Annotated in this window: 115 protein-coding genes, 1 tRNA gene, 1 other RNA gene and 1 other annotated feature (1 of these 118 running past the window's edge); of the genes, 38 read left to right on the top strand and 79 right to left on the bottom strand. The window is 33.3% G+C overall.

Features of this window, described 5'->3' with window-relative positions; genetic code table 11:
• On the bottom strand, positions 1 to 920 hold the 5' portion of the coding sequence (locus PND65_RS01900; protein WP_204713305.1) for a M81 family metallopeptidase. The gene continues 553 nt to the left of window position 1, outside the view; 920 of the gene's 1,473 nt are visible here — the first part of the coding sequence; the start codon lies at positions 918 to 920; the stop codon falls past the left edge of the window.
• Between the two features lie 148 nt (positions 921 to 1,068).
• On the opposite strand from PND65_RS01900, the gene PND65_RS01895 reads away from it, so the two are divergent.
• Positions 1,069 to 2,832, top strand: a complete 1,764-nt coding sequence (locus PND65_RS01895) for a M3 family oligoendopeptidase (protein WP_271994321.1) — start codon at positions 1,069 to 1,071, stop codon at positions 2,830 to 2,832.
• A gap of 2 nt (positions 2,833 to 2,834) precedes the next feature.
• Positions 2,835 to 3,737 (top strand): dipeptidase, encoded by a 903-nt coding sequence (locus PND65_RS01890; RefSeq protein WP_271994319.1) that lies wholly within the window; start codon positions 2,835 to 2,837, stop codon positions 3,735 to 3,737.
• A gap of 84 nt (positions 3,738 to 3,821) precedes the next feature.
• On the opposite strand, the gene PND65_RS09640 is transcribed toward PND65_RS01890, so the two are convergent.
• Both PND65_RS09640 and PND65_RS01885 read right to left on the bottom strand, forming a co-directional pair.
• Entirely contained in the window at positions 3,822 to 3,986 is a 165-nt protein-coding gene (locus tag PND65_RS09640; protein WP_172694729.1) for a family 1 glycosylhydrolase, read from the bottom strand.
• Between the two features lie 419 nt (positions 3,987 to 4,405).
• Positions 4,406 to 4,885: an MGMT family protein gene (locus tag PND65_RS01885; RefSeq protein WP_195191713.1), complete on the bottom strand. Its 480-nt coding sequence runs from the start codon at positions 4,883 to 4,885 to the stop codon at positions 4,406 to 4,408.
• A gap of 293 nt (positions 4,886 to 5,178) precedes the next feature.
• Between PND65_RS01885 and PND65_RS01880 the strand changes: the two genes are divergently transcribed.
• On the top strand, positions 5,179 to 5,931 hold the full coding sequence (locus tag PND65_RS01880) for a GntR family transcriptional regulator (protein WP_271994316.1): 753 nt from the start codon (positions 5,179 to 5,181) through the stop codon (positions 5,929 to 5,931).
• 43 nt (positions 5,932 to 5,974) lie between these two features.
• Here PND65_RS01880 and PND65_RS01875 read toward each other — a convergent pair whose 3' ends face one another.
• The 15 genes from PND65_RS01875 to PND65_RS01805 form a co-directional block, all read right to left on the bottom strand.
• Positions 5,975 to 6,799: a PTS system mannose/fructose/sorbose family transporter subunit IID gene (locus PND65_RS01875; RefSeq protein WP_087319732.1), complete on the bottom strand. Its 825-nt coding sequence runs from the start codon at positions 6,797 to 6,799 to the stop codon at positions 5,975 to 5,977.
• 4 nt (positions 6,800 to 6,803) lie between these two features.
• Complete coding sequence (locus tag PND65_RS01870) at positions 6,804 to 7,544, bottom strand: PTS mannose/fructose/sorbose/N-acetylgalactosamine transporter subunit IIC (protein ID WP_195191711.1); 741 nt, start codon at positions 7,542 to 7,544, stop codon at positions 6,804 to 6,806.
• Between the two features lie 34 nt (positions 7,545 to 7,578).
• On the bottom strand, positions 7,579 to 8,043 hold the full coding sequence (locus tag PND65_RS01865) for a PTS sugar transporter subunit IIB (RefSeq protein ID WP_271994314.1): 465 nt from the start codon (positions 8,041 to 8,043) through the stop codon (positions 7,579 to 7,581).
• Positions 8,040 to 8,465 (bottom strand): PTS sugar transporter subunit IIA, encoded by a 426-nt coding sequence (locus tag PND65_RS01860; protein ID WP_271990417.1) that lies wholly within the window; start codon positions 8,463 to 8,465, stop codon positions 8,040 to 8,042. The genes PND65_RS01865 and PND65_RS01860 overlap by 4 nt, the downstream gene beginning before the upstream one ends.
• A gap of 15 nt (positions 8,466 to 8,480) precedes the next feature.
• Entirely contained in the window at positions 8,481 to 9,143 is a 663-nt protein-coding gene (locus PND65_RS01855; RefSeq protein ID WP_271990415.1) for an HAD family hydrolase, read from the bottom strand.
• Positions 9,144 to 9,158: 15 nt separating this feature from the next.
• Entirely contained in the window at positions 9,159 to 10,136 is a 978-nt protein-coding gene (locus PND65_RS01850) for an SIS domain-containing protein (RefSeq protein WP_271994311.1), read from the bottom strand.
• Between the two features lie 1,092 nt (positions 10,137 to 11,228).
• Positions 11,229 to 12,068 carry an NAD(P)-dependent oxidoreductase gene (locus tag PND65_RS01845; RefSeq protein WP_015535148.1) on the bottom strand — a complete coding sequence of 280 codons (840 nt, stop codon included), beginning with the start codon at positions 12,066 to 12,068 and terminating at the stop codon, positions 11,229 to 11,231.
• A 15-nt stretch (positions 12,069 to 12,083) separates the two neighbouring features.
• Positions 12,084 to 13,250: an Mbeg1-like protein gene (locus PND65_RS01840; RefSeq protein WP_271990411.1), complete on the bottom strand. Its 1,167-nt coding sequence runs from the start codon at positions 13,248 to 13,250 to the stop codon at positions 12,084 to 12,086.
• A gap of 54 nt (positions 13,251 to 13,304) precedes the next feature.
• Positions 13,305 to 14,273, bottom strand: a complete 969-nt coding sequence (locus PND65_RS01835; RefSeq protein ID WP_271990409.1) for a GNAT family N-acetyltransferase — start codon at positions 14,271 to 14,273, stop codon at positions 13,305 to 13,307.
• Positions 14,273 to 15,274: a tRNA (adenosine(37)-N6)-threonylcarbamoyltransferase complex transferase subunit TsaD gene (gene tsaD, locus PND65_RS01830; protein ID WP_015535143.1), complete on the bottom strand. Its 1,002-nt coding sequence runs from the start codon at positions 15,272 to 15,274 to the stop codon at positions 14,273 to 14,275. Before tsaD ends, PND65_RS01835 begins: the two co-directional genes overlap by 1 nt.
• Before the next feature lie 11 nt (positions 15,275 to 15,285).
• The gene (gene rimI, locus PND65_RS01825; RefSeq protein WP_087158277.1) at positions 15,286 to 15,717 is read right to left on the bottom strand and encodes a ribosomal protein S18-alanine N-acetyltransferase; all 432 of its coding nucleotides are present in this window, start codon (positions 15,715 to 15,717) and stop codon (positions 15,286 to 15,288) included.
• Positions 15,714 to 16,313 carry a tRNA (adenosine(37)-N6)-threonylcarbamoyltransferase complex dimerization subunit type 1 TsaB gene (tsaB, locus tag PND65_RS01820; protein ID WP_015535141.1) on the bottom strand — a complete coding sequence of 200 codons (600 nt, stop codon included), beginning with the start codon at positions 16,311 to 16,313 and terminating at the stop codon, positions 15,714 to 15,716. The genes rimI and tsaB overlap by 4 nt, the downstream gene beginning before the upstream one ends.
• A complete protein-coding gene (gene tsaE, locus PND65_RS01815; protein ID WP_015535140.1) occupies positions 16,306 to 16,758 on the bottom strand; it encodes a tRNA (adenosine(37)-N6)-threonylcarbamoyltransferase complex ATPase subunit type 1 TsaE in 453 nt (150 codons plus the stop codon). The genes tsaB and tsaE overlap by 8 nt, the downstream gene beginning before the upstream one ends.
• Complete coding sequence (locus PND65_RS01810; protein ID WP_271990406.1) at positions 16,755 to 18,092, bottom strand: replication-associated recombination protein A; 1,338 nt, start codon at positions 18,090 to 18,092, stop codon at positions 16,755 to 16,757. The genes tsaE and PND65_RS01810 overlap by 4 nt, the downstream gene beginning before the upstream one ends.
• Positions 18,093 to 18,177: 85 nt before the next feature.
• Positions 18,178 to 19,275 (bottom strand): glycerol dehydrogenase, encoded by a 1,098-nt coding sequence (locus PND65_RS01805; RefSeq protein WP_271990404.1) that lies wholly within the window; start codon positions 19,273 to 19,275, stop codon positions 18,178 to 18,180.
• Between the two features lie 116 nt (positions 19,276 to 19,391).
• Between PND65_RS01805 and PND65_RS01800 the strand changes: the two genes are divergently transcribed.
• The gene (locus PND65_RS01800; RefSeq protein WP_035401659.1) at positions 19,392 to 20,165 is read left to right on the top strand and encodes a DeoR/GlpR family DNA-binding transcription regulator; all 774 of its coding nucleotides are present in this window, start codon (positions 19,392 to 19,394) and stop codon (positions 20,163 to 20,165) included.
• A 53-nt stretch (positions 20,166 to 20,218) separates the two neighbouring features.
• On the opposite strand, the gene PND65_RS01795 is transcribed toward PND65_RS01800, so the two are convergent.
• From PND65_RS01795 to PND65_RS01775, 5 genes are all read right to left on the bottom strand, one after another.
• Positions 20,219 to 20,722, bottom strand: coding sequence for a GNAT family N-acetyltransferase (locus PND65_RS01795; protein WP_271990402.1), 504 nt, complete (start codon positions 20,720 to 20,722; stop codon positions 20,219 to 20,221).
• Positions 20,715 to 21,209, bottom strand: a complete 495-nt coding sequence (locus PND65_RS01790) for a nitroreductase family protein (protein ID WP_271990399.1) — start codon at positions 21,207 to 21,209, stop codon at positions 20,715 to 20,717. Before PND65_RS01790 ends, PND65_RS01795 begins: the two co-directional genes overlap by 8 nt.
• 70 nt (positions 21,210 to 21,279) lie before the next feature.
• Positions 21,280 to 21,588 (bottom strand): thioredoxin, encoded by a 309-nt coding sequence (trxA, locus tag PND65_RS01785; protein ID WP_015535134.1) that lies wholly within the window; start codon positions 21,586 to 21,588, stop codon positions 21,280 to 21,282.
• 56 nt (positions 21,589 to 21,644) lie between these two features.
• Entirely contained in the window at positions 21,645 to 22,496 is an 852-nt protein-coding gene (locus PND65_RS01780) for a Cof-type HAD-IIB family hydrolase (protein WP_022356636.1), read from the bottom strand.
• A 51-nt stretch (positions 22,497 to 22,547) separates the two neighbouring features.
• Positions 22,548 to 23,708, bottom strand: coding sequence for an AI-2E family transporter (locus PND65_RS01775; RefSeq protein WP_015535132.1), 1,161 nt, complete (start codon positions 23,706 to 23,708; stop codon positions 22,548 to 22,550).
• A gap of 112 nt (positions 23,709 to 23,820) precedes the next feature.
• Between PND65_RS01775 and PND65_RS01770 the strand changes: the two genes are divergently transcribed.
• The gene (locus PND65_RS01770; RefSeq protein WP_271990396.1) at positions 23,821 to 24,450 is read left to right on the top strand and encodes a pentapeptide repeat-containing protein; all 630 of its coding nucleotides are present in this window, start codon (positions 23,821 to 23,823) and stop codon (positions 24,448 to 24,450) included.
• A 76-nt stretch (positions 24,451 to 24,526) separates the two neighbouring features.
• Here PND65_RS01770 and PND65_RS01765 read toward each other — a convergent pair.
• From PND65_RS01765 to PND65_RS01710, 12 genes are all read right to left on the bottom strand, one after another.
• Positions 24,527 to 24,612: transfer RNA gene (locus tag PND65_RS01765), tRNA-Leu, on the bottom strand.
• 45 nt (positions 24,613 to 24,657) lie between these two features.
• Positions 24,658 to 26,328 (bottom strand): formate--tetrahydrofolate ligase, encoded by a 1,671-nt coding sequence (locus tag PND65_RS01760; RefSeq protein WP_087319702.1) that lies wholly within the window; start codon positions 26,326 to 26,328, stop codon positions 24,658 to 24,660.
• Positions 26,329 to 26,330: 2 nt separating this feature from the next.
• On the bottom strand, positions 26,331 to 27,566 hold the full coding sequence (purD, locus tag PND65_RS01755; protein WP_271990393.1) for a phosphoribosylamine--glycine ligase: 1,236 nt from the start codon (positions 27,564 to 27,566) through the stop codon (positions 26,331 to 26,333).
• A 93-nt stretch (positions 27,567 to 27,659) separates the two neighbouring features.
• A complete protein-coding gene (gene dusB / locus PND65_RS01750; protein ID WP_015535129.1) occupies positions 27,660 to 28,640 on the bottom strand; it encodes a tRNA dihydrouridine synthase DusB in 981 nt (326 codons plus the stop codon).
• The gene (gene hslO, locus PND65_RS01745) at positions 28,633 to 29,517 is read right to left on the bottom strand and encodes an Hsp33 family molecular chaperone HslO (RefSeq protein ID WP_271990391.1); all 885 of its coding nucleotides are present in this window, start codon (positions 29,515 to 29,517) and stop codon (positions 28,633 to 28,635) included. Before hslO ends, dusB begins: the two co-directional genes overlap by 8 nt.
• A gap of 33 nt (positions 29,518 to 29,550) precedes the next feature.
• Complete coding sequence (gene ftsH, locus PND65_RS01740) at positions 29,551 to 31,518, bottom strand: ATP-dependent zinc metalloprotease FtsH (RefSeq protein ID WP_271990389.1); 1,968 nt, start codon at positions 31,516 to 31,518, stop codon at positions 29,551 to 29,553.
• Between the two features lie 11 nt (positions 31,519 to 31,529).
• Positions 31,530 to 32,072 carry a hypoxanthine phosphoribosyltransferase gene (gene hpt, locus PND65_RS01735; RefSeq protein WP_015535126.1) on the bottom strand — a complete coding sequence of 181 codons (543 nt, stop codon included), beginning with the start codon at positions 32,070 to 32,072 and terminating at the stop codon, positions 31,530 to 31,532.
• Positions 32,073 to 32,088: 16 nt separating this feature from the next.
• Positions 32,089 to 33,276, bottom strand: a complete 1,188-nt coding sequence (tilS, locus tag PND65_RS01730; protein ID WP_271990387.1) for a tRNA lysidine(34) synthetase TilS — start codon at positions 33,274 to 33,276, stop codon at positions 32,089 to 32,091.
• 68 nt (positions 33,277 to 33,344) lie between these two features.
• Positions 33,345 to 33,884, bottom strand: coding sequence for a rubrerythrin (rbr, locus tag PND65_RS01725; RefSeq protein WP_015535124.1), 540 nt, complete (start codon positions 33,882 to 33,884; stop codon positions 33,345 to 33,347).
• Between the two features lie 2 nt (positions 33,885 to 33,886).
• Entirely contained in the window at positions 33,887 to 34,282 is a 396-nt protein-coding gene (locus PND65_RS01720) for a Fur family transcriptional regulator (protein WP_022356630.1), read from the bottom strand.
• 65 nt (positions 34,283 to 34,347) lie between these two features.
• Entirely contained in the window at positions 34,348 to 34,671 is a 324-nt protein-coding gene (locus tag PND65_RS01715; protein WP_015535122.1) for a cyclic-di-AMP receptor, read from the bottom strand.
• Between the two features lie 129 nt (positions 34,672 to 34,800).
• A complete protein-coding gene (locus tag PND65_RS01710; RefSeq protein WP_271990385.1) occupies positions 34,801 to 37,308 on the bottom strand; it encodes a translation factor GTPase family protein in 2,508 nt (835 codons plus the stop codon).
• A gap of 111 nt (positions 37,309 to 37,419) precedes the next feature.
• Here PND65_RS01710 and ispD point away from each other — a divergent pair, with 111 nt between their 5' ends.
• Genes ispD through PND65_RS01695 form a run of 3 tightly spaced genes read left to right on the top strand, consistent with a single transcriptional unit; the run spans position 37,420 to position 40,877 of the window.
• Positions 37,420 to 38,067, top strand: coding sequence for a 2-C-methyl-D-erythritol 4-phosphate cytidylyltransferase (gene ispD, locus PND65_RS01705; protein WP_271990384.1), 648 nt, complete (start codon positions 37,420 to 37,422; stop codon positions 38,065 to 38,067).
• 14 nt (positions 38,068 to 38,081) lie between these two features.
• Entirely contained in the window at positions 38,082 to 38,555 is a 474-nt protein-coding gene (locus tag PND65_RS01700; protein ID WP_022356627.1) for a hypothetical protein, read from the top strand.
• Positions 38,556 to 38,561: 6 nt separating this feature from the next.
• Positions 38,562 to 40,877 (top strand): HAD-IC family P-type ATPase, encoded by a 2,316-nt coding sequence (locus tag PND65_RS01695; protein WP_271990381.1) that lies wholly within the window; start codon positions 38,562 to 38,564, stop codon positions 40,875 to 40,877.
• A gap of 195 nt (positions 40,878 to 41,072) precedes the next feature.
• On the opposite strand, the gene PND65_RS01690 is transcribed toward PND65_RS01695, so the two are convergent.
• Complete coding sequence (locus PND65_RS01690; RefSeq protein ID WP_022356625.1) at positions 41,073 to 41,555, bottom strand: peptidylprolyl isomerase; 483 nt, start codon at positions 41,553 to 41,555, stop codon at positions 41,073 to 41,075.
• A 77-nt stretch (positions 41,556 to 41,632) separates the two neighbouring features.
• Here PND65_RS01690 and PND65_RS01685 point away from each other — a divergent pair, with 77 nt between their 5' ends.
• From PND65_RS01685 to PND65_RS01665, 5 genes are read left to right on the top strand one after another with little or no spacing between them, the layout of a single operon-like run.
• Positions 41,633 to 42,400 (top strand): LD-carboxypeptidase, encoded by a 768-nt coding sequence (locus PND65_RS01685; protein WP_271990379.1) that lies wholly within the window; start codon positions 41,633 to 41,635, stop codon positions 42,398 to 42,400.
• A gap of 2 nt (positions 42,401 to 42,402) precedes the next feature.
• A complete protein-coding gene (gene recG / locus PND65_RS01680) occupies positions 42,403 to 44,391 on the top strand; it encodes an ATP-dependent DNA helicase RecG (protein ID WP_271990378.1) in 1,989 nt (662 codons plus the stop codon).
• Positions 44,392 to 44,414: 23 nt separating this feature from the next.
• A complete protein-coding gene (locus PND65_RS01675) occupies positions 44,415 to 45,239 on the top strand; it encodes a hypothetical protein (RefSeq protein ID WP_271990375.1) in 825 nt (274 codons plus the stop codon).
• A 23-nt stretch (positions 45,240 to 45,262) separates the two neighbouring features.
• Entirely contained in the window at positions 45,263 to 46,186 is a 924-nt protein-coding gene (locus tag PND65_RS01670) for a calcium/sodium antiporter (protein ID WP_271990373.1), read from the top strand.
• Between the two features lie 12 nt (positions 46,187 to 46,198).
• A complete protein-coding gene (locus tag PND65_RS01665; protein ID WP_204712800.1) occupies positions 46,199 to 47,110 on the top strand; it encodes an alpha/beta fold hydrolase in 912 nt (303 codons plus the stop codon).
• Between the two features lie 40 nt (positions 47,111 to 47,150).
• On the opposite strand, the gene PND65_RS09635 is transcribed toward PND65_RS01665, so the two are convergent.
• The 6 genes from PND65_RS09635 to PND65_RS01635 all read right to left on the bottom strand — a co-directional run bounded on the left by PND65_RS09635 (position 47,151) and on the right by PND65_RS01635 (position 51,590).
• On the bottom strand, positions 47,151 to 47,678 hold the full coding sequence (locus PND65_RS09635; RefSeq protein WP_271990370.1) for a DnaJ domain-containing protein: 528 nt from the start codon (positions 47,676 to 47,678) through the stop codon (positions 47,151 to 47,153).
• A 105-nt stretch (positions 47,679 to 47,783) separates the two neighbouring features.
• Positions 47,784 to 48,623: a radical SAM/SPASM domain-containing protein gene (locus PND65_RS01655; protein WP_271990367.1), complete on the bottom strand. Its 840-nt coding sequence runs from the start codon at positions 48,621 to 48,623 to the stop codon at positions 47,784 to 47,786.
• A gap of 76 nt (positions 48,624 to 48,699) precedes the next feature.
• Positions 48,700 to 50,106, bottom strand: a complete 1,407-nt coding sequence (locus PND65_RS01650; protein WP_022356617.1) for an amidophosphoribosyltransferase — start codon at positions 50,104 to 50,106, stop codon at positions 48,700 to 48,702.
• Positions 50,107 to 50,184: 78 nt separating this feature from the next.
• Positions 50,185 to 50,316 carry a hypothetical protein gene (locus tag PND65_RS01645; protein WP_022356616.1) on the bottom strand — a complete coding sequence of 44 codons (132 nt, stop codon included), beginning with the start codon at positions 50,314 to 50,316 and terminating at the stop codon, positions 50,185 to 50,187.
• Positions 50,317 to 50,434: 118 nt separating this feature from the next.
• Positions 50,435 to 51,340 (bottom strand): SPFH domain-containing protein, encoded by a 906-nt coding sequence (locus PND65_RS01640; RefSeq protein ID WP_022356615.1) that lies wholly within the window; start codon positions 51,338 to 51,340, stop codon positions 50,435 to 50,437.
• A 13-nt stretch (positions 51,341 to 51,353) separates the two neighbouring features.
• On the bottom strand, positions 51,354 to 51,590 hold the full coding sequence (locus PND65_RS01635) for a hypothetical protein (protein WP_271990364.1): 237 nt from the start codon (positions 51,588 to 51,590) through the stop codon (positions 51,354 to 51,356).
• A gap of 120 nt (positions 51,591 to 51,710) precedes the next feature.
• On the opposite strand from PND65_RS01635, the gene PND65_RS01630 reads away from it, so the two are divergent.
• Positions 51,711 to 52,442 (top strand): class I SAM-dependent methyltransferase, encoded by a 732-nt coding sequence (locus tag PND65_RS01630; protein WP_271990363.1) that lies wholly within the window; start codon positions 51,711 to 51,713, stop codon positions 52,440 to 52,442.
• Between the two features lie 35 nt (positions 52,443 to 52,477).
• On the opposite strand, the gene PND65_RS01625 is transcribed toward PND65_RS01630, so the two are convergent.
• The 16 genes from PND65_RS01625 to mutS all read right to left on the bottom strand — a co-directional run bounded on the left by PND65_RS01625 (position 52,478) and on the right by mutS (position 71,088).
• Positions 52,478 to 52,825, bottom strand: coding sequence for a DUF1622 domain-containing protein (locus PND65_RS01625; RefSeq protein WP_022356612.1), 348 nt, complete (start codon positions 52,823 to 52,825; stop codon positions 52,478 to 52,480).
• Positions 52,826 to 52,995: 170 nt separating this feature from the next.
• Positions 52,996 to 54,093, bottom strand: a complete 1,098-nt coding sequence (locus PND65_RS01620; RefSeq protein ID WP_271990361.1) for a CDP-glycerol glycerophosphotransferase family protein — start codon at positions 54,091 to 54,093, stop codon at positions 52,996 to 52,998.
• Position 54,094: 1 nt separating this feature from the next.
• The gene (locus PND65_RS01615) at positions 54,095 to 55,294 is read right to left on the bottom strand and encodes a CDP-glycerol glycerophosphotransferase family protein (protein ID WP_087319670.1); all 1,200 of its coding nucleotides are present in this window, start codon (positions 55,292 to 55,294) and stop codon (positions 54,095 to 54,097) included.
• 1 nt (position 55,295) lies between these two features.
• Positions 55,296 to 56,342, bottom strand: a complete 1,047-nt coding sequence (locus PND65_RS01610) for a hypothetical protein (RefSeq protein WP_035401609.1) — start codon at positions 56,340 to 56,342, stop codon at positions 55,296 to 55,298.
• The gene (locus tag PND65_RS01605; protein WP_271990359.1) at positions 56,342 to 59,680 is read right to left on the bottom strand and encodes a CDP-glycerol glycerophosphotransferase family protein; all 3,339 of its coding nucleotides are present in this window, start codon (positions 59,678 to 59,680) and stop codon (positions 56,342 to 56,344) included. The genes PND65_RS01610 and PND65_RS01605 overlap by 1 nt, the downstream gene beginning before the upstream one ends.
• Before the next feature lie 12 nt (positions 59,681 to 59,692).
• The gene (gene tagD, locus PND65_RS01600) at positions 59,693 to 60,082 is read right to left on the bottom strand and encodes a glycerol-3-phosphate cytidylyltransferase (RefSeq protein ID WP_022356607.1); all 390 of its coding nucleotides are present in this window, start codon (positions 60,080 to 60,082) and stop codon (positions 59,693 to 59,695) included.
• Positions 60,083 to 60,193: 111 nt separating this feature from the next.
• On the bottom strand, positions 60,194 to 61,006 hold the full coding sequence (locus tag PND65_RS01595) for an ABC transporter ATP-binding protein (RefSeq protein ID WP_022356606.1): 813 nt from the start codon (positions 61,004 to 61,006) through the stop codon (positions 60,194 to 60,196).
• An 11-nt stretch (positions 61,007 to 61,017) separates the two neighbouring features.
• Positions 61,018 to 61,848 carry an ABC transporter permease gene (locus PND65_RS01590; protein WP_022356605.1) on the bottom strand — a complete coding sequence of 277 codons (831 nt, stop codon included), beginning with the start codon at positions 61,846 to 61,848 and terminating at the stop codon, positions 61,018 to 61,020.
• 192 nt (positions 61,849 to 62,040) lie between these two features.
• Positions 62,041 to 62,382 (bottom strand): DNA-directed RNA polymerase subunit delta, encoded by a 342-nt coding sequence (rpoE, locus tag PND65_RS01585; RefSeq protein ID WP_022356604.1) that lies wholly within the window; start codon positions 62,380 to 62,382, stop codon positions 62,041 to 62,043.
• 20 nt (positions 62,383 to 62,402) lie between these two features.
• The gene (gene argS / locus PND65_RS01580) at positions 62,403 to 64,037 is read right to left on the bottom strand and encodes an arginine--tRNA ligase (protein WP_015535989.1); all 1,635 of its coding nucleotides are present in this window, start codon (positions 64,035 to 64,037) and stop codon (positions 62,403 to 62,405) included.
• Positions 64,024 to 64,410, bottom strand: coding sequence for a DUF1934 family protein (locus tag PND65_RS01575; protein WP_087319663.1), 387 nt, complete (start codon positions 64,408 to 64,410; stop codon positions 64,024 to 64,026). The genes argS and PND65_RS01575 overlap by 14 nt, the downstream gene beginning before the upstream one ends.
• A 97-nt stretch (positions 64,411 to 64,507) precedes the next feature.
• Positions 64,508 to 65,068 carry an ECF transporter S component gene (locus tag PND65_RS01570; RefSeq protein WP_022356603.1) on the bottom strand — a complete coding sequence of 187 codons (561 nt, stop codon included), beginning with the start codon at positions 65,066 to 65,068 and terminating at the stop codon, positions 64,508 to 64,510.
• A 44-nt stretch (positions 65,069 to 65,112) separates the two neighbouring features.
• Entirely contained in the window at positions 65,113 to 65,796 is a 684-nt protein-coding gene (locus PND65_RS01565; protein WP_022356602.1) for a tRNA threonylcarbamoyladenosine dehydratase, read from the bottom strand.
• Entirely contained in the window at positions 65,789 to 66,694 is a 906-nt protein-coding gene (miaA, locus tag PND65_RS01560) for a tRNA (adenosine(37)-N6)-dimethylallyltransferase MiaA (protein ID WP_087158250.1), read from the bottom strand. Before miaA ends, PND65_RS01565 begins: the two co-directional genes overlap by 8 nt.
• On the bottom strand, positions 66,687 to 68,540 hold the full coding sequence (gene mutL / locus PND65_RS01555) for a DNA mismatch repair endonuclease MutL (protein ID WP_271990357.1): 1,854 nt from the start codon (positions 68,538 to 68,540) through the stop codon (positions 66,687 to 66,689). The genes miaA and mutL overlap by 8 nt, the downstream gene beginning before the upstream one ends.
• A 10-nt stretch (positions 68,541 to 68,550) precedes the next feature.
• Positions 68,551 to 71,088, bottom strand: a complete 2,538-nt coding sequence (gene mutS, locus PND65_RS01550) for a DNA mismatch repair protein MutS (RefSeq protein WP_271990354.1) — start codon at positions 71,086 to 71,088, stop codon at positions 68,551 to 68,553.
• Positions 71,089 to 71,180: 92 nt separating this feature from the next.
• Between mutS and PND65_RS01545 the strand changes: the two genes are divergently transcribed.
• The gene (locus PND65_RS01545; RefSeq protein ID WP_022356598.1) at positions 71,181 to 72,455 is read left to right on the top strand and encodes an FtsW/RodA/SpoVE family cell cycle protein; all 1,275 of its coding nucleotides are present in this window, start codon (positions 71,181 to 71,183) and stop codon (positions 72,453 to 72,455) included.
• A gap of 4 nt (positions 72,456 to 72,459) precedes the next feature.
• Here the strand turns inward: PND65_RS01545 and PND65_RS01540 are convergent, their stop codons facing one another.
• Positions 72,460 to 73,233, bottom strand: a complete 774-nt coding sequence (locus PND65_RS01540; protein WP_022356597.1) for an NAD(+)/NADH kinase — start codon at positions 73,231 to 73,233, stop codon at positions 72,460 to 72,462.
• Positions 73,234 to 73,292: 59 nt separating this feature from the next.
• On the opposite strand from PND65_RS01540, the gene PND65_RS01535 reads away from it, so the two are divergent.
• On the top strand, positions 73,293 to 73,859 hold the full coding sequence (locus PND65_RS01535) for a CYTH domain-containing protein (protein WP_271990352.1): 567 nt from the start codon (positions 73,293 to 73,295) through the stop codon (positions 73,857 to 73,859).
• Here PND65_RS01535 and PND65_RS01530 read toward each other — a convergent pair.
• The 5 genes from PND65_RS01530 to ffs all read right to left on the bottom strand — a co-directional run bounded on the left by PND65_RS01530 (position 73,835) and on the right by ffs (position 77,995).
• On the bottom strand, positions 73,835 to 74,383 hold the full coding sequence (locus tag PND65_RS01530; RefSeq protein ID WP_172694796.1) for a hypothetical protein: 549 nt from the start codon (positions 74,381 to 74,383) through the stop codon (positions 73,835 to 73,837). The two genes, PND65_RS01535 and PND65_RS01530, sit on opposite strands and share 25 nt — an antisense overlap.
• Positions 74,384 to 74,935: 552 nt before the next feature.
• On the bottom strand, positions 74,936 to 75,517 hold the full coding sequence (gene recR, locus PND65_RS01525; RefSeq protein WP_035401585.1) for a recombination mediator RecR: 582 nt from the start codon (positions 75,515 to 75,517) through the stop codon (positions 74,936 to 74,938).
• Between the two features lie 17 nt (positions 75,518 to 75,534).
• The gene (dnaX, locus tag PND65_RS01520) at positions 75,535 to 77,310 is read right to left on the bottom strand and encodes a DNA polymerase III subunit gamma/tau (protein WP_271992414.1); all 1,776 of its coding nucleotides are present in this window, start codon (positions 77,308 to 77,310) and stop codon (positions 75,535 to 75,537) included.
• Positions 77,311 to 77,418: 108 nt separating this feature from the next.
• Positions 77,419 to 77,886 (bottom strand): nucleoside deaminase, encoded by a 468-nt coding sequence (locus PND65_RS01515; RefSeq protein WP_271990348.1) that lies wholly within the window; start codon positions 77,884 to 77,886, stop codon positions 77,419 to 77,421.
• Between the two features lie 11 nt (positions 77,887 to 77,897).
• An RNA gene (gene ffs, locus PND65_RS01510) (signal recognition particle sRNA small type) lies at positions 77,898 to 77,995 on the bottom strand.
• A 77-nt stretch (positions 77,996 to 78,072) separates the two neighbouring features.
• Here ffs and PND65_RS01505 point away from each other — a divergent pair.
• Complete coding sequence (locus PND65_RS01505) at positions 78,073 to 78,777, top strand: metallophosphoesterase (RefSeq protein WP_271990346.1); 705 nt, start codon at positions 78,073 to 78,075, stop codon at positions 78,775 to 78,777.
• A gap of 33 nt (positions 78,778 to 78,810) precedes the next feature.
• Here the strand turns inward: PND65_RS01505 and serS are convergent, their stop codons facing one another.
• Positions 78,811 to 80,091 (bottom strand): serine--tRNA ligase, encoded by a 1,281-nt coding sequence (serS, locus tag PND65_RS01500; RefSeq protein WP_022356590.1) that lies wholly within the window; start codon positions 80,089 to 80,091, stop codon positions 78,811 to 78,813.
• A 39-nt stretch (positions 80,092 to 80,130) separates the two neighbouring features.
• Positions 80,131 to 80,334 (bottom strand) — a binding site (T-box leader).
• Positions 80,335 to 80,421: 87 nt separating this feature from the next.
• Here serS and PND65_RS01495 point away from each other — a divergent pair.
• Positions 80,422 to 80,844 (top strand): GNAT family N-acetyltransferase, encoded by a 423-nt coding sequence (locus PND65_RS01495; RefSeq protein ID WP_271990344.1) that lies wholly within the window; start codon positions 80,422 to 80,424, stop codon positions 80,842 to 80,844.
• A gap of 38 nt (positions 80,845 to 80,882) precedes the next feature.
• On the opposite strand, the gene gyrA is transcribed toward PND65_RS01495, so the two are convergent.
• The 6 genes from gyrA to dnaA all read right to left on the bottom strand — a co-directional run bounded on the left by gyrA (position 80,883) and on the right by dnaA (position 89,350).
• Positions 80,883 to 83,348: a DNA gyrase subunit A gene (gene gyrA, locus PND65_RS01490; protein ID WP_087158240.1), complete on the bottom strand. Its 2,466-nt coding sequence runs from the start codon at positions 83,346 to 83,348 to the stop codon at positions 80,883 to 80,885.
• A 14-nt stretch (positions 83,349 to 83,362) separates the two neighbouring features.
• The gene (gyrB, locus tag PND65_RS01485; RefSeq protein ID WP_022356587.1) at positions 83,363 to 85,327 is read right to left on the bottom strand and encodes a DNA topoisomerase (ATP-hydrolyzing) subunit B; all 1,965 of its coding nucleotides are present in this window, start codon (positions 85,325 to 85,327) and stop codon (positions 83,363 to 83,365) included.
• Complete coding sequence (gene recF, locus PND65_RS01480) at positions 85,317 to 86,420, bottom strand: DNA replication/repair protein RecF (RefSeq protein WP_271990342.1); 1,104 nt, start codon at positions 86,418 to 86,420, stop codon at positions 85,317 to 85,319. Before recF ends, gyrB begins: the two co-directional genes overlap by 11 nt.
• Positions 86,417 to 86,620: a S4 domain-containing protein YaaA gene (gene yaaA / locus PND65_RS01475; RefSeq protein WP_022356585.1), complete on the bottom strand. Its 204-nt coding sequence runs from the start codon at positions 86,618 to 86,620 to the stop codon at positions 86,417 to 86,419. The genes recF and yaaA overlap by 4 nt, the downstream gene beginning before the upstream one ends.
• A gap of 85 nt (positions 86,621 to 86,705) precedes the next feature.
• Entirely contained in the window at positions 86,706 to 87,827 is a 1,122-nt protein-coding gene (gene dnaN / locus PND65_RS01470; RefSeq protein WP_271990341.1) for a DNA polymerase III subunit beta, read from the bottom strand.
• A 158-nt stretch (positions 87,828 to 87,985) separates the two neighbouring features.
• Entirely contained in the window at positions 87,986 to 89,350 is a 1,365-nt protein-coding gene (gene dnaA, locus PND65_RS01465) for a chromosomal replication initiator protein DnaA (RefSeq protein WP_022356583.1), read from the bottom strand.
• Positions 89,351 to 89,807: 457 nt separating this feature from the next.
• On the opposite strand from dnaA, the gene PND65_RS01460 reads away from it, so the two are divergent.
• From PND65_RS01460 to PND65_RS01405, 12 genes are all read left to right on the top strand, one after another.
• Positions 89,808 to 91,022 carry a peptidoglycan bridge formation glycyltransferase FemA/FemB family protein gene (locus PND65_RS01460; RefSeq protein ID WP_271990338.1) on the top strand — a complete coding sequence of 405 codons (1,215 nt, stop codon included), beginning with the start codon at positions 89,808 to 89,810 and terminating at the stop codon, positions 91,020 to 91,022.
• Positions 91,023 to 91,088: 66 nt separating this feature from the next.
• Positions 91,089 to 91,541: a lipid II:glycine glycyltransferase FemX gene (locus tag PND65_RS01455; RefSeq protein ID WP_271990335.1), complete on the top strand. Its 453-nt coding sequence runs from the start codon at positions 91,089 to 91,091 to the stop codon at positions 91,539 to 91,541.
• Positions 91,519 to 91,650 (top strand): peptidoglycan bridge formation glycyltransferase FemA/FemB family protein, encoded by a 132-nt coding sequence (locus PND65_RS01450; RefSeq protein ID WP_271990332.1) that lies wholly within the window; start codon positions 91,519 to 91,521, stop codon positions 91,648 to 91,650. The genes PND65_RS01455 and PND65_RS01450 overlap by 23 nt, the downstream gene beginning before the upstream one ends.
• Positions 91,651 to 91,767: 117 nt before the next feature.
• Positions 91,768 to 91,902 (top strand): 50S ribosomal protein L34, encoded by a 135-nt coding sequence (gene rpmH, locus PND65_RS01445; RefSeq protein ID WP_022356580.1) that lies wholly within the window; start codon positions 91,768 to 91,770, stop codon positions 91,900 to 91,902.
• Positions 91,903 to 91,947: 45 nt separating this feature from the next.
• Entirely contained in the window at positions 91,948 to 92,286 is a 339-nt protein-coding gene (rnpA, locus tag PND65_RS01440; RefSeq protein ID WP_271990330.1) for a ribonuclease P protein component, read from the top strand.
• Between the two features lie 10 nt (positions 92,287 to 92,296).
• Positions 92,297 to 93,289: a YidC/Oxa1 family membrane protein insertase gene (locus PND65_RS01435; RefSeq protein ID WP_015536007.1), complete on the top strand. Its 993-nt coding sequence runs from the start codon at positions 92,297 to 92,299 to the stop codon at positions 93,287 to 93,289.
• Between the two features lie 11 nt (positions 93,290 to 93,300).
• Positions 93,301 to 93,927, top strand: a complete 627-nt coding sequence (locus tag PND65_RS01430) for a Jag family protein (RefSeq protein ID WP_271990328.1) — start codon at positions 93,301 to 93,303, stop codon at positions 93,925 to 93,927.
• A gap of 37 nt (positions 93,928 to 93,964) precedes the next feature.
• Positions 93,965 to 94,525 carry an aminoacyl-tRNA hydrolase gene (gene pth / locus PND65_RS01425; RefSeq protein WP_271990326.1) on the top strand — a complete coding sequence of 187 codons (561 nt, stop codon included), beginning with the start codon at positions 93,965 to 93,967 and terminating at the stop codon, positions 94,523 to 94,525.
• Positions 94,526 to 94,531: 6 nt separating this feature from the next.
• A complete protein-coding gene (mfd, locus tag PND65_RS01420; RefSeq protein ID WP_271990324.1) occupies positions 94,532 to 97,936 on the top strand; it encodes a transcription-repair coupling factor in 3,405 nt (1,134 codons plus the stop codon).
• The gene (locus PND65_RS01415) at positions 97,923 to 98,192 is read left to right on the top strand and encodes an RNA-binding S4 domain-containing protein (protein WP_035401556.1); all 270 of its coding nucleotides are present in this window, start codon (positions 97,923 to 97,925) and stop codon (positions 98,190 to 98,192) included. Before mfd ends, PND65_RS01415 begins: the two co-directional genes overlap by 14 nt.
• Complete coding sequence (locus PND65_RS01410; RefSeq protein WP_087158234.1) at positions 98,185 to 98,589, top strand: (deoxy)nucleoside triphosphate pyrophosphohydrolase; 405 nt, start codon at positions 98,185 to 98,187, stop codon at positions 98,587 to 98,589. Before PND65_RS01415 ends, PND65_RS01410 begins: the two co-directional genes overlap by 8 nt.
• Positions 98,565 to 99,749 (top strand): HD domain-containing protein, encoded by a 1,185-nt coding sequence (locus PND65_RS01405; RefSeq protein ID WP_087158233.1) that lies wholly within the window; start codon positions 98,565 to 98,567, stop codon positions 99,747 to 99,749. Before PND65_RS01410 ends, PND65_RS01405 begins: the two co-directional genes overlap by 25 nt.
• 11 nt (positions 99,750 to 99,760) lie before the next feature.
• On the opposite strand, the gene PND65_RS01400 is transcribed toward PND65_RS01405, so the two are convergent.
• Positions 99,761 to 100,963 (bottom strand): MalY/PatB family protein, encoded by a 1,203-nt coding sequence (locus PND65_RS01400; RefSeq protein ID WP_087158232.1) that lies wholly within the window; start codon positions 100,961 to 100,963, stop codon positions 99,761 to 99,763.
• Between the two features lie 86 nt (positions 100,964 to 101,049).
• Here PND65_RS01400 and PND65_RS01395 point away from each other — a divergent pair, with 86 nt between their 5' ends.
• Together PND65_RS01395 and PND65_RS01390 are read left to right on the top strand one after the other, a co-directional pair.
• On the top strand, positions 101,050 to 101,949 hold the full coding sequence (locus PND65_RS01395) for a diacylglycerol/lipid kinase family protein (protein ID WP_035401549.1): 900 nt from the start codon (positions 101,050 to 101,052) through the stop codon (positions 101,947 to 101,949).
• A gap of 44 nt (positions 101,950 to 101,993) precedes the next feature.
• Positions 101,994 to 103,241 carry an HlyC/CorC family transporter gene (locus tag PND65_RS01390; RefSeq protein WP_035401547.1) on the top strand — a complete coding sequence of 416 codons (1,248 nt, stop codon included), beginning with the start codon at positions 101,994 to 101,996 and terminating at the stop codon, positions 103,239 to 103,241.
• Between the two features lie 48 nt (positions 103,242 to 103,289).
• Here the strand turns inward: PND65_RS01390 and PND65_RS01385 are convergent, their stop codons facing one another.
• The 5 genes from PND65_RS01385 to PND65_RS01365 all read right to left on the bottom strand — a co-directional run bounded on the left by PND65_RS01385 (position 103,290) and on the right by PND65_RS01365 (position 108,134).
• Positions 103,290 to 103,991 carry an N-acetylmuramoyl-L-alanine amidase family protein gene (locus tag PND65_RS01385; RefSeq protein ID WP_271990322.1) on the bottom strand — a complete coding sequence of 234 codons (702 nt, stop codon included), beginning with the start codon at positions 103,989 to 103,991 and terminating at the stop codon, positions 103,290 to 103,292.
• Between the two features lie 54 nt (positions 103,992 to 104,045).
• Positions 104,046 to 104,669 carry a YggS family pyridoxal phosphate-dependent enzyme gene (locus PND65_RS01380; protein ID WP_271990320.1) on the bottom strand — a complete coding sequence of 208 codons (624 nt, stop codon included), beginning with the start codon at positions 104,667 to 104,669 and terminating at the stop codon, positions 104,046 to 104,048.
• A 304-nt stretch (positions 104,670 to 104,973) separates the two neighbouring features.
• Entirely contained in the window at positions 104,974 to 106,500 is a 1,527-nt protein-coding gene (locus tag PND65_RS01375) for an ATP-binding cassette domain-containing protein (RefSeq protein ID WP_271990318.1), read from the bottom strand.
• A 139-nt stretch (positions 106,501 to 106,639) separates the two neighbouring features.
• Complete coding sequence (locus tag PND65_RS01370; protein WP_035401540.1) at positions 106,640 to 107,389, bottom strand: DUF975 family protein; 750 nt, start codon at positions 107,387 to 107,389, stop codon at positions 106,640 to 106,642.
• Between the two features lie 79 nt (positions 107,390 to 107,468).
• Positions 107,469 to 108,134: a GTP pyrophosphokinase gene (locus PND65_RS01365; protein WP_087158226.1), complete on the bottom strand. Its 666-nt coding sequence runs from the start codon at positions 108,132 to 108,134 to the stop codon at positions 107,469 to 107,471.
• A gap of 196 nt (positions 108,135 to 108,330) precedes the next feature.
• Here PND65_RS01365 and PND65_RS01360 point away from each other — a divergent pair, with 196 nt between their 5' ends.
• The 6 genes from PND65_RS01360 (at position 108,331) to PND65_RS01335 (ending at position 114,501) form a co-directional block, all read left to right on the top strand.
• The gene (locus PND65_RS01360) at positions 108,331 to 109,725 is read left to right on the top strand and encodes a M24 family metallopeptidase (protein ID WP_271990316.1); all 1,395 of its coding nucleotides are present in this window, start codon (positions 108,331 to 108,333) and stop codon (positions 109,723 to 109,725) included.
• A 112-nt stretch (positions 109,726 to 109,837) separates the two neighbouring features.
• Positions 109,838 to 110,539: a 16S rRNA (guanine(527)-N(7))-methyltransferase RsmG gene (gene rsmG, locus PND65_RS01355; protein ID WP_022356561.1), complete on the top strand. Its 702-nt coding sequence runs from the start codon at positions 109,838 to 109,840 to the stop codon at positions 110,537 to 110,539.
• Position 110,540: 1 nt separating this feature from the next.
• Positions 110,541 to 111,314 carry a ParA family protein gene (locus tag PND65_RS01350; RefSeq protein WP_022356560.1) on the top strand — a complete coding sequence of 258 codons (774 nt, stop codon included), beginning with the start codon at positions 110,541 to 110,543 and terminating at the stop codon, positions 111,312 to 111,314.
• 1 nt (position 111,315) lies between these two features.
• On the top strand, positions 111,316 to 112,194 hold the full coding sequence (locus PND65_RS01345) for a ParB/RepB/Spo0J family partition protein (protein ID WP_022356559.1): 879 nt from the start codon (positions 111,316 to 111,318) through the stop codon (positions 112,192 to 112,194).
• A 183-nt stretch (positions 112,195 to 112,377) separates the two neighbouring features.
• The gene (locus PND65_RS01340) at positions 112,378 to 113,343 is read left to right on the top strand and encodes an Rpn family recombination-promoting nuclease/putative transposase (RefSeq protein WP_271992410.1); all 966 of its coding nucleotides are present in this window, start codon (positions 112,378 to 112,380) and stop codon (positions 113,341 to 113,343) included.
• A 273-nt stretch (positions 113,344 to 113,616) separates the two neighbouring features.
• On the top strand, positions 113,617 to 114,501 hold the full coding sequence (locus PND65_RS01335) for a YitT family protein (protein WP_035403235.1): 885 nt from the start codon (positions 113,617 to 113,619) through the stop codon (positions 114,499 to 114,501).
• Between the two features lie 15 nt (positions 114,502 to 114,516).
• Here the strand turns inward: PND65_RS01335 and PND65_RS01330 are convergent, their stop codons facing one another.
• Together PND65_RS01330 and PND65_RS01325 are read right to left on the bottom strand one after the other, a co-directional pair.
• Complete coding sequence (locus PND65_RS01330) at positions 114,517 to 115,071, bottom strand: SOS response-associated peptidase family protein (RefSeq protein ID WP_271991861.1); 555 nt, start codon at positions 115,069 to 115,071, stop codon at positions 114,517 to 114,519.
• Between the two features lie 3 nt (positions 115,072 to 115,074).
• On the bottom strand, positions 115,075 to 115,314 hold the full coding sequence (locus PND65_RS01325) for a hypothetical protein (protein ID WP_271991859.1): 240 nt from the start codon (positions 115,312 to 115,314) through the stop codon (positions 115,075 to 115,077).
• Between the last annotated feature and the right edge of the window lie 29 nt (positions 115,315 to 115,343).

Raw genomic sequence — 115,343 nt, 5'->3', positions numbered from 1 at the left:
GCACCTGAACCAACATTATCCCCAGAATCGGTTAAAAAACATGTTCCAGCAGGATATTTCACAACAGCCTTGATCGCATCTTCAGGTTCTTTTACATTGCCATGATAATGAAATTCATGACGTCTTTCATACGCAAAAGCACGAATCTTCTTAGCCCATACACGAGCAAACTTTTGATCTTTGGCTGTTTGAGGCACCACAACAACAGAACATCCAAGCTTATCACCATCATGACGAAGATATCCAATATGGAAAGAAGCACTGCGAATGCGTCCAGTCTTTTCAGCTTCATCACATAACGCATTGATTGACAACATTGGCTCATCTAAAGAAACGCTTTTCTCTCCGCCGATAATAATAGGAACCTTGCAGTATTCTGGATGAATATTCTGACGATTCTTTAATAAATCAATAAAACTTTTCGCAACAAAACGATAGGTTTCAGCCATATCCGTATGTGGAGAATGGCGATAACAACGCAAGATATTTACATTATCCACTAACTCTTGTGATAGATTTCCATGTGGGTCCATGACCAAAGCAATTGGCATATATGGACCTACGATCTTACGAATATCTCGAATAAACGCATGTTCGGCGCTGCCGCCTTCAAGTCCAATTACTTTACTGGCTCCATGAAGGAAAAGAAAAATCCCATCAATCGTACCTAAATTTTCTTTTACCGCCTGCATCAAGCGATCATGAATAAACTGATATGCATCATATGTTACCAATCCATGAGGATGTCCTCTAGCACTAATACTGGGAACCAATTCGATGCCCTCATCTTCAAAAATATCTCGGCAATAAATAGAGTCGAGCATTTCTTCTCCAAAACGGAAAAGAAATTTTTCGAACGTCATCAACGAACGAGAATGTTCATTCGATTCAGAACTAAATTGTCCAACTAAAACTCGCATATATATTCCTCTTTCTTTCTAGTTAAAAAGTACCACTGAAGACACCCCATATTCAACGATTTAGATTTTCCTATCTTTAGGAAATAGATTGGTACTTGAGAGAAAATTAATATGTCTATAATAAAATCAAAGAAAGAGGATGCAGATTATGAAAGATTATTTATGGAACTTAGATGCACTTTACACAGGATATGATGATCCTAACTTTATCAAAGATTTCGATTTGATGAAAAATTTATATGAAGAAATACCAACTCTATTACAAAACATGGAATCATTTGATGATAAAGATGTTATCATTGAAGGATTAAAAACACTGGAAATAATAAAAGATTATACATATCGTTTAAAGATGTATGCCCAGCTTCGTCTTGCAGTTGATTCCAATGAGACAGATAATACCAAATGGGCCAATACTACATTAAATCTTGCCAGTTCACTAAAAACATACGAAAATGCTCTTTTAGATAAAATTCTTGAAGCAACTTGTCTAAAAGAAATGATCGAAACTGATGCATTTGTTCATCAGTATAAATTCATACTTTTAGAACAACTAAATAAAAAAGACCATAAACTCGATTCTAAACAAGAAGAAATCTTGTCTATGGTCTATCCTACTAGCCTAAAAGCCTTCTCCGATATGTACTATGCTTTAACAGGAAATGCAACAGCACTATATGATGGAAAAGAACTTCCATTAACACAAGTCAAAAACATGTGCCATGATAATTCTAGTGAAGTAAGAAAAAAAGCTTTCCTTGCCGAACAGGAAGCCTATAAATCTATTGCGACACCACTATCATTTGCTATTTCATCTATTAAACAACAACAGTTAAAAGAAGCTAGACTTCGCGGTTATAAAGACCCCCTGGAAAAAATGCTGATTGAATCACGCATGGATAAAGAAACTTTAGATGCCATGATGTCAAGCATTCAATCCTATCTGCCTAAATTTAGAAATTATTTACGCACTAAGGCAAATCTTCTAGGATATAAAAATGGACTTCCTTGGTATGAAATTTACGCTACACTTGGTGAATGTGATTTTAACTTTTCTATCGAAGAATGCGAAGAACTGATTTTAAAACACTTCAAAGATGTAAGTGGCAATCTTTACAACATGTCCAAACAAGCCTTTGATGAAAAATGGATCGACTATCCAACACGCCCAGGAAAACAACCTGGTGCTTTCTGTGAAAATCTTGGTTGGATCAAACAAAGCCGTTTGATTACAAACTATAACAATACCTTAAGTGATATCATTACGGTTGCTCATGAATTAGGACACGCTTTCCATGGCATGATGATTGAAAATCAACCTGTCTTAAATCGCGATTATTGTATGCCACTAGCTGAAACCGCTAGTACATTTAATGAAAATATTATGTACAATGCTTTACAGAAAGACATGAACGATCATGATAAATTATTAGTTATTGATTCTCAACTATCCGCGCTATGCCAGAATATCCTTGATATTTATGCGCGTTTCCAATTTGAAACGCTGGTATTTGAACATGTAGAAGAAGGTTTCTTGACGGCTGATCAACTATGCGAATTAATGAAAGAAGCACTATTAAGATCTTTTGGTGATGGTCTTGATCCTGAATGGCTTCATCCATACCGCTGGATCACTAAAGTACATTACTATATTCCAGATATCGCCTATTACAATTTTCCTTATACATTCGGTGCTCTTTTCTCACGTGGACTTTATGCTCTTTACACAAAACAAGGAAAAGATTTTATTCCTAAATATGAGAAATTACTTGCCGCGACAACAACAAACACTTGTGAAGATATAGCTAAAATTGCCGATATTGATTTAAGACAAGAAACATTCTGGAAAGAAAGTCTTCAATCAATTGTCGATCAAATGGACGAGTTTTTACAACTAGCTAAAGGAGAATAAACATGCGATTTGCGAATTTACATGATGATATAGGAAATGATATCTATGATCATAAAGATCAAAAAGATCGTCTAGATACTTTCCACTATCCTCGTTTCAAACAAGGAAACATGTGTTTTAGCGCTATCGTCTGCTGTTTTGATGGAGGCCAGGACTGGAACACGATGTGTGATACGATTCGATATGTAGAAAATGCTATTCTTCACAGCAAACACTTTTCTTTTGATGACACTAAAGATATTCAAGTTTTCATGGCCGTTGAAGGCATGTGTGGCATCGACAAAGATCCTGAAGAAAGAATTGACTGGTTATATATGCATCACGTTCGTCTGGCAAGCTTATGTTGGAATGATGATAATGCGCTTGCCTGTGGAGCAAAAAAAGGAAACAAGCCTTTAACTGATTTAGGAAAAAGAGTCATCAAAGAAATGAATCAAGTCAATATGGCGATTGATACAAGTCATTGTTGCGAATGGAATTTTTATGATATTGCCCGTATCAGCACCAAACCAATCATTGCTTCTCATTCCAATGTAAAAGGATTATACAGTCATTACCGCAATTTAAGCGATCCTCAACTTCAAGTCATTCAATCAAAAAATGGTTTGATTGGAGGAATTCCCGTTCGATGGTTTGTAGACAAAAAAGAAAACAATGCCACTCTAGAAGACTTCATTCAAGTTTTGATCTACATCAAAGAAAAAATCGGAACAAATCATATAGCTCTTGGCTTTGATTTTATGGATTATATTCCTGGCATGGAAGATAGTAATGTCATCGGAATGAAAGATATCACCCAAATCCAAAACATTGCCACAGCTCTACAAGAGCATGGTTTTGCTCAACAGGAAATTGAAGATATTTGTTTCAATAATGCATATAACTTTATGAAAAACTACATTTAAAATAAAAGCTGCAACAGATAATTATTTTTTAGATTATAGATAAGATTTTATTAAAAAAGTAGTCTGATTTTTTTACCCATAAACTTACTTCATTTTTATATTCTTCGAAACAAAATGCAGCGTACTTTTCAAAAGCCAAAGCTGTATTAATATTAAGCCATCTCCAGTTTCTTCTAAAGGTAAAGGTATATCCCAATGATAAAGAATGACCATCGGCTCAATATGATTTTCTTTTAAAGTTTTTAACAAAGATATCAATAATCAAAGTAGAGTTTATAATATCAATTTGCAAAATTTGGTTGAAAAATTTTTTTAGAAAGGAACCATTAATTAAGTAATAGCTGTCCTTTGTGTTATATTTACAAATTATATTTTAAACCAATTTTTGCAGAACACTATTTTTTCATACGCCAGATACGGAAGGGAAACCTTTTTTAGCTAGCGATCGTCTAACATGAGCCATGTTAATAAATTGGAGGTTAAGCGTTTTTTATTTTCTATACTGAAAACAAAGGGAGATAGAGGTACATATTGTTGACTCTGACATAATTCAACTTTACGCTTATATTGGATGAAAACAATACTTTCCAGATATTGAAAAACGACCAATCATAAAGACTGACCGCTTTGTATAATACTGGATATGAAATTGTTAAATTAGGATTTTTCTATTTCAAATCAAAGAGGGAGTTTTCATAGTCCTTTACATAGTATCGTATATTTTTACGCCCTTTTTGAATAATGGTGTGTCCCTCTGCTTCTAATTTTTCTTTCTGTGCTTTGATACCATTTGGATATTTAGCATTGAGTTCTCCATTCGCTTTCAATGTTCTCCAATAAGGCGTTTCATCTTCTGAACGCTGATAACTCGCCCATGCCACGATAGAAACAAAAATCCCTGCTGTAATCGGTTCTGTAAAGTCCGCACCGCTCAACTCTGCAAAGTATTCTCGTATCTTTCCAACAGTAATCACTTTTCCATAAGGAACTTTTTTCATTACCTTGTCATAGTCGATTGGTGGAGCAAAATACATTTTACTTCCACCATATTTTTCAATGCTTTTCTGGTCTGTAATGATTTGAAATTTTGGCATATCCTTATTATCATGCAACATAGCATTAAAATCTTTTTTATCTTCGTTTGCCATTTCTACCACCTCCTACTTTAAGGATAGTCTGTTCGTCATTTCTCTGCAATGAGGCTGTTTGAAAAATTTTGACAACTTCCAATTTGTAGAGATATTATACATCTATTTTTACCCTATGTTTTATAAATTCTAAATTCTGAAGAATAATCTATACTTCAATGAATAAAGGACAATACAATACTTTTAAAAAGTTATCTCCCCCCCCTCCGATTTTTTCAGTATAGAATTTTTTATTAGTAAAAGATTATATATTGTAATATAATATTATATATAAGATTATATAGGTGATATGTATGAATATAGAAAGTAATAAACCATTATATTTACAAGTTGAAGCAGATATTCGCAACTCAATTCTGCAAAAAAAATACCGTTCCGGGCAAAAACTTCCAACCGAGAATGAACTCAGCGAACAATATAACGTAAGTAAGATCACGATTCGCAAGGCAATGTCAAATCTGGCAAAAGATGGTCTGGTACAAAAAGTTCAAGGAAAAGGAACTTTTATCAGTTATAAAAAAGACAAGGTTTTATTGAATCGCTCAAGAGGATTTCAAGATTCTTTAAACGATTATGGGCATTCGTCTAAGCACAAGATATTGAACATATCTTTATTAACAGCTAATGATGATATTGCCTCAAAACTTAAAATAGCAAAAGGAACAAGCATGTTCTTTTTAGAAAGATTGATTTGGGAAGATGTTTCCCCAATCGCGATTGATCGCATCTATCTTCCAGAAAAAGATTTTCCTGATTTTATGAAACACATTGCTGAAGATAAATCATTCTATCAAATCCTACAAGAAAATTATGGAATCACTCCTGCAAAATCCGTTTTGGAAATCAACGGTATCATTGCAACCAAAGAATTATCAGAACTTCTTCAATGCAACATGGGAGATCCTTTATTCTATATTGAAAAAATCGGTTATCAAAAAAATGAACAACCGATTCATTATTCAATAACAACTGTACGATGCGATAGGGTCAGTTATCATGTTTCAACAGATAACATCACCGCCATGGATGAAAAAATAATCAAATAAAATACAGACCTTGTTATATTTACAAGGTCTGTTCTTTTATCTATTATAGAATTCCAATTGCGCTCATGACAAGTCCGAAAACAATGATTCCAAGCAACAATACATTTGTATTGATCTTTTTCTGGATCAACCAGTAAATACCTAAAGTGAATACCAAAGGTAACAGTTGAGGGAAAATTTGATCGATCATGTCTTGAAGTACTAATTCTGTACCACCTGTATTAAACTGCAAAGGCGTTGTAATAGGAACCATGCTGGCAACCATCCCGCCAATAACAGCTAAACCTACGATAGATGCAAAGTGCATTACTCGATCCATCAATCCTTCTTGATACAGTTTAGCTAAGTATTTATTCCCAGAACGATACCCAAGAAAAGTTCCGTAATATGCTGCTAATAAAGAAGGTATTGCAAATAACACAACAGCAAGAATTGGTCCCAAGATGCTTCCCTGTTGTGCGAAGGAAAGACCGATACCAAAAGTGATGATACGAAGTGTTCCCTGGAAGAAACTATCTCCAATCCCTGCAAAAGGTCCCATCAAACTGGTCTTGATCATTGAAATGGATTCTGGTTGGAATTCTCCTTCTTTAGAACTGGCGTTCTGCTCTTCCATTGAAGCAGCAAGCCCCATGATAAATGATGTCATCTGAGGCGTACAGTTAAAAAACTCCATATGACGTTTGTAAGCTTCTTTCTTTTTTTCTTCATCATTTTTGTATAGTTTATTCAAGATAGGAGCCATACCGTACATAAATCCCATATGCATCTGACGCTCATAGTTCCAAGAACACATGATTGTTAAAGAATTTAAGAATACACGACGCAAGTCTTTTTTAGTAATTATACTATTTTGATTTTGTTCCATAAGATTACGCCTCCTTCTTAGCATAAATAACTCTATCTAAGATAAATGCCAATATACCTGAATATAGTGTTACGGCAATTAGATCCAATCCAGAATAAGCAACTACTAAGAATCCTAGTAAGAAGTATGGGAACATTTTCTTAGATAACATTGTACTTAACAACATTGCAAATCCTAGCGCAGACAACAAATTACCAGCAACTGTTAAGCCATTTGTAATAACATCTGGAATTGCTTCTACCAATTCAGCAACTACATCAGCACCATAATAGATTGTCAAGAAAATTGGAATAAAGTATACAAGAGCATTAAAGATGAATGACCACCATAAATGAATGTGGATAGCTCTTCTATACTTTCCTTCCTCGATTGCATGATCAGCAACATGCGAAAACTGGGCGATGACCATTCGCATGATAATACTTAAAAATTCACCTGCTACGGCAACCGGGATTGCAATTGTCAGAGCTTCTTCTGTTGATGCTCCTGATAAAATTGCAAAAGCTGTCGCAATAATACTACCAAACTGCATGTTTGGTGGACCAGCAGCTCCAATTGAAACGAATCCCATAGAAATAAGTTCCAAAGATGCACCTAGAGTGATACCTTTTGTCAGATCACCCAACACTAAACCAGCCAAAGTACTTAAGATCAAAGGTCTACCAATATTTTGACGACCGATCAAACGTGAATCTATAACGCCTACAACACCAACCAGACCTAAAAGTATGGCTTTGATCAACATAATATCCCTTCCTTTCTATCATTTTGAATATTTATTATTTACTGAAGTCTGCACTTTCTATTTGAGATGTAGGAACCATCTGAATATATACTTTTTTCCCTTTTGCGATGATTTCCTGAGTTGCTTTTAATTCCTGTGGATTTAAGAAAATTGCTTTTCCATATTGTTTGGAATCTGATTTTTTAGCCACTCCACCATAGTTGATTTCAGTAACTTCCGGTAATTCTTCTATCAGTCTCAATGCTTCTTCAGGTCCTTTTACAAGAATCATAATATTTTTGTTTTGTTTCTCTTCAACCAATTCTTTTAACTGTGAAAAAGGGATAATGCTTAATTCACAATCTACTGGTTTGGCAATATTTAAAGCCACCACACTGATAGGATCATTTGGTACTTTATCATCGGCAACGATGATATAATTTACAGACATTTGTTTTGTCCATGAAAAAATAACTTGACCATGCAATAAACGATGATCGACACGAACTAGTTTAATCATAACATTTCCTCCGTTTTTAAAAGTTTATTATAGAATACCATACTGCTTTTCGCATTCTCAATCATATTTTCCAGATCTAGCTCTTCCCACGAAGTTCCATTCTTTTTCGCGATCATCAATTCTAGAACAAACGGCAGATTGATACCAGCAACCAATTTTCTAGAAGCTGATAAAAATGGGAGTGCCATGTTCGCTGGAGTTCCACCAGGAAGATCTAAAAGGATAATTATCTTTCTATCCTTATATTTTTTCTCAATAATTTCAGCTAGTTTCTCTGAAAAAGTATCAAGAGCCTCTCCTGCTTCAAATGAAACAGTTTCCATATCCTCATTATTGATATCTAAAATCAGTTTCATTGCGCTAAAATATCCTTTAGATAATTCAGCATGTGTAACCATCAAAATATCGAAAGCATCACCCATAATCTTCACCCTTCTCTATTGCTCAATCATTTTTTCAATAATCGGTACTGCAAGCTTTAAACTAGGAAGAACCTGTTTGACCATTTTGATTTGCTCTGGCTCAGGTTCTATTAAATCAGGCACCATGATGCAAGGAATATTGGCACGATAAGCTGCTGTAATCCCAACCTTTGAATCCTCAAATACTAAAGCACGCTGATTGTTTATGCCTGTTTTTCTTAAAACTTCCAAATATATGTCGGGAGAGGGTTTTTTGTTCCTAACCTCATCTCCACAACATATACAACTAAATTCATCATACAGTCCAACACGTTTTAATCTTTCTTCTGTTAATAAACGAGAGGTCGATGTAGCAACAGCAGTCTTGATCTTTTTTTGTTTTAGAAAGGAGAGAATGTCATAAACACCTGGCTTGACCTTTAACTGTGTTTTTAATCTTTCCAACCCCTCTTTTCGTGCTGTCTGTAAAAATTCATCTGGTGTACAATGCCCCTGTAATTCTTTTTGTAGAATTTCTCTTACAGTATCCCCACTATAGCCAACGACCTTCATGAAAAGAGAAGCTCCTACATCCTCTAAAACATAATCTCTAGCTACATCTCTCCATACTTCTTGCCAAATTCTCTCAGTATCTAGCATCAGACCATCAACATCAAAGATAACTAAATCCAGTGACATGTACATTCCCTCTTTTTAGTATTCCATCTGCCACATGTAACGGCGAACATCTAGAGAATGTCCTCTTTCAAAAGCAATTGCTTCAACAAACAATCGAATTACTACACCCGAAAGAATTGCTGCTACATATTGTTTAGCTTCTGGTGCAACATTTTCTAAATGAAGATCTTTCTGATCTAAAACCAATAATTTATCAGTGAATTTAGATGCAAAGTCCTCTACACGTTGATCTAAATGGCGTGTATTTCCAATGCTCTTAACAAGCATAAATGGAACATCGTAATCAGTAATTTCAAATGGGCCATGGAAATATTCACCAGAATGGATGCATCCTGAATTGATCCACTGCATTTCCATGAACCAGCACATAGCTGTTGAATAAACCTCACCATAGTTGATACCACTACCAATTGTATAAATGATAGGATCACGTTTTTGAGCTTTAGCCCATTCCTTAGCCTGAGTAGCATATTGAGCTTTTGTTTCTTCACTAAGTTCTGTTAGTTTTTCAAGTTCTTTTAAGCAAATATCCCATTTAGCATTTGGGGCTAATACATTCAATAAATTGAATAACAAGCCGTATAAGATTCCTTTGTTTTTGTCAGAATCGCTAACATCTTTACCCCAATCATAGTGAACAGGAAATTCTGCTGCTTCCCAAAGTTCAGATCCTTCAAGATTAGATAAAGCAATCGTCATAGCTCCTTTTTCTCTAGCTAGTTTTGTTGCTGCAATTGTTTCTGGTGTATTTCCAGCATGTGAGCAAGAAATCACCAAAGATCTTTCGCATAAATTTTTAGGTGTGTCGTAAACAAACTCATTCGCTGTATAAACGTGGCTAGGTACATTAGATTCACGATCAAATAAATACTGTCCTGCCATCAATACAGCCTGAGACCCACCACAAGCAACGAAATATACTTCGTTAACTTCTCCTCTGGCCTTCAAAGCCTGAATTGCATTTTCGATTTGTGCTGCATGTTCTTTTCTCATAATGTTTTTCCTTTCTTAATGATTATATATCATTATATTTCCTTACATAACCTATTATACTCATAAGAAATCTTATTACAAGCGTTTTCATTATTTTTTCATAAAATTTGTTCGCTTAACCTCCAATTTATTAACACGGCTCATGTTAGACAATCGCTAGCTAAAAAAGGTTTCCCTTCCGTATCTGGCGTATGAAAAAATAGTGTTCCGCAAAAATTGGTTTAAAATATAATTTGTAAATATAACATAAAGGACAGCTATTACTTAATTAATGGTTCCTTTCTAAAAAATTTTTCAACCAAATTTTGCAAATTGATATTATAAACTCTACTTTGATTATTGATATCTTTTACTTAAAAGCAGTCTCATACTTCGAATAGCCCATATATCTTTAGATAGGATATATCTCAATATCGATAACAAAGACAAATATGCTTTCATCACCATGGATTTTTCCTCTAGTAAGATTATCTATATCGTTCATAATTGTTATGTTCAATCATTGAAGACTATTTTTTCGTCCATTTCTATGAAAGAAAGATTAAATGTTAAAGGTGTCATTTCCAATGTCTATAAGATCTATCTTAAAACTTCTGAGGATATCCAGTTACAACATTGGACAGTTTTCATGTCATCAAGTTCATCATTTCTCAAATCACGCCTATATAAAAGTACTCAAGCAATAATAAGAAACATGGTGACATAAATCATTCGATAAAGCGTTATCATCATAATATACTTGCTGTAAACGTTAACACCTTTACCATCGAAAAACGTTCCTGAATTTGGATACTAATTTTAAGAGACTTCGCAATCTGAAAGAAAAATACATCGAGTTCAACAAACAAGATTATGAGAATAAGTTTGATGCATTGTCCAATCTAAATATGTTGATCAACATAGAAAAAGTGTACCTAATAAAAAAAAGAGATGTATTCCTATAGCATATAAATCTACAGTTCTATATCTCTTTTTGTCTTTTCAAATTTTAACGAAATTCTCAGACTCCAAATTACCATTATTATTTCGCTAAAGTCCTAAATAATTTTTGGTTCCCTTAATTTAAAAAATTACTTACTCACTATAGCTTCTTTATTTAAAATATTCGATCAAACACTGCGTTCCTTTTTCACTATATCCTCTATCGACAAGATCTAGATATTCATTGATAACAGTCTTTACACCCGTTAAAGGAACCTTTGATTCACTTGTTGCAATTTTTAGATCTTTAATAAAATGTTTTACATAAAATCCTGGAGCATAATCTCCATCAAACATCTTTTGACCATTTAGATCCAATTGTCTGCTTCCGGCAGCTCCATTTTTTAAACAGGAAATAATCATATTTTCATCAACAGACATATCTGAAAGATATTGATATGCTTCACAGATTCCTTGTAAGTTATTGGCAATCATGATTTGATTGGCAATCTTGACATATTGTCCATTTCCAGCTTTTCCACAATAGTAAATATCTTTTCCAAACGATTCAAAAATTGGTTTCATTTCTTCATAAACTTCTTCTTTTCCACCAACCAATACAGTAAGAGTTCCCTTTTTAGCACCTACATCACCACCAGTAACCGGTGCATCTAAAATATCTACCTGTTTCTGGATTCCTAGAGCATTCAATTCTTCAGCCAATTTAGGAGATGAAGTTGTAAAATCGATACACACTTTCCCTGCATCGACCCATTTAAATATTTCCTCATACACTTCTTTTACATCTGATGGAAATCCAACCATGGTACAGATTACATCACATTCCTGTACTAGATTTTTTATTTCTTTTTCTAAAATGGCGCCTTTATCCAATACCGGTTTGATTTTTTCTGCATGCCTTGCATAAACATGCACTTCATATTGACGATCAATCAAATGCATTATCATTGGACTACCCATGATTCCCGCACCAATCCATCCTATTTTCATATTCTATCTTCTCCTTTATTTCTTTGCCTGTTTTAATAATGATGACGTTTGAGATCGTAAAAATGAAATCACTTCAAATAAGAATTTGATTTCTTCTCCAGATAATTGCCTTAATTCCAGAATTCCCGAAATGCCTTTCCGAATCCCAATGTCATTAAAATCAGACAATTGTTTTACATCAAATTTATCAATCACTGAAAAAATTAAATCTATATACATTTTCTTATCAACATCCTCTTTGCTCATTAAGATCTTGTCTATGTAAGCTAGAGCTTCTTCACTTTGTTTAGTTAATGATTGAACATAATTAAAGTCCTTTGGACCAATGCTCCAACTAAACGCATCATGCTGCGTTAAGCCAAAGTCTGTAGCATCAACGATCTTTGCGGTTTCCTGATGTTCCAGTAAACATCCTATGATTGAATCTTTTGGTTTATAATTCGTGATCTTCTCTAAAATTGATCGATCTTTAATAGAATTCCAAACATCTAGTCTAAATCCTGGAGCATCAAAGGCAAAAACAGAAGTAATATGTTCTTGAATACCCTTACCAAACAAAGCCGCATACATCGCAAGATTACCGCCCTTGGAATGTCCTGCCAAATAAATCTTTGGATATACTTTTTTATGCACAAACCCAAACCAGAAACTTTTTTCTTCAATACCATCAATAATTTCTTCAGCATACTCAGCAGCCATTTTCTGGCATGGTAAATGACTCATATAAGTCATCTGCATATTTTCTTTCCAACCTGTAATACTTCCATCTGTTCCACGATAAGAAATAAATAAAGTTTCATCTGGCAATACAAATGTAACAACAGAAAACTGAATGTTCTTTTCTTCATCAAAATCCTCCCTATATTTCATCAAGGAGATGTCTTTAAAACGATTTGAACGAGAAACTTCTTTAGCCAAGTTAGGAACATTATTTGAAAATACATATTTTCGCTGTATTTCTTCTGGAGTATGCATCTTAAAATATTGCCTACATGCTCGTTGAAGATCAACTTTTTCATCTTTTACGATATTATTCCAATCTACATAAGCTAGATCACTTAATATCAAAGCATCTATCACATTAAAAGGACTCATCTGAAAAGAAATATCCTGACGCAAACGAACATAGTTTAAAATATTTTCCATTTTATCACCTTCGCTTCCTTTGATAATTGTTCTCATTATACCCTTTTATTTTAATAGAATAAACTAAAAAGATCCTCACTTGAGAACCTTCTATACTTTATTTAATGATTGTTTCGCTAGTTCTATATAATGATCAGCATTTTCTTTGATCATCTGAATTTGATCCGAATTTGTTTGTTTTATGACTTTTGCAGGCATGCCTACTACAACACTACCCTCTGGAACAATCATGTTTTCTTTAACAAGAGCTCCAGCTCCAACTATGCTTCCTTTTTTAATCACAGCCCCATTCATGACCAAGGCTGACATGCCAATCAATACATCATCCTCAATTGTAGCTCCATGGACAATTGCCTTATGCCCTATCGTAACTCGTTTGCCAATTTTTACTGGATGATCTTTATCAACATGAATCAAAGCCATATCTTGAACATTGGTGCCTTCATCAATTTCAACAGAAGCAGAATCAGCTCGAATCACCGCTCCATGCCAAACACTAACATCTTTAGCTATTTTGACATCTCCATCAACGATCGCACTACTGGCTTTATAATACGATTCAATATTCATAGACATCAAATCTTTACATAACCAGTTCACACCATGCCATTGATTCCATTTATAACCACAATTTTGTAAACTTCCTGTTTTCACATAACCATGTTTTAAATGAAAATTAATACTTGTAGTATTGGTATCTGTGATACAGGCAATGATCCATTTATATCCTTTTTGAATACAAGCCTCTTCAACTTTCTTTACTAATGCGTCGGCCATGCCATAATGATTACCCTTTTTAAAATAAATAGAGAGTTCTACACAGAATCGATATGCTTCTTTTGTAAATGCCTTATGGACATAGGCATATCCTATTAATTCACCATCGTGTTCAGCCACATAAAAAGGATATTCTTCAGATGTATCCAACATCTTATTTTTAAATACTTCTTTATCCATGGGTGCTAGATCAAAAATAGCAGTGCTATTCTTCACATAATATGCGTATATATCATAAATAGATTCAACATCCAAAGAATCAAATAGACGAATTCGATTCATTACTGAATCTCCCAACCTGCATCTGCCGTAAGATCTGCACCGGCACGTCTTCCAGATTCATAGGCAATTGTTCCTGCCACTGCAATCATGCTGGCATTATCTGTGCAACAATACATTGGCGGAACCGTAAAAGTGATATTTGGATATTGTTCTTTTAACTCTTCAATTCTTTCTCTTAAACGAGAGTTTGCAGACACACCACCACCAACTACAAAATGACGAATATCTGGATGATCATCTAAGCATACTTTAATACGACTAAATATTTCATCTAATGCGCATTCCTGGAAAGAACAAGCTAAATCTGCCATATCAAATGTCTGATTGGTTCTTTCCATACGCTTAACAAACTGCAATACACTGCTCTTTAAACCAGAAAAGCTAAAATCGTATTTACCTTGTGTCTTAGGTTTTGCCAATGTATATACATTTTTTCCTTCTCTTGCTAGTTTATCGATCTTTGGCCCGCCAGGATAACCCAATCCTAATACACGAGCTACTTTATCATAGGCTTCACCAATCGCATCGTCCTGCGTCTGTCCTAAGATTTCAAAGCTTGTTTCATTTTTCATATACACTAACTCTGTATTACCTCCAGAAACGACTAAAGCCAATACAGGATATTTCATATCTACCACCAATTCATTGGCATAAATATGAGCTGCTAGATGATGAACAGGTACCAAAGGTTTATGATAGGCAAACGCTAAAGTCTTTGCAGCCTGCACTCCTACATGAAGGCAGCCGATCAATCCTGGCCCTTTCGTTACTGCTATGGCATCCACCATATCCATAGTCACATTGGCCTGCGCTAAAGCCTGCTCAATACAATAAGAAATATTTTCCACATGAATACGGCTGGCCACTTCTGGGACAACTCCTCCAAATTCTTTATGCACATCAATCTGTGAAGCAACGATCGATGATAATACTTCTTTTTTATCTTTTACTATCGCAACTGCCGTTTCATCGCAACTGCTCTCTATTCCTAATATGATCATAAGACATCCTCCTATAATGCTCTTGTCATAACAATGGCATTTTCATTATCTGAATAATAGCCTTTTGAAACATTTACTGTTACAAAGCCTAATTTTTCATACAATTTTATAGCAGCTGTGTTTGACTCTCTTACTTCAAGACTCATATACTCACATCCACCTGATCTTGCCTTTTCAAATAATTCTTCCATCATTTTTTGTCCATAGTGTTTTTTTCTTTGATCTGGATCTACACCAATCCTGGCAATCTGTGCCATTTCAAATGTTTCCCACATAAATGCATAAGCAACGACTTTGTCATTTTCTTTGAGCATATAACCGTTGCTGAAAGGATTTACTTCCAGTTCATTTTCAACCTGTTCTAAGTTCCATGCATCATTAAAACACTTTTTTTCTAAGTCCACAATTTGTGCAAGATCTTCTTTTCGCATGATTTCGATCATACTTTATATGCATCACTTTCTTTTAGATATTGTGGAACCAAGGCATGTATATTATCAACTTTGCGATACATATCCTCCAATTCAATAAAATTCTTTAGATAATCGGGTTGTTTTGTTTCTTTTCCAATTAAATACCCGTCTCCAAATAAAGTTCCTGGACAACTGTTTAAAAAATCATCTAATTCTTCCACATTTAATATTGTTGTTTGTCCAATGATCTTTCCATTTTCACAATGAGCAACATAAGCTCGTTTACTGCGAGCATCTAAGATCACATTGGCCATCGGCTCTTTTCCAGCGTATAGCTGCATCGTTGAAATACAATACAGCTCTTTATGCATCGTTGTACACAATACTTTGGCAATGGTCATCGCAATACGAATTCCAGTATAAGATCCTGGACCATCTGTGATCACAACACGGTCAATATCGGCATAATCCAGTTTAGCTTCTTCTAAAATTCGATTTAACTCAACAAAAATTGTTTCACTTTGTTTTTTAAACGCTTCAATAGATACGCCTGCCAACAATTCTTTATCTTTATACACACCCAGGATCAAATTCTTATAGGCGCTGTCCATACATAAACTAATCATGATATCCCTCCAATATAGATGATGATAATGGTCCTGTAGAAACCATTGTGATCATTCTTTCTTCATCAATTCCTTCTTCAATTGAAATAGAAATATGATCTTTTGGAAGTTGTTCCTTGATGAAATCTGCCCATTCTACTACGCTGATTCCTTCATCAAAACATTCTTCAAAGCCTAAATCCTGGCTCACACCCTCTAAACGATATGCATCAATATGATGCAAAGGTTTTCCATTTTCCATCGTATACGATTTAAGGATCGTAAACGTTGGAGAATTTATTACATCTTTAACACCTAAAGCCTTCCCAAAACTTTTTGTCCAGGTAGTCTTTCCTGCACCAAGATCTCCATCTAAAGTGATAACGATTTGTTTATCTTTACAAAGATTTGCCATTTTTTGGGCAAATTCCTGCGTATCTTTTAATGAATGTATCGCAATTTTCATTTCTTTCTCCTGCTCTTTCTAAGTTGCGCCTTGATCGCATTGATATAGTCCATACGATTTTTTACTTTTACTTCAGAACCTTGATCGCTTGGTTTATAGTATTGACGATCGACCAATCCATCCGGCATACAAACCATATCTGTCATATGATATTTATAATCATGAGAATACTCATAATCTTTTCCATAATTTAATTCTTTCATTAATTTTGTAGGTGCATTTCGTATTTGTAAAGGAACGGGTTCCTGCAAAGTTTTGATCGCATCTTCTTTTGCGCTTAAGTAGGCAACCTCCAAGGAATTTGATTTAGGTGCCAGTGCGCAATATGTAACAGCATGCGTCAAATGCACATTACATTCTGGCATCCCTAAATAATGACAGGCTTGATAAGCAGCCACGCATATTTCAAGCGCTCTTGAATCAGCCATGCCAATGTCTTCACTGGCAAATCGCACAATTCTTCTGGCAACATATAAAGGATCTTCCCCAGCTTCCAACATTCTTGCCAGCCAGTAAATTGAAGCCTGCACATCCGAATTGCGCATGCTCTTATGAAGAGCCGAAATAATATTGTAATGCTCTTCCCCTTTTTTATCGTATAATAGAGACCTTTTTTGAAGACATTGTTTCAAGATCTCTTTGGATACATGGATCCCATTTACATCGGATGGAGAATTATAGACCACCATTTCCAATGTATTTAAACAAAAGCGAGCATCTCCGCCTGAAAAAGCTGCGATTGCCTCAATATCTTCCTGTGAAATATCGATCCTTAGATTCCCTAGACCTTTTGAACTAGATATAGCACGAACGATTAGATCCTCTAAATCTTTTTGTTCTAAAGCGTTTAACACAAATACACGACATCTAGATAAAAGGGCACTATTGATTTCAAAACTTGGATTTTCTGTTGTTGCACCGATCAAGATGATGCTGCCTTTTTCGACATAAGGCAAAAATGCATCTTGCTGAGCCTTATTAAAGCGATGAATTTCATCGACAAACAAAATTGTCTTTTGTCCCAGAACTTTTCTTTGATCGGCTTGTTTCATGACTTCTTTGATTTCCTTGATTCCACTGGTGACAGCGGAAAAATCAACAAAATAACTTTCTGTCTGATGTGCGATAATTCTTGCCAAAGTTGTTTTACCCACTCCTGGAGGGCCCCAGAAAATCATAGAAGTAACTTGATCATTTTCGATCATCTGCCATAACAACTTACCTTTTTCAACCAGTTGATGTTGACCTACATATTCTTCCAGTGTTTCAGGACGCATACGATCAGCCAAGGGACGAATATCTTCTTTAATTTGAAATAATGAATCTTGTTCCATGATCTATGCCTCCTTTGACTGTACTATTATAGCACACAGACTGATTTTATACTTTTTAGAAGAAAAAAAGTTGCACTATGTGCAACTATTCACCTAGATAATAACGACCATAGGCATCGGCTGCCATAATAGCCGCATATGTGGATTCTGGTGTTACTTCAAAAGGCATATTATGAAGTGTATCCGAAGGATCGCAGGCAGCCTTTGCCACCGCCATGATCTTTTCTTTTGTCACTTCTTCGATTCCCAGCTGCTTTAAGGTAACTGGCAATCCAACTTCAATACAGAATTCTATGATTTCCTCAAGTTCTTCAGCCGGTACATTTTCTAAAACCAACTGTACGATCGTGCCGAAAGCAACTTTTTCTCCATGGTACATAGAATGACATTCTTCCAATACGGTAAATCCATTATGAATAGCATGTGCTCCAGCTAAACCACAGCTTTCAAATCCTATTCCAGATAATAAGGTATTTGCTTCAATGATTTTTTCGACCGCCGGGGTTAAAGCTTTTGCCTCTAGAGCAACCTTAGCTTTTACGCCTTCTTCCATCAAAGTTTCAAAACATAATTTAGCTAATGCATACGCTGCATTGGTTGCAGTTCCACCTGCACAAGTTGTAGCCTGGCTTTGCACGCAGGCACGTGCTTCAAAATAGGTAGCTAAAGCATCTCCAATTCCTGCAACAGTTAATCGAACCGGTGAATCGGCAATGACTTGCGTATCTACTAACACAACATCGGGATTCTTTGGTAAAAAGAAGTATTCTTCAAACACACCTTCATCTGAATAAATAACAGATAATGCTGAGCATGGTGCATCTGTACTGGCAATTGTTGGACAGATAACTACAGGACTTTTTATATAATGAGCTACTGCCTTGGCAGTATCAAAGATCTTTCCACCGCCAATTCCAATGACCATATCACAATTATTATCATCTGCCAATTGAACTAGACGGTTGATTTCATTCTTTGAACACTCTCCATTAAAATAATCAAAGAGTATTTCGCAACTAGTTTCCTTAAAGCTATCTTCTACTATCTTTCCGATTCGTTTATAGCCTCCCTGACTAATCAGGATCAAAGCCTTCTTTCCCATTGCGCCTACATGTTCTCCAAGTTTCTTTAATTCTCCGGGTCCTTGGATGTACTTAGCCGGACTGATTAATTTTTTTGTCATGATATATCTCCTTTTTGTTACTTTCATTTTATCAAAATTCATAAAAAAAGTTCGGGTTATTTTGTAATTTATCATATTGTTAAGTTATACTAGTATTATACATTAGGAGAAAAATCATGATTACAGATGAGAGATATGCCAAGATCGTAGAAATCACTAACTCAAGAGGCTTCATTTCTACTAGAGAACTGGCACAGAAATTAAATGTTACCGAAACAACAATTCGCCGTGATTGTGATGAATTAAGCAAGAAAAATTTGATCATTCGTGTTCACGGAGGAGCCAAAAGCATTCAATACAGAAATATTCTTTCAGATCGTAATGAAAAAACCATGAAGGATCATATGCTGTTTAGTTCTAAAGAAAAAAATGCAGTAGCCAGAAGAGCCGCCTCTATTGTTGAAGATGGAAGCTGCATCTTTTTAGATGGAGGCACAAGCATTGTAGCAATGTTAAAATACCTGGAAGGCAAAAAAATCAAGATCGTCACCCATAGCAAGTTGATAGTTTCAAACTTTCAAGATTACAATGCCGAACTTTTCTGCATAGGAGGAAAACTCATCCCTGAATTTGCCATGTGTACTGGTCCTTTGACCCTAAGCGGACTTGAGCGTTTCAACTTTGATTATGCCTTTATAGGTTGTGCCGGAATCGATCTAAAAAGAAAACTTGTTTATACAGTTGAAATGGATACGATGGCCATTAAACAAAAAGCTATGTCTCTTGCCAAGAAAAGTTACTTATTGGCTGACTCATCTAAATTTAATGTAACTGGATTCTGCAGCTTCATTTCTACAGATGATTTTGAAGCCATATTCAGCGACAACCAGATCAACGCCGATGCCAAGGATATTCCTGATAATTTTATCTTGATCGACACCAACATTTAAAGCCATCTTTTGATGGCTTTTCTTTTATTAAAAAGACCGCCTAAATTAGCAGCCTATAATGTGTATTCGTAGATGTAATCGTCCATAACATATCCATTTCCTATATCCGTTACATCTTCATCGATCTTTTTAAATCCTTTTTTTTCATATACCGCAAGACTATTGGAATTATGTTTATTGCATGTCAAATATACACTTTGATAACATTGTCTTTTGGCAATTTCAAAAATATATTCCAACATATCTGAAGCATAGTGTTTTCCTCTAGCTTCTTTTTTTAAATACAGTTTTGACAAAAACAAACGATCCGGTTCAAATTTTAGACCTATATATCCAATCATTTCACCAGCTTTATGAACTTGATAGTATTTATAATGATCGTGTCGAGTCTGTTCGTCCATTGCCTTAAAGCTCTGAAATTTATCGACCATATAATCTATCTGATCTTTACTCAAAAGAAAAGGAAAATATTCATGCCATATTTCATTGGCACAATCCGCGACTTCCTTTAACATCTCTTGATTTTGACAAACGATGATTTCAAGTTGACTATTCATATCGTATCTTACTCTCCTTAAATTTATCTTTTGGTTCTTGTTTCTGGTCTGGATAACCAAACGCAACCATCCATAATGGTACAATATTTTGAGGTAATTTAAAATACATTTTTAGTGTCTGAACACGATCTTCATTGGGATATCCACCTAACCAACAAGATCCAATATTTAATTCTTTGGCTTCTATTAACATATTTTGAGTAGCCGCTGCACAGTCCTGCTGACAATAGTCTAAACTTGGATTACAATCTGTATCAGCACAGACAACGATACCCAAAGCAGCATCTGCCAATAATTTTGCATAAGGAGAAAACTCACTCAATTCTTTAAGTTTTTCTTTATCTTCTGTCACTATAAAAAACCATGGCTGTGCATTTCGAGCACTTGGTGCACAAAAAGCTGCTCTCAAGATTTTATCGATTTCCGATTTTTTCAGAGATTCCTGTTTAAATTTTCTAATACTGCAACGATCATAAATACTATTCATGAAAACCCCTCCTCAATTTCTCATCAAAAAACAGCTCAGTGCAGTAAAACTACATCGAGCTGTTAATTTTTTATAAATTTCTTTCGATATTAGCCATTAAATTTGCTTCTGGCATGTATCCAGAGAAAGCATCTACCTGACGACCATTTTTAAACATAATCATTGTTGGTACACTCATGACACCAAATTTTGCAGCCAAATCTGGACTTCTGTCTACATCGACCTTAACGATCGTTACCTTGTCTTTCATTTTTTCGGCAACACCTTCTAATACTGGACTTAACATTTTACATGGTCCACACCAAGTGGCAAAGAAATCTACCAATACTGCTTTTTCGTTCATTAATTCATTAAATTCTTGAGTATTTACAATTTTCATAATTAGTTCCTCCATTTGTTAATCTAATCATAGAACATTATTCAGTATACGTCTATTTATTTGCCCAGTACCATTTTATCAATGATCTTACCGATCCCATTATTTAAATTTGTATCTGTAATGATATCAGCTATTTCTTTTACTTCATCCATGGCATTCCCCATAGCTACACCGACTCCGGCTCTTTTTAACATTTGAATATCGTTTTCCGCATCTCCAAATGCCATGACTTCATTCATCGTATATCCATTTTTAGCGGCAATTTTTTCTAAAGCACTTGCCTTAGATACACCCTTTGGCATGATTTCCATCCAAGCTGGACCGACCATCAAAACATCATAATCACTTAAAGCTTCTTTTAGTGCATCTAAATTTTGTTTAAAGAACTTCTCTGAATGAACCATGATAACTTTGTTGATATCCTGCGTCAAACGAACTTCTTCATAAGGAAGATTTATAAAGTTTCGATATTTTCCACCTGACTTCAATCCATAGTCCATTGGTTTTCCCGCAACAACTTCTTTTATTTTCTTTTTCAAACGATTCATTGTAGAAAGATAACTGTAGAAATCATAGCCGCAACAGAAGATACCCTCTACATCAAATTTCTTACAGATTTGTTGGATCTTGATTCCATCTTCTGGCATCAAAACATCATCTAAATCATATTCTTTATTTTTAAAATCATAAATGATCTGTCCGTTTACCAATGCCAAATAGTTGTTACCTTCTTCCAGTCCTAGAGGCTCATACACAAAACGACATCCATTTTTATCACGACCACTGGCAATAACGATCTGTATACCTTTAGCCATTGCCTGTTTGATGGAATCCACTGTTCTTGGATCCATCGTTTTATCATCCATTAATAAAGTTCCATCTAAATCAAACGCCAAACATTTAATCATATTCGTCTCCTCTTATACGGAAACATTATATCATTTACTATGATACACTGACTAATTTTTAACAGAAGTTTTACTTTCTAATTTCTTAGTTTCAAGTTCTTTTTCTTTATTCTGAATATGGATCTTAGCCAGCTTATAGATACTGGCAACTGTAGGAATTCCTAAGAACATTCCAGGTATACCTGCCAAAGAACCGAAAACAACCACTGTCATCATTACGTAAATCCCTGGTAAACCTACACTGCTGCCTACAACTCTAGGATATATTACGTTACTTTCAAACTGTTGAAGAATACATAAATATACAAGGAATCCTAAAGACATCATTGGATCTACAGTAAAAACCATAAACATACCAATTGCTCCACCAATATAGGCTCCAATCATCGGAATGATATTAATCAAGCCAACTAGCACACCAATCATCAATGGATATGGCATGTTTAATAAATACATTCCTGTTGCACATAGAGTTCCTAAGATCGTTGCTTCTATACATTGTCCACCAATAAATGATCCAAATGACTGATTTATAATTTTTAATGCAGAAGTCAACTTATCTTTTCTGTCTTTTCCCAAATATAAATCACCTAATCGATGATAAAGCCTTATAAAACGTTCTTTATCTAGTAAAACGTAAATCGCAAAAATGATTGAAAGAATTGTATTGAAAACCGAGTTAACTACAATATTGACCATATTGAATGTAGATCCTAATACATTTCCTAATCCATTCCCTAAAAAAGATAAAGTTTGATCAATCATTTCTTTCCAATTGATTTCTAATCCATTTATCATTTCTACAATATGTGGATTATTTTCAAAAAGATTCGACAAAAATTTAATAGTATCATTAAAATATTGAGGCAATACATCGATAAGTACCTGGCCAGCTTGTCCTAGAGTTGGTATCACAATAGCCAAGACAAAATAAATAATCAAAGCTACACAACATAGGGAGGCTAATAAACTAATTACTCTTTTTATTTTAAGAACAAACTTATTTTTAGATTTTTCTAAAAGTTTTTCTATTCGATTCATCACCAAATTCAAAACATACGCTATCATACCGCCAAATACAAGTACCTTGACAGCGTTCCAAATAACACCAATTGTTTGTTCTACTTTATCAAGATTTAATATACATACAACAAGAATGGCGATCCCTATGATGTATGTCCATATCTTCTTATCAATATCAAAAAATTTCATAATTTCCTCCAAGTAATATCTTATTTGATTATAGCTTACTTCTATCATTTTGTCTTATTATTTATCGACCATGATCTTTCTTTATGATTTAATAATACCGGAGATGAACAAAATGAAGATTCAATTACCTAAAATATCAAATATTTTGGATCCATATCAAAATGATCCTACTATTTTTTACGACCACTATATTCAAGATATCAAATTTGAACAAACCGTCATACAAAATATTGAAAATCAAAATATAACGATTGATGCCTGTCGATTTGATCATGTTTCATTTCAAAATATTCAATTTGAACAGGCTGAATTGTTGGATATCGTATTTGATCACTGCGAATTTGAAAATACTCACTTTTTAAAATGCAGTCTATATCGTGTTCAATTCATCAACTGTCGCTGTATGGGAATTGAGATCAGCGATTCTTTGTTAGACAACACTCTATTTGATTCGTGTAATAACGCTTATTCAGACTATGGCATGTCCTCTTTTAAAAAAGTTCGCTACGAAAATACAAGCCTTGAAAATTCTGGCTTTATTCAATGCACTTTCAAAGATATTGAATTCAAAAATGTTCAACTCGATGATAGTGACTTCTTTAACACAAACTTAAATAAAATCGATTTTTCAACATGCCAAATCAATAATATCGGTGTCAGTGAAAATATGTTAAAAGGTATCATCATCAACACCCAGCAAGCCATGACATTCTTAAAACTATTAGGAATCGTAGTTAAATGATTTATCTAACACTAAAACTTACACTTAATTAAGACATAAGAAAAAAACTCCTTTATATAAAGGAGTTTTGGGCATTTGGTGCAGGAGAAGGGATTTGAACCCTCACGCGATTGCTCGCACTGCCGCCTGAAGACAGCGTGTCTGCCGTTCCACCACTCCTGCAAAAAAAGGCTTTTTTCAAGCCTTTTAATTATATCATTTTTGAGCTTAAAATAAACCTTTAATTTTACCGTCTTGGTCAATATCCATATCCAATGCAGACGGATGTTTTGGAAGACCAGGCATTGTTAATACCTTACCCGTTAAGGCAACGATAAATCCTGCTCCTAAGCTAGGGCGAAGTTCACGAACGGTAATTCTAAAACCTGTAGGTCTACCCATTAATTTTCCATCATCTGATAAAGACATCTGTGTCTTTGCCATACAGATAGGAAGTTTATCCCAACCTAACTCATTAAATTTCTTGATTTGTTCTTTTGCTTCATCTGTGAAATCTACACCATCTGCTCCATAAACTTTCTTGGCAATTGTTTCAATTTTTTCTTCAATAGAGTCTTCTAATGGATATAATGGCGCAAAATTATTCTCTTGATCACATAGTGAAACAACTTTCTGAGCTAAATCGATAGCTCCTTCACCACCTTTTGCCCATACTTGTGACAAAGACATTGGGTGTCCGTTTTCTTTACACCAATTTTCTAAAGCTTCAATTTCACTTGGTGTATCGGTTGCGAATTCATTGATCGCAACAATATAAGGAAGACCAAATTGTTTGATCGTATCAATATGTTTTGCCAAGTTTTCGCATCCTGCCAACATAGCTTCAACATTTTCTTCTTTTAGATTTTCAAGTTCAATTCCACCATGTTGCTTCAATGCACGAATTGTCGCAACGATTACAACAGCACTTGGATTCAATTTAGCTAAACGGCATTTGATATCAAGGAACTTTTCAGCACCAAGATCTGCACCAAATCCAGCTTCCGTTACTGTGTAATCAGCTAAACGTAGACAAGCCTTCGTTGCGATAACAGAGTTACATCCATGAGCAATATTCGCAAAAGGGCCGCCATGGATCAACACAGGATTATGCTCTAAGGTCTGCACAACATTTGGCAAAATAGCATCTTTCATGACCATTGCCAAAGCACCTTCAATACCTAGATCATGCACATATATAGGTTTATCATCATATGTATAAGCAACTAACATCTGACCAAAACGTTTTTTTAGATCCATTAGATCATCTGCCAAACACAAAGCTGCCATAATTTCACTTGCTACAGTAATGTTGAAACCATCGTTTCTTTCTACACCATTTGCCTTAGGACCCTGTCCAATATTGATGTTACGTAATGTACGATCATTCATATCCAAACAACGCTTGAAAGTAATTTTTTCCGGATCGATATTTAATTCATTTCCTTGATGTAAATGATTATCTAGAATTGCACTTACTAAATTGTTTGCGGTAGTAATCGCATGCATATCACCTGTAAAATGAAGGTTGATATCTTCCATTGGAACAACCTGTGCATAACCGCCGCCCGTAGCTCCACCTTTCAAACCAAAAACTGGACCTAGACTTGGTTCACGTAAGGCCATCATCGTTTTTTTGCCAAGGCGATTTAAGGCATCTCCTAATCCAACTGTTGTTGTACTCTTTCCTTCTCCGGCTTTTGTAGGATTGATTGCGGTTACCAGAATTAACTTACCTGGCTCATTGTTTTCAATCTGACGTAAGAAATCAAAAGATAATTTAGCTTTATACTTTCCGTAGTTTTCCAGCATATCTGGCTGGATCCCTACTTTTTTGGCAACCTCTTCAATAGGCTCCATCACACATTCTTGAGCGATTTCTAAATCTGTTTTAGCCATAATTAATCCATATCCTTTCTACCAATATCTGTTCTAAAGAATAATTTATCACAATGAATTTTCTTGATTTCGTTATATGTATGTTCAAATGCTTCTTCTAGAGTTGGTTCAAGTGTTACGACCATCAAAACACGGCCTCCAGCAGTTACCAAATTTCCGTCAACTTCCTTTGTTCCCATATGGTATACAAAACCATCCACATCATCTACTCCCTCAATAATAGCTCCTGATGTAGATCCTGCAGGATAGCCTTCACTTGCTAGAACAACACCATGACTTACTTTGTCGCTCCATTTTAATTTTACTGGTTTATTATCCATAACATCCAAAATAGCCTGTACAAAATCACTTTCAAGTCGTGGCAGGATAACTTCAGCTTCTGGATCACCAAAACGAGCATTGAATTCTATCGTTTTGATTCCATCCTTTGTCATCATCAAACCACCATACAAGAATCCTGTAAATGGAACATTTTCTTTGACCATAGCTTTAGCCATAGGACAAAGAATTGTATCTAAAGCTTCCTGAATGATTTCTGGAGTGATTTTTTTTACCGGGCTATAAGATCCCATACCACCTGTGTTTGGTCCTTTATCTCCATCAAAAACACATTTGTGATCTTGTGCCACTTCCAATGGAATTACCAACTCATTGTGCACAAGACAAATCAATGAGAACTCAAATCCTTCCAAATACTCTTCAATCACAACTTGATTGTTTTCAATATCAAAGGCAATCTTTAACGCTTCATTAGCCTGGTCAAGATCCATCGCAACAGTAACACCTTTACCAGCTTTTAAACCATCTTCTTTAATTACGATTGGAGCCCCCTTAGATTCAACATATTTCCAAGCTTCTTCATAATTATCAAAAGTTTGATATGCTGCTGTAGGAATATCGTATTTTGCCATGATCTGCTTCGCAAAATCTTTACTTGATTCCACTTGAGTTGCAGCTTTTGTAGGACCAAAAATCTTCAATCCTTCTTTTTCAAATGCATCAACAATTTCTAAAGAAAGCGTAGCTTCTGGACCAACGATCGTTAGATCAATTTCATTTTCTTTAGCCGCTTTGACCAAACCTTCAATATCTGAATCACTTACATTTAAACAAGTCGCGATCTTTGCCATCCCTGGATTACCAGGTGCACAATATAATTGATCACATAATTTAGATGCATGAGCTGCTTTAGCCAAAGCGTGCTCACGACCACCTTTACCAACTACAAGAATTTTCATTTGAATATCTCCTTTTTCTTATCAGAAATATTTTAACACATCTTTGATAATTAGATTTCCTTTAATTCATTAAAATATATAAAAAGGCAGATTTTACTCTGCCATTCGTTTCATATATTCTGTTTTATACTCGTTCAAAACATTTTTAAGATCATCTAATGTATTAATCTTAGAACATTCATTTTTAAAATAATGTGACCCCGGTAATCCTTTTAAATACCAGGAAGCCAATCCCCGCATTTCTTTGATGGCGATGACCTCACCTTTGTTTTTGATCAATCCATTGGCATGTTTCAAACATATTTCAATTCGATCATTAAAATCATATGTATGATGTTCATTATAAAGAGCATCTTTGCATTCCTGAATCAAAAAAGGATTTCCAATAATGCCTCTTCCAATCATTACTGCATCGCAGCCTGTTTCTTTCTGCATGCGAAAGAAATCATCTACACTACGCACATCACCATTCCCAATAACTGGAATAGAAACTGCTTCTTTGACTTGTTTGATATATGACCAATCCGCTTTGCCTTCGTACATCTGACTTCTTGTTCGTCCATGTACCGCAACCGCTTTAACGCCCACACCTTCCATGGCCTTAGCCATTTCAACACAGTTAATATGATCTTTATCAAACCCGATACGCATCTTTACAGTAACTGGCTTATTTACATTTTCTACGATATGACTTACCAGTTCTTTGGCATAATCTATATCTTTCATTAAATAACTTCCAGCTTTGGCTTTAATAACTTTATTGACTGGACAACCCATATTAAAATCAATAATATCGCAGTTTGTCTGGGTATCAAGATACTTTGCGGCATATACGACCGTATCTATATCATGCCCAAATAACTGAAAGCTTACAGGATGTTCATTGGGATCAACATCACACATTGAAAATGTCTTTTTTGAATCATAGTATAAAGCTTTGTCGCTTACCATTTCATTGCAGACAAGACCTGCTCCAAACTCTTTGGCAATTACGCGAAAGGCAATATTGCTGATACCAGCTAAAGGCGCTATTACGATGGGATTATCGATTGTCACATCGCCAATTTTAAACATTTCTTGACTCCAGTATTTTTCTTAGGTCCTCTTCGCTAAAATCATATCGCTCATTACAGAAATTACAAGTAACGTGACAACCATGATCCTTATCGATCATATCTTGAATTTCTTCATCCTTTAATGTAGAGATGGCATTGGCCATTCTTTCCTTAGAACATGGACATGAATAGCGCACATCACTTGTATCCAGGATCTTAGCATCTTCAAACATGTCATTCACAAGATCTTTCAATTCCATATCATCATAATCCAACATCAAAGTAGACATTGGTTTTAAACCTTGCAATAGATGTTCACAAATTAAGATATCTTCTTCGGTTGCATCTGGTAACATCTGTATGATCATGGCACCAGCACTTTGCACATTGCCATCTTTACCAATCAAAACACCAACACTAACAGCGGTTGGAATTTGTTCAGATAAAGTAAAATAATACGCAAAATCTTCTCCAATTTCTCCAGATACAAGTTCTACAGTTCCTGAAAAGTTTTCTTCCATGTTTAGATCTTTTGTCACGGTCAATGTACCATCTTTACCAACAACGGCACCCACATTTAATTTACCTTTATCTAAGAACACATCTTCTACATGCGGATTGGAACAAAAACCGCGAACCGTTCCATCATGATAAGCATCCACAATAATTGATCCAATAGGTCCATGCCCATTGATCGTAATACTCAACATTTCTTCATTTGATTTCAACATGCTTCCCATGATACTTCCTACAGACAGCGTTCTTCCTAAAGCAGCACAGGCACAAGGATGCAAATCAAAACGATTTCTTGCTTCCTGCACCATATCTGTCGTTCTAACAATATATAAACGGACTCTATCCTGGCAAACCAGGGCTCTACATAATTGATCTTTCATTTGTCTCCTCCAAAAGAAAAGACGCCTAGCGTCTTAATCTTTCTTTTTTGTTAATTCATTTAAAGCATCATCCAAATCTTGTTTTTCAACACCAACTGGAGGTTTAGGTGGAACTTCTGTTTCTACAGGTTCTTTCACTTCAACTTCTTTTGGCTCTTGAACTTCAACAGGTTCATTTGGATTTGTAATCTGACCATAGTTCATCAAATTTGTGATTTCTTCATTTGTTAAAGTTTCTCGTTCAACTAATGATTTTGCAATCAAATCCAATAAATCTCTGTTTTCTTCCAAGATCTTGCGGCAGTTTTCATGACATTCATCAATGATCTTACGAACTTCTTTATCGATTTCAGCTGCAACACCATTTGAATAATTACCACCTTGTGTATAATCACGTCCAAGGAATACATTTCCCTGAGGATCTGCATACTGAATTGGACCTAAACTTGACATACCATAAACACGAACCATGTTTTTAGCAATCTTTGTCAATTGTTCAATATCATTGACCGCACCGGCACTGATTTCTCCAAATACCAGTTCCTCAGAAGTACGTCCTCCCAATAAACCAGTGATTTTCGCAAGGAATTCACTCTTACGATGGAAGTATTTTTCTTCTCTAGGAGTCATCAAGTTATAACCACCAGCTTCTCCACGAGGAATGATCGTTACTTTCTGTACCATGTCTGCATCTTCCAGTTTTAAACCAATTACTGCATGACCAGCTTCATGATACGCAACCAGTAATTTATCTTTTTCTGTGTATTTCTTAGATTTTTTAGCTGGCCCCATCATAACTCTATCGATGGCCTCATCTAAGTCATTCATAGTAATCTGCGTTTCTTTATTACGAACTGCCAAAATAGCACCTTCGTTTAATACGTTTGCTAAATCAGCCCCTGAGAATCCAGGTGTACGTCTTGCCAGATTTTCTAAAGATACATCGCTTGCAAGCTTTTTGTTGCGTGCATGAACCTGAAGAATTTCTTCACGTCCCTTAATATCCGGTAAGTTAACCGTTACGCGACGATCAAAACGTCCACTACGCAATAATGCAGGGTCTAGAACATCTGGTCTATTAGTTGCGGCAATAATAACGATACCATTGTTATCCGTCATACCATCCATTTCAACCAGCAACTGGTTCAATGTCTGCTCACGTTCATCGTTTCCGCCACCCATTCCAGCTCCACGCTGTCTACCAACTGCATCAATTTCATCAATAAAAACAATACAAGGAGCGCTCTTTTGTGCGTTTTTGAACATATCACGAACTCGGCTGGCACCTGTTCCGACAAACATTTCTACGAAATCACTACCTGAAATTGAGAAGAATGGAACATTAGCTTCTCCGGCCACAGCTTTCGCCAACAATGTTTTACCTGTTCCTGGTGGGCCTACCATCAACACACCTTTAGGAATATGGGCACCCATATCCGTAAATTTCTTTGGTGAACGCAGATAGTCAATGATTTCTTTAACTTCTTCTTTTTCTTCTTCACAACCGGCAACATCTTTAAATCGAACTTTAACATTTGATTCAACACGTGCTTTTGATTTGGCAAACTCAAACGCTTTATTGCTGCCAGAACCACCCATCTTAGAGAACATCAGATAGAAGAATACGCCAATGATCAAGAATGGAATCAAATTCACAAGCAAATTGATCCATACACTATTTTGATTTGGATCGGCGATTGTTAAACGTCCGCCATCTTCTGTCAACGTTGTTTCTAACCACTCAAGGTTCGCCTCTGTATTTGGTACAATGACCCTAAATCCAGAAATAGCATCTTTGCCTTCTTTTTTATAACTTCCTTCGATCTGAATAATAGTGGTTGAGATCGTTAAGGTACTATCTTCAAATTCCGCATGTTCCGCTACGTCTTTGAATCTTGAATAGTTCATTTGTTCAGTTGTTCCTTGAGAACTATAGAAAATCAAAGACATCACAATTGTGATGATGAAGATGGTTGGTAAATAATTTAACCATTTCTTCATTAATATTCCTCCTACTCGTAGATTTCTGGTTTTAATATCCCAATAAAAGGTAAATTGCGATATTTCTGGTTATAATCCAAACCATAACCAACAACAAATTCATTTGGTACAGTATAACCAACATAATCGGCTTTAATATCAACAACTCTTCGCTCTGGTTTATCCAGCAAAGAAACGATTTTGACATCAGTTGCCCCTTTATTCATGAACATCTGTTTAACTTCACGTAAAGTACGTCCTGTATCCACGATATCCTCTACAACTAGAATATGTCTTCCTTTACAAGAAATATCCATATCTTTTTCAATACGAACATCTCCAATTGATTCCGTTCCATCATATGAACTAACAGACATAAAATCAATCTCACAATCAAATGTAAAACGTTTGATTAATTCAGCCATAAAAGGAACGCTTCCTTTTAACAATCCTACAACAATAGGAACTGCATGTAGTTTTTCATAATCCGATTCAATTTGTTCTGCTAATTCTACACATCTTTTTTCAATTTGTTCTTCATTCAATAATACTTTAAGTATATCGTCACTAATCATTTGATTTCTCCTTAAATCACGTCAAATATTGTACCATAAACAAATTAGGTTTGATACTAAAATGTTCGACATCACAACCAATCCCCGGCACAAATATCACTTTTTTTTCCGAATTTTCCATCACAAGCCATTCTTTACGATAAATTTTAGGAATCTTTCTATCAATTAGAAACCTTGAAACCTTTTTGGTTCCATATCTAAGTTTGATTTGATCTCCTGGTTTTACGCTTCGAATCACAAGAGGAAAGTCCTTTTCAGATACATAGATCGATTCAATCACTTTCCCTGTTTTTAATAGGCTAAAGCTATCATTTGTGATGTATTCAAGATAAGAAACAGTATAGCTCTTATTCTCTTTTATTTTTTTAAAATACAGCATTCCTTCATAAGATTCAAGATAATATCCATCGATTTCTAATAAGCAATTGGATTGAAGCTGTTCAATTAGAGATTTCATATGTTTTTTAGAATAATGATTCCCAATCTCTAAATGCAGATAATACTCTAATATAAACCAGGCATCTTCCTGTTTTAACAATGTATCTATCGAACGATTCCAGCCTTTTAAAAAGGAAGCAGCTTTTTCTCTTTTGTCTTTTAACTTAATATTTTCTTTTTGTATTTCTTCATTTAATCGCAATTTTTCCAATAAACTCATCTTTTCAATCTGAGAATGACGAATCTTGTTTCGCGTATAATCATTTCCTAAATTAGACTCATCAATTCCATATTCTATATTATTTTGATCACAATACTCTATTAACTGTGCTTTTGTTTCCTCCAGCAAAGGTCGTATGATCTTCATACCTTTCATGATATTTTCTGACTTGAGCCCATAATGGTCACAAAGCATATTTCTACTTTTTTGAAAAAGATACGTTTCTAAATGATCGTCGAGATGATGGGCAACATATATTTGATCTGTATCATTCTTTGTGGCAAGTTCAAAGAAAAAGTCGTAACGCACCTTTCTTGCCCAACTTTGAAAATTAGACTTGTTATCAAAAGTGGGTTCCTGTACTTCCACCTCAATTGATCTTTTTTGGCAATAATCCCTTACAATTTTTTCATCTCGATTTGCAGTATCTCGTTTATGATAATTGACATGGGCCACAATGATCGTATGCCCTTGTTTATATAATTTGTCTAGAAGCGCCATGCTGTCAGGACCGCCTGAACAAGCCACGATTATCTTTTTTTGCATATGTCTATTCTAACACAAGGTCAAAAAAAAAGACCATAATATGCACGATATCATGGTCAAAAAACATCTTAGTAGTTTTTAGCTTCTTTTCTGAATACAGCCTGAGGATATCCACAAACCGGGCAAGCTTTAGGAGCATTTACACCAGTGTATTTGAATCCACAGATTCCGCAGATCCAAGTATCTGATTCTTCACCAGAGAATACTTTTTCGTTTTCTACATTGCTCAAAAGTTTCAAATAACGTTCTTCATGTTCTTTTTCGATCTGAGCAACTTTTTCCATCTGGAATGCGATAGCTGTAAATCCTTCTTCACGAGCTACTTCTGCAAATTCTTTGTACATGCTGGTCCATTCATAGTTTTCACCTTCAGCAGCCGCTTTTAAGTTTTCAGCAGTTGTTCCAATTTTTCCACCATTTAAATGCTGGAACCATAAACGAGCATGTTCCTGTTCGTTACGAGCAGTTTCTTCAAAGATTTCTGCAATCTGGTTCATACCTTCCTGACGAGCTTTGTTAGCAAAGTAAGTGTACTTATTTCTTGCCTGACTTTCACCTGCAAAAGCTGTCTGCAAATTCTGTTCTGTTCTAGATCCTTTTAATTCCATTTTTATTTACCTCTTCTTTCTTGATGGCAATCATGACAAATACCGTATAAAGTCAACGCATGAGATTCAATTGAAATATCAAGCTGTTTGGCAAATTTAGCTTCGATAGAACGATCATAAGGCAAATCTATATCATACATTCTGTGACACTTAGTACAAACAAAATGATCATGAGGTTTACATGTTTTATCATAGACCTGCTTTTTTGAATCAGTCATGACAGAGGCAATTTTATATTCATCAACTAAGATCGATAAATTGCGATAAACTGTAGCTAATGAAATATTCTTTCCCTCTTTTAGAAGACCTTCATAGATCTCGTCGGCACTTAAATGCGCATCCTGGCGCTGAATGTAATCATAGATCCACTCTCGTTGCACTGAGTTTCTGGTACCCATCTAGCCACCTTCCTAACTAAGAACTATTATTAGTTTAATCCTATAAATAAAGTTTTTCAAGTATTTTACAACTTAACAAATTGTTCTACATTCAATACGAAAATAGTGGCTCCACCAACTTGAACTTCTACTGGGAAACTTGCATAACGACCAATATCATAGCTTGCGGTACTAGGAACGATTTCTGTACGTTTACTTGAATACTCACCTATGATGTTGATCGCATCCTGTACTTTTTCATCCTCACAACCGACAATCAAAGTAGTATTTCCTGCTCTTAAAAAACCACCTGTTGTCGCCAGTTTCGTGACCTGAAATCCATTCTTGTTTAATGCATTGCTAGCGGCTGGACTATCATCATTTGAAAGAATTGCCAATATGAGTTTCATGACATAAGCCCTCCTTATCTTTATTTGTATTATACCACTCAAGCCATGCTCTGGAAAAGTTAAGTTTCCTTAAAAGAGCTTTTTTGATTACTATACTGAAATCAACGAACAAATGCATTTCTTTGAGATTTATTTATCTAGATATTTTTCTTTCAGCACTTGCATCGCTTTTTTATTCACATTGTTTACCTGTAACTCCAATTCCCTGGAAGATATTCGTTTTGCGCCTTGAGCGAAGATAGCATTTTGAATCAAACCATCACTTGAAGCCACACTCAAAACATATTTTTCTCTTAAATCATGTACGGCTTTTTCAATATAAGCATCAGCTGTCTGCGATGTTTTTGTGTATACGATATCTACATTGGCTCTATGTTCTGTATGTGTTGCCTTGTCTTTGATCCTATAGGCATCAAAGACAAGGATCAAACGAATTCCACGATATCCCTGATAGTTAACTAAAAGATCAATAAGTCTTTCTCGAGCCATCCCGATATTCTCTTTGGCAAGTTGTTTTAATTCCTCCCAGGCAAAGATCATATTGTAACCATCTACGATCAAACAAGATTCTTTATTAGATTGAATCGTTGTTTTTTTCATATCCAGATCTTTCTTTGGCTTTCGCATTTGCTTCTTTTCTTTTTTATTTCTTCCTCCAGCTATCTCAAAGACTCTTTTGATTTCTTCTTCATTCACTTTATATCTCGTACTTTGATATGTTGAAAATCCGGATTCTTTTGGCTGAATATGCATCATTTCATCCGCTTCATCCCAAGGTACATAGTATCCTGCTCCATGTGCACAGAAAACCGAGCCACTAGGATTCGCTAGATCTTTTTGATCATCATAGCCAATTTTTGCCACGATAGTTTCTTGATCCTGACATGGATAATACCCGTCCAGTTCACAAGAAAATCTTCCCATGCCTTTTGTATAAGCTGCTACATCCAACTGATAGTTTCTTAAATTTACTACAGGCCCAATTCCTTTGATCGTCATCGTCTGATCAAGATTATCTTTGATTTCTACCTGAGCTTTTCTTGTTTCTAAATCATATAAAGCCCTTGATAACACTTCACCTAGCACGATCAGTTCAAAGCGATAATATGGCTCCAACAAAATATTTTCTGCTTTTTTTAATGCCTGCCTTACTGCTCTTTTAGAGGCTTGGTAAAAATCCTGTCCTTCTGTATGTTTTAAATGTCCTTTGCCTGCCGTTAATATGATTTTTACTCCCGTTAACATAGATCCAGTCAAGACGCCTTTATGATGAATCTTATGTAAAGAACTTAAGATTTGTTTTTGCCAGGCAGCACTTAATTCATCCTGTGAAACTTCACTTGCGATTTCGATGCGCTCTTTATCTTTAAGCGGTTCTAAGCGAACATGAACTTCTGCATAATGTCGTAGCGGTTCAAAATGTCCAGCACCATTGACCGATTCTTTGATCGTTTCTTTGTAGACAATACTTCCATTAGAAAATCCTACACTTACTCCTGTTCTATCTTTGATCAGTTTCTGTAAAACTTCAATTTGTACAGCGCCCATTACGCTCAAAGATATTTTCTTTCTATCCTCATCATAATAGATTTCAAGACTTGGATCCTGGCTGGAAAGTATATTTAAATAACGCATCATCTGTAATGCATCGACTCCCTCTGGAAGCAATAGTTCATAATTCATATATGCATTCAAAAGTGGTTTTGACATATCCTTTTCAAATCCCAGACCTTGACCCGCTTCAAATCCATTTAACCCTTTTAAAGCACAGACCATACCGGCTTCTGCCGTATCGACCATGGTAAATTGTCTACCACTGTATATACGTATTTGATCTATCTTTTCTTCTTCGCTTAATTTTTGTTTAGCGCTAAGCGTGCCTCCTGTGATTTTTACATGAACTAATCGATTATTTTTTTCATCACTGCTGATCTTAAAAATTCGTGCTCCAAATTCATCTGGATATACTTTAGGCAGACTTAATTCACAAAGCGCATCCATCAATTCAATGATTCCTTCATTCTTTAAAGCCGAGCCAAAAAAACAAGGAAAACACTCTCTTTTGTAAATAGATGACTGAATGGATTCTAGTGATATTCTTCCTTCTTCCAAGTATTCGTTCAACATATTTTCATTCACCAAAGCTAGTTTTTCATCTTTTTGTGAATCTAAATAATCAATACAGTTTGGATGAATCTTTGTTATCAAATCTTCCATAAGTTCTTCTCTAGTTTGATAACTAATATCCATTTTATTGATAAATATCAAAGTTGGAACTTTATAATGTTCTAAACACTTCCAAATTGTTTGTGTATGGCTTTGTACACCATCCTGTCCGTTGATCAATACAATTGCCAAATCCAGAACACTTAAAACTCGTTCCATTTCACTTGAAAAATCTACATGTCCCGGTGTATCCAAAATATATATTTCGCTATCATTCCATTTATAATTAGCCTCTTTGGAGTAAATCGTTATGCCTCGATCTCGTTCCTGTTGATCATAATCCAAGAACGTATCCTGATGATCGACCCTACCCATTTTTCTTATATTTCCTGCATTATATAACATGCTTTCGACACAGGTCGTCTTCCCTGCATCTACATGGGCTAATATACCAACACATATTCTCTTCATCGAAAGTCCCCTTTTTATTTCGAATATAGTATAACAGAAGTTGTTCCCTCATTCTAAAAAAGCTCAGTTGGTTGGTGCATGTATCATAAAATCTGTTATAATATATGCACTATGAATTACAGTGTTTGCATACTCGCCGCCGGTAAAGGCAGCCGAACTCAATTAGACTTTAATAAAGTTTTTTTTAAATTCAGTGATGGCACCAGTGTCTTAGATCGAAGCGTTAATTTATTTAACGAAGATCCAGACTGTAAAGAAATCATTCTTGTCGTGGCCAAACATGAACAAGAATATGTCGAAAAACTTTATCAAGATCTAGATAAAGTAAAGATCACGATAGGAGGAAAAACTCGTCAGGAAAGTGTTTCTCATGGGTTAAGATTGGTTTGCAACGAACATGTATTTATTCATGATGGTGCCAGACCCTATCTAAACATGGAAGAAGTCAACAAACTAAAACAAACACTTTCAGACTACGATGCCTGTTTATTAATGGTTCCAAGTGTAGATACTGTAAAAATTGTAGAAAATGGATTTGTCAAAGAAAGCCTGGATCGTTCTTTGTTATATAACGCCCAGACTCCACAGTGTTTTAAGACATCCTTGTTAAAAGAATGCCATCAAAAAGCTTTGGAGGATCAAAGAGAAGCCACTGATGATGCACAACTTGTCGAATGGTATTCAAACACTTTGATCAAAGTTGTTACAGGAAACGCATCTAATATCAAGATTACCAATCCTGGTGATTTACCGAAATAGAAAGAGGAATTTGTATGGAATACACAGCACTTATTTTTGATGACTGTCAAGATGAAACAGATTCATATGAGAATCTCGTTGATACGATCAACGTCTATAAAAACGATCCAATGTGCAAGCAAATCGTTGTCAGCTGTACAGCAGAATGGCTTTTAAGATTAGCTCATTCTCCAATTTCAAAAGTTCTTTTAGTACAGATGGCAAATACACCTTACGTTGCCTTATTAAATGGATTAAAAGCTGTATCTATGGAAAACGTCCTGGTTAATGGACTTTCTAATGTTCCAACAAATGAAGATATCCAAAAAATCTTGAGCAGTCTTTCTCAATACCCTGCAATCTATATGAACAAAGATTTACAGGCATTTGATACCCGCTTACTTATGTTTTCTTTACAGGTGGCTATCGAACAAAATCTTGCGATCGACACATATGCACAAGCTGTAGAAGCTTTAGGAGAGACGCCCCTGCAACACATTAAAGGATGATGTCTAATGAAAGTGGAAGTTAAAAGCTATACAGATAAAGAAACAGGTCTAACTTCTAATCAAGCTTTATCTCATAAAAAGAACACCTTGGAAGCTTCTGTTTCCAAAACATATACAAAAATATTAAAAGAGCATGTTTTTACCTTTTTCAATATGATCAATGTCGTTTTAGCTGTCTTAGTCATCTTTACGGGTTCCTATCGAAACATGCTTTTTATGCTTGTCGTTATCTTCAACATGATCATTGGTTTGATCCAGGAAATTCGTTCAAAGCGTAAATTAGATAAGCTCGCCTTGGTTCACCAACAAAAAATACATGTTCTAAGAGATGGACACATATCTCGTATTTCTATTGATCAAATTGTTGAAGACGATATCTTGATCATCAAATCTGGTGACCAGGTTCCCTGCGATGGCGTATTGAGAGAAGGCAGCATTGAATGCGATGAATCTATGCTAACAGGAGAGAGCGATGCTATTGAAAAATTTGAAAATGACAGCATTTTCTCTGGAAGTATCATTGTATCTGGACAAGCTAAGATGCAAGTTGTTACAGTTGGAGAAGATACATATGCTCATTCTATATTAAAACATGCCAAACGTGAAAAACGCTATCCAAGCCAGTTACGTGACAGTATTCAATCGATCATTCGTTTCAGCACAATCGTTTTGCTCCCTGCAGGAGTGTTGCTGTTTTTAAAACAATTCTTATCAGATCCTACTGATTTAAACGACGCCATTCTTTCAACAGTCGCTGCTGTTGTTGGTATGATTCCAGAAGGCCTTGTGCTTTTAACTAGTATTGCTTTAAGTGTCGGGGTTATGAAGCTGACACAAAAAAACGTTCTTGTCCAAGAACTATACTGCATTGAAACACTTGCCAGAGTAGATACATTGTGTCTGGATAAAACAGGTACGATTACACAAGGAGAAATGAAAGTAATTCATATTGACACAGATCATGATTTATTTATGATCAAGCAAACTCTTGCCAATATGTTTTCTTCTTTACAAGATGATAATACAACAGCTAAAGCTATACGTGAGTATGTATCAAACATTGAGCCAACTCAGATAACAAAAGATATAATTCCTTTTTCGAGCTCAAGAAAAGCATGTGGAGCGGTTTTTCAAGATGCAAAATATATTCTGGGGGCCTATTCATTTATCATTCAAAAACAAGATCCTGAAATTATAAAAAAACTAAATGAATATGGAAATAAAGGGTATCGAACTTTGATCCTGGCACGTTCAAACTCAAAAGATCATCAACTATACGGTGACTTTGAAATTCTTGCCTTTATTTTAATTCAAGATGCTTTAAGAAAGGATGCATCTACGATTCTTTCCTACTTTAAAAAACAAAACGTCGATTTAAAGATTATTTCCGGCGATGATGAAAAAACTGTATCTGCTTTGGCAAAAGAAGCAGGAGTAACTGGAAAATCAATTGATATGACAGGCATTCAAGATGTACGACAAGTAATCGAAGATCATGCCATTTTTGGAAGAGTTACGCCTGAACAGAAAAAAGAAATGATCATTGCCTTAAAAGAAAAAGGTCACACAGTTGCTATGACCGGAGATGGCGTCAATGATGTCATGGCATTAAAAGAAGCGGATTGCTCAATTGCTATGGGCTCTGGCAGTGAAGCAGCCAAGAAAATCGCATCTATGGTTTTATTAAATGATCAATTTAAGTCACTTCCTTCCATATTACATGAAGGACGATGCATCATAAACAACATCCAAAGAACTGCCTCACTGTTTTTAGTTAAAACATTATTTTCTTTTGGTTTAAGCTTATTAACACTAGTATGGCTTACCGAATACCCTTTCCAGCCAATTCAATTAACACTTATTTCAACACTGGCAACAGGATTACCTAGCTTTATTTTAACATTAGAACCAAACGCCACAAGAGTAGAAGGAAATTTTCTTGTCAATGTCTTCTCACGTGCTTTACCCGGAGCTATTTGTGTTGTCGTATCCGTTATCTTAGCTTCTATATTAACACCAGTTTTAAGTACCAACAGCGAACAGTTCTCAACCATTTGTACTTTAATTGCCGGTTTTAATGCCTTATGTGTTCTTACTGGAGCATGTATCCCATTTACCCGTTTAAGACATCTTCTTGTTATTTGTATGATTGCATTCTTTGCGATATCCATCATATTCTTCCATAATTTCTTTTATATCGTTCCTTTGAATATTACACAAATTATCTTTGTATTGATTGTTTGTGTGATGATTCCATTTATACAAAGATTCTTAAATCTTTGGTTTAAAAAACAACTTCGACTTCATTACAAAAAGGGCTAACAGCCCTTTTTCCTCTTTTAACACGGAGTTTCCTTTGTTTGTTTCAATAATTGCTTTTTCACATTTTTAAAACCTAAGATCGTTTCATTTGTATATCCTGCTAATTATCTATCACACCTCAGATAGGAAAAAGGACAAAAAAACAGTAGAAAATGCTAAATTTCTACTGTTTTTTAATATTTAAGAAAATAATGATCAAATTCGGCGAATCGTTTTGATTCTTTGATCCTTTAATGGCTTATCCTGCCAATTCGTTTTTACAGATGCAATCTTATCTACAGCTTCCATACCTTCAACTACTTTTCCAAAAGCTGCGTATTGTCCATCTAGATGAGGAGCATCTTGATGCATGATAAAGAACTGTGAACTCGCTGAATTAGGCATATTTGTTCTAGCCATAGATAAAACACCACGAGTATGTGCTAAATCATTTTGGAATCCATTAGCTCTGAATTCTCCAACGATCGTATCTTTACTGCCACCCATACCGGTTCCAGTTGGATCACCACCTTGAATCATGAATCCTTTGATAACGCGGTGAAAGATTAATCCATCATAAAATTTTTCATCCACTAATTTCAAAAAGTTTTCTACTGTTTTAGGTGCTGCTTCAGGATATAGCTCTGCCTTGATTTCATCACCGTTTTCCATTGTAATCAAAATTAATTCTGTTTTCATAATAATCCTTTCCATTTACTCATAGATAATACAACAAACAAGCCATTTTCATCAAGATATTGTATAATACTGTTATTATGAAAAGAATAGGCCTGATTGGTTTATCTGATCCAGTGGATAAATCAAAAGTAAACGAAATAATTACAAGACTCGAAAAAAGTGGATATCAGATTATTGTAGCTGACAGTTTGTTTAAATCTGCTTCAGCAAAGGAAAAAGCAGATGATTTTAACATGTTCTGTAAATTAGATCTTGAAGGAATTTTTGATCTTTCCGGAGGTGATCTGGCAAACACATGTATTCCTTTCATCGATTTTAAAGCTTATCAAAATGGTTCTGCCTGCTTTTATGGTTATAGCGACCTTAGTGTTGTATTAAATGCACTCTATTCAAAAACAAAAAAGAAAACTTGTCTTTTTCAACTTCGAAACAACCTTAATATTGAAGATACACAAAACGCTTTTAAATTCACATGGCTTAAAAAGAAAAATATGAAGGGTATCGTAATCGGAGGAAATATTCGTTGTTTTTTAAAGCTGGCAGGCACTCCTTATTTTCCTGAAACAGAGGATAAGATCTTATTTTTAGAAAGCCATTCAGGAAACATCAACAAAATCATAACTTATTTAACACAATTAGAAATGATGGGTGTATTCAATAAAATAAACGGCCTGATCTTAGGACAGTTTACAGAATTAGATAAAACACGCACAGATCATCTATTAGAATCTTATGTTTCAAAATATCCAATTGGAATCATACGTACGCATGAAGTTGGCCATTCTTTAAATTCTAAAGCTGTATGGATTGGAAAAGAATACAGTTTTAAATCAAAAGGAGCGTAAACATGGATCTAAAATTATTGAAATTAACACCTAGAAGAAAACAGCTTTTAGAAAAAATGTCTATTTTTTCTGTTGAAGACCTTTTGAAGACATACCCAATGCGATATGAAACCATTGAAACCATCCCCTATAAAGATTGGCAGCCATCTATGCATGTTTGTTTTGAAGGTTTGATTTCTTCTGTTTGCCGCGTTATTCGACTTCAAAAAAATCGTTCAATGACCAAGTTTTCTGTCATTTCATGGGATGAAGAATTAGAAATAACGATTTTTAATCGTCCGTGGACAAATCAATTTACATTTGGCAAAAAAATATCCCTTTTTGGCGTTTATCAGGGAAATAATAAAGTTGTTGTCAGCACATATAATTTCAAACCTTTAAAAGAACAAATTGGACTTAAGCCAGTATATTCTTTGATTGAAGGTCTCAAACAAAACGATATGATTACTATGGTTTCCAATGCGTTAGAATTTGTAGATCAAATGGAATCGCTCGTTCCATTAAGACTTCAAGAAAAATATCGTCTTTTAAATTACCCTCAGGCGCTTCGCTGGATCCATCAGCCAAAAACACAAAACGAACTGAATCAAGCGGTTAGAACTTTAAAATATCAGGAATTTTTATGTTTTCAATGCGTTATGCAAGCCTCGCAGGCAAACACAAAAGAACATGTTCATAAACAAGAAAAGGTATTTGATGGCAACATGATTCAAACATGGGTCCAACAATTCCCATATACTCTTACTTCAGATCAACAGACCAGCATCGAAGCTGTCTTAAATGATATGAAATCCAGTAAAATCATGTTTCGCCTTGTACAAGGCGATGTTGGATGTGGAAAAACCATTGTAGCCATGACAGCTATATATGCCTGTTATTTAAGCAATCATCAGGCAGCTTTTCTTGTACCTACAGAAATTTTAGCTCGTCAGCATTATGAAAACATGCAAAAACTCGGTCTTGAAACATGTCTATATGTATCCAGCCTTCCCACAAAAGAAAAACAACAAATCTTAACGGATCTTAGCAATGGAAAAATCAAGATCGTAGTGGGCACCCATGCCTTGTTCCAGGAACAAGTTGAGTTTAAAGATCTGGGTCTTGTCGTGACAGATGAACAACAACGTTTCGGCGTCAAACAAAGGCGTTCATTACTAGAAAAAGGGAAAAGTGTTGATTTTTTAATGATGTCAGCCACCCCAATTCCTAGAACATATGCCCATTTCATTTATGGTGATCTTGATATCAGCAATATTCACACTATGCCTGCAGGACGCAAGCCTGTCATCACAAAATACATCCCTTCCAAAAGCATGGCAAGCATTTTAAAAGATATCCTGGATGGTATTCAAATTGAAAAAAGACAATGTTATGTTGTGTGTCCTTCCATTGAAGACAATGAAGATACGAATCTGCGCAGTGTTACTTCCATCTATCAAGGTATGAAAAGCACCTTAAAAAACAGTGTGGCCATATCTTTGTTGCATGGAAAAATGAGTTCGGAAGAAAAAGAAGAAATCATGAATGATTTTGCCAACCATAAAATAGATATTCTTGTCAGTACGACTGTCATTGAAGTTGGTATTGATGTCAAGAACGCAACATTGATGGTAATTTATGATGCCCATCGTTTCGGTTTGAGTACGCTGCATCAATTAAGAGGGCGTGTAGCACGTGGTAAAAAGCAGGGATATTGTTATCTTTTAAGCAACACCAAAGACCCTAATGCAATACAAAGATTAAAAAAGATGGAAGAACTCAGCGATGGATTTCAAGTCTCTGAGTATGACTTTCATATGCGCGGTCCTGGAGATATGCTAGGAGTTCGACAAAGCGGTTTGCCTGGCTTTGTCTTTGGTGATCTTCAAAAAGATAAGGCGATGATGGAAGCCTGCATCAAAGATGCCAAAGAAATCTTAAACCGTAATGATGACAAGCCACTTCTAGAATTTGTAGATAAGGCGCTGGAAAACGCACAATATTTTGATTAGAATGATTATAGGTGATCATTGACATGAATTCAGAAAAAACAAAGAACAAACTAATATATTTTTTAGCCCTTGGCTCAATGTGTCTAGCTTTGGTACTTATTATGTATAACTTCTTTTATAAAACTGTAGAAGTGGATGTCATGAAAAATATCGAACTTGTTTATACAGGTGAAAATGGAAGTGCCAGTGTAACTGTTGAAAACAATACTGAAGATCTTAATCAAAGGATCCAGGAGTTTATGGAAACCGTGGAATATGAAGTGAGTCCAAATTCCAACTTATCAAACGGAGATACGATTCACGTCATTGCGACATATGATGATGAACTTTCCATGACTTATCATTATCAACCAATCAATACGGAAAAAGAATTTATCGTACAAGGATTAAATAACCGTTTTGAATCAAAAGATGATATTCCAGAAAACTATTTAAATGAAATCTTAACTGAATCAGAAAACTACATAACAGAACACGCTGATGAGATTTTTCATCTAGATCCTGAAACTACTTCTCAAGAGGATGTCAGTCTAAACAATATAAGCCAATTATATTGTGCATTTTTAAAATCTACTCAAACCAGTGATCGAATCATATCCGTATATCAGTTAGATTACGCTAGCAAAGAACAAGCAGTAACTATTTATTATCTGGTCTGTGTTCCAAACATTAATGATGGAAATCGGGTCATCCGTCAAGATATATATGGAGAGACCGCTTATTTATCGAGCGAAGAACTTCAAAACCTAAATATCGAATCTTATATCCATAGAGTTTTTGGCACACAGTATTCAATTGAAAAAATTGAAACTTCTACCAATCAAGATCAAAATACTGAAAAACAATAGTGCATAAGAAAGGATTTATCAGTATGGATTTATTAATTGCGATTATTTTTATCATTGTTGGATTTCTCTTTCTGGTCAAAGGTGCAGATTGTTTTGTAGAAAATGCATCTTCCATTGCCGGGAAAATAGGAGTATCCAGTCTGATCATTGGTCTCACGATCGTAGCATTTGGTACTTCTATGCCTGAATTAGCCGTTAGTGTGACAGCTGCTTTGGAAAATGCCAATGAAATTGCGGTTGGAAATGTTGTTGGATCCAACATCTTTAATCTTTTAGTCGTTGCCGGATTAAGCGCCTGCATTTATCCATTACTTGTAAACAAAACAATCATGAAGCGTGACTGGCCTTTATCAGTTGTGGCGGCAGTTCTGCTCACATTTATGTTGATTGATCGAAACATTTCTCGTTTTGAAGGGATGATTTTATTGATTTGTTTTGGAATCATGTTATATGTTCAAATTAAACAAACCGCCAAATCAGAAGAAAATCAAAAACGAATTGATACCCCTTACTCAAAACTCATCATTTTTTTGATCATTGGCATTGCAGGTATTGTAATCGGAGGTCAATTAGTTGTCGATGGAGCTACAAGCCTTGCTCGAATCATCGGTTTAAGTGAAACTTTAATTGGATTAACGATCGTAGCAATCGGCACTTCATTACCTGAGTTTGTCACTTCTTTGGTTGCAGCTAGAAAGAACGAGAATGAAATTGCCATGGGAAATGTCATTGGTTCAAACTTATTCAATATTTTCTGTATTCTAGGAATTTCTTCTGTGTTAAACCCAATTACTGTTGAACCAACTGCATTTGTTGATTCTTTGATTTTAGTCGTTGTTTCGATTGTATTCTTAGTAATTTGTAAATTTAGACCTTTGGATAAAAAAACAGGATTGATCATGGTATTGACTTATATCGTCTATACAGTTTATATCATCCTTCGTTAAAGAGGTGTGCCTATGCAACATGATCAATATAAATACATATCAAGATGTGACGGATTGGAATTAGATGTCCTTGAAATTCAACCTTTATCTCAACCAAAAGGTATCGTACAATTTCTTCATGGCATGGCCGAGAATAAAGAACGATACATAGAAACAATGGAGTTCTTTGCTCGAAACGGATATATCACTATTATTCATGATCATAGAGGACATGGTAAAAGCATTCGTGATTTGGCCGATCAAGGATACTTCTATGATGATACAGGAAAATTTATATTATATGATGCACACGATATAACTCGAATGATCAAAGCAAAATACCCTGGTCTAGCAATCTATCTCTTTGGTCATTCTATGGGTGCTTTAATCGGACAAAACTATCTAAAAAATTATGATAACGAAGTTCAAAAATTGATCTTAAGTGGTATGCCAGGAAATAATCCCCTTTGTTCAGCAGCCATAGACTTAGTCACTATTTTAGAAAAAATCAAAGGCAGTTATCATCGTTCTAAGTTAATTCAAAATCTTTCTGTAGGTACCTATGATAAAAAATTTAAAGGGGAAAACAAGAATTGCTGGTTAAGTGCAAATCCTGAAAATGTAAATCTATATAACGCCGATATTAATTGTGGATTTACTTTTACTTTGAATGGATTTAAAAATCTTTTCTTATTGATGAAAAACGCATACAGTGATACGGATTGGGTAAAAACAAACTTAAATCTTCCTATATTATATCTTGCCGGTGAAAACGATCCTGTTATCATGACCAAAGAAGATTGGCGACGAGCTCAACTATTCTTAAATAAGATTGGGTATACATATGTCAAAGGAAAAATGTATCACCACATGCGTCATGAAATCCTTCATGAAGTACGTAAAGATGTTGTTATGCAAGATATCTTAAGTTTTATTGAAAAATGAAACAGCGTAAGCTGTTTTTTCTTTTAAAAAAGCGTTTAGCTTAAAGCCAAACGCCGTCTTGTGAATTTGAATAATCCTGATCTGGAATTTCTTCTTGATATTGGTTATCAGAATTATACTGATTTTGATAATCCGATTGATAACTGTTATAAAAGAAACCTCTAAATAATGCGGATATCAAATTAATGATAAAATAAATGATGAATAAATATACAAAAGGATTACGAATCCTTGTTGTATGGTGTGTTGTATATGTTCTAAAACCAAATGGATTATAGTAAAAACCATTAAAATTTGAATTTTGATTAAAGTTATATCCATAAAAGCCATTTTGAGCATACTCATTATTCGTCTGATTTTGTTGATTGGTGTACCCATAATTTTGATACTTTTCAGGATTTTGTATCTGCTCATATGCTGCATTAATCTCTCGCATCATTTTTGCCGCATTTTCATCACCTGGATTCAAATCCGGATGATATTTTTTTGCCAGTCTACGATACGCTTTTTTTATCTCATCTTCTGATGCATTTCTTGAAACACCCAAGACTTCATATGGATCCCTCATTAACAATATGCTCCTTTGTCTTCTTAACTTGAAAAAAATTATAGATTCTGCGTGATTGTTTGTCAATGATTCTAAACCATTTCACATGGTATCACAAATTATTTGTTAGTTGTCAAATCTTGTACGATATTGACATCTTTGACATAAAGGATGTTTTAATTTATTTTCTAAAAAGCCTTTTCGAATCATTATTGTTTTCTCATTTTGAAGAATGTCATCCAAATTCTCTAAAAATATATTTCCTAATTTAGCCTGCGCATAAGCATCTAGACAACAAGGAATCACATCTCCATTGCTTAAGATACCGATCATATCTCTTGTTCCTCTACAAGTTCCCACATTGCTGACAAAACAATGATCAAGAGATGGCCATTCAAATACATCGTCAAAACTAATAAATCGATTCTTTGCTAATGTATGATGATTCTTTAGAACTTCATCAAGATTTGTATGATAATGCTTTAGAAAAACGGCTAAAATGTTCTTGGTTTCATTATCTAAACATCCATCTTGCATACACCACAAACGATAAGAAATATACGATTTTTGACTTAATATATCTGCACATTCAATTATGTTTTCTAAATACTCTTTTTGTAAATCTTTATTTTGTTGGCTAAAAGAATGAACTGATAAATTATATTGTCTTACTTTATAATTCATCAAAACAGGCAGCGTCTTTTTCAATAATGTTCCATTTGTTGTGATTTGGACATTGAATCCATATACTTGACATAAGCTTAAAATTTCTTCCAGTTTAGGATGAGATAAAGGTTCCCCCAAAACATGTAAGTAGATATATGAAGTAAAAGGCTTAATTTGTTTTAAAATATATTCAAACTCTAAAATCGATATATCTCTTCTCTTCTCATGTTTTTGAACACAAAAAGAACATGATAGATTACATCCATTTGTAATTTCTATATAAACTCTTTTTAATTTCATTCCTTGATTCTACCATAAAAATAATAAACTAAAAATCTTTTCGTCTTCATATAACAAAAAGGTGCCTAAGCACCTTTTATTCTTCACCGTCAAAACAATATGTACAAAGTTTACATTTTTCCAACCCGATTGATTTGACCATATCATCCAAACGATGATAACGCAACGAAGTAAATCCTGAACGTTTACGAATTTCTTCCAGCATATTTTGATATTTTTCACTGTCTGGATTAGCGTATTCTTTTAATGTTTCTTCTGATACATTATCTCCTTCTAATTTATGGATCACACGACGTGTGATTAGATCCATTTCAGAACTGGAACGAGAGAAATTTAGATATTTACAACCAAACATAATTGGTGGACAAGCCGGGCGAACATGGACCTCTTTTGCTCCACTGTCATATAAGAAATCTGTTGTCTCCCCTAATTGAGTTCCGCGAACAATAGAATCATCTATCAATAACAAACTCTTATCTTTGATCAATTCTTTTACTGGAATCAATTTCATCTTGGCAATCATATTACGTTGAGATTGATTAGTTGGCATGAAAGATCGAGGCCAGGTAGGTGTATATTTAATAAACGGACGAGTAAATGGAATTCCTTTAGCATTCGCATATCCTACGGCATGAGCAGTACCAGAATCAGGTACTCCTGCAACGCTGTCTACATCTACATCATCTCGTTGTGACAAGATCTCTCCACAACGATTACGCATGCATTCAACATTAACTCCCTCATACGTAGAAGTAGGATATCCATAATATACCCATAAGAAAGAACATATCTTCATTTCCTCTTGTGGTTTCTTCTTCACTTCAATATGTGTAGGTGTCAAGAATACGATTTCTCCTGGACCTAAATCACGATAATGATGATATCCTAGATTCAAGAATGCACTACTTTCAAAAGTAGCACAATATCCAGTAGATTTCTCTCCAATTATGATTGGTGTACGTCCTACTTTATCACGAGACGCATAGATTCCCTGTGGCGTCATTAATAGAATAGACATACTTCCTTCTACCATATCCTGTACGTAACTTAAGCCTTCTTCTATGCTGTCTTTTTGATTGATCAATGCCGCAACAAGTTCAGTTGGGTTGATATCTCCAGTACTCATTTCTAAGAAATGAGACATACCTTTTGAAAAACATAGCTCCTTTAATTCTTGAAGATTATTGATGCGACCAACAGTAGTAATCGCAAAAGATCCTAGATGCGATTGCATCAATAAAGGTTGTGCTTCAAAATCTGAAATACAGCCAATCCCTAGATTTCCATTGAATTTATCAAGATCCGCGTCAAATTTTGTACGGAATGGTGTGTTTTCTATATTGTGTATCGCGCGTTCAAATCCATGTTCTCCATGTACAGCCATACCACCACGACGAGTTCCTAAATGCGAATGATAGTCAACTCCAAAAAACAAATCTAATACACAACTCTCTTTTGATGCTACTCCAAAAAAACCACTCATTTACTTTTCCCTCTTTCCATCTATTTGATGTAGAAAGTATACCATACAAAACAAAGTGTTTGAAAAATTTTTCGATATTTATCGACGAGATAATACCTTTTTACAAACGAAAACACTTACAGAAATAAAACCTAAATATGAAATAAACTGTCCAATTGCCAAGATCGCAAAAAACGGATCGATTGCCATACACATAATTATTGTCTTCATGATCAATACCTCCTAGCTTCATTTATAGTATATGTTTTAATTAGACATTATTTATGTCATATTTCTTTATTTAGCTCAAATTAAAAAGTACATGTCATCAAAACATGTACTTCAAAACTTATTTTACATCTTCTTCAATTGGCGTTTTTAACATCTCTGCAAATATGGATTGTTTTGTGGTACTTTCTGCTACAGAAGTAGGAACTATGATCTTGGTTGCCTTACCATCTGCAAGCTTCTGTAATGCTTCAAATGATTTTAATTGCACAACTGTAGAATTTGCCTGAGCATCCTTTAACTTTTCCAGTCCTTTTGCTTCGGCTTCATACGTCATTTCAATTGCTTTAGCTTTACCTTGTGCAATTGCGATATCTGCATCACGCTTTGCCTCTGCACGTTTAACCATAGCTTTGGCTTCTCCATCAGCTTTTTTAATTTCTGATTCCTGGAAAGCTTCTGCCTGTAATATCTTTTCACGTTTTTCTCGTTCTGCCTTCATCTGCTTTTCCATAGCGTTCTTGATCTCAGCAGGTGGATCAATATTTTTCAATTCCACACGACTGACATTGATTCCCCAAGGATCTGTTGCTTCATCCAAAATTTCTTTTAACTTTATATTAATCGTATCACGAGATGTCAAAGCTTCATCCAATGTCATATCACCAATCAAATTACGCAAAGTTGTAGCAGCTAAATTTTCTAAGGCAAACAATGGATTTGCTGCACCATATGCGAATAATTTTGAATCGAAGATCTTAAAATAGACGACCGTATCTACATAAATTGATACATTATCTTTGGTAATAACAGATTGAGGTTCAAAATCTGCACATTGTTCTTTGCTGGTAGCCTTGCACACGACGCGTTCAAAGAATGGTATCAAGAAATGAATTCCTGCACTCCATGTTGTTTTATATTTTCCTAAAAATTCAATTACATACTCTTCTGTCTGTGGCACAATTCGTATCGTATAAAATAATATAAACCCAATAACTACAATAATCGCAATGATAAGTATAAACATAAAAAACTCCTTTCTATAAAAATGATAAAACAAATAAGATGATAAACATGATGATTACTGCTCGTATCACGATATTAGAAATTTGAGATTTAGATAATTTTCCCGGATTATTTCTCCATTGTTTTGTCAACTTATTATGGATTTGAATATGGCGAAAATAATTCTTTTTCTTCGCCTGATCATAACCATATAAAGGTTTTCCATTTAATATAGTTTTTTTATTTTTGCTTGACTCTCCATTTAAATTCATAAAGCCACTTCCTAATTATATTTTATCACAACAAAATTTTTCTAATGTTAAAATTGTATAAATTATGATGATCACTCTTGTCCAGATATAATGATATAATCTATACGAGGAGTTTTTTTCATGAAAGAAAACAAATATGATGATGATACATTTTTTAATAAATATCGCCAGATGTTTCGCTCACAAAAAGGATTGGATGGAGCCGGAGAATGGTATGAGCTCAAAAAGATATTACCTGATTTTAAAGAAAAACATGTACTAGATTTAGGATGTGGATATGGCTGGCACTGTAAATATGCTGCTGAGCATAAAGCTAAATCCGTTGTAGGTGTTGATATTTCAGAGAAAATGTTAAAAGTTGCTCAAGAAAAGAACCAGGATGATAAAATCACTTATATTCATTCAGCTATAGAAGATTTTGATACCGATCCTGCATCTTATGATGCCATTATTAGTTCTCTTGCCTTCCACTATATTAAAGATTATGATCGTTTGATAAATAATATCTATAAATGGTTAAAGCCAAATGGTGAATTTGTCTTTTCGGTCGAACACCCTATTTTTACATCCTATGGCAATCAAGACTGGTATTATGACAAAAAGGGAGAAATCCTTCATTTTCCTGTTGATAACTATTATTATGAAGGGAAGCGACAAGCAATATTTTTAGGTGAAGAAGTCATTAAATATCATAGGACATTAACTACATATTTAAACACTCTCTTAGAAAAAGGATTTGAACTCCAGCATGTGATTGAGCCAAAGCCACCAAAAGACATGATGGATCTACCAGGAATGAAAGACGAAATGAGACGTCCTATGATGTTATTAATAAGCGCAAGAAAAAGATAAACTAAAAACGAAGTAATAAATTACTTCGTTTTGTTTTAATCAATATCATCAAGATCTGTCATTACATCCTTACTTTTCCATTCCCAATGAATCAAAGCTGTTATGGCAGCCTTTACCATTATCAAAGCTCCAATTTGAATGATTTCATCTAAACTTCGAACCGTGATTGTTCTAGCAATCTCGGCAGCTAGTTTAAATGTTAACGCAACGCTTAATCCTTTTAATAAAGGTTTCTTAGTGTTTTTATCTTTGTTGAAGGCGACGACCATACTTTGAATTGCACTGCATACAATACAAAAAAGGGATAATGCTTCTAAAAAATAAACCGCCAAATATGCAAATAGATTTAAATATTCGTGTACAACTTCTATAAAACCGCTCATCTAATCCCCTTTCTTCTACATGATATTATTTTGTTCTTGATATTTCGATATTCACTAAACTTTATCGATCGTTTTTTTTATTATATCAAAAAAGTTTTTTTATTGTTCATTTCTATTAAAATAAAAATAAAGAGTGTATCTCAAAATACCAGATACACTCACTCTAATTATCATTTATCATTCATCAGTTTATCAATTAATTTAATAACACGTGTGGTATTCTTTCCATCTGTATAGTACATATACTTTTTCTGAAAAGATTTAATACGCTGATCTTTGTTTTCTGATTTTATGGCATTGGCCAACTCTTCTTCATCTTTGCAGATTGGCCCACAGAAATCTTTTCTTAAATCAACATTTAAACCAATCGTTTTATCATATTCATCAATATCATCTATATATGCAATCATCTTTTTATTCAATAACGAATAATCAAAAAGAATTGATGAATAATCACTGATCAAACAATCACTTACCGTAAATAAAGTATATAAATCTTCTTCATTCACATTAATTGCTTTAGAAGAATTTACTTTTACATCCCCCAACAATGGATGAAATTTATATAAGAAAAGATATTCATCGCTCAACATAGATTCAACTCTTTCAAAATCAAAAGATTTGATCTTAAAGCCATCTATAATATTGCCACGAAATGTAGGAGCATACAGACAAAGTTTTTTTTCAACACACATAGGATATTTTTTATAAAATTCTTCTTTATTTTTTTTCTGTAAAGAATCGTCCAACAACAAATCAATTCTTGGCATTCCTGTAACATGAACTTGTTCTTCACAAACCCCAAACGATTTGGCATATACAGGTTTCCATGCCTTGGCATTGCAGATGATCGCATCATAATTTCGAATTGGATATTGCCTTTTAATTTCATTTCCGAATTTTTTTATAGCACCACAGGCATGCCAAACCTGAAGAACTTTTGTCCCTTGAGGTTTACAATGACTAATCACATAATTATTATCATTGATAATGATCAAAGCTGACTTTTTATACTCTACCAGTTGTTTTAAACAATTCAGAAAGTATTTAAAATCACCTAAGAGATTTTTTTCAAATTCGATCAAATTATAATGAATATGATATTTGTTTTCTTTTTTCAGTAAATCATCAATTAATTTAAAATCACTGGCTAAATGAGATTGTGTCAAAGAAACAAAAGTGATGCGTTTCTTATCTTTCTTGACCCAAAACGTAAGGATGTCAATTATTTTTAAAGCTATATTTAAGATAAGTTTATTCAAAGACATATTAATGACCTGCCTTATAGATGATATCCACAACACGCTTTGATGCCTTGCCATCATCAAGGTTATTAAAACGCTGATTAAATACTTCCATTCTTGAATCATCATAGATTTGATTTTTGATATCCATCAACATCTCATTTTCCTCTTTGTATATCTTTCCTGGTAATTCTTTGTGAATATCCATATAGAAACCTCTTAGATCCGTGGCATATTCTTCAATATCATACATATAGAAATAAATAGGTCGTTTTAATATTGCATAGTCAAAGAAAACACTCGAATAATCGGTAATCAAAACATCACTGATCACATACAAATCTTTGATATCATTATTCGCTGGAATTGAATATAAAAATCCATCCAGAGATCTATCATTTTCATATTTATTGATGATCAAATAATGCGGTTTAAACAAAACAACATATTCTTCCTGTAAGATTTCCTTCCATTTATGAAAATCTGCTTTTAACTCAAATGTATACCCCGCCGCAACATATGAATTATCACGCCATGTTGGAGCATAAAGTATGACTTTTTTATCCATAGGAATATTTAATTTCTTTTTAATTCTAAAAACATCGTCTTTTGTCGCATTTACGATAAAATCATTTCTTGGATACCCTGTCTCGATCAATCTCTCTTTATTGATTCCAAATGCACTTGGAAACACTTGGGAACAAAACGCATTTGGTGAAATCATATAGTTATATCGAGCTACATCCACATCGTAGGAATTGCACATTTGTTCATAAGTAACCGCAGAACGATAAAAAGTCGTATCTTCAGAAACATCTATATCATGTGCCAGGCGTTTTAAAGGTGTTCCATGCCATGTCTGAAGATAAAACTGATTCTCTTTTTTACAAATATATATAGGCATCTTACAATTTATGATCCAGTATTTTGCCTTTGACATATAGTAAAAATAGGAAAGACTGAAATATTCTTTTATTTCAGCACCTGGAATTGTTATGTTTTTACGTTTATGATCCTTAATAAACCATATAAAACGATATCCTTTAAATCTTTCATCTTGGATGATTTCTTCATAAATCGCTTTAGGATTATCTGAATATCCTTTTCCATGAAAAGATATAAAGATCATTAATTTATCATCCACTTTAAACAATTTATAAGTTAACTTATATGTGATCCTTATGATCTTACCGGCTATTTTCTTTATCTTTCGTAATATAAACATATCAACCCTCTTTTACCATCATTTTGATTGGAACAAATATCTTTTTTGATATCATATGAACAAAACGATCAAACACTTCTGCCATAATTCCTGTCATAACCAAACTAAATATAAAATATACTATCATATGTTCATCTATAAACTCTAAATGGTCCCCTATGATCATTGGAATCCTTTGAAGAATATATATACTAAAAATATGACTTCCTAACCATTTTAGCACAGGATTATCAATGTGAACGATCATAGACAGATGATTGATCAATAAAGTAAATACTAGAGCGTGAATTATATAAAACAACATCGCATTTCGCAATAGAATTGATATTAAAAATATAATTACCAAAACAGCTAAGGCCCAATAATATTTTTTCTTATCTTTCTGAACCATTTTTTCATATTTTGGTTTGATTTGAGCATACACCATACCAAGCCAGAAACAAAGAAAAGTATTGTACCATCTAGTCCCAGTTTGATACTGGGCCAGCAATACCATTGATATTAAAGAAAAAATCAAGACTAGACTTAATGACATTTTTCTATCTTTAGAAATCGTAAATGAAACATATGTGATCATATACAATAAAAGGATATCAAATAAGTACCAGTTGCTGTTTCCCACACTAATCCATCCTACACAAGATAATATGATTTCGATCGGATCAAAAAAACGTCCAAAGAAAGATTGCACAAGTAAAAATAAAACAATCGCAACCGAAAAATCAAAGATCAGTTCTAATACTTTGACGGGAATCGTTCTAATGTACGCCTCTTTTTTTCGGTTGATTGAAGTTAGGATGCCATAACCGGAATAGAATAAAAATGTTGTCACGACCAGCTGACCAAAGAAACCACGAACATTCATATAGATGAAATTCAATGGATATTCATGATCCAAATATCCTGCGAAATGACTTAAAAAAACTAAAAAAACAAATATCCCATTGATCTGAATCGTTGTGTCACGACTTATATAATCTCGATTGAAAAAATCAACTCTTACTCCGGTAATACATAAACAGAAAAAGATTAAAAGAATAAGCGTCATTAGATGATTTCATCCTTTCTCAATAACGTAATCAAACGTTCTGTATTCTTGCCATCATGGAAATCAACCAGTTTTGAATATCGTCTCTGATAAACTTCATCTTGACCATGGAAATAGTTAATATCAATTGCCTTGCTTAATTGATAAGGATTCATACAGATATCCCCATAAACATTTTCTTCATTCAACATCAATTTTGTCGTTGGGCCATAATTTGCCATACATTCATCTTTTTCTTCCCAATAGAAAATTACATTACAGCCGCGATAGAAGGCATCATAGGCAATGGAAGAATAGTCTGTGATCAAAATACGCGTATCCTTTAAAATTTCATCGTATTTATCCGTTACATTAAGATATTGTTTCAATTCAAATTCTGTATCCTTGATCGCATCAAAGAAAAGCGGATGAGGTAACACGATCAATTTATCTTTAAATTTTTCTGGAATTGCATCAACAATTCTTACCAGCATCTGATAATACTTCGTTTGAGTAAAATCATAACGAGCTTCATTATATTCCCAAGGTCTCCATGTAGGCATGACCACGATCTTATCCGCATCTTCATTCAAAGTATTTCTATCAAATTTAGGCAGACCGCAGACATAAATCGTTTCCGGATCATATCCGCCTAATTCAATAAAATGCCTAGCTTCCTCTACAGATGAAGTAACGACACGATATTTTCCTTCTGTTTTCATTGGTTTAAAGAAACTTCTAGATTCAGAATCTAATGAAACCATGTACATAACACCATGCTGCAAAAAGACATAATTCAAAGACTTGTCATTGATCTTATTTAGCGCATGTTTATTAGAGATTCTTAGATCAATCGCATGAACCAAAGCCTCTGAGCCCAAAAATGTCTTCGACATAAAGAAATATAAGTAATGTTTAAAAGATCCTTTATATAAGATATTTGTACGATACTTATTGGCAATTTCATGAAAATGTGAATAATTTTTATCTAAGATAAAATACGCATCCTTATATCCATCATCAATCAATTTCTCATATAAAACACTCGCACTTTCTTCATAACGACTGCTTTCTTTTTCATACAATAATACAATCTTTTTCTTTGGCATGATTTTTGATAAATAATAGGCAAAATCTAGTTTGATTTGTTCAATTGTTTTGTCTGTTAAATTCTTTTTTCGAACTGTCAAATACAAAACATTGTTTTTTGACTGACGAAAATAAGCCGATGTATTGTTCTTTTCAAAAATCTTGATAGGTCCTTGTTTATTCTTGCCTTTTCTTCTAGCCAAAGCACTATAAAGACATCCTTTTTCAAATCCATATCCATTTTCATCTTGATATACAAATTTTAATTTGTTCTGAATTTCAAATTCCATAATATCGCTTGTAGGAATCTCTACTTTATATGTAACGATTGATACATATTGATTTAAAGAAAACAATTTATTGATATGGCAAGGATAATTCTTTTCATTGATCTGACAATGAATCTTGCCTAAATCAAATTCATATGCATTTCTCATTACGGCAACAGCCCAGACATTCATGCTATTGGATGTATTATGGAAACGATGAATGATATTGGCTAATTGAAAACTTGCATTATAATATGTTTCTTTCTTATCATTCCAATACGCTTTTACATCTTTATCATAAAGATCAATTACTTGATCATACTTCTTTGATGCATCTGCACACATCTTTTTATAGATTTTTGTTGAAATCATCGTTCCTGCAAATGGCTTTGGTAAGATATATGCTGCTTTAGGACATTTGAATGTTTCTAACATCAAATTTATATATTGAGCCTTCCCCGACATGTTAATGACTAGACTTGGCTTAATGGAATAAAAGAAACGATTTCTTTCCTGATTGATAATTTTTTGTAGACCCCTATTGAATAATTTATCAAAAAAAGTAAAAGACAAGCTTAGGCGAGCCTTAACAACTTGATAAAGGCTGAAATTGTATTTTTTAACTAAAGCTAAATAATCGGCTTTTTCATTTAATTGTGATAAAAATTCAATTCTTTTATCATTCACAGCTCCTCTAAAACAAACAATAACCTTCTTATCTGGGTATTGATCTACCACTTTATCAATCTCATTTAAAAGATATTGATTTAATGCATCCCCTTTTAATGCCCCTACATAAACTAAAACAAGATCCTGTTTTTCATTCTTTTCCAAAATAAGATTTTTCTTCTCTCCATGCACCAAAAGATCCACAATTTTTTCAGGAATAAATAAATCTCTATAACGACAAAATTCATTTAAGAACTGCTCCATCAAAATATCTCTTGGATAGTTTATTTCATTTATTAATTTAACAACTGTCTCCACGATTGGAAAAGGAAGTTCTTCAATAGAAAAATAGGTTCCCCTTTCTTCCATATACTCATTTAAGTCATACGTAAATAAGATGATCTTCTTTTTCGTAATCGCAAAATCAAAAAAGACACTTGAATAATCTGTGACAAGAATATCACAGATACTTAAGAAATCATATGTTTCATATTCCTTAGGAAATGGTTTGATATGTTTGTATTTTGAATAATCCATTGTATTTCCTACAAGGAAATGAAGATTTACATAGAATATTTGATCATCTTCTAATTTTTTATCGATTTCTTCAAAATATTTTTCCAATATCTTTTTTTGAACGATCGCATCAGCTGTTCGATCACTTCCACGCCATGTAGGCATATAGGCAATCAACTGTTTATTCATCAAGCCTAACTTTTGACGTAATTCTTCTTGAAAATCAAGATCTAAAAATACACTGTTGCGAGGATAATCACACATTAAAATATTGCCTCTATAAAGACTTTCTAACATGTAATCTTTCATAAAGACATTTCTTGTTAATAGATTTGGAAATAAAGCATAATCTGCCATTAAGTAGTTTTTCTGAATATTCGCAAGTGATTTGGCATTCTTTATATCGCTTTTACCCAAAGTTTTTAATGGTGTTCCATGCCAAGTATTTAAATAAATCTGATTATTTTTTTTTATAAAAAAAGGAGGAAATGAGTTATCCGTCAATAAATATTTACATGTTGCCAAAAGTTTTGCATACTCATCGCTTAAGCGAACTACAAATTCTACATTGTAGCTATAAAAGGAAAACCTATCTTTGGCAGACTGTAATGTATCTTCTGTTACGACCCAGTAAACCTTGAACTTTTTCCACGCAGGATTTGTACAAAGTTCCCTGGCAATCGCAAACATATTCCCATTGATATTTTTCCCCTGCCCTGCTTCAAGTAAAAAGCCATTTGGATCAATATCTGTTTTTCGGTATTTCAGATATGTATTTTGCACTCCTTTGACTTTTGTGATAACTCTTTTCAACATATTTATTCCCTCTTACTTATCTTTTAATTCTTCTTTCAACTGAGTTGTAGAAATACCCTGTGTTCTTGGCAAATACACAACTTCGCAGTATTCCTTTAAAAAATCAAATTTTCCTTTCCAGTCATCTCCCATGACAAAAACATCAACATTATATTTTTTAACATCTTCTATCTTTTGATCCCAACTTGTTTCTGGAATCACTTTATCAACATAGCGAATTGCCTCAACGATCTGCATACGATCTGTATCCTTGATCTGGCAAACTTTCCCTTTTTGAAGATTAAATTCATCACTACTTACCGCAACGATCAAATAATCACCTAACTCTTTTGCCCTTTTTAAAATATTTAAATGACCAATATGAAAAAGATCAAATGTTCCATAAGTAATAACTGTTTTCATGATATTCATCCTTTCATACATGTACACTATGTAGATTTTAGTATATTTCTTCTTTTTTTACAATTCTTCAAGATTTCATGTCATAAAGAAAAAGAAGATCGTATCAATCTTCTAATTAAATAAGGAAAAAAGCTTACGTTTTTTCTGTGGCGGCAACAATCTTTTCGCAAATTTTTCATCAAGAACTTTTTGTTTTTCCTTGCCTTTTAATGCGTTTAATTGTTCTACATACTCTGAATAATGTTCACACACTTGATTGATGTCACCAACTTCTTGAAGAACGCCGCCTTCAATCCACATTCCGGTCTTACAGAAATTTTTCACTTGTGACAAAGAATGCGATACGAAAAAAATCGTTTTTCCTTCATCATCTCTTAGCTGCATCATTCGATCCATACATTTTTTCGCAAACCCCTTGTCCCCAACAGATAAAGCCTCATCAACGATAAAGATATCTGGATTTAATGCCAGAGATATTGAAAATCCCAATCTAGATTTCATACCACTGGAATACTTTTTGACAGGTTGATATAAAAAATCACCGAGTTCAGCAAAATTGACTACATCATCAATGATCTCATCAATTCTTTTTTTCTTTAAACCCATCAAAGCGCCTTTTACACGAATGTTTTCCAAACCTGTTAATTGTTGATTTAATCCCGTATTGATGGAAATCAAAGCCTGCTCTCCATTTACGTGAACACTTCCACTATCTATATCTGAAATCCCTGCCAATACCAAAGATAAGGTGGATTTCCCAGAACCATTGGTTCCTAAAATACCAACAACATCGCCTTTTTGAATTTCAAACGATACATCTTTTAAAGCATAAAATCGTTTTTTATCCTTTTTATACTGATTGTTCTTATTTTTTAGTTCGTATATCTTAGATATATTTTCTACTTTTACCGCATAATCTTTCATATATGTATCCTCTATATCAAATCAATAAATTTCTTTTTAAATTTATACATCAACATACAACCAATCACAAAAAGAATAAGAACAACACCCCAAAAATATAAAGTTAAGGCTGGGTGATCTAAAAAAGTCTTCCCATAAAAAATAGAATCACGATATCCAGAAATAATATAGTAGGCTGGATTTAATTTCATGATCGTATTCAAAATATTATGAAATGGTACATGGCTGGCAAAATGGCATTCCCAAATAACAGGTGAAAAATACATAAACATACGAATCAATGATTTTACTAATTTTCTAATATCACGATATAACATCGTCAAAACAGAAAGGATCAAAGAAACAGCTTCCGCAAACATGAAAGCACAGAATGCATAATAAATAATTCCTAGCCAATGAATATTAGGAAAATATCCACACAATAACAAAGTAATAAACGCGATAATCAACATACAACCATGATTAAACATTTCTTTAGCACAAACTGTGGCCGGTAAAACTGATACGGGAAACTTCATTTTTGTGATGACATTGATCTTTGAAAAGATTGCCGTGCACCCATTTTGAATACATGGCTGAATGAACCACCATGCTGAATACCCAACGATCAACCATGGCAGATAACTTACAACGATTCCATTGACTTCTATTGGTTTTCGATTCCAAGCCACACCAAAGATCAACCAATACGTAAAAACTTGAATAGCTGGCGAAGCAAAATTCCAGAAAATACCGAATTTGGAATCGCGCATATCAGCTAATAATTCATATTTCGCAATACAGTAAATACGATATAAATTTGAAAAGTTTTCCTTTATTACATATTGAACACTTTTAAACATACTATCTCCTTTTGTGCCATCATTATACCATAAATGAGATTTCATATATTATATCTACATTATTGTTTTATACAAATATCCTATATATGAAAAAGTCCGCTATTTTGTAGCGGACACAAAACGCATTCTTCCTCCTTTCTAACTACTATATTAGAAAGGAAAAGTGACAAAAGAATGACAATGCACAATTATTTACTCATCTTGATCATCATTGTTTTCTTCACTATCATCTTCAGCTAGATCAGAAAACTCCATATCTTCATCATCGGAATCCTCATCAATTGCGATTGAATCTGTATCAAGTACGCTTTCTGAATATGTATGACGACTTCTTAGATCCCATACATTTTGAGGAAGATTCAAGAAACGCCCATCCATTGAAAGATCTGTATAAAACTGTGCAATATTATCTTCTTTTTGACTTACACTCAATCCCAACTTTGCACTTACAGTATTCCATAATTCAATAAAAGGAACACCATTTTCATAATCATTCATTACTTCATATGCTACATCAGTCATTGATTGTTTCATAATACATAAACTCCTTACAACTACATTGATTCTACAGCTTCAACACCAACTGTTTCTAAAGCATTTGCCAACACGATCTGTGTTGCCTTTACAAGCGCTAATCTTTGTGAACTTAGTTTCATATTGTCTCTATCAATTACTTTACATGCATTATAGAAACTATGGAATTTAGAAGCTAAAGTTTGAATATAATGACAAACTTTATGAACTTGTCTTGTTTTTGCACTCTCGATAATAACTTTATTGAATTCCTGAAGTGTCTTCATCAATTCAATTTCTTTTTCATCTGTTAGATCTTCAAAAGAATCCGCCAGTTCTATATCCTTTGCCTGTTTCTGAATTGAACACATACGAGCGTGAGCATATTGTGCATAATATACCGGATTATCATTTGATTGACGCTTTGCCAACTCTATATCAAAATCCAAATGTGAATCCAATGCTCTTTGTACAAAGAAATATCTTGCTGCATCGACTCCTACACTGTCGCATAATTCATTGATCGTTGTGGCATTTCCTAAACGTTTTGACATCTTCACTTCTTTTCCATCACTAACTAAACGAACCATCTGAATGATATCTACATTTAGTTTGTCTGGATCATTCCCTAAAGCCTGCATACTAGCCTTTAATCTAGGAATATATCCATGATGATCAGCTCCTAGAAAATCTACCAGTAAATCATATCCACGTTTATATTTATCATTATGATATGCGATATCTGGAACTAAATATGTATAAGATCCATCTGTTTTTCTTAATACACGGTCTTTATCATCGCCTAATTCAGTTGTCTTGAACCAAAGCGCTCCTTCAGATTCATAAGTATAGCCTTTTTCATCAAGTACTTTTAAGGCTCTGTCTACATCTCCTGAATCACGAATCGTTTGTTCACTTGACCATACATCAAAATGAACACGATAATTATCAAGATCGGCCTTGATCTTATCTAATTCGAATTTAATTCCTTCTTTTCTAAAGAATTTTAAGTTTTCTTCAGTTGGTTCTAAATATTTTTCAGGATAATCTTTGGCAAGCTGTTCAGCCTTTTGTTTAACATCTTCACCTAAATAACCATCCTGACCTATTTCAGTTTCAATACCGTGTGCCTGACGATAACGAGCATTTAATGATAATGCAAGATTAGTGATCTGATTTCCCGCATCATTTACATAGTATTCACGAGTCACATCATATCCTGCTTTTTTCATGATCCTTGCACAGCTATCTCCCCATGCAGCTCCACGTGCATGACCTAGATGGAGCGAACCTGTTGGGTTGGCACTTACATATTCTAGATTGACCTTAATACCATTTGAAGGTTGTTGACCAAAATTCTCACGTTTACTTAAAACTTCTTCGATTACTTTTGTAAAACGTCCTTTTGAAAGAATAAAGTTGATAAATCCTGGTCCGGCAATATCCATTTTTTCTACATTTTCGCTTTCAATATTGGCTACGATCTTTTCCGCAATCATTCTTGGATTCTGTCTCAACTGTCGTGTTAACTGCATTGCGACATTGGTAGAAAAATCGCCATGATCTTTTACCTTAGGTGTTTCGATAACAATATTGTTTTCTTCTAGTTCAATATCAAATGCTTTCTTTACCGCTTCTTTTATTGCCTGCTTCAATTCTATATCAATGGATTTCATGTAATTCCTCCTCATTCATCTTATAGAGTATAAAATGAAAATTTTGACTGTCTTTTCCCTGGAGCAGTTCATAAACAACTTCTACATAATTTTTATCTATTTTATATAGAGTTGTTCTACATTGCAAGTCTATTTGTCCAAAGTCCGTACGAACATGCCCTTGGGTACTATGATCCTGCCGCAGAGTTAAATGAACATTGGCTTCGGAAATTGTCTCGATGATCAATCCTTTTTCAAAGACTTTCCAAACATATGTTCTCTCTTCATCTTGAAAAACTAATTTTTCTTTTGATAGATCGGATTCAATCAATGCCTTGCCTTCATAAATGACTTGATTTGAGATCTTATCGATCAGCTGAATTTTTGTTTTCATAGCTCATGCATAATATCATACATTTGATTTTTTTCAATAGCAAAAACCTTGTTTTTAAAGGATTTCTTCATATAAAAATAGAGCTAAGAACATATTCTTAACTCTTACTGATTTCTATATAGGAACTATCCTCTTTTTTAAATGGGACCAAATTGGCTTTATCTAGAGCTACCATGATTGCAGGAATGAGTATTAGCTGCAAGATGATACCGGGTAAAGCCTGAATGATAGCACCACTTAAAAACATCGTAAAAGTAAATCCGCCTTCTCCTATTCCAAGCAACACCATCTCAATGACAGCCCATACGATCCTTCCAGCTATCATAGCCATGATCATTGATTTATAAAGGGCAATCACGCATTGCCATTTTCCTTTATTAAACAACCACCCTGATACAATTCCATAGGTAGCTAATTCAAATGACATCGCAATTCCTGTTGGATAAATTGGTGGCATGCCAAATAAAGCATAACGCATCAATGGCAATAAAAATCCAATCACACCACCATATTTCCAACCACAAATAAACCCACATAAAAAAACGGGAATATGCATCGGCAATAACATACTTCCAATTTGAGGTATCTGACCTGTAAAAAAAGGTAAGATTAATCCTAACGCAAAAAACATCGCACTCAATGAAATCTTTTTAACCATAAAATTCCTCTTTTCTAAAAGTTATAGAAATTTTTCTATAGCTATTATTTATTGATCAGTTTCTTCACACATTCACTTGCCAATAACAAACCTGCACTTGCTGGTACGAAGATCATGCTTGGTAATGGCTTTCCTGCTTCTACAGGTCTTGGAGGTTCCGTAGAACAGACGACCCATATCTTATTTCGAATTTTGTTTTTTCGTTTCCAATTTCGCATTCTTTTCGCAATTGGATCATAACTTGTCTTTTCCAGTTCCATTATTTCAAGTTTTGACGGATCTAACCGTCTAGCTGTTCCCATACTTGATAAAAATGGGATATCTCTTTGAATGCATGCCATAGCCAAATCCTGTTTTGATTTTATCGAATCAATACAATCAATCACAAAATCAATTTTTTGTGAAAATATCTTCTCATCCATCGAGCAATCATAAAAACAGTCATATGTATCAACCTTGCATTCTGGATTTAAAGTTTGAATCCTCTTTTTCATGACAATAACCTTGACTTGATCAATTGTTTCCGTGGTAGCCAACAACTGACGATTAATATTGCTGGATTCGACTTTATCTTTATCCACTAAAATCAAGTGGCCAATTCCTGTACGCGCCAAAGCTTCGACACAAAAAGAACCAACACCTCCAATGCCAACGACCAATACTGTTTTATTCTTTAAAATCTCTAAAGCTTCATTCCCCAGCAGCAAAGCACTTCTTTCGTTATTCATATAACCACTCTTTCACAGACTTTACGATTTGTTCTTCGTCTTCTCGATCAAACCAATGAACCTTCATTTGGTTTTTAAACCATGTATATTGTCTTTTGGCATATTGACGTGAATGAACTTTTATTTTATCTTTCACTTCTTCCAACGTTCTGGTATGTTCAAAATATTCTTTGAATTCTTTATATCCGATTCCTTGAAAACTTGTATAACCCCATGTTTGCGGATCTGAAAATAATTCTTCCACTTCCTTAACAAGTCCTTCTTTAAACATTAAATCAACTCGTTTATTAATTCTCTCATGAAGAATATCTCTATCTATATCCAGTCCAAGAAAAAATATATCATATAAAGGCTCATGACATTGTTCTTCTTCTCTTTGTGTTTTATTTTTACCACTGTGTGCTATTTGTAAAGCTCTGATTACTCTTTTTCGGTTATTTGGATGAATCTTTTCAAGGGCTTTTTCATCTTTTTGTTTGAGAAGCTCAACAAGCTGTTCGTTTGATAGAGAATGTAAATACGCTGTGTATTCTGTATCTTCCTGTTCTTCTTCAAATTCATAATCATATAAAGCGGCTTTTAGATATAATCCTGTCCCTCCACATAATATAGGTAGTTTATTTTTATTTTGAATTGTCTGGATCGCATCGCGGCATTTTGTTTGAAAAATCATTACATTATATGGTTCATCATATTCCTGCTCATCCAAAAGATAATGAGGAATCCCTTCCTTTTCTCTTTCGGTAACTTTTGCGGTTCCAATGTTCATTTGTTTATAAACCTGCATACTGTCACAAGATATGATTTCTCCATCAAACAACTTGGCAAGCCTAATAGATAAACTTGTCTTTCCAATTCCTGTTGGTCCTACGATTGCAAGTATCTTCTTTCTATCCACGTTCAAATTCCTTTCTTAGATCATGATCGCTCATCGTGATGATGGTTGGTCTTCCATGAGGACAATGATAAGGTTGTTTGCATTTCTTTAAATCTTCAATTACTTGTTTCATTTCATCCATGGTCAAAGAACGATTAAATCGAATTGAACTATGACAGGCCATTGTAGCCAAAACATGTTTTCTAAGCTTGGACATATCAATTTCATTGTCTTTTTCAAAAAGATCTAAAAGATCGTATAAAAATGCTTCTTCATGTACATTCTGAAACCATAATGGAATTTCTCTTACGATCAACTGATCGTTTCCAAATGGTTCAAATTCTAAGCCAAAGAAAGATGTTTTTTCATTGATCGTATTTACTTGTGACATTATATTGGATGATACATCAAGTTGAATCGGCAGCATCAAAGGTTGAAGATTGTTACAAGGCTTATTTAAAGTTTCCTGTAACATTTCATAATGATATCTTTCTTGAGCTGCGTGTTGATCTATAATAACAAGTCCATCTTCATTCTCGCATAAAATATAAGATTCTTTTAATTGTCCAATTACTTTTAAATGATAAAAGAATTCATATCCTACTGCTTTTTCTACGCTTTCAATTTCTTCAATTGATTCTTCTTTTTGAAGTTCTGGTTTTGTCAAAACTTCAAGTTCTGCAGGATATTCGATCTTTTCTTCTTTGATGCTAGGATTTGTCTTTATAGGATAATCATATGATTTTTCATATTCTTCTTTTTTCTTAAACCCCTTTTCAATGATCGATTCTGTCTTTCTTTCATTTTTTATTGGATACGGAAAATTCAATGTTTCCTGTTCAAAGATTGGAGTTTTTACTTTTGGCTTTATTTGCACAGTTTGCAGCGAATTACTTAAAGAATCTCGAATCGTATTTTTGACAAGTTCTAAAAGATCATTTTGTTTCGATAAACGAACTTCCCATTTATTTGGATGGACATTGACATCCACCAATTGTGCATCGGATTCAATTTGCAATACCACAATAGGAAAACGATTTGGTGGTAAAAAATGTGAATATGCATCCAATATTGCCTTTTGGATCGGAACGCTTCGAATCAGACGAGTGTTTAGCGTAATATACATAAAATACTTAGTAGCACGGTTGATCTTAGGTTGAATGGCATAACCATGAATCTTAAAATCATCATTTTTTCCTTCAAAATAAACTGCATTTTCCGCAACTTCTCTACCATACATCTGATAAAGAATCTCCTGGATTTTTCCGTTTCCGCTTGTTTGAAACACAACTCTTCCGTCATGTGATAATTTAAAGCGAATCTCAGGATGAGATAAAGCCATCTTATTCACGATATCCGCAATAACCGAAAATTCATAACTTGGGCTCTTTAAATGTTTAAAGCGAGCTGGAGTTTTGACAAAAAGACCTGAAATATCTATTTTAGTTCCTCTAGGACAAGATGAAGATTCTTCACAGATCAATTCTCCATAGCTGTATCTTATTAAAGTAGATTCGTTAGAATCATTGGTATTAAGTTCGACTTTAGCGACAGATGCGATACTAGGCAGAGCTTCTCCACGGAATCCCATCGTATGAATATTGAAAAGATCTTCTTCTGAATGCATCTTACTGGTGGCATGGCGCATAAAAGCTAAATGAGCATCTTCTTTGTCCATACCTATTCCATCATCTGTAATGATCAATCTTTCGATACCGCCTTGGAAAGCTTCTATTTCAATTGTCTTGGCTTTAGCATCAATGCTATTTTCAACGCATTCTTTTACAATGCCTGCTGGTCTTTCAACTACTTCTCCGGCAGCAATCATATTTGTCAAATGTTCGCTTAAAACATGTATCTTGGACATGAAAGCCTCCTTAATCTATTTCATTTGATAATTTCTTTAATTCATATAAACAATCTAAAGCTTCACGTGGTGTCATAGAATCTATATCCAATTGTTGTAATCTCTGCAGTAATTCTGATTTTTCAGGCTGCACTGGATCCATGACAAATAAACTTGGTTGATACCCTTTTGTATCATCCCTGTTTTCATATTCATTCAATAATTGTTTTGCACGATCTAAAACGACTTTTGGTAAGTGAGCCAGACGTGCAACATTGATACCATATGATTTATCCGCTTTTCCTTCTACAATACGATATCTAAATTCAATTTCTTCTTTCTTTTCTCTTACATCTACATGAACATTATGCATAGAAGGATGTTCTTGTTCCATATCGGTTAGTTCATGATAGTGTGTTGAAAACAAAGTTTTTGCCTGAATAGCTTCATCAATATATTCCAACATTGCCTGAGCCAATGCCATTCCATCATATGTAGCTGTACCTCGACCAATTTCATCAAAAAGAATCAATGAATGCTTTGTCGCATAACGCAATGCGATGTTTGCTTCCATCATTTCCACCATAAATGTAGATTTTCCAGTTAAGATATCATCGCTGGCACCAATTCGTGTAAAGATACGATCAAAGATAGGCATCACTGCTTTTTTACATGGTATAAAACTTCCCATTTGTGCCATGATCACCAACAAAGCATTCTGACGCATGTATGTTGATTTACCACCCATGTTTGGTCCTGTGATCAATTGAATGGTTTCATCTTTGTTCATCTTCCAATCGTTAGAAACATATTTTTTCTTTTTCATTCGATCATCCAGGATTGGATGTTTCCCTTCTACAATATCAATACTAGATTCTGCATGAAATTCAGGACATACGTATCCTTTATCACTAGCAAGCAGCGATAAAGATACAAATACATCAATTGTCGCAAGAGCTTTAGCACATGTATGAAGATCAAAAAGATTTTCTTTGATCTTTGATAATAGATCATCAAATAATGCCTGCTCTAATTTTACTTTTTCTTCCTGAGCATGCAGTATTTGATCTTCTTTTTCTTTTAATTCCTGCGTTATAAAACGTGTTGCATTGGCAAGTGTTTGTTTAGGTACATATCCAAATTCATCTTTAATAGCCGATAAATTTCCATTTCGTACTTCGATATAATATCCAAAAACACGATTGTAACCAATTTTTAATGATTTAACTTGTGTTCTTTCTCTTTCCTTAGCCTCGAGTTCTAAAATAAAGTCTTTGCCTTGTTTGGCAATCATTCGAATTTGATCAAGCTGTGCATTATAACCATCATTAAAAACGCCACCCTCTTTTAAAGTCAAAGGAGGATTATCCACAATAGAACCTTGGATTGTTTCATATAATTCATGGCAGTCATTTACATTCTGAAATTCTGACCAACCTTCTATATTAGCGGCAAGATTTAATATAGGTTTGGCATGTTCTAAAGTCGCGACAAGCTGAAGGACATCTCTTGGGCTTGCATTTCCATAAGCCATACGACTTGCCAAACGTTCCATATCATATACATAGACAAGATGTTCTTTTAAATTTTCTCGTAATAAAAAATCTTCTGTCAAAGTTTTAACCGCTTTTTGACGTTTGATGATTTCATTAACATCAATTAATGGCATTTCGATCCACCGCTTCAAAAGTCTGGAACCCATTGCACTTTGACAACGATCCATAAAGCTCCATAAGCTTTCTGCTTTTGCACTAGTAGAATGTGAACTGGTTAATTCCAGATGATTTTTGGTTTCAAAATCCATGACCAGGACTTTTTCCATATCCATTGATTCCATCGGCATAAAATGATCAATATGCTGTTTCTGTGTTTCTTTTAAATAAGCCATCAACAGCGAAAATGCATTGATCAAATTTTCACTAGGATTTAAAGGAAGCAACTTTTCATCCTCAGAATCTAAAGAAGCTTTCTTCTGCAAAGAAACTAGAATGCTGTCCATTTCTTCAAATGCATTTAACCATCTCTTATCAAAAGACATTGGTAATACCACTTCACTGACATGCTGTTCCATCAAAGCTTTCTGTAAACTTACCAATGATCTTTCTAAAGTCTGATATTTTAGCTCACCTGTGCTTAATTCACAATATATGACAACAATCTCAAAACTCGATACTGAAACAGAGGCCATATAGTTGGTTTGTTTTTCATCCAAAGCACTATCCATATATGTTCCTGGTGTGATGATTTTTATGATTCCTCGATCCACCAGTCCTTTTGACTGGCTTGGATCGGATAGCTGTTCGCATATAGCTACTTTATAGCCCTTCTTTACAAGTCTTTGAATATATGAATTGGCCGCGTGGTAAGGTATGCCACACATCGGTACTTTTTCTTCAACGCCTGCACTTCTTCCAGTTAGTACAAGATTCAATTCTTGACTGGCAATTTTCGCATCTTCAAAAAACATTTCATAAAAATCTCCCAGACGATAAAAAAGGATCGAATCTGGATTCTCTTCTTTTAATTTTATATAGTGCATCATCATTGGAGTATATTTTTTCTCTGCCATAAATTAACCTCTTCAACTCAAGTATTATATCAAATTTTTTGGTCTAAACATAAATTATGTTATACTAATTAATAACTTAGGGGGCATAGTAAGTGAAACATACCATAACAATCAAGAATCATACATTTTCTTTCGATATAGGTTTTATTGGAATCCTGATCCTGTTTGGACTCACTAGTTTCTTTTCCTTATATAATGCATTTAATCTTATCAGTGATGGAAGTGGATTAGGATATCTAGGTCGTCAGATCATGTGGTATATCATTGGTTTTGGTGCATTAACCATCATTACAATGATTCAAAATGAAGTAATATATCGTTATATTCGAAAAATATATAATTTTTTATTAATATGTCTTGCCTACTTGTTTATTTCATCATTGTTGATTAGTGTTACAGGTAACACAAATATTCACCTGCCATTTGCACCATCAATCAATGGTTCTGTTTCGTGGTTTCAGTTTCCAATTGTAGGTAGCTTTCAACCTAGTGAATTTATAAAAATTGTTTTGATCATCATGACATCTCAAACAATCAATATTCATCAAGATAAATATCCAGAACAAACATGGCAAAATGACTTAAAACTTTTAATTGAACTTGCCAAGATATTATTGCCTCCATTAATCCTGATCTTTCTTCAGCCGGATACCGGATTATGTCTTATCATCTGTTTTAATACTTTAGTCTTGTTAATGTGCTCTGGTATTAAAAAACAATATGTATGGATCCTTGCGGCATTGATCATTCTCTTTATCGGCGGATTCTTCTTTTTATACTTCCAATTTCCGGATGTCTTATCATCTTTTATCTCAGCTTATCGTTTACAGCGTATTGAATCCTGGCTGGATCCAGAAAGTTATATTACAGGTAGTTCCAACCAGCTATATACTGCCTTGTTATCACTTGGAAGTGCCGGACTGACAGGCTATGGTTTACAGGCAAACATCATTGCCATTCCAGAAGCTCATACAGACTTTATCTTTGCGGCAATTGGGCAGTGTTTTGGATTATTAGGTACAACTTTCATCTTATTTATATGTATGCTGATGGATTTGTATTTATGTAAGATTGCTTATAATACTAAAAATAAAACAGATCGTTTTATCGTCATAGGCATTATTTCTATGTTGTTATATCAACAAATACAAAATTTAGGAATGATCGTTGGTTTATTACCAATCACCGGTATTACTTTACCACTTATTTCATATGGTGGAAGTAGTATTTTATCTTATTTTATTGCCTTTGGTATCATCATGAATATCTCTCCATTATCTAAAAACAATATTGAGATACACCCTCCAAAATTTAAAAAATTCAAAAAGATAAAGAGAACAAAAAAATCAAGGTTATCATTCAGATAACCTTTTAATATAGATTCTTTAAACGTTTTAAATATGAATACTTGCGATAGCGGGCGAATCGAACGTATTTATCCGAAGTACTGATCATTATTTCTGATATTCCATTTAAATCCGTTTCCAAGTGATCATATCCAGCATGTGCTAAACTCAGATCTTCACCTTTTACCAAAATTTTTCGATCAGATTTCATGATATACGGAGATCGTAAAGAATGATGTGATTTATGAGCTATCGGCATAATTTCACAAAGCTGTAATACATTAAGTCCAGAATCAATTACAGCCCCCTGTAAAGCTCTATTAATAGCAGTCGAACCGGCTTGTGTGCTGACACAGATACCAGAACCTGTAGTATGTTCAAAAAATTCACCATCGATATATACATCAAGTGATAATGTTTTTAATAACGATTCAATACGAACTTCGTTTAACGCATAAAAGATTTCCTCTTTTTGCGGTGACGAAAATTTCAATAAAGGTGCTTTTTCTATATTACATTCATCTTGCCTGATATCATAGATAAATGCATCAATTTCTTTATCCGTGTAATCTGTAAAAAAACCTAATGTTCCAGTGTGAATTCCCACAAAAGATATATGATCTAGTTTATCTAAATGTTCATGGATACTTCTTAGTAATGTTCCATCTCCACCAACAGATAAAACCAGTTCAAAATCAGATTCATCAAATTTCCAGCCTGTTTCTTCACATCGTCTACGTAAATAATCAGAAACTTCTTTAGAATGATCATCCGGACGAGAAATAATCGTAAACCGCATCAATACCACTTTCCTTTCACTTAAAACCATTGTACCATATTTTATGGTAGGTGATTTAAATGGAAAACTATATTGAAAGAGAATTAAAAATTTTAGTAAGCAAAGAACAATTTCAAAAAATCTTAAATTCATATGAATTTAAGAAACCAATAATACAAACAAATACATACTATGATACAAATGATCAAAAAATCAAACATATGAATGGTGCATTAAGAATACGTACGATTGAAAATACACATATCTTTACTCTAAAAATAAAAAAGGATTCAATAACACATTATGAATATGAAAAAGAAATACAAACAACCAATATAAATGAAATTAAGGATCCAGAAGTTTTAAATTGGATCAAAGAATATGATATTCCAACCAATATAAAACCGATAACATCATTTCGAACCGAAAGATATACATATAATTTTGAACATGGACAATTATGTGCTGATATTACATCATATGAAAATCATATCGATTATGAATTGGAATATGAATACATAGATAATCATGATGGTATCTCGTTTTTCAATCATATATTAAACAATATAAATACGAAATATGAAAAAAACTGCCCTAGCAAAATTGCCAGAGCAATGAATGATCAAAACTTATGGGTTAAACGATAGAAGAAGGACTTTGAGTTATATTCTTCTTCTTTTTTCTTATATTCTTCTATTTCTTTCTTCATGGATTCAATAGAAGAATTTTCTTCCTTTAACATCTGATTTTCAGATTCTAATTTTTCAATTGTTTCATCTTTTGACTTCTGTTCCAATAAGAAGGTTTGTTGATGTTTTTCTAATTCTATCGCTAATCTTTCCTGATATAATTGTTCTATTTTTTGTTGAGATTTTTCTTTTTCTTCTATAATAGCTTTTAATTTATCATTCTCATACCGTAATTCCATCTCTACAGTAGATACTTCATGTTTTTCTTTTCTGAAGTAATTTGATAATTTTTCTACCCCTTCTGCCTTTATTGTAATACGTCTTGTTTCTGGATTTTTATACTTCCAATCCTTATCTGGATAATCTTTTACTAATTTTGCTACTGCCTTATCTACTGTATTTCTTGATTTAGAAAAATGCTGGCAGATCTGAGAAATATCCATATCATAAAACACGTCGATTGGCTTTTCATTTTCTAACATGTCGATCCCCTTTCCTATGATTTTCATACATCAGCATTTTCTTTTCAAAGTTGATTATAGCACAATATTTTTTTAAAATCTACAACTTCATAGGAAATTCATATGTATTTTTCACATCCAATAATTTATATAGGATTCTTATTTCTCTTTTTCATATTACAATCACACTTATTTTTGTTATTCATATGAATTAAAAATCAACCTTTTCTATTTCATATGATTTAAAATTTTCTACTACTCTCATTCATATGAAATTGATAACTTAGTTATATTTTTAATATTTTTTTCACATTTTATTCATATGACTAATCAGAATATATATTATATAATTTATTTCTATAATATATGATTTTCATATACTTAAATCATATATTATTTACTATTCATATGATTTTAACAAAAATATTTGTCCATGTGTTCTTATTTCATATATTAATCGTATGATTTAGTAAAAATAATATGAAAACCGGTTGAAAAATCATATATTATTCATAAAAACAAGAAAAATCGTATGATTATTCATAAATAATTCATACGATTGATAAGATATTATTATTTTCTTCCTTCAAAAGCCTTTAATAGAGTATGTGCATCTGTATAATCTAAATGTCCGCCCATTGGTATACCGTGAGCAAGCCTTGTTACCTTAGTTCTTCCATCTAATAGCTTTGTAATATATAAAGCTGTTGTTTCTCCTTCTACTGTAGGATCTGTCGCAATAATCACTTCCTCTATGTCATCATTTATTCTATTCACTAACGATTGTATGTTTAAATTCTCCGGTAAGATACCTTTCTGAATATTAATCAATCCATTTAAAACATGATATACACCATTATATTCCTGCATAGATTCTATCGCAGCTATATCTTTAGGAGATTGTACAACACATATAACATTATGATTCCTTGTATCATTCATACAAAATTCACATTTATCTCCATCTGATAGATTGCCACACACTTCGCAACGTTTAATACCATCTTTAATAGAAGATAGGGAAGTGATAAATTCATTTATCCACTCCTCATCCCAATTTAAAGTAGTAAAAGCATATCTTTCAGCTGTTTTTCTTCCTACACCTGGTAATTTAGAATACGCCTGGATCAAATCTTCGAATTTCTTTGGATACATAATATCTATCACTCTTTCTAATCATTCACTATTTCTATGTTTGGAAACAACTCAATCATCTGTTCCTCTTCACTTAACTTCTTCTCTTTATCAGATGAATTACTTCTACTTATTATTACATCAACTGGTTCAGGTAAGGTACCTTGAATCATTCTTTCTTTAAATTCTTCCAACACTCTTGTTTGTTGAATATGATCTATCGCAAATATTTTCTTTGCTTTTCCAAGAACTTGTTCCATAAAATCTTCAAATCCTTGCGTAAGCTGCATTTCATTAATTTCTTTTGCCTCTAATTCACTTCTAACCGCTACAACAATGTATTTATCTCCACTAGCAACAATAGCTATGTTGCGCAAACTATTTGCATATTTTGCATATTCTAAATCCGCTAAATACATATTTCTTTCATCCATTTTTGCGGTATCTATTTTTCTTTCTGTTTTATTAGCTCCTACCAGCAATTGTAATATATATTCATCGTTCAATATGATTTTACTATCCTTATTTCCTACCTCTTTTAATGTTTCACGTGAAACATCAGAAATTGTTTCCAACTCAGAAATACCGGTATTTTCGCTATTTTTAGGCACTTTTTTATCAATTTCTGATTTTTCAGATGTTAAATCATATGATAAATCACTTGATTTAGCGAAATTTTCTTCGTTTTCTCTATCTGAATCTTCTATAACATCACGAGTTGTTTTAGACTTTATTTCATATGAATTTGATATTGATTTTAATAAAGCTGTTTCTAAATAATCCAACACATTGGATGCATAATTATATTTATTAAAAACATCCATTAATTCATTTAAAACATTGAAGCGAAATGGGGAAGGGGATTTTAATAAATACTTTTCAATGACTTCTTTATGAGTATTGCTAACAAGCTGTGAATTACTGGAATAATCCAGTATGATACTTTCCTTTAACAAAGTTATAAAATCACTGGTTAATCTTTTTAAATCCATTCCTTTATCTGAACACTCTTGAATCTGTTGAATCAACGCATCGACTTCGTGTGCATATAAATGTTCAAACAACTTTCCTATATCGGATGTTGTTAATACTCCATAAATTTCTCTTACATTATCTACAGTAATATTAGATGAACAATATGCGATACATTGATCTAGAATGGATAAAGAATCTCTCATTCCTCCATCTGCCAGCTGAGCAATCAAAGAAATAGCTTCTGGATCAATTTCAATCTTTTCTTCTTTACATACGATTGATAATCTTTTTTCAATGTCTTTTTGAGACACTTTATTAAAATCAAATCTTTGACATCTAGATATAATAGTAGGAATAACCTTATTAGGTTCAGTTGTTGCTAAAATAAATACGACATGTGCAGGTGGTTCTTCAATTGTCTTTAATAGGGCATTGAAAGCACCGGTAGTCATCATATGAACCTCATCAATAATATAGACTTTATATTTACCCTGCATTGGAGCATATTTTACCTTATCAATCAAATTACGAACTTCATCTACACCATTATTTGAAGCAGCATCAATTTCGATGATATCTGGATGTGAACCATTTTGTACCATTTTACAGTTGGTACATTTTCCACAAGGTTTATTAGATTCATCTTCACAATTCAACATTTTCGCAAATATTTTCGCAATTGATGTTTTTCCAGTTCCTCTAGGACCGCAGAATAAATATGCGTGCGCAATACGATTTTGCACAATTGCATTCTTTAATGTTTGTATAATAAGTTGCTGACCAACTACTTCATCAAAATTGGATGGTCTATACTTTCTATATAGTGCCTGATATGCCATATTATCACTCTTTCTAATGCCTATATTATATCAAATGTATATTCATTTTTGTATGCACAAAAAAAGACCAGTCAAATGACTGGCTGACTATAAAATATTCAAACATAACTATTTTATTTGCTTTGATTTCATTCTTTTTTCTTTAAAAAAAACTTTTAACAGTTGAGAACACTGAGGTTCAAGAATACCTCCTATATATTCAGGATGATGATTATATTCCTTTACATCAAATAGTTTAGTACAGGTTTCAACACTTCCACCTTTTGGATCATATGCACCAAATACTACTCTTTTTATTCTTGATTGAATAATAGCCCCAGCACACATTGGACATGGTTCTAGAGTAACAAATAAATCACATTCATCTAATCGCCAGGAATCCAATTTACGACATGCTTTTTGGATAGCTAATATTTCAGCATGTGCTATGCTTTGATTCATCTTTTCTCTTTTGTTGTAAGCTCTTGAAATAATCTTACCATCTTTTACAATTACGCAACCAATTGGAACTTCATCAATTTCTTTTGCTTTAAGTGCCTGTTTGATTGCTTCTTTCATCATCTTGTCATCATTCATATGATCTTCCTTTATATAAAAAAACTACTACACATGATAGAGCATACTTAAGGCTGCTTCGTTCCCGACCTGACCTGATTCATAAGATATCATTGTAGTAGCTTATATATATTAACATAAATATGATTCAATTGAAAAGTATAAACTTATTTTTTATGATACACTATAAGTAAAGAAGGACATAATATGGCTACATATGTAATGAGTGATATTCATGGTCTTTGGGATAAATTCGAAAAGATGATGGATCTCTTAAATTTAAAAGATAATGATAAAGTATATTTCCTTGGTGATGTGATTGATAGGGGAGCTGACGGAATCAAAATATTACAATATATTTTAAATGATCCTCATTTTACCTTATTGATGGGAAATCATGAATATATGATGTATCAGGCCCTAGAAGAGGGAAAAGGAAAATTAGAAATCAACATGGAATATATTCAATGGGTATTGAATGGAGCTCAGCCTACGATCGATGCTTTTTTAGAACTTGAAGTATCAAGGCAACAGGAACTATTTAGCACAATCAAAAATCTTCCGGTTGCAATTACAGATCTTGTTGTAAATGATAAAAAGTTTTATTTAACGCATGGCTGCTATTCTGAATTGGAAAAGGAAGGAACTCTCTATTTAAAAGATATTGATGATCCTATTCTCTTTGTTTGGCAGCGTGTAGATCCAAATGAAGTAATCTTACAAGATAAAATTCTTGTTGCCGGCCATACGATATCTACTTATTATCATGGAAAGTATGAAATCTTTCATAATAAATCTGATATCATGCAATCCAATTATATTGATATTGATTGTGGCTGTTCCTGCAATAATGAAGATTGTCAGTTTGCTGCATTGAGATTGGATGATATGAAAACATTTTATGTGAAATAAAAAGCTATTGGCATATAACCAATAGCACTTTTTTTATCCTATTTTTTTAGTTCCTCCCATATATGGTTGTAATGCTTCAGGAATCAATACACTTCCATCTTCCTGTAAATTATTTTCTAAGAAAGCAATCAACATTCTTGGTGGAGCAACACATGTATTATTTAGAGTATGTGCAAAGTATTTATTTCCTTTATCATCTTTTACACGAATCTTTAAACGTCTTGCCTGAGCATCTGTCAAATTAGAACAACTTCCTACTTCAAAATATTTTTTCTGACGAGGAGACCAAGCTTCTACATCTACAGATTTACATTTAAGATCTGCCAAATCACCAGAACAACATTCCAATGTACGTACAGGAATATCTAAAGTTCTAAAGAACTCAACTGTATTCATATACAATTTTTTAAACCATTCCATACTTTCTTCTGGTTTACAAACAACGATCATTTCTTGTTTTTCGAACTGGTGAATTCGATAAACACCACGTTCTTCTATACCATGTGCACCTTTTTCTTTTCTGAAACATGGAGAATAAGAAGTATATGTATAAGGAAGATCTTTTTCATCTAAGATCGTATCAATAAATTTACCAATCATAGAATGTTCACTCGTTCCAATCAAGTATAGATCTTCACCTTCAATCTTATACATCATACCTTCCATTTCCGCAAATGACATTACACCATTTACTACAGAACTGCGAATCATGTAAGGTGGAATAACATATGTAAATCCTTTATTGATCATAAAATCTCGTGCATAGCTGATAATAGCTGAATGCAATCTAGCAATATCTCCCATTAAATAATAGAATCCATTTCCAGCTACTTTTCTTGCACTATCTAGATCAATACCGCTTAATCTTTCCATGATTTCTGTATGATATGGAATTTCAAAATCTGGAACAACTGGTTCGCCATATTTTTCCAATTCAACATTTTCAGAATCATCTTTTCCAATAGGAACGCTGTCATCAATGATGTTTGGAATCTGCATCATCTTATTCTTTACAGATTCACGAAGTTTTTCTTCTCTTTCTTCCAAAGCATCCAATTCTTCAGCAATCTCAGAAATTTGAGCTTTGATAGCTTCAGCTTCTTCTTTTTTTCCTTGAGACATCATAATTCCAATTTCTTTTGAAATTTTCTTTCTCTTAGAACGAAGATCATCTGCATGTTGCTGAGCTTGACGAAGTTCTTTATCTTCTTTTAAAACTTCACCAACCAAAGGGATCTTCTCATCCTGAAATTTTTTTCTCATGTTCTCTTTTACAACTTCAGGATTCTCACGCACAAATTTAATGTCTAACATTTCAATCCTCCTAAAATAAAAAAGAGACATTCCACCCAATAAAGGGACGATGTCTCGCGTTGCCACCCTTCTTATCTTAAAAATAAGATCTCTTGACATGATAACGGTATGTACCGGATTTTACTACTAAATTCATAAAATCACTCAAAGGTGCTTTTCAAATTGAATTTCATCGATATTTTCACCAGCCATATCGTCTCTATGAAAAAACTCAATTTTACTTTTCCTTCTCAAAGCTTTTACTATATCTTTATACCATTCTTTTGAACTTTCTGCAAACAAATAGTAAAATATTCTATAGGAATATTCATATGAAAAAAGGAAAACACTATGATTCGAAAAATGAATTCATCTGATTTTGAAAAAGTTTATAAATTGGTATGTGATTTGGAAGAAACATGTTTTGATCTTGATAAGATGAAAATGATCATGAACGAGCTTATTCATTCACATGATATTTTTGTCTTTGAAGACAATGATAATATTATTGGATATCTCGATTTAAAAATTGAATACCAGATGCACCATTGTGATAAAGTGGCAGAAGTTATTGAATTTTGTGTTGATTCAAAACATCGAAGCCAACACATAGGCGCAAAATTATTTGAATACGCAAAGACATATGCCAAAGATAATGGATGTGTTGTATTAGATTTAACAACCAATCAAAAACGTCACCGTGCTCATAAATTTTATGAAAACCATGGTATGGATCAAACTCATTATAAATACACATTAAATTTGATAGATTAAAAAGAAGGCACCTATTCATATGAATAAGTGCCTATATTTTATTTCTCGCTTGTTTCTTCTTCCTCATGATCAACAAGAGTTACCTTGGTAACTTTTGCATCATCTGTCAGATTGATCAATCTTACACCCTGTGTATTTCTTCCGTATATACCTACATTTTGTAAGCTGGTACGGATCATGATACCTGAACTTGATACGATCATAACATCTTCATCCCCGTTAACAGCTTTTACGCTGACTAGTTTTCCGGTCTTTTCTGTAATATTGATCGTACGAACACCTTTCTTACCGCGAGAAGTCAATCGATAATCTTCTAAATAGCTTCGTTTACCATATCCATTTTCACTAATAGATAGAATTGTCTTTCCCTCATTCGATAAAGCTACACCTACAACTTCACTTCCATCACAGTTGAATCCTGTTACACCGGCAGCGCTTCTTCCCATGACACGAATTTGATCTTCATTGAATCGTACAGCCTTTCCGTTAGATCCGGCAATGATAATTTCATCATTTCCTGTCGTTAACTTCACAAATGCCAATTCATCATCTTCTTTTAAACTGATTGCAATCTTACCATTACGATTAATGTTCTCAAATTCACTAACAGAAGTACGTTTTACAATACCATTTTTAGTAACAAATAGTAAGTTCTTAAATTCGATATCATTAAACTTATAATCTTTTGGTACAGGTTGTAAAGTTTTGATTTGTTCACCTTTTTCCAATGTTAATAAGTTTACGATAGGAATTCCTTTTGAAGTACGGGAAGCATTTGGTACATTGAAACCTCTCATTCGATAAACACGACCTGTATTTGTGAATAACAAAAGATAATCATGTGTAGACATAGAGATCATTGTATCAATACTATCTTCTTCATTTAGCGTTAAAGACTTGATACCTCGTCCACCACGATTTTGAGCTTTATATGTATCAACACTCTGGCGTTTGATATAACCAGATTCAGTCAACATAATGATCACATCTTCTACTGGAATCAAATCTTCATCTTCCATATCAAAGCTTGCATCACTAATTTCGGTTCTTCGATCATCACCATATTTTTTATTGATTTCAGTTAGATCATCACGAATGATCTTTAATACTCGATCATGATTAGCGAGAATATCTTCTAAATCAGCAATTGTCTTCAACAATTCCGCATATTCGCTTTCAATCTTATCTCGTTCTAATCCGGATAATCTTCTTAACTGCATCGCAAGAATTGCCTTTGCCTGGATTTGTGTTAATCCAAAAGCATCACATAGTTCTTGAACAAGCCCTGCCTCATCTTTTTTAGAAGAACGAATTAAATGAATAACTTCATCAATGTGATCCATTGCGATCTTTAATCCTTCTAAGATATGAGCTCTATCTTTTGCCTTTTTCAAATCAAATTGTGTTTTTCTTACGACAACATCCACTTGATGATCTATATAATCTAAAATAATGTTCTTTAATGGAAGCTGTCGAGGGCGCCCGTTTTCCAAGGCAAGCATATTAATACCAAAAGATGTCTGCAAAGGTGTCAATCTAAATAATTGATTTAAAATGACTTCTTCCTGTACATCTTTTTTAAGCTCCATGACAATTCGAATACCTTCACGGTTACTTTCATCATTTAAATACGTAACACCTTGAATGGCTTTGTCACGAATCAATGATGCCATCTTTTGAATTAAAGTTGCTTTATTGACCTGATATGGAATTTCGTAGAAAATAACACGTTTCTTACCATTTTCCATTTCTTCCACGCGGTATTTAGAACGAATAATAATAGAACCACGTCCTGTTTCATAAGCTTGGCGAATACCTTTTCTGCCTAAGATGATTCCACCAGTAGGAAAATCAGGTCCTTTAATAATTTCCATTAACTCAGGAACAGTAATATTTTCATCGTCCATCACCGCAAAGATTGCATTGATCGTTTCCGTTAAATTATGTGGTGGAATATTAGTTGCCATACCTACCGCAATTCCCACAGATCCATTGATCAATAAATTTGGAATACGGCTGGGAAGAACGGTTGGTTCTGTTTCTTCGCCGTCATAATTTGGTTCAAAGTTAACTGTTTCTTTTTGAATATCTCTCATCATCTCCATAGAGATCTTAGACATACGAGCTTCGGTATATCGCATGGCAGCTGCACCATCTCCGTCCATGGAACCAAAGTTTCCATGACCATCAACTAATGGATAACGATATGAGAAATCCTGTGCCATTCGAACCATTGCATCATATACTGCAGTATCTCCATGAGGGTGATATTTACCAATTACTTCACCGACGATACGTGCACTTTTTTTATGTGCGACACTGGAAGTAATATTCAATTGATTCATCGCATGAAGAATTCGTCTATGAACGGGTTTCATTCCATCTCGTACATCCGGTAAAGCTCGTTGTACGATTACAGACATTGAATAATCAAGAAATGCTTCCTGCATCTCTTTGGATATTTCAACATCTTCTATCTGGTCATATTTTTTATTTTCTTCCATTTCATGACCTCCTATTAATAGTCAAGTTTTGCGTAAGTTGCATTTTTAGTAATGAATTCGCGACGAGGTTCTACATCTTCTCCCATCAACATGTTGAATACATTATCTGCTTCCATCGCATCATCTATCGTAACTCTTTTTAATACACGGTTTTTTGGATCCATCGTAGTTTCCCATAACTGTTCTGCATCCATTTCTCCAAGACCTTTATAACGCTGAATCTTATAACCATCTTTAAATTCTTCTCTTAATGCCGGCATTTCTTCTTCTTTATACGCATACGCTATCTTCTTACCTTTTTGGATCTTATATAAAGGTGGCTGTGCGATATATACATATCCATTTTCAATAACTGGTTTCATAAAACGATATAAGAATGTCAACATCAAAGTACAGATATGACTACCATCTACATCGGCATCGGTCATGATTACGATCTTATGATAACGTAATTTATCTAAATCTACTTCATCTTGTATACCACACCCAAAGGCTGTGATCATGCTGCGAATCTCTGCATTTTCAAAAATACGATGCGTTCTAGCTTTTTCAACATTCAATATTTTTCCTCGCAAAGGTAAGATAGCCTGTGTTTTGGCATCACGTCCTTGTTTTGCACTACCTCCGGCAGAATCACCCTCGACAATATAAATTTCGCATTCGCTGGCATCTTTACTGGAACAATCTGTTAGTTTTCCTGGCAAAGAACTGATTCCATCTAAAGCTGACTTTCTGCGTGTTAATTCACGTGCTTTTTTAGCTGCAATCCTTGCCTTGGATGCAACAATTGCCTTATCTACAATGGCCTTGGCATCGTTTGGATTTTCCAAAAAGAAACGTGCAATCTGATCACCGGCAATATTGGATACAATTTTTCTTACTTCAGAGTTACCAAGTTTTGTCTTAGTTTGTCCTTCATATTGAGGATCTGGATGCTTAATGGAGATAATTGCAACAAGTCCTTCTTTTACATCATCTTGTGACAATGTTTCCTCTTTTTTGATCAAGTTATTATTCTTTGCGTAATTATTGATGACACGTGTCAACGCCATTCTAAATCCATCTTCATGAAAACCACCTTCATGAGTATGAATATTATTACAGAAAGAATAAATCTGTGACTGATATCCATCGTTATACTGCAAAGCAACTTCAGCTAGTATTCCATCCTGCAATCCTTCAACATAAATAACCTTATCTGATAAAACAGAACGAGATTTATTTAAATATCGTACATACTCCATGATTCCACCTGCATAGTGATAATCCACATGAACAGGTTCTTCTTCTCTTTCATCAGTTAATGTAAGTCGAATATTTTTATTTAAGAAAGCCAACTGACGCAATCTTGAATTCAATGTTTCAAAATCATAAACGGTCGTTTCTTTAAATATTTCAGGATCTGCCTTAAAACGAACTAAAGTTCCCGTTTCTTTTGTTTGACCAATGATTTTTAAAGGAGCTACTGTATTTCCACCATTTTCGAATCGTATAAAGTAAATTTTTCCATCCTGGTATACAGTAACTTCAAGCCATTCACTAAGAGCATTTACAACACTGGCACCAACACCATGTAAACCACCAGATACCTTATAAGCTCCACCGCCAAACTTTCCTCCGGCGTGCAAAACGGTCATGATCGTTTCAACAGCACTGATTCCTGTTTTTTCATGAATTCCAACAGGCATACCACGTCCATTATCACGAACAGCTATGATATCGTCTTTTTCTATAGTCACATCAATTTGTGAAGCAAAACCTGCCAATGCTTCGTCGATTCCATTATCTACAATTTCCCATACAAGATGATGAAGTCCTCGTGAACTGGTAGAACCAATGTACATACCAGGTCTCATACGAACAGCTTCCAATCCTTCTAATACTTGGATATCATCAGCAGTATAAGAGTGATCTACTAAAGTAGCTTCATTCTCTAATTTTTCAAATTCCAGTATCTCCTGTTTTAAACTATCTTCCATGGTCTACCTCCTTTATGGAACCTTTTTCTATTTTATAAAATTTAACCGGTCTAGATCCAAAACTCGATGGATCCATCCATTCTGTTGTTGTAATAAATATCTGCATATTTAAAGGTAATTTCTGTATCAACTGTTTCTTTCGAATATCATCCAATTCACTAAATACATCATCCAATAACAAAATCGGATATTGATGTGATTTTTCATAAATGATCTGTGCAAGTCCTAATTTTAGTGCCAGCAAGAAACTTCTTTTTTGGCCTTGGCTTGCGACATCATTGATATTGGAACCATTTAATAAAAATTGAATATCATCTTTATGAATTCCTAAATTAGTCTGATGATACAACTTATCTTTAGCTAAACTTTTTTGATATGCGCGAATTAAATTTTCTTCAAGATCATCATCAATAGAAACAAACGTTTCGTATTTAGCATCTATGATTTCTTTCTCGCTAGAGAAAAAAGGATAGATTTGTTTAGCTTTCAATATCAGCTGTTCAATAAAATGATTTCTTTGATTCAATATGATCTTTTCATCTTGAATCATTTGATCTGTATAAATATCAATTAAAGCATCATTTATTTCATTTTGTTTAAGCGCAAGATTTCGCTCCTTCAATATCTTTTGATAATGAGATAAAGTTGTCGTATAAGTCTTAGAAAGCTTGATCAGCTCCATATCAATAAAACGTCTTCGAAACTTTGGAGACTGAGAAAAAATCATCATATCATCTGGGCAAAACAATATCGCATTTACGATCCCTACAAAATCAGAATATTTATTGACCGGATTCAAAAAACGAAATAAATGCTTTTTATGATGTGAGACAACAACTTTTAAATGCTCATTTTGTTTATTCGACTCAACTTTTGCTTCAATGATCAAAGATTCATTTTCTTTCATGACCAAACTTGAAAGTTGATTGGTTCGAAATGAATGAAGATGACTTAAAAAATAAATTGCTTCGATCAAATTTGTCTTTCCCTGAGCATTTTTACCATATAGATAATGAATACAGTTGGAATCAAAAGAAAAAGAAGTGTTTTCATAGTTGCGAAAATGAATTAGTTTCAGCTGATTGACATTCATTCTACTTCAATACGAATTCCTTCTGTTTCAACGATATCACCAACGCGTATTTTTCTGCCACGTCTTGTTTCAATTTCACCATTGACAAAACAATCTACATTGGCAAGATATTCTTTTACTTGTCCTCCGCTTGATACAACATCACATGCTTTTAAAAGTTGTTCAAGTTTGATATATTCATCTCTAAGCTTAAAATGCATTGAAAATACCTCTCTTTGCCTGTTTATTATATCATAAATAGGGGAATAGTGCGAATAATAAAAAAGGCTGCAATGAGCCTTTAAACTAGTCATAACTGCGAATTGGTACGATTACCATGATTACAGAGTCATCTTCTGGATCATAAATCTTAATAGGTTTCATCAAACCAGAAAACTCTAATTTTACTTTTTCGCTGTTTAATGCCTTGATAGCATCTAACATAAATGTACCGTTGCAGGAAAGTGTAATATCTTCTCCTGTGTACTCACAATTTGTTAATACTTCATCCGAGTTTCCAATTTCACTTGAACTTGTTTTGATACGAGTAATCTCGCTTGAACATTCTAATTTGATCAAATGAATTTTTTCATTTCGAATGAAATTCGTACGATCAATAACACCGGCAAGTTCCTTGGAATCAATGACCATAGAAGAAATAAAAGAAGTTGGAATGATTCGATCAACATCTGGGAATGTTCCATCGATCAATCGTGTCTGAATGATTGTCTTATCAAAAATAAACTGGGCTTTTTTAGAATCTACATAAATGTGAATTGATTCTTCATCTTCATTGATAGAACGAACTACTTCATTTAATGACTTGCTGGGAATCGTGATATTGAATTCATGATTAATTTGTAATGGCAAAACTTTACGAGCTAAACGATAAGAATCTGTTCCTGAACAATATAAAGTGTTGTTTGAAGCTTTAAAGTTTACACCATTTAAAACAGGGCGTGTGTCTTTATCGCTGCAGGCAAATGATGTCTGAGAAACGATATCTTTTAGATCCTTAGACTTTAACTCAAAAGAATTTGTTGGTTGAGAAAAATCAATATTAGGATATTCATTAGATTGAATACCATTTAAATTAAATTGACCATTATCACTTGAAATTCTTACTAAAGAATAATCAACTAATTCTAATTCAACCATAGCGCAATCCATCTTACGAATGATCTCTAATAAATATTTGGATTCAATAACGATAGATCCTGTTGAATCAATATCTAGTTGATTTAATTCACCACGAACGATCGTAGAACGAATAGATACATTAGAATCACTACCTGTTAAAATGATTTGATCACTTTTGACATCAATACAAATTCCTGATAAAGCTGGAAGTGGTGAGAAAACACTAATAGCTCTAGAAACGACACTTAACTTTTCATAAAAATATTTTCGATCAATTGAAAAATGCATAAAAATCTCCTTTTCTTTTTATATATTTTATATAAGTAATAATAATAACTGTGTGGATTTGGGTAAAAATCCTTATTTTTTATAATAAATCTCCTTTATTTAAAGGAAAAACACTCAATTCAAGCATTGTGGATTGAATGTGGATTTATGTGGAAAACTTATTTTTTCTCCAACATCTCCTGTACTTTCTCAACCGCCATCTTAAAATTCACATCGTTCTTTATTAACTGACAGGCTCTTTCATAAGAGCTGGAGATGGTCGTATGATCACGATTTCCCAGTTCCTGGCCAATTGAAATATATGCTTTATGCAACAGTTCTCTAGATAGATAAACAAATACATGTCTTGCGTTCATCAATTTTTTCTGTCGAGATTTACCTTCTATATCTTTATAAGTTAGTCCATAGAATCTTGTGACAGCTTTTTTGATTTTTTTGATAGTTAATTCATCATTTTCATTTACGATAACTTCATTCATCAAGATGCGCTGGGCAAAATTGATATCAATAACGTCTGGATTTTCTAAAGTAGCATTAAAAATCAAGCGATTTAAGCTTCCTTCCAGATTTCTAACGTCATTTGAAAATTTTTGAGCTAAATAATCCAGTACTTCTTCTTCGATTTGGCATGCCTCTTCATTACCTTCGATTTTCTTTTTTAAAATAGCCTTGCTGGTTTCAAACTCAGGTTTTCCTATATTAATAGATAGTCCTGCATTAAAACGTGAAACAAGTCTTGTAGGTAATCCATTTAATTCATTTGGATGCATATCACTCGTGATAACGATCTGTGCACCTCGTGAAATCAGTTCATTATAAACGGTAAAAAATATTTCCTGACTTGATTCACGGGTTAAGTTTTGGATATCATCAATCAAAAAATAATCATTTTGAACAAGTAATGATTTTACTTTGTCTACAGTATTTCCATGAACATTCTTAGATTTCATCGCATCAATTAAAATTGACACCAAATCGCCACTATAAGCATAAAAAACATTACATTCTGGACGTTCTTCTTTTAAATAATTACCAATCGCATGTAATAAATGGGTCTTACCTAAACCAGAATTTCCATAGATCATGATAGGATTAAACATGTGAGTTCCACGTTGATTACAACAAGCTAAACAAGCTGCATAAGCTTCCTGATTTGATTTTCCTTCAACGAAATTTTCAAACGTGTATTCTTCGTTAAAAGTACATTTTAATAATTGATTTGTACGTTGCTGGATTTCTTCTTCAGGCATTAGTTTTTCCATATCTTTATATTGAATCAATTGGATAGTAACATCGCTGCCCCAAACTTCACTTAATACGGATGTGATCATGTTCTTGGTTTCTTCTTTATTCAGGATTGTTTTTGTGACCATAGAACGATAAGAAATATAGGCAATTGAGTTTTCAATTTTAAAAAGAGTTGTATTTTTTATCCAACGCAATGTATCTTCGGTAAAGAAATTTGATTGTTCAACTTGATCTAAAACTTGTTTCCAAATTACTTCATAGGAAGATAAGGACATAGTGGCACCTCTTTTCTACCTGAATATTATACACGAAATTGTTTTTTTAGAGAACCAATGAAGGAGATTTAAAGACTTTTCCACATGGATTTCCACTTTTCCCCAATCGTTAAAATGAGGAAAACTTTTAGGGATTGGGGAAAACTCTGAAAAATGTGGAAAACTTATGTGGAAAACTTAGTGTTTTACACTTGGTTATAAAGTGACATTATGCTTTATATAAAGGAAAATTTGGACTTTTCCCCACAATTTGAAAAATGTATAAATTTAATATAAAAAAGTATTGGGAAAACTAGTAGGAAAACATTGTTTATCCCTGTTTCATATAATTTTTATATAATTTTAGATAGGAATATATGTGGAAAATTTAAAGATATAATTAGTTTTCCACATTAAATAGTGGTTGAGATTTTAATCGGTCTTTATTAGAATAGACTTGTTTGAATAGGTGATGATTATGAATAATTTAAGATTTTCATTAAATATAGATAAAAATACATATGAATCTTTTGTGAGTTCGCATATTATGTGTAATTTACTTCAAAGTTATGATTGGGCAATTGTTAAAGATAACTGGGATCATTTATATACAGGAGTTTATGAAAAAGATAAATTGATTGCATCATCTTTAGTATTGATTCGTCATTTACCTTTGGGATTTACAATGTTTTATTTACCAAGAGGTCCTATTTTAGATTTTGACAATAAAGATCTTTTAACATATTTTTTTAATGAATTAAAAAAAGTAGCTAAAAAATATCATTGTATATTTATAAAATTTGATCCAGGAATTATTATTTCAAGTTTTCATTTAAACGAAGACAAAAAATATAAGAATTATAAAAATCAATTAGATAATATTTTATCTTTAGGTGCAATTCATTATGGCTTTACGCAAGATTTTCATGCCACGATTCAACCACGATATCATATGGTTGAATATAAAGAAGATTTTGGAATGGATACATTATCTAAAAAAGGAAAGAAAAATATAAAAACAGCTCAAAAACAAAATTTAAAAATAAAATATGGGCATTTAGATTTACTAGATGATTTTGCGGCTGTTATGAAATGTACGGAACAAAGAAAAAATATTCTTTTAAGAGGCAAAGAATATTATTTACATTTATTAAAAACATATAAAGAAAATGCATTTATAACATTGGCTTATTTTCCAATCAAAGAAATGTTACATGATACAGAATTAAGGTATGAAAAATGTTTAGAAGATTTAAAAGTATGTCCTGAAAATGCTAAGAAAAAAAGATTTACTTTAGAAGAATTAAAAAGTTCTTTAGAAAACAAGATATCGCAGTATTCTCAAGATCTTAATAAATATGGAGAAGAAATATGTGTAGCGGGAACGTTAAGTGTTAAATATGGAAATACTTCTGAAATCTTATATGCGGGAATGAATGATGAATTTAAGAGATTAATGGCGCCTTATTTAACTTGGTATAAGACCATGGAAAAATGTTTTGAAATGGGATGTTTAACGAGTAATATGGGTGGTATTGAAGGAGACCTAAAAGGAGGTCTTGTAGATTTTAAAGAAATATTTTATCCACGAATCAATGAGTTTATTGGAGAGTTTGATTTACCTGTTAATAGATTTTTATATGGAATTTCTATAAAAGTTTATAAAAAACGTCAAGATAGATTAAATAAGTAAAATGATTTAAGTTATATTTAAGGAATCTTTTTTAGACTGAAATAGTTATAAAGGAGATTCCTTATTATGAATTATAGATTCGTAACTAGTATTAATAAAAATGAATATGATGCATTTGTTCAGAGTAGTCCTTATGTTAATTTGTTACAAAGCTATGACTGGGCGTTGATCAAACATAATTGGAAACATATCTATACAGGTGTATATAAAGATGAAAAGCTTGTAGGAGCTGGACTTGTTCTTATAAAAGAATTACCTTTAAAAATGAGTATGTTCTATATACCAAGAGGCCCTATCTTAGATTTTAAAGATAAGGAACTGGTACTTTTTTATTTTGAAGAATTAAAAAAAGAAGCTAAGAAACATCATTGTTTATTTATTAAGTTTGATCCAATGATCCATGTTAATGATTACAAGAGCTATGAAGCAAATGATAATAAATATAAGGATACAGATTTGTATTTAAATATTTTTAAAGAAATCGGTGCGCAGCATCATGGATTTACAATCAATGTTTAAAGATAATTTTAATCCAACGATCAATGAATTAATTGGAGAATTTGATCTTCCAGTGAATAAAATGCTGTATAATTTATCTCAAATTGTCTATAAATTATTAAAAAAATAAAAAAATCAAGAAATGAATTCAAGAATTTATTGACATAAACCAAGGTCTATGAAATAATAATTCAGCAATCTTATTTGAAAATTGAGGAAAAGAAAAGACTGAGGGGTGTAATTAAATATGAAAAGAACATATCAGCCAAGTAAGAGAAAACACCAAAAAGTTCATGGTTTCCGTGCTCGTATGGCAACTGTTGGTGGTCGTAACGTTCTTGCTCGTAGAAGAGCTAAAGGCAGAAAGGTTTTATCCGCATAGAAATCACCGACTTGGTGATTTTTTTGTCTAGATAGGAGGATATTCATGAAAAAAGAATTTCGTGTTTGTAAAAATTATGAATTTTCTTCTATCATTCAAAACCGAACCTATATTAAATCGTCGTCTTTTGTATGTTATTTTCAATCAAGAAAAGAAGAACATGCGCGTATAGGGATAAGTGTTGGTAAAAAATTAGGAAATGCAGTCTGTCGAAATAAGATAAAACGGCAGATACGCAGTATGGTGGATGATATTTTTGATTTTAATGAAGAATATGATTTGATCATTATTGTTAGGCCCGCTTATCATAAAAAATCTTATAAGGAGAATTTTGACGAACTTAAGATCAATAAAAGACGATTAGAGAAAAGATTTAGAAAATGAGAGGTTAATGATGAAAAAATTCTTACAGGAAAAATCAAAGATTATCTTCCTATGTTTATTCATCGTAATGACATGTACAGCATGTTCGAATCCACGTGGTACGGATGGAAAAACGAAGGTAGACGAAATTATCGCAAGCGAACAAATTGAAGTTAAGAAAAGCTTAGTGAATGTTACCGAAATTGAGGATAAAAAATTATCAAATGAATATAAGAAATTAAATGATGACGATACGATTACAATCGAACCAACTACATTTAGTGAAGCTATTGCAGATGGATGGTTTGATGGATTGATTGTATGGCCAATTGCTCAGATTATCAATACAATTGCTTCTTATACAGATGCAGGTGTTGGTATTATTGTGACCACTTTATTGATTCAGCTTATCGTATTTATGTTTACACGTAAATCTCAGATGTCCAGTCAACGTATGCAGGAAATTCAGCCAGAAATGCAGAAAATCCAGAACAAATACAAAGACAAGACAGATGATCGTTCTAAGATGATGATGTATCAGGAAACACAGAATTTATACAAAAAATATGATATTCATCCATTTGGTTCTATTTTAGTAATGTTTATACAGTTACCAATAATGATGGGAATGTATTATGCAACGATGCGTGCAGCAAGTGTTGTATATGGTAGTTTCTTTGGTCTTCCATTCTCTGGAACACCAATTGATGGTTTCACACAGATGCAGTTTGGCTATATCATTATTTATGTATTAATGATCGTATGTCAGTTATTATCTATGAAGATGCCTCAGATATTGAAGAAAATTCAAGATAAGAAAGATCATGTTAAAGAGAAAAAATATGCCGAAGAAAATCAGAACAGCATGATGAATACGATGAATACAACAATGTATTTCTCAACCGCAATGATCGCATTCTTATATATTTCGTGGCCAATTGCTATGTCATTCTATTGGTTAGTTTCATCAATTATCCGAATTATTCAGAGTGTTGTTCTTCATAAGATCATGAATAAGGACTAGGGAGGGCATATATGGTATTTGAAAGATTTACAGGAAAGACTCTTGAAGATGCACTAGCTCAGGCTGCTCAGACAAAAGGTGTAGAAAAAGAAGAACTTCATTATACAGTAACAGAAGAAAAAAACGGATTCTTAGGAATTGGTAAAACAGTTGAAATTGAAGTTTACTGTAATAAAGACATCGAAACTTTCATTGTAGAATATATTCAAACATATTTTGACAATGTCAAACTTGATGGAACAGTGGAATTAGAAAATGATAAAGGATTCTATCGTATTACAGTAAACACTTCAAATAATGCAATCTTGATTGGTAAAGGTGGAAAATCTTTACAGTCATTCAATCGTTTGGTAAAAGCTGCAGTAAGTGCAGAATTTAAAAAACGAGTTGGTTTATTAATTGATGTTAATGGTTATAAAGAAGACCGTTATGAAAAAATTTGTAAAATGGCAGTAAGAGTTGCTAAAGATGTACGCCGTACAAAAGTTGATGCAACTTTGGATCCTATGCCTGCAGACGAAAGAAAAGCCATTCACAATGCTCTAGCTAAAATGGCAGACATCTCTACAAAAAGTGAGGGTGAAGGCGAAGGACGTCGTTTAAGAATACTTTATACACCAGGAAAAGAAATAGAATAACGGGTAAAACCGTTATTTTTTCTTGTAGGAGGAAAACATGAAAATTATTATTGGTTTAGGTAATCCAGGAGTAAAATACGAAAATACCAGGCATAATGCAGGTTTTATGGTTCTAGATAAACTGGCTCAAAAATGTAATTTGGAATTAAATCAAGAAAAGTTTTCTGCATATTTTGCCAAAGGAAAAGTAAAAGGAGAAGACGTGATTTTATTAAAACCTACAACTTATATGAATAACAGCGGGTTTGCGTTAAGACAATGTCTTGATTTTTATAAAGTAGGTATGGAAAATGTAATTGTCATTTATGATGATGTAGATCTTCCTGTAGGAAAATTGAGATTACGTCAAAAAGGAAGTGCAGGTGGACATAATGGTATTAAGAGCATCATATCCTGCGGTTTTTCCAATGAATTTGATCGTATTCGTGTTGGCGTAGGAAAAGATGCCAAAATTCCTATGATTGAATGGGTACTTTCTAAATTTAGACCTGAAGAAAAAGAAGATCTTGAAAAGGGTATAAATAATGCTGCAGATGCAGCGTATTATTCAATTGATCATGGTTTTGATATGACCATGAATCGCTATAATAAAAAGTAGGAGAATATGAACAATCAGGAAGTTATATTTGATAAGTTAAAAGACAATGAGGTTGTTAAAGAAATTCTTTTAAATCAAGATCATGTAGGAAATTTATTTGATATGGAAGAAGCTCTCGTTTTGGCAACAGCCTTTAAACAGGATCATAAATCTCGACTCATTGTCAAAAAGAATCGCTATGAAGCGCAGCAATTGTTCCAAAGATTATCCATGTTGGAGGAAAATGTGCTGCTTTTTGTCATGGAAGAAAGTTTAAGAGTTCAATCCATCGCATCCAGTCCTGAAGATCGAGAAGGTATGATCTATGCATTGACAAAAATTGTTCGAAGTGATGAGTCAATGCTGGTTGTATGTAATACGGCTGCATTGTTACGATTTTTACCAGATGTAGAATACTTTAAGGAAAACTTAATTGATTTAAAAGTAGATCAAACCTGCAGCATGAAAGAATTAAGATCTCATTTAAATCAGTCAGGTTATGCTAAAGTGAATTATGTTGATAAACCTTGTACATATGCTTGTCGAGGTGGAATCATCGATATTTTCTCATTAGAATATGATTATCCTATTCGTATTGAATTCTTTGATACAGAGATAGAATCAATCCGTTTCTTTAATGAACAAACGCAGAGAACTATTCGTTCAATCGATTCAGTAGAAATTGGACCGGCAACAGATATTTTATTAACGAATCAGCAAATTGAGACAATTAAAGAAGCAGTATTTGAAAAACTTGAAAAAGAAAAAAAATCGTTGGTCGATGATGCCAAAGACATGTTGATTGATCATGTTGAAGCGGACATGCGAGCCTTGGAAAATCATGATACAGATGCTTATTTATATCGTTATTACTCTTATATTCCTTGTCATTCCATTTTAGATTATTTTGATGGACAAGTTGTCTTAAGTTCCAAGGAAGAAGTAGAAAAATATTCCAAACAATTAAATGAAGAAAATATTTCTTTTATCCAGGAGCTTGTTCAGGATTATAAGGCTTTGCCTAAATATACGATGTTTCATGATCTTTATGTTCTTTTAAAACAACAGGATATTTTGGAATTTCATGAATTTTTGGATTTTGATCATCCTATCACATCTAATATTTTTCCATTGGAAAAGGCAAATCAACCTGTTTTAAATATTCTACAGGATATTGGACAGGAAAAAGTATATTTCGCCTTGGAGAAAGAAGATAAAAAACACATTCAGAATATATTATTAGAAAATGATGATTTAAAACTTAATGTAGAATTTATTGATCCTGTCTTTTATGAAGGCTTTGTTTATGAAGATATACGTGTTTATACAAAATATGAATTATTCTATCGTTCTATTCATCGAGCAAAATATCAGAAGACATTTAAAGATGGCCAAATTTTAGAAAACGTATTAGAGCTAGAGAAAAACGATTATGTTGTACATGAGCATTATGGGATTGGTCAATATCTAGGAATTGTTCAAAGAGTTCAAAATAATAAAACAAAAGATTATTTGCATATTGTTTATAAAGGTGGAGATGAATTATTCGTTCCTTTAAATCAATTCCAATTAGTTAGAAAGTATATTTCTAAAGAAGGTGTTGGTGTTCCATTAAGTCAGCTTGGCAGCAATAAATGGGAAAAAACAAAGGAAAAAGTAAATCAAAAAGTTGAAGAAATTGCAGGCCGATTGGTTGAATTATATGCCGCAAGAAATGAAAATATAGGATTTGCCTTTTCAAAGGATGACGCGCTTCAAAAAGAATTTGAAGATGCATTTGAGTATGAGGCAACACCAGATCAAATCCAGGCAACAGAAGAAATAAAAAGAGAGATGGAAAAACCAAAACCAATGGATCATTTATTGTGTGGTGATGTGGGGTTTGGTAAAACTGAAGTTGCGATGCGATGTGCATTTAAGGCAGTTTCCAATAACAAACAAGTAGCTTTTCTTTGTCCAACGACCATTCTTTCGATGCAACATTATCAAACATTAAAGAAACGTTTTGAAAATGTTGGTGTAAATATTGCCTTGGTGAATCGATTTGTCGAAAACTCAAGAATCAAGGATATTCAAAAAGGATTGGCAGCTGGTACGATCGACATTGTTGTTGGAACTCATAAACTGCTTAATAAAAACTTTAAATATAAAGATTTGGGCTTTTTGATCATTGATGAGGAACAGCGTTTTGGTGTAGAACACAAAGAAAAAATCAAAGAAATGAAAAACTCTATTGATGTTCTTGTATTGAGTGCAACACCAATTCCTAGAACACTACAAATGTCATTGATTGGTGTTCGTACGATTTCACAATTAAACACGCCTCCTGCTCAAAGACATCCAATACAGACGTATGTGATGGAAAAGAAAGGCAGTGTCATCAAAGAAATCATTCAAAGAGAATTATCTCGTGGAGGCCAGGTTTTCTATTTATATAATCGTATTTCTAATATTTATATTACTGCTAAAAATTTGCAGGCAGATTTTAAAGATGTAGGAATTGCGGTCGTACATGGAAGAATGGATAAAGAAGAAATAGAAGATACGATGGTGGATTTTGCGAATGGTAAATATAAAATTCTTGTTTGTACTTCTATCATTGAAACAGGATTGGATATTGCCAATGCAAATACGATCATTATTGAGGATGCGGACCGTTTTGGTTTATCGCAGTTATATCAGATTCGTGGACGTGTTGGACGAAGAGATAAAATTGGATACTGTTACTTAATGATCCAACCGCATAAAGAATTGACTGAAGTTGCGCAAAAACGATTAAAATCCATCAAAGAATTTACCCAGCTTGGAAGTGGATATAAGATTGCGATGCGCGATCTGACGATACGTGGAGCTGGAGATATGTTAGGGGCGAGTCAGTCAGGATTTATTGATCAAGTTGGTTTGGATATGTATCTTGAATTGTTATCGAATGCGATAGCTAGAAAACAGGGTAAACCAATTGAACCAAAGAAAGAATTAAAACATGCCAATGTGGCTTTAGATGGATTTATACCGGAGCAGTTTACGGATAATGATGGTGATAAACTTGAAATGTATCAGACAATCAGTAAGATTTCATCTTTAAAAGAGCTGAACGATTATCAAAATCGTATCAAGGATTTGTTTGGTAAGATTCCAAAACAAGTTAAGCTGCTATTTGAACATAAGAAATTAGATTTGTTTGTAAATATGCCTGGAGTAAAGAGCTTGAAAGAAAATGATACACAAGTTACTATAACCATGAATGAAACATGGACGAAACATTGTGATGGTGTAAAAGTATTTGAAGCTATGAATGAAATTAGTCCAAAGATTGGATTACGATTGACTAATGGAATGATTGAGATTTCAATTATGAAGAAAAAGAAATATACGGATTTATTAAATAAAGTAATCCAAAATTTACAGGAGAATGATTATGCGTCTAGATAAATACTTAAAGACTGCCAGGATATTAAAACGAAGAGAAGCTGCTAAGGAATTAGCTTTGGCTGGACGTATTTGGGTCAACGATAGAATCGCAAAACCAAGTACAGAAATCAAAATAGGCGATCAAATTCGTTTGCGTTTTGGATCACGTATTCTGGAAATAAAAGTAATAGATATTCAAAAACAAGTGTCTAAACAAAATGCAGCTTTATTGTTTGAAGTAATAAAAGAAGAAAAAATCGAGGAAGAAAATGATTGAGGTCGTATGTGGTGCATTGATACACGATAAAAAAGTTATGATAGCACAAAGAAATTATGGAAGTGCAAAAGGAAAATTTGAATTTCCAGGAGGAAAAGTAGAATCAGGAGAAACTTTAGAAGAAGCCTTGATTCGTGAATGGAAAGAAGAATGTGGTATCATAATTGAAAATATTCAGTTTCTTGAAGAGAGTATAGATCATCAAGATGGAAATACCATTCATTTAACATGTTTTGTTTGTTCTAGTAAAAAGATTCCAGATAAACCTAAAGTACATTCTCAGTTTATCTGGACTACACCAGAACATATTTATGATCATAACTTTTTTGAATCTGATAAGATCCTTGTAGAAAAACTAAAGGAGAAATGGCCATGTTTAATAGAACAAATGAAATAAAAGTTTTAAGAGATCCTATTCATGGATATATTCATGTGGAATATCAGGTGATTTGGGATTGTATCAATTCCAGGGAATTTCAAAGATTGCATCGAATTCATCAACTCGGTGGTGATTTTCAAGTGTATCATACTGCAGAACATTCTCGTTTTGCGCATAGTTTAGGTGTATATGAAATTGTTCGTCGTATGATAAGTGAAATTCCTTCAATTTGTGAATCTATTGATGAATTTGAAAGAATACAAGTTCTTTGTGCGGCTTTATTACATGATTTAGGACATGGACCATTTTCGCATTTTTTTGAAAAAATCACGCATCGAAATCATGAAGAAATTACAGTGGATTTGATTATGGATCCAAATACAGAAGTTCATAAATGTTTGATCAAGGCACATCAAGATCTGCCTTTAAAAGTTGCTATGATCATTGAACATAGACATGAAAAAGAAGTATTAAATCAGATCATCAGTTCGCAATTGGATGCCGATCGAATGGACTATTTATTAAGAGATGCCTATGAAACAGGAACCAGCTATGGTACTTTTGATTTGGAAAGAATTTTAAGAACGATTCGAGTCAAAGATGAAAAACTCTGTATCAAAGAAAGTGGTATGCATAGTGTAGAGGATTATATTATGGCTCGATATCATATGTATTGGCAGGTATATCTACATCCGGATGCAAAATCATATGAAATTCTGATTGAATTGTTCTTTAAAAGATACAAAGAAATTGATGAAATCATTGATGTGTTTGAAATTTTTAGAGAAGGACATATCATAACAAATGAAGAGTTTATCTTGATGGATGAATGTCGTATGTTTTATGGATTTCAACAAGCTCTTTTTAGCAAAGATGCTATTTTAAGAGATTTTGCGACAAGAATATTAGATCGACATTTATTCGGATGGATCGAAGATCCTAGCATTGAAGAAGAAAAAACAGTATTAAATCGTATAGAAAATAAAGAATATTATTTCTTTAAAACTAGAAGTTCTTCTAAAGCATATCTTCCTTATCAGGAAAAAGATGATAAACAAACAATTTGGATCTTAACGCAAAAGAATGAATTGAAGCCATTATCTCAATGCAGTGAGATCGTAAAAGCATTATTAAAAATGAAGGCACAAACAAAAATGAGGATCTATTTTTCAAAATAGATCCTGCTTTTTTATATGAATACATATTTTTTCATGCGATCAAATGCTTCTTTAACTTTGGATAAAGGAAGAGCAAGATTGATACGGATATGCGTATTTCCTAAAAATTGTCTTCCGTCCTGCCAGCCGATACCAACATCCCATCCAGAATTTAATACTTCTTCGAGTGTTTTATTGGATTCTTCAAGATATTCTTTGCAATCAATGAACAACATGTAAGTTCCTTCCGGTCTTGTACACTGAACTCCTTTAAGTTTGTTATTAATAAATTGGATGGCATAGTCTACATTTTTTGAAATGACTTGATTTAATTCATCTTTCCATTCTTTTCCTGTATTGCTGTAGGCACCTATAAGAGCATGCATGCTTAAGACATTCATTGAATTATAATGCGATTTACTAGATTGAGCTCTGACTCTATCTTTTATATAAGAATCATAAATCACATGATAACTTCCTATCAATCCAGCCAGATTAAATGTCTTGCTGACAGCGTAAAGAGCAATGGTTCTCTTTTTCGCATCTTCATTGATTGATTGTAGTGGAATATGTTTATGATCATCCAAAATAATATCAGACCAGATTTCATCTGAGACAACGATACAATTATTTTGTTTATAAACTTCCATAGCTTTTGTTAGTTCTTCTTTGGTCCAAACACGTCCACAAGGATTGTGAGGAGAACAGAAAACGACAAAATGGATTTTATGCTGTTTGATTTTTTGGTCCATATCTTGATAATCCATACGCCATACGCCATCTTCATCTTGGATCAAATTCGAGTAAATGATATTTCGTCCAGCATTTTTAATGGAATTGGTAAATCCAATGTAACAAGGAGAATGTAATAATACATAGTCTCCGGGAGCTGTAAATGCTTCTAAAGCACTGATCAATCCTCCCAAAACTCCATTTTCATAACCTATATTTTCTTTTTTTATGTCTGAATCATGATGGATCTTATGCCAGTTAATAATTGCGTTATAGTATTCATCACTGTTTTCAAAGTAACCAAATAAAGGATGTTTGAGTCTTTCTTGAATTGCCTCAGTAATAGAAGGAGCAGTCTTAAAATTCATATCGGCAACCCACATAGGGATAAAATCAAAACCTTCCTTGGGCTTTTTAGGACCAGTTGGGCTTTTTCCAATTCCATCAATTGCGATAGCATCTTTTCCGCTTCGTTCAATTATTTCATTAAAATCAAATTTCATATAAAGTCTCCTTTTGATAAGCATAATTATTATAACGCAATTTATAGGATTTGTGATAAAGTATACATGTAGTGAGGTAGAAGAAGATGAAAGACGTTTTTATAGTAAATCCCAATTCAGGTAGAGAAAGTCAGTACCATTTGATGACAGAAATCAAAGATCATTTCCAAGGAAAAAGAATCATTATAGAGAAAACAAAATCACCAGGCCATGCGGTGCATATTGCACAAAAATATGCATTGAATTCTAGTGAACCTGTTCATATTTTTGTTTGTGGTGGTGATGGTACTTTACATGAGGTGGTAAATGGAATTGCAGGATGCAAGCATATCAGTCTTTCTATTATTCCAATTGGAACGGGAAACGATTTTATAAAGTCTTTTGGAGATTATCAAAAAGATGATTTTCTTGATTTATCGAAATATGATGAACCGGTTGAACAAAAATGTGATTTATTAAAAATTAATGGAGAATATGCAATCAATACGGTTTCTTTTGGCTTTGATGTCAATGTAGCTAAACATGTGAATCATTTTCGCGATAAGATCCCTGTAGGAGGAATTATTCCATATTATGTTGGTATGTTGGCAAGTCTTTCTAAGCCGTTAACACAGGAATATAAAATTCAAATTGATGATAAGAAATATCCTAACGATAAGTATACGTTCGTGGTTTTTTGTAATGGAAAATATTATGGTGGTGGATATAAACCATGTCCAGATGCTTTGATTGATGACGGTAAAATTGATGTATGTATGATTCGTAATGTAAAACGATCTCAAATTGTGGGACTTGCGAAAAAATATGAAAAAGGTCTTCATGTACAATATACAGATATTGTAGAGATGAGAAGAGGACAAGCTATTCATATGGATACAGATAATAAAGATGTGGATGTTAATTTAGATGGAGAAATACGATCTATGAAAAACCCAACAGTTGAAATCGTACCGGGTGCTATTCAACTTCTATTGCCAAGAAAATAAGTAGATGATAGAATAAGCTCAATTTAAGTTATATAGGAGGAAATATGGACTCGGAAATAGGAACTCAAATTATTATTTTAATCATATTGTTATTATTGTCAGGATTCTTTTCTTCTGCTGAAACCAGCCTTGTTGCCGTTAGTAAGATTCGCATGCGAACTTTAAGTGAAGAAGGAAATGCTCGAGCTAAGATGGTTTTGGATATATATAACAATCAGGCTAAGATGTTAAGTGCTATCTTGATTGGAAACAATTTAGTAAATACATTTGCGGCAAGTATAACTGCAACAATTGCCTATAATTTTGGTGGAGCTGCAGTGAGTGTTGCGACGTTTCTGATTACATTATTAATCCTGATTTTTGGAGAAATCACTCCTAAAACTTTGGCAGCAGATCATGCAGAAAAAATGGCACTGACTTATGCTCCCATTGTAAAAGTATTAATGTTTGTTTTGACACCTGTTATTCTCTTGATCAATCTATTCAGTAAATCAATCTTAAAAATTTTAGGTGTTAATAAAAATGGTTCAAATCCTTCAATGACAGAAAGTGAATTAAGAACGATCGTGGATGTTTCTCATGAAGAAGGTGTTATTGAAGAAGATGAAAAAGATATGATCAATAATGTGTTTGATTTAGGAGATGCTAAAGCTAAAGAAGTAATGGTACCTAGGGTACGAGTTATTATGGCTGATATAGATAGCTCATATGAAGATCTTATTGAAATCTTTAGAGAAGAGCAGTTTACCCGTATCCCGATTTATAAAGATTCAATCGACAATATCGTTGGTTTGGTAAATATGAAAGACCTTCTTTTATATCGTGATTTTGAACATTTTAAGATTGAAGATATATTACGAAAACCTTATTTCACATATGAAAACAAGCCTGTTTCAGAGCTTTTATTAGAAATGAAGAATGCGGCTTTCAATTTAGCCATCGTAATGGATGAATATGGAGAAATGGCGGGAATCATCACTTTAGAAGATATCATTGAAGAAATTGTTGGGGATGTTCATGATGAATATGATGTTCATGAAGAAAATAATATCTTAAAGATAGATGATAAAACGTATGAAGTAAAAGGGTTTATAAGTTTGCATGATTTAAATGACGCTTTAGATTTAGATTTGGATAGTGAAGATTTTGATTCAATCGGTGGATTTGTAATCGATAAACTTGGTAGACTTCCAGAAGTAAATGATGAGATCTTGTTGGAAGATGGTACAAGATTGCAAGTAAAATCTATTGAGAAAAACCGCATTGAAGATATTTGTTTAAGACTTCCATAAAAATTTTAAGAGATGTTATCTGTAATTTTGCTAGATAACATCTCTTTATTATTTTTTGATAGTGCTGACTATATAATCATTATAGGCATTTGCGATGCATTCTGCTATGAGCTCTTGATTGGAAACTTTTTTAAGATCTGCACATTCTTGTGGATTAGTGATGAAACCAACTTCAAATAACATGGAAGGAATGTCCAAATTATCTACGACATATAAAGGATAAGAATTCGTATATTCTAAACCACGGTTATATAGCCAGTTTTCTTCAGTTAAATTATTGTCGATGGAATTCGCAATAGTTTCACTGGCTGGATCATTTGAACGGATAAAGGCATTATATCCATATGCTGCTGTGTTTTCGCTTGCATTTAAATGAATAGAGAGAAAATAATCTGCATTTTGTTCATTTGCAAAAATGACGCGACCAATTAAATCGTCTTCTTCATTATCTGCCCAGTCAACAGTATCATTCGATCGAGTATATACGACATTGATATCAGGATTTAATTCTTTTAGTTTTCTTCCTGTTCGTAATGCAATCGAAAGTGTCAAATCTTTTTCATAACTTCCATCATATCCAATCGATCCTACATCATATCCTCCATGTCCTGGATCGATCACAACAGTGGCAATATATTGGTGTTCACGAAATAGGTTATATCCAAAATATCCAGAGAATATCATAGCAACAACGACCAATACAATTAAAACAATTTTTCCTTTATAAAATTTATTCTTTCTATATTTCATGTAGTTATTTTATAAAAAAGGTTTGTGATAATTATGTGAATGAAAAAGAGCACTTTAGTTTCGTGCTCCAAATATGGCAGATCCAATGCGTACAGTGTTAGATCCATGTTTAATAGCTAGTTCGTAATCATTTGACATGCCCATTGATAAGGTATCCAATTGATACAAATCTTTATAATTTTTATATAAGTCATTCATCATTGAAAATTCTTCTTCGATCAATTGTATATTGTCAGTATGGCTGGCAACACACATAAATCCTTTGAGTTTAATATGAGGGTATGTTGAAACTTCTTTTAAGAAGGAATCCGTTTCTTCAATAGGTAAACCGGTCTTTAATTCATCTTTAGATATTTTGATTTGGACTAAAACGTTTTGAATGACATCGTGCTTGGCAGCTTGTTTTTCAATTTCTTTAGCAAGCTTGATAGAATCTAAACTTTCGATCATTTCAACTTTACCTATGATATATTTCACTTTATTTGTTTGAAGATGTCCAATAATGTGCCATTTATATTTAGGGTCATATTTTTCAAGAAACTCTTGAACTCTATTCTCACCAAAAGTAATGAGTCCTTCTTTTGCAACAGCATCAATTTCTTCTTTTGAGTGATATTTTGAAACAGCAACTATATTTACATTCATATTTTTTAGTTTATTGATCATTTCTTTGTTCATGTAAATAGTATAGTCTTTTTATAAAAGAAGTTCAAAACTATTTCTAAAGATTAAAGAGTAGTTTTTGCTTACTTTGACAATTGTTTTGTTACACATTTAAAGCTTAGGATCATTTCATCCGTATATCCTTTTTCTATCATTCCTGGATAAATTGAAGGATTTGTTTTCTTTCGCCTTTTAACCTTCCTTCATTCCTTGCCTGTTCACTGATTTCTTCTTCCCATTCTTCGATGGCTTTGCCCATGTCTATCACACCTCAAATGGTAAAAAGGACAAAAAAATCAAGATTTTTTGAAATCTTGATTTATAAAGACACTTCTTTCCAAATTTTATCTTCGATTAATACTTTACGAGTAAATACTTCATGTATCAATGTTCTATCATGGGAAATACAAACAATACTTCCTTTAAAATCTTTAAGTGCTTGAATTAAAACAGGTTGAGATAAAGGGGATAGATTTCGGCTTGGTTCATCCAAAAATAATACATTACATTTATTTAAAATTAGTTTTGCCAGATAAATTTTTGCTTGTTGTCCTAATGAACAATCAAAAATATTTTGATTCATTTCACTTTCAATGATCTTTAAACTTCCTAACATTGTTTGAATATCTGTATAGGAAATATCATCCTCTTTTAAAAAAGAAATGGGTGTATCGTCTTTTTTAAAGAAATCATTGTAATTTTGAGGCATATAGCCAAGTTTGATATCATTGCGTGTTTGTAGATCTTTAATGGTTTCTTTCATCCATAAGCTTTTTCCACAACCGTTTTTTCCTGTGATCACTAATTTGTCTTGTCCATAGACTTCTAGATCAAAAGGTTCAATCAATATTTTATTGTTTATTGAAATTGTTTTTTGATGTTGACTTAGTATGATCTTAGAAGATAGCAGTGAATTGACGGAAAAGAAAATATGAATTTCTTCTTCAAATGAATCGACTTTAGGATAGGCCTTAGCTTCCAAGTTTGCTTGACTGGATTTTACAGAACGCATTTTGTCTTTGAGGTTTTTGGCAGCTTGAGGAGTTTGTCTTGAAACGCTTCGCAAATCACTTTGAATTTTATTATGAAGATTATTTAAACGCTGTTTTTGTTTGAGATATTCTCTTTTTTGATTAACACTTGTCTGAATATCTTTTTCATGCTGGTGATATCTTGTATCTATATAATCTTGATAAGTTCCATTAAATAAAGTGATTACAGGTTTTGATTTCTTATTACGTTGTTCAAGATGAAGAATACGCGTAGCTGTATGCGTTAATAAAGTAATGTCATGCGATATATAAATAATAGGTTCTTTTCGTAATAAGATCCATTTTTCCAGCCATTCTAAAGTATCAATATCTAAATCGTTTGTAGGTTCATCCAGACAATAAAGATCAGCTTCATTAAGTGTAAGTTTTAAGAACTGAAGTCTGACTTTTTCCCCACCGCTTAATGTATAGATTGGTCTTTCTGTATAAATGAAGTTGGAATCAATATACATGGAAGAACAAAGACTTTCTAATTTTTGGCATAAATTATATTGTTCTGGAAGAATTTCATCTTCGGGTTTTTCTTTTAATAAGAAATTTAAAGGAAATGATTGATTCCATTTTTCTTCGATTGTTTGTGGTAAATATGCCACTTTATAATTTGAGATTATCTTACCAGAGACATGGACATAGTCACATGGAATATTGGATATTATTTTTAATAAAGTTGATTTTCCGTTTCCTTCTTCAGAAATGATTGCAAGGCGATCTCTTTCTTTTAAAGAAAAATCAAAGGGTGGAAATAAAACACGCGAATTTTCTAATGATGCGGATAGTTGAACACATTGAAACATAGTAAAAACACCTCCATTCGATAATTATTTGGATGAATCAGTTCTTACTATATTCTCATGTTCTCACGTCCTTTTCTAAAAAGAATACTAAAAAAATAGTACAAATTCAATTAAAAAAAGCCTCAATGAGGCTTAATGATCAAAGATTAGGAATTGGGGGAATATCTGGGGTAATTTCAATTTGTTTGATTTCTTTTAATTTAAAATATAGTTCAGCCATTGTAGCATAGTAATACGGATAAACAAATATAATTCCAATGCCGCATAATAATAGCCCTAAAAAATACCATCCGAAAAAAGATAACTCTAGAACAAATAATTCTGTTTTTTGATAGTCAGTTAATTCTTTAGATAATCTAAAAGCTTCTTCACTTGAAATATCTGGCCTTTCCGCAAGGATATAAGGAATCATGGAATATTCAAGTGCTTTTATGATTCCTGGAATGATAAACAACAAAGTCCAAAGCATCAATTTTATTTGCATAAAGAAAGTAATTTTTACGATATTCATATAGTTATGTGAAAAAGCATAGAACAAGTTATTAAATCGTCCTTGATCTTTGCGGTTATTGATAAAATATTTTGATTCACCTACAGATAATGGATTGGCAATAAAAATTGTATAAAGCGTACGAATAATAAAACCAATGAAAGAACTTAATAAGATAAAGTAAAATAAAAATAATATAAAATTTTGATCCGGTTCTATTGAATAGATTGGTGTGCTTGGTTCATTGATAACATCATTGATTTGGGTGTAGTAATAATTTATAGTAAAAAATATAGTACCGCTTAAGATTAGATATAAACTAGATACACCTAACATTTGTGAATACCGTTTATGCATTAAGATTTTTGCGTTTTGTTTGAGCTCTTTTCTAGACCACATAAAGAAGCCCTCCTTTTCTTATATTATACTTTGAAAAAGGAGAGATATTCAATATTTCGATTGTAAAAAAATACTGAAACTAAAGTTCCTGTGCTAATTTTGATCCTTTTATATTTTGCATCTTTTGATCTAGAGTAGCACAAAGTTTGGCACATTCTAAGAGTTCGCTATCAATTTCGGCAAGCCTTTCTTGAGAAAGTTCTTTTTTATATCTTAGCTTATGCTCAAGGCTAGCCCAGAAATTCATCGCAATCGTACGAAATTGAACTTCTACCTTGACCCATTTCTTCTCATTGGCAAGGAAAATGGGAATTTCTACAATTAGATGTAAAGATCGATATCCATTAGGTTTAGGATGCTGGATATAATCTTTTGTTTCAATAAGGTGAACATCATCTTGTTTTAAAAAATAATTTGCTAGATCATAGATATCTTCTAGAAAAGAACCAATGACCCTGACACCGGCAATATCAAAAATGTTTTCTTCCATAGATTCCAGAGATAGTGGAAGATTACGGTTTTGGAGCTTTCGTAAGATACTTGCTTCTGATTTAATTCGAGTACTGATGGACTCGATTGGATTACGATCATAATACAAGGAAAATTGTTCATTCAGTACTTTAAATTTGGTCTCTACTTCCATTAATGCACAACGGTAATAAGACATACTTTGTCTTATCGCAAGCAATTGTTCTTCAAATTCTTCATCAAACGCTTGTTTGATCAATTCTTCAGGCATATTCATGATACTTTTATACTCCCTACTTCTTTTAAACATCAAAAAACAAGTCTAATTTAGACTGAATAAAATAGATGATAGTCTCTTATTTGTGTCTTGCAAAGAAATTGTAACATAGAAAAAATAAAAGGAAAAGCGTACGTTTTTTGTGTATAGGACTTAAAAAGTTATGTGATATCATAGTAACAGGAGATTGATACATATGAAAAAATATAATTATGAAGATGCAGTTTTAAAAGAAATTCCTGAACCTGAAAAAGACTGTACTCTTATTCCAGTAGATATAAGTGATAAAACGATAGAACAAAGAAAACAAAAAATAATTGAAAAGATGAATCAAAGAAAAATTGATGTTTTGCTCATTTATGCTGATTTGGAACATGGCAACAATTTTGAATACTTAGTTGGTTTTCTTCCTCGTTTTGAAGAAGCTTTATTGGTTTTTCATAAAGATCAAAAAGCCTATTTAGTGATGGGGAATGAGAATTTAAATAAAGTTTCTAAAGCGCGTTTACAGTGTGAGGCAATTCATGCACCTTATTTTTCTTTACCGAACCAACCAATGAATAATACCAAAAGTTTTAAAGATATCATGAAAGAGACAGATATAGAAAATAAACGCATTGGTGTTGTTGGATGGAAAAACTTTACGAGTTTATATGAAGATAATCGTCAGCTTTATGATATTCCTGTTTTTATCATGGATGCTTTAATTGAATTATGTGGCAAAGAGAACATCACAAATCAAACAGATATATTTATTGGAGAAAATGGAGTTCGTACAATCAACGAACCAGATGAAATTGCACATTATGAATTTGGAGCATCTTTGGCATCCGATTGTATGCTGGATGCGCTAAATACATTACAAGAAGGTGTTACTGAGATGAAGATTGGTGATATATTATCTCGTTATGGACAAAGAAATAGCGTTGTAACAATTGCAGCATTTGGACAATGCTTTATTAAAGGAAATATGTATCCAACACAAAGAGAATTGCAACTGAAAGATACAGTCTCTTTGACAGTGGGATATAAAGGAGGATTATCAAGCAGAGCTGGTTATGCAGTGCATTCATCAAGCGAATTGGATGAAGATGTCCAGGATTATATGCATAAAGTATGTGCTCCTTATTTTATCGCAATAGCTGCATGGCTTGAAAATATACATGTAGGTATGACAGGCAAAGAGATGTATGATTTGATCAATGATGTGTTGCCTCAAGAAAAATATCATTGGACACTTTGTCCTGGTCATTTAACAGCGGATGAAGAGTGGTTGTCATCTCCTATTTATGAAAATTCACATGAATTGATCCAAAGTGGAATGTTATTACAGAGCGATATCATTCCTTTTGTTGAAGGATATGGTGGAGTATCCACAGAGAGTACAATATGCATAGCGGATATAAAACTTAGAGAAAAAATCAAGGAACAGCATCCAGAGATGTATCAAAGAATGATGAAGAGAAGAAATTACATCATTAAAAATTTAGGGATTCAACTTCATGAAGATGTATTGCCTATGTGCTCAACTCTTGCTTATATGCGACCATTTATGTTATCAAAGCAGGCAATAACCATAAATCATGAATAAAAATGAGATTATTTAACATTTTAGACATAAATAATGTCAATTTTAATCGTACATTAAAGGTGCTTTAAAAATGTGTTTAAAATGATATAATTTGACTACACGGAGAATGAGTATGACAAAAGAAACATTTAAAAAAGCTTTAGAAAATAAAAATATTATGGTTACAAAGAAGATGTTAGACCAGTTTGAAAAATATATGCAGCTTTTATTAGAGTGGAATCAGAAGATGAATTTGACAGCCATTACTATAGAAGAGGAAATCTGGGAAAAACATTTTTATGATTCAATTGTTCCATTTGAGAATTTATCACATAAGACACTTTGTGATGTTGGATCGGGAGCTGGTTTTCCAGGAATTCCTTTAAAAATTGTATTTCCGGATATGGAATTAACGATCGTTGAACCTTTACAGAAAAGATGCCGGTTTTTAGAAACAGTAAAAGAAGCATTGGATTTAAAGGGTGTAAATATCTATCCTGAAAGAGCTGAAGATTTTGTGAAAGAACATAGAGAATCTTACGATGTAGTCAGTGCAAGAGCGGTAGCTAGACTCTCTATTTTGTTGGAATTATGTGCTCCTTTGGTAAAGATGAAAGGACATTTTATTGCCTTAAAGGGGAAGCAGGGACATGAAGAATTATTAGAAGCCCAAAAAGCTTTAGATATTCTAGGAATGAAGCTTGAAAAAGAAGATACGATCGACGTTGATGAAGCAACAAGGATCAATCTATATATGCAAAAAGTAAAACCTACGCCAAATAAATATCCTAGAGCGTATGGGCAGATAAAAAAGAAGCCTTTAGGAGGAGTGTAAAATGGGAAAAATCATTGCGATATCCAATCAAAAAGGCGGTGTTGGAAAAACGACAACCGCAATTAACTTATCAAGTGGATTAGCTCAGATGAATAAAAAAGTATTGTTGGTTGATTTTGACTCACAGGGAAATGCCAGCCAGGGCTTGCTAGCTATAACCAAGCAGGGACAGCCAACGATTTATTCAGTTTTGTTGGAAGATTATCCAATTGAAGATGCTATTGTACATAAAGAAGCACCAAATATAGATATTCTTCCGTCTTCTATTTCATTAGCTGGTGCTGATCTGGAAATGGATAAGATGGAAGCAGGAAAAGAAGAATTATTGAAAAGACAGCTTATGAAGGTTCGTGATCAATATGATTACATAATTATTGATTGTCCTCCTTCTTTAGGTTTATTAAATACAAATGCATTAACAGCTGCCGACAGTGTCTTGATTCCAGTACAATGTGAATACTATGCTCTAGAAGGTGTCACACAGTTATTGTTGACGATTCGTTTGGTGCAGCAACTATACAATCCGCATTTAAAAATAGAAGGAATCTTGTTGACGATGTTTGATATTCGCACCAAGTTAAGTGTAGAAGTTTCGCAGGATGTTCGCCAAAACTTTGGAAAACAAGTGTATCAAAATTCGATACCACGAAATGTAAAATTATCCGAAGCACCAAGTAGAGGTTTATCTATTTTTGAATATGATATTACATGCAATGGAGCCAAGGCATATGCAGGATTAACACAGGAATTTTTAAAGCGAAACGGAGGAAACTAATATGAGCACAAGGGATACAAATCGCTTAGGTAAAGGATTGAATTCCATTTTTGGTCAAGATGTTTCAAAAGTTTTAGAAGATATTCAAAATGGAGATGTAAAAACAGAAAAACAAGAACAAACTAAGATCAACATTGATCAAATTCGTCCAAATCCATATCAGCCACGTAAAGTTTTTGATGATACAGCTTTACAGGAACTAAGCCAATCTATTAAACAACATGGAGTGTTTACACCAATCCTGGTCAAAAAGAGCATACAAGGATATGATCTGATTGCCGGAGAGAGAAGACTTCGTGCCAGCAAGCTTGCCGGAATGAGTGATATTCCAGCAATCATCGTAGATCTAAATGATCAGGAAATGATGGAAATTGCGCTTCTAGAGAATATTCAACGAGAAAACTTAAATGGAATAGAAGAAGCCAAAGCGTATGAGCAGTTAATTCAAAGATTGAACTACACACAGGAACAATTGGCAAATCGTGTAGGAAAATCACGTGAACATATTACAAATACATTGCGTCTTTTAAAACTTCCAGAAGATGTACAGGAATACGTTGTTCAAAAGAAACTTTCAATGGGACATGTTCGAGCATTGATTGGTTTAAAAGATGAAAACATGATTCGAAAGATTGCCAAACAGGCAATTGATCAAGGATTGTCTGTTCGTAAAATTGAACAGTTAGTAAAAGATCTTCAACATAAAAAAGAGCCGGAAAAACAAGTAGAAGAAAATATTTTTATTAAAGAAGCTAAGAATAAATTAGAGGAATATTTCCAAACATCAGTGAAAGTTAGTGAACATTCTATCTCTATTCATTATGAAAATGAAGAAGATATGAATCGTATCTTAGAATTATTAAATCTGATTGAGGAATAATTCCTCTTTTTTTTATGCTGTACTAAATAATGCCATGAGAAGAAAAAATGAAAAAAATCATCTATTTTTTTGTCATTTTGGTCATTTCCGGTGTGATAGATAAGTGAGAGAGGATTGAAAAAACATAAATGCATGGTTCAATGACAATTCAAGTCTCTCATGATATATTGGAGGTGTGAAAAAATGATACAAAAAGAAAACAGCTTTGGTACGTTTGATCAGGAAATCAATGCCTTCTTCAAGGATGCACATCACTTTGCCTCTTTGATCAATACCTGTCTCTATCAGGGACAGGACATAGTCAAACCACAGGATCTGATGCTGGTGGATCCAAAGATACAGGCTTATACAAGAGATGTGCTGATGTTGTGGAATGGAAGATATGGTTCCTATTATCTAGGTATCGAAAATCAACTAATCGAGAACTATCCTATGCCGTATCGTATCCTGCAGTATGACTGCCTGGTGTATAAGGATCAGATGGATATACTTGAAAAGGAACACAGGAAAAAGAAGGATCTAAGAAGCAGCGAAGAGTTTCTGTCCGGGATCAAGGCAAGTGATAGATTAATCCCATGCATCACGATCGTGATCTATTATGGAACAAGACCATGGCAGACCAATTTCAGCATGAAGGATATGTTCGATGTCAAAGACATGAGTTCTTTAATTGATTTCAAGATGAATCTGATTGAAGTGCATAGTGATACACATCAATATAAAGACAATGAATTAGATCTGGTCTTTTCCATCACAAGAGACATATTGAATGCCAATTTTAATACGATAAGAAATAAATATAAACAAGGCATACCCAAGCAGGTAGCATTAGTTATTGCCAGCATGGCAAAAGATGAAGAACTGTATCAACAGATCAAGGAAGAAGAAAAGGAGGTCATTGTAATGTGTGAATCGTTAGACAGAATGAGAGAGGAAGCAAGAGCAGAGGGCAAAATCTTAGGTGAAGCTAAAGGTTTAGAAAAAGGGAGAATCCAAGGTAAAACCGAAGGTATACAAATCGGAAAAGAAGATGGTATTTTAATGATTTTAACAAATTTATTAAAGAAAGGAATATCGGATTCTTATATTTTGGAGATCACCGGAGTTTCTTCTGAACTATTGATAAAAGCTAAACAATCATTGAATTAGAATGTTAAAAAGGGAAAGTCTATTTAAAGCTTTCCTTTTTCATGTGAATATACCCTTATGCTAACAATTAATAGTTTTCAAACAGCGAAACAAAATTACAAACTTAAGAGAATGATTTATTAATCACACTAGATATATAAATTAAAAATGAAGGTAGAAATTGGATGATTTAGATTTTTTAAATTTCTTATAGTAAAAAAGCATTTTTATATCTATCATTTCCTTTCTTGTCTTGTTATAATGAGTGCGTTTGCGGAAAGGAAAGAGATGATTATGACAAAGAAAACAGCTTATGAATTTGCTTATATTACATTTGCGATGTTTATTATTTCATGTTCAATTTATTTCTTTTTGATTCCTAGTGGAATCGTAGTTGGAAGTATTTCCGGTCTATCTATGGTTTTGAATCAAGTAATTAACTTACCAATTTCTTTGATAACTTTTATTTTAAATATAGGTCTATTAGTTATTGGATTTATTTTTATAGGAAAAGAATTTGGGGCTAAAACTGTATATACGTCTATCTTATTGCCAGTGTTTTTGGCGATTTTTGAAAAAATATGTCCTTTAAGTGAATCTTTAACACATAATAGTGTATATGATCTTGTTTCCTATACTTTAATTATCGCTTTCGGTCAGGCAATGTTATTTAATGTCAATGCTTCAAGTGGAGGATTAGATATTGTAGGGAAGATTATTAGCAAGTACACACATTTAGAAATCGGAAAGGCTTTGACTGTATGTGGAATGATTACAGCAGCTACTTCAATTTTTGTGTATGATATCTCTACTATGATTGTAAGTTTGATTGGTACATATGCCAATGGTCAAGCCGTGGATTATTTTGTTGGTGGTTTTAATAAGCGTAAACGTATTTGTATCCTAAGTGAACACTATGAAGAAATCATGAAGTATATTATGGAGGATATGAATCGTGGAGTAACGATTTATTCAGCAGTTGGCGGGTTTGATAAAACACCAAGAATAGAAGTTGTAACGATCATGACAACTAGTGAATATAAGAAGTTGTTAAATTATCTTCATCAATCAGATTATAAAGCGTTTGTTACAGTATCTACAGTTAATGAAGTAATCGGAACTTGGAATATCAATAAAAATTCAAGAAAGTCAAAACAAAAAGAAGTAAGTGTTCAATAAATACTTACTTCTTTTTTAGAATAGAGATAATTGTTCCAGTTTTTGTTCGTGTTCTAATTCTTTAGGTTCCTGCCTTAATAATGAAATGAATTTTGTATCATTAAACCAATCTTCGAGTTGAGAGTGCTCTAATATAATAGGCATTCTATCGTGAGTTCTTCTTACAGAATCATTGGATTTTGTGGTAATGATCAAAAACTCATTATCTTGATTGTAAAGACCGGCTAAATGCATAATGTTATCTGAGTGAAAAGTGACTTTTTCATTCGCATAACTCCACTCATGAAACAGGCTGGCGGGTATAATACAACGTTTTCCTTTTTTAAAAATTGGTTTTTCCAATAGGGTTTCTTGTCTGGCATTGATTATAAAAACTTTATCATTCCATCCAAAGCTCATTAGTTTTGGCAGGATCTTTCCTTCTTTATATAAAACTAAGGCTTTTTCATTAGGCTTTATTGTATCTGTAGGGATATCGAAAGGAATATTAAACTTTTCTTTTAAGCTTTTCACATCTTCAGGATTTATTTTAATTGAAGAACACATAGTATCACCAAAACAATCATACATGATTTAAAGATTTCGTCCTAATTGATATGCTTGTTTTGGATATATACTATGACTTGTCATAGATGGTGTGCCACATCCATAACCTAAGATCATTCCTTGATCATCCAGATTTAAATAACGAACAAGGGTCTTGTAGTGACTTTCTAAAGCATCAAAGGTCCAGTTATCCGCATTCCATGCAACACTCAACAAGGCTGAGTATTCCGTTAACTGAAGTCCATCCTGTACGATAGAGAAGTCCACTCAATCCGCTTATGAAGTCCACTATTTTA

The sequence above is a fragment of the Faecalitalea cylindroides genome (assembly GCF_028321995.1).
GTDB lineage: Bacteria > Bacillota_I > Bacilli_A > Erysipelotrichales > Erysipelotrichaceae > Faecalitalea > Faecalitalea cylindroides.
This window is presented reverse-complemented; position numbering and strand designations above follow the sequence as displayed.

What these genes read in the sequence shown, in the direction of transcription:
- PND65_RS01835 (WP_271990409.1), bottom strand. Translation starts at nt 14,273, where the DNA reads ATGAATCGAATTCGTCTATTTGATTCTTTGGATGTTGAATCTATTTAT.
- PND65_RS01685 (WP_271990379.1), top strand. Translation starts at nt 41,633, where the DNA reads ATGAAAAGAATAGGCCTGATTGGTTTATCTGATCCAGTGGATAAATCA.
- PND65_RS09635 (WP_271990370.1), bottom strand. Translation starts at nt 47,678, where the DNA reads ATGAGGGATCCATATGAAGTCTTGGGTGTTTCAAGAAATGCATCAGAA.
- PND65_RS01605 (WP_271990359.1), bottom strand. Translation starts at nt 59,680, where the DNA reads ATGTTGAAAAGAGTTATCACAAAAGTCAAAGGAGTGCAAAATACATAT.
- PND65_RS01715 (WP_015535122.1), bottom strand. Translation starts at nt 34,671, where the DNA reads ATGAAACTCATATTGGCAATTCTTTCAAATGATGATAGTCCAGCCGCT.
- rpoE (WP_022356604.1), bottom strand. Translation starts at nt 62,382, where the DNA reads ATGAAACAATCAATGACTGATGTAGCATATGAAGTAATGAATGATTAT.
- PND65_RS01405 (WP_087158233.1), top strand. Translation starts at nt 98,565, where the DNA reads ATGTTTAATAGAACAAATGAAATAAAAGTTTTAAGAGATCCTATTCAT.
- PND65_RS01645 (WP_022356616.1), bottom strand. Translation starts at nt 50,316, where the DNA reads ATGAAGACAATAATTATGTGTATGGCAATCGATCCGTTTTTTGCGATC.
- PND65_RS01575 (WP_087319663.1), bottom strand. Translation starts at nt 64,410, where the DNA reads ATGAAAACAAAAATTCAGCTGATCGATAAGATCTCAAATCAAGTCATT.
- dusB (WP_015535129.1), bottom strand. Translation starts at nt 28,640, where the DNA reads ATGTTTAAAATTGGCGATGTGACAATCGATAATCCCATCGTAATAGCG.
- PND65_RS01690 (WP_022356625.1), bottom strand. Translation starts at nt 41,555, where the DNA reads ATGAAAACAGAATTAATTTTGATTACAATGGAAAACGGTGATGAAATC.
- recF (WP_271990342.1), bottom strand. Translation starts at nt 86,420, where the DNA reads ATGAATGTCAATCAGCTGAAACTAATTCATTTTCGCAACTATGAAAAC.
- PND65_RS01790 (WP_271990399.1), bottom strand. Translation starts at nt 21,209, where the DNA reads ATGAATAGTATTTATGATCGTTGCAGTATTAGAAAATTTAAACAGGAA.
- dnaN (WP_271990341.1), bottom strand. Translation starts at nt 87,827, where the DNA reads ATGCATTTTTCAATTGATCGAAAATATTTTTATGAAAAGTTAAGTGTC.
- tsaD (WP_015535143.1), bottom strand. Translation starts at nt 15,274, where the DNA reads ATGATCATATTAGGAATAGAGAGCAGTTGCGATGAAACGGCAGTTGCG.
- PND65_RS01635 (WP_271990364.1), bottom strand. Translation starts at nt 51,590, where the DNA reads ATGAATTTAAATGGAGAGTCAAGCAAAAATAAAAAAACTATATTAAAT.
- recG (WP_271990378.1), top strand. Translation starts at nt 42,403, where the DNA reads ATGGATCTAAAATTATTGAAATTAACACCTAGAAGAAAACAGCTTTTA.
- PND65_RS01515 (WP_271990348.1), bottom strand. Translation starts at nt 77,886, where the DNA reads ATGAATGATGACAAGATGATGAAAGAAGCAATCAAACAGGCACTTAAA.
- PND65_RS01720 (WP_022356630.1), bottom strand. Translation starts at nt 34,282, where the DNA reads ATGGGTACCAGAAACTCAGTGCAACGAGAGTGGATCTATGATTACATT.
- PND65_RS01350 (WP_022356560.1), top strand. Translation starts at nt 110,541, where the DNA reads ATGGGAAAAATCATTGCGATATCCAATCAAAAAGGCGGTGTTGGAAAA.
- pth (WP_271990326.1), top strand. Translation starts at nt 93,965, where the DNA reads ATGAAAATTATTATTGGTTTAGGTAATCCAGGAGTAAAATACGAAAAT.
- PND65_RS01710 (WP_271990385.1), bottom strand. Translation starts at nt 37,308, where the DNA reads ATGAAGAGAATATGTGTTGGTATATTAGCCCATGTAGATGCAGGGAAG.
- mfd (WP_271990324.1), top strand. Translation starts at nt 94,532, where the DNA reads ATGAACAATCAGGAAGTTATATTTGATAAGTTAAAAGACAATGAGGTT.
- hpt (WP_015535126.1), bottom strand. Translation starts at nt 32,072, where the DNA reads ATGATTAGTGACGATATACTTAAAGTATTATTGAATGAAGAACAAATT.
- PND65_RS01625 (WP_022356612.1), bottom strand. Translation starts at nt 52,825, where the DNA reads ATGAGCGGTTTTATAGAAGTTGTACACGAATATTTAAATCTATTTGCA.
- PND65_RS01675 (WP_271990375.1), top strand. Translation starts at nt 44,415, where the DNA reads ATGAATTCAGAAAAAACAAAGAACAAACTAATATATTTTTTAGCCCTT.
- PND65_RS01335 (WP_035403235.1), top strand. Translation starts at nt 113,617, where the DNA reads ATGACAAAGAAAACAGCTTATGAATTTGCTTATATTACATTTGCGATG.
- gyrB (WP_022356587.1), bottom strand. Translation starts at nt 85,327, where the DNA reads ATGGAAGATAGTTTAAAACAGGAGATACTGGAATTTGAAAAATTAGAG.
- PND65_RS01895 (WP_271994321.1), top strand. Translation starts at nt 1,069, where the DNA reads ATGAAAGATTATTTATGGAACTTAGATGCACTTTACACAGGATATGAT.
- PND65_RS01670 (WP_271990373.1), top strand. Translation starts at nt 45,263, where the DNA reads ATGGATTTATTAATTGCGATTATTTTTATCATTGTTGGATTTCTCTTT.
- ispD (WP_271990384.1), top strand. Translation starts at nt 37,420, where the DNA reads ATGAATTACAGTGTTTGCATACTCGCCGCCGGTAAAGGCAGCCGAACT.
- PND65_RS01870 (WP_195191711.1), bottom strand. Translation starts at nt 7,544, where the DNA reads ATGTTGATCAAAGCCATACTTTTAGGTCTGGTTGGTGTTGTAGGCGTT.
- PND65_RS01850 (WP_271994311.1), bottom strand. Translation starts at nt 10,136, where the DNA reads ATGAGAAAAGAACATGCAGCACAAATCGAAAATGCAATTCAGGCTTTG.
- PND65_RS01360 (WP_271990316.1), top strand. Translation starts at nt 108,331, where the DNA reads ATGAAAAAATATAATTATGAAGATGCAGTTTTAAAAGAAATTCCTGAA.
- PND65_RS01450 (WP_271990332.1), top strand. Translation starts at nt 91,519, where the DNA reads ATGGATTTACAATCAATGTTTAAAGATAATTTTAATCCAACGATCAAT.
- PND65_RS01535 (WP_271990352.1), top strand. Translation starts at nt 73,293, where the DNA reads ATGGAAAACTATATTGAAAGAGAATTAAAAATTTTAGTAAGCAAAGAA.
- PND65_RS01430 (WP_271990328.1), top strand. Translation starts at nt 93,301, where the DNA reads ATGGTATTTGAAAGATTTACAGGAAAGACTCTTGAAGATGCACTAGCT.
- rnpA (WP_271990330.1), top strand. Translation starts at nt 91,948, where the DNA reads ATGAAAAAAGAATTTCGTGTTTGTAAAAATTATGAATTTTCTTCTATC.
- hslO (WP_271990391.1), bottom strand. Translation starts at nt 29,517, where the DNA reads ATGAAAGATCAATTATGTAGAGCCCTGGTTTGCCAGGATAGAGTCCGT.
- ftsH (WP_271990389.1), bottom strand. Translation starts at nt 31,518, where the DNA reads ATGAAGAAATGGTTAAATTATTTACCAACCATCTTCATCATCACAATT.
- PND65_RS01695 (WP_271990381.1), top strand. Translation starts at nt 38,562, where the DNA reads ATGAAAGTGGAAGTTAAAAGCTATACAGATAAAGAAACAGGTCTAACT.
- PND65_RS01590 (WP_022356605.1), bottom strand. Translation starts at nt 61,848, where the DNA reads ATGTTTAAAAGTGTTCAATATGTAATAAAGGAAAACTTTTCAAATTTA.
- PND65_RS01845 (WP_015535148.1), bottom strand. Translation starts at nt 12,068, where the DNA reads ATGAAAATAGGATGGATTGGTGCGGGAATCATGGGTAGTCCAATGATA.
- tilS (WP_271990387.1), bottom strand. Translation starts at nt 33,276, where the DNA reads ATGCAAAAAAAGATAATCGTGGCTTGTTCAGGCGGTCCTGACAGCATG.
- tsaE (WP_015535140.1), bottom strand. Translation starts at nt 16,758, where the DNA reads ATGAAAATTGCGATACATTCATTAAAAGATACGCAGGAATTTGCCCAA.
- PND65_RS01380 (WP_271990320.1), bottom strand. Translation starts at nt 104,669, where the DNA reads ATGAACAAAGAAATGATCAATAAACTAAAAAATATGAATGTAAATATA.
- PND65_RS01540 (WP_022356597.1), bottom strand. Translation starts at nt 73,233, where the DNA reads ATGCGGTTTACGATTATTTCTCGTCCGGATGATCATTCTAAAGAAGTT.
- PND65_RS01345 (WP_022356559.1), top strand. Translation starts at nt 111,316, where the DNA reads ATGAGCACAAGGGATACAAATCGCTTAGGTAAAGGATTGAATTCCATT.
- PND65_RS01840 (WP_271990411.1), bottom strand. Translation starts at nt 13,250, where the DNA reads ATGAGAACAATTATCAAAGGAAGCGAAGGTGATAAAATGGAAAATATT.
- recR (WP_035401585.1), bottom strand. Translation starts at nt 75,517, where the DNA reads ATGTATCCAAAGAAATTCGAAGATTTGATCCAGGCGTATTCTAAATTA.
- rbr (WP_015535124.1), bottom strand. Translation starts at nt 33,884, where the DNA reads ATGGAATTAAAAGGATCTAGAACAGAACAGAATTTGCAGACAGCTTTT.
- PND65_RS01595 (WP_022356606.1), bottom strand. Translation starts at nt 61,006, where the DNA reads ATGAAAGATTATGCGGTAAAAGTAGAAAATATATCTAAGATATACGAA.
- PND65_RS01410 (WP_087158234.1), top strand. Translation starts at nt 98,185, where the DNA reads ATGATTGAGGTCGTATGTGGTGCATTGATACACGATAAAAAAGTTATG.
- PND65_RS01810 (WP_271990406.1), bottom strand. Translation starts at nt 18,092, where the DNA reads ATGGAACAAGATTCATTATTTCAAATTAAAGAAGATATTCGTCCCTTG.
- PND65_RS01890 (WP_271994319.1), top strand. Translation starts at nt 2,835, where the DNA reads ATGCGATTTGCGAATTTACATGATGATATAGGAAATGATATCTATGAT.
- PND65_RS01760 (WP_087319702.1), bottom strand. Translation starts at nt 26,328, where the DNA reads ATGGCTAAAACAGATTTAGAAATCGCTCAAGAATGTGTGATGGAGCCT.
- PND65_RS01855 (WP_271990415.1), bottom strand. Translation starts at nt 9,143, where the DNA reads ATGTCACTGGATTTAGTTATCTTTGATGTTGATGGTCTGATGCTAGAT.
- PND65_RS01640 (WP_022356615.1), bottom strand. Translation starts at nt 51,340, where the DNA reads ATGTTTATACTTATCATTGCGATTATTGTAGTTATTGGGTTTATATTA.
- PND65_RS01435 (WP_015536007.1), top strand. Translation starts at nt 92,297, where the DNA reads ATGAAAAAATTCTTACAGGAAAAATCAAAGATTATCTTCCTATGTTTA.
- PND65_RS01505 (WP_271990346.1), top strand. Translation starts at nt 78,073, where the DNA reads ATGGCTACATATGTAATGAGTGATATTCATGGTCTTTGGGATAAATTC.
- PND65_RS01805 (WP_271990404.1), bottom strand. Translation starts at nt 19,275, where the DNA reads ATGACAAAAAAATTAATCAGTCCGGCTAAGTACATCCAAGGACCCGGA.
- PND65_RS01865 (WP_271994314.1), bottom strand. Translation starts at nt 8,043, where the DNA reads ATGATTAAACTAGTTCGTGTCGATCATCGTTTATTGCATGGTCAAGTT.
- mutL (WP_271990357.1), bottom strand. Translation starts at nt 68,540, where the DNA reads ATGTCCAAGATACATGTTTTAAGCGAACATTTGACAAATATGATTGCT.
- PND65_RS01775 (WP_015535132.1), bottom strand. Translation starts at nt 23,708, where the DNA reads ATGAAATTTTTTGATATTGATAAGAAGATATGGACATACATCATAGGG.
- PND65_RS01570 (WP_022356603.1), bottom strand. Translation starts at nt 65,068, where the DNA reads ATGGTTAAAAAGATTTCATTGAGTGCGATGTTTTTTGCGTTAGGATTA.
- yaaA (WP_022356585.1), bottom strand. Translation starts at nt 86,620, where the DNA reads ATGCATTTTAAGCTTAGAGATGAATATATCAAACTTGAACAACTTTTA.
- PND65_RS01650 (WP_022356617.1), bottom strand. Translation starts at nt 50,106, where the DNA reads ATGAGTGGTTTTTTTGGAGTAGCATCAAAAGAGAGTTGTGTATTAGAT.
- dnaA (WP_022356583.1), bottom strand. Translation starts at nt 89,350, where the DNA reads ATGTCCTTATCTTCCTATGAAGTAATTTGGAAACAAGTTTTAGATCAA.
- gyrA (WP_087158240.1), bottom strand. Translation starts at nt 83,348, where the DNA reads ATGGAAGAAAATAAAAAATATGACCAGATAGAAGATGTTGAAATATCC.
- serS (WP_022356590.1), bottom strand. Translation starts at nt 80,091, where the DNA reads ATGTTAGACATTAAATTTGTGCGTGAGAATCCTGAAGTTGTAAAAGAG.
- rimI (WP_087158277.1), bottom strand. Translation starts at nt 15,717, where the DNA reads ATGATCGAAATCATGCGAAAAGAAGATCTTGCACAAATTGTGGACTTA.
- argS (WP_015535989.1), bottom strand. Translation starts at nt 64,037, where the DNA reads ATGAAATCCATTGATATAGAATTGAAGCAGGCAATAAAAGAAGCGGTA.
- PND65_RS01780 (WP_022356636.1), bottom strand. Translation starts at nt 22,496, where the DNA reads ATGATTAAATGTTTGGCGTTTGATTTAGATGGAACTTTATTAATGGAT.
- mutS (WP_271990354.1), bottom strand. Translation starts at nt 71,088, where the DNA reads ATGGCAGAGAAAAAATATACTCCAATGATGATGCACTATATAAAATTA.
- PND65_RS01400 (WP_087158232.1), bottom strand. Translation starts at nt 100,963, where the DNA reads ATGAAATTTGATTTTAATGAAATAATTGAACGAAGCGGAAAAGATGCT.
- PND65_RS01370 (WP_035401540.1), bottom strand. Translation starts at nt 107,389, where the DNA reads ATGTGGTCTAGAAAAGAGCTCAAACAAAACGCAAAAATCTTAATGCAT.
- PND65_RS01800 (WP_035401659.1), top strand. Translation starts at nt 19,392, where the DNA reads ATGATTACAGATGAGAGATATGCCAAGATCGTAGAAATCACTAACTCA.
- PND65_RS01455 (WP_271990335.1), top strand. Translation starts at nt 91,089, where the DNA reads ATGAATTATAGATTCGTAACTAGTATTAATAAAAATGAATATGATGCA.
- PND65_RS01630 (WP_271990363.1), top strand. Translation starts at nt 51,711, where the DNA reads ATGAAAGAAAACAAATATGATGATGATACATTTTTTAATAAATATCGC.
- PND65_RS01330 (WP_271991861.1), bottom strand. Translation starts at nt 115,071, where the DNA reads ATGTATGATTGTTTTGGTGATACTATGTGTTCTTCAATTAAAATAAAT.
- PND65_RS01460 (WP_271990338.1), top strand. Translation starts at nt 89,808, where the DNA reads ATGAATAATTTAAGATTTTCATTAAATATAGATAAAAATACATATGAA.
- PND65_RS01880 (WP_271994316.1), top strand. Translation starts at nt 5,179, where the DNA reads ATGAATATAGAAAGTAATAAACCATTATATTTACAAGTTGAAGCAGAT.
- PND65_RS01340 (WP_271992410.1), top strand. Translation starts at nt 112,378, where the DNA reads ATGATACAAAAAGAAAACAGCTTTGGTACGTTTGATCAGGAAATCAAT.
- PND65_RS01365 (WP_087158226.1), bottom strand. Translation starts at nt 108,134, where the DNA reads ATGAATATGCCTGAAGAATTGATCAAACAAGCGTTTGATGAAGAATTT.
- PND65_RS01495 (WP_271990344.1), top strand. Translation starts at nt 80,422, where the DNA reads ATGATTCGAAAAATGAATTCATCTGATTTTGAAAAAGTTTATAAATTG.
- PND65_RS01885 (WP_195191713.1), bottom strand. Translation starts at nt 4,885, where the DNA reads ATGGCAAACGAAGATAAAAAAGATTTTAATGCTATGTTGCATGATAAT.
- trxA (WP_015535134.1), bottom strand. Translation starts at nt 21,588, where the DNA reads ATGAAAATTGTAAATACTCAAGAATTTAATGAATTAATGAACGAAAAA.
- PND65_RS01615 (WP_087319670.1), bottom strand. Translation starts at nt 55,294, where the DNA reads ATGTTTATATTACGAAAGATAAAGAAAATAGCCGGTAAGATCATAAGG.
- PND65_RS01655 (WP_271990367.1), bottom strand. Translation starts at nt 48,623, where the DNA reads ATGAAATTAAAAAGAGTTTATATAGAAATTACAAATGGATGTAATCTA.
- PND65_RS01390 (WP_035401547.1), top strand. Translation starts at nt 101,994, where the DNA reads ATGGACTCGGAAATAGGAACTCAAATTATTATTTTAATCATATTGTTA.
- PND65_RS01860 (WP_271990417.1), bottom strand. Translation starts at nt 8,465, where the DNA reads ATGGGTGATGCTTTCGATATTTTGATGGTTACACATGCTGAATTATCT.
- rpmH (WP_022356580.1), top strand. Translation starts at nt 91,768, where the DNA reads ATGAAAAGAACATATCAGCCAAGTAAGAGAAAACACCAAAAAGTTCAT.
- dnaX (WP_271992414.1), bottom strand. Translation starts at nt 77,310, where the DNA reads ATGGCATATCAGGCACTATATAGAAAGTATAGACCATCCAATTTTGAT.
- PND65_RS01565 (WP_022356602.1), bottom strand. Translation starts at nt 65,796, where the DNA reads ATGAATAACGAAAGAAGTGCTTTGCTGCTGGGGAATGAAGCTTTAGAG.
- PND65_RS01665 (WP_204712800.1), top strand. Translation starts at nt 46,199, where the DNA reads ATGCAACATGATCAATATAAATACATATCAAGATGTGACGGATTGGAA.
- tsaB (WP_015535141.1), bottom strand. Translation starts at nt 16,313, where the DNA reads ATGATTAGTTTATGTATGGACAGCGCCTATAAGAATTTGATCCTGGGT.
- PND65_RS01385 (WP_271990322.1), bottom strand. Translation starts at nt 103,991, where the DNA reads ATGAAATATAGAAAGAATAAATTTTATAAAGGAAAAATTGTTTTAATT.
- PND65_RS01530 (WP_172694796.1), bottom strand. Translation starts at nt 74,383, where the DNA reads ATGTTAGAAAATGAAAAGCCAATCGACGTGTTTTATGATATGGATATT.
- PND65_RS01395 (WP_035401549.1), top strand. Translation starts at nt 101,050, where the DNA reads ATGAAAGACGTTTTTATAGTAAATCCCAATTCAGGTAGAGAAAGTCAG.
- rsmG (WP_022356561.1), top strand. Translation starts at nt 109,838, where the DNA reads ATGACAAAAGAAACATTTAAAAAAGCTTTAGAAAATAAAAATATTATG.
- purD (WP_271990393.1), bottom strand. Translation starts at nt 27,566, where the DNA reads ATGAAAATTCTTGTAGTTGGTAAAGGTGGTCGTGAGCACGCTTTGGCT.
- tagD (WP_022356607.1), bottom strand. Translation starts at nt 60,082, where the DNA reads ATGAAAACAGTTATTACTTATGGAACATTTGATCTTTTTCATATTGGT.
- PND65_RS01875 (WP_087319732.1), bottom strand. Translation starts at nt 6,799, where the DNA reads ATGGAACAAAATCAAAATAGTATAATTACTAAAAAAGACTTGCGTCGT.
- PND65_RS01610 (WP_035401609.1), bottom strand. Translation starts at nt 56,342, where the DNA reads ATGACGCTTATTCTTTTAATCTTTTTCTGTTTATGTATTACCGGAGTA.
- PND65_RS01770 (WP_271990396.1), top strand. Translation starts at nt 23,821, where the DNA reads ATGAAGATTCAATTACCTAAAATATCAAATATTTTGGATCCATATCAA.
- PND65_RS01620 (WP_271990361.1), bottom strand. Translation starts at nt 54,093, where the DNA reads ATGTCTTTGAATAAACTTATCTTAAATATAGCTTTAAAAATAATTGAC.
- PND65_RS01415 (WP_035401556.1), top strand. Translation starts at nt 97,923, where the DNA reads ATGCGTCTAGATAAATACTTAAAGACTGCCAGGATATTAAAACGAAGA.
- PND65_RS01795 (WP_271990402.1), bottom strand. Translation starts at nt 20,722, where the DNA reads ATGAATAGTCAACTTGAAATCATCGTTTGTCAAAATCAAGAGATGTTA.
- PND65_RS01700 (WP_022356627.1), top strand. Translation starts at nt 38,082, where the DNA reads ATGGAATACACAGCACTTATTTTTGATGACTGTCAAGATGAAACAGAT.
- PND65_RS01375 (WP_271990318.1), bottom strand. Translation starts at nt 106,500, where the DNA reads ATGTTTCAATGTGTTCAACTATCCGCATCATTAGAAAATTCGCGTGTT.